Genomic DNA, 109,826 nt, shown 5'->3' on the forward strand with positions numbered 1-109,826 from the left:
CGTCGTGAGACAGTTCGGTCCCTATCCGTCGTGGGCGTTGGAAATTTGAAAGGAGCTGTCCTTAGTACGAGAGGACCGGGATGGACACACCGCTGGTGTACCAGTTGTTCCGCCAGGAGCATCGCTGGGTAGCTACGTGTGGTCGGGATAAGTGCTGAAAGCATCTAAGCATGAAGCCCCCCTTGAGATGAGATTTCCCTTTGCTTTAAGCAAATAAGATCCCTCAGAGACGATGAGGTTGATAGGTCCGAGGTGGAAGCGTGGTGACACGTGGAGCTGACGGATACTAATGGATCGATGACTTATCTATCTGATGAAAATCATTCGTGAATGACAGTACTTTTTCAATAAAAGATGTTCCTTATCCAGTTTTGAGGGTTCACCTGAACTTATGGGAATAAATAAATGTTCATATTATGGGAGCACATCAAGTTTCCCACATTATCGCGGGGTAGAGCAGTCTGGCAGCTCGTCGGGCTCATAACCCGGAGGTCACAGGTTCAAATCCTGTCCCCGCAACCAATAATTTTACTTCAAACTTTATATTGATGTGGTGGTGAAGGCGAAGAGGTCACACCTGTTCCCATGCCGAACACAGCAGTTAAGCTCTTCAGCGCCGATGGTAGTCGGGTTTACCCCCGTGAGAGTAGGACGCCGCCACATGATCCCTTAGCCTTTCAGGATTTATTTCCTGAAGGGTTTTTTCGTATGCTCATTTTTGTGTGGAGGGAGAGCCAGGGTGTAAATATATTCTTACAAGTCCATCCGTTTATTAGTTATCTTTATATCTTTCGTTATGGTTATCTTTATTGCAAGTTTGTCTTTCTACCAGCAAAACGATTTCAGCTGGCTTGCATTCATTTTTCTTTTGTTCGTTTTCGGTGTGACCAGAACCATCCCTGCGCTTCCAATGCAAAAGAACCTACTTTCCTTATGGAGGAGCAGGTTCTTTCTTTTCTTACATATAGTATTCATTTGCACATTAGTGTAAGAGTATGTCGGAGTCAGGCACGACATCATTATTGAACTATGATCCGAAGCAAGTAGGACTGGCCTCACTATTGTGCTTGTCTGAAGGGTAAATAAAAGGATAGAATAGGGAAAGAAATTGGAATCATAGATGATCCATTTAGTTCAAATGCATAGCAACGTATCATAATAGCGTTTGTACAAGGAGTTCAACTATTAGCCGGATTTTCAGGGGACCTTGACTTATTATGACATGATGGTTCAAAATCTGATAAATAAATGAAGACGATTAACAAGCCTGGAATCAGGTGAAAAAGTTTGGTTTTAAAGCATATTCACCATTAACAAACCATGGAAAGGAGGAAGGAATGTGAAAAATCCTGTAGTCATTGTTGGTGCTGGTTTAAGCGGTCTGCGTGCTGCCTCTCTACTTGCTGCCCAAGGCGTAGAGTGTAAGGTGCTGGAGGCACGAGATAGGATTGGCGGTAGGGTCTTGAGTACTTCAGATCCAAATAGACCTGACCTGGGCAAATTCGACCTCGGCCCTACATGGTACTGGCCGCAATATGAAAGCACGATTTCCAACCTTGTTAAAGAACTGAATCTAGAAACGTTCGTCCAGCACACAAAAGGGGCGATGCTTTCAGAACGATCCCAAAACATGTCGCCAGAGCGTTTTGTGCTTCCAGAAAATTCGATTGAAAGGTCCATTCGCCTCAAAGGCGGGGTGCAGTCTCTTATCGATGCTGTAGAAGATACGATTCCTTCCGGGTTCATTGAGCTTGAAACGCGAGTTACAGCCATTCAACTTGATAAAGATGGGGCTATTACTGTGGAAGCAGATCTTGCGGATGGAAGGAGAAAAAAAGTTTCAGCAAGTGCTGTTATCTTAGCATTACCACCGCGGATGGTGGCGCATCATATTGATTTTTCTCCTTCCCTACCTCAAGATACGATCAATGACCTCATAAGCAAACCTACGTGGATGGCTGGACAAGCCAAGGCCATAGCTGTTTATGATCGTCCCTTTTGGAGGGAGGCAGGCCTCTCTGGATTTGCAACAAGTTGGGTTGGACCGTTACAAGAAATCCATGATGCTTCTCCTGAAACAGGGGCTGGTGCATTATTTGGATTTTTCGGCATGCCACCGAAAGCGCGCCGGGAAATGGGGGAGGATCAAGTGTTACAATTGGTCATCGATCAATTGGTCAGGCTTTTTGGAACCTCCGCTCAAAACGTGAGGGCGATCTTATACAAAGATTGGTCCAAAGATTCCGAAACCGCTGCTGAGGAAGATTTAGAGCTGCTTAGAGATTTTCCGAGCTATGGTCTGCCACAGAAAAAAGGGGTATGGGAAAAGAAAATTATATTTGCTGGTACAGAGGCCGATTCAGAGTCTGGTGGCCATCTTGATGGTGCCCTCCTGGCAGCTGAAAAGGCAGTGAATGAAATCAATATTCTAAATAACAACTTTTGAACGAGTATTAGAAAGACGCGTAGGAGATTCTTTTTGGAGGAACATAGTAACAAACCTCCGATTGTCTTATGCTCGTGAACGCCCCATTCGAAACTAAAAGATTACCGGACAATGTTTATAAATAAAAAAACCAATCTACCGCCATAGATTGGTTTTTTCTTTTGAGATATCTTTACGTATAGGTTTTCTTTTAATGGAGTTTTTATTGTAATGTCTTAACATAAGGATAAGATCATCACGGTCCAGCAACTTCACTTTGTTTTTATGTGCTTGTACAATTGCTGCATTCGTATAGAATTGATTAGTTATGACCCACTTCTTATTGGCTTTATAATATCCTGAAGCACCAATTATTTCATTTACGGCTGATATACCTATATTGTTAGAGTACCTTTTCGCTTGGACTACAATGACATCTAATCCTTTTCTTAAGATAAGGTCTGCTCCATAATCACCAGACTTAGGAGTTCGTTTTACATCATATCCTTCATTTCTTAATAAGTGAGAAAGGACGGTTTTAAACTGAATACCACTCATGGAATCGATTTCTTCCATTAGATCATTCCATTGAATGCTGTTATAGGATAAATTGTTGGATTTATTGAGAATTATTTTAATGACCAAAAAAGCTAAGTAAATAACCGAATAAAGAAAGAAGAGAAGGAATGAAAGATATATGATTCCATCCGTAGGAAATAGACAAACAACACAGTAATAAAGCAAGTTTGAAATTCCAATGAATTTCGCCTTCTCTGATAATGACCAGTCCTTGAATTGTTGTATTTTTTTCCATTGCTTTATGTAGTATTTAAATATTATAATCAACCACCTTACATATAAGATCAGATGGTATTTTGCCCAATGATTAGGAAATTATACTGCTTTGGAATTACTCTTGTCGACATGGATTAAAGAATAGTGCCTGACCCCCACTGCGCTGAAGTGTTAACGTGGTGGGGGTCAGGCACGAACATTAGCACTTGCAGGCATGTACGGTCCTTCTTCCGTTGACATCCAACAACATTTAGACCGCATGTATGGCTCCCGTTTAAGTCATGGAACTCATTTAGTTTGGGCAACAGGTGGAAGTTTGGTGCCAAAAGATATTATGGAAGGTCTTGTTTCTAAAGGGACATCATTTCTTCGTCAGGAGGAATAGAAAAAACGAACCTGTTGTAGTCACCCTCACGGCAGAACTGTGAAGAGCGGGGATGGGTCGGCGCTTCCTGATTAAAAAGGCCTGAATGAAAGTGTCTGCCCCCCAGTGCGTTAACACTTTAGCGAAGCGGGATCAGGCACTGATAATGTTAAATAACCAACACTTGCATTCAATAGATATATTCTATCTAATAAAAAAACACTGCAATCTTATTTTTAACGATTGCAGTGTTTTGAAATTTACTATACTACGCAGAGATTTCTTCGCTGGCACGTGTATTTCCTTTATAGATAAAGTAAAGAGCAATAATCATAAAGAGTAATGCAAAACCACGTTTCATATCCAAAGGAATTACTAAACTGTTGAACCAACCGAAATTATCAATAAGAATACCGATGACAAGCTGACCGATGATAACCGTAATATTGGTTGCAATGACCCCGATTTTAGGGACAGCGGCTATTATGAAAAGTAAAAACAACACACCTAAAAATACGGCGCTTAATTGCCATTTAGGTACTTCTACAATGGCAAGCAAATTTCCATGACCAAAGAATAGTATAATAATTGCTAGAAACATGGTTCCAGTCAGAAAAGTTAACAGGGTCGTTTCGATGGTTCCTGCTTTACGACCGAATGTACCATTAACAGCTGATTGTGCGCTTAATGTGAGACCACCTAAAAAGGTGAATAGAATCATTAATATACCCATTTCGAGACCTCCTAGTAAACTAAAATAAGTGCTATAATCATTGAAATAACAGCGAATATTTTTTCTTTATTGACTCTGGATTTCTTGCTTCCAAGCCAACCATAATGTTCAATCACTATACTCATTACTAATTGACCAATAATTACTGCAACCATAGTTATTCCGACACCGACAAATGGAACACTAATAACAATAGATGTTAAATAGACAACTCCCAAGACACCCCCAAGCAGTGTCCATTTAGGTGCTTCAACGATATAAGAAAATTTCCCTTTTCCAAAGAATAGCCAAAGTAATCCGAGGATGATCGAACCAATAAAGAAGTTATAAAAACTAGTTTCCAGTTTTCCTATCGTTTTTCCTAATTCACCATAAATAGCTCCTTCAAAACTAAGCGCTGCTCCTGCCAATAACGCTAATATATATGAGATGTAACGCATGGAATGAATTCCTCCTGAGATCTTTATATTTAAATATCTAGAATAATCGATATATTATATTAAAAAAGAAACAGAAATCAACCAACTCAGATTTCTGTTTTAAGGTATTCAGCAAACTGACGAATGGCTTCTTCATTTCTTCGATAGTATGTCCACTGGCCATAACGGACAGATTCAAGAAGACCAGCTTTCTGCATCATCGTCAAGTAGTGAGATACCGTAGATTGAGAAGCTTCGGCTTTTTCTTGAATGTCTCCTACACATACTCCCCCTTTATAACTGACCTCCTTTGGCAGGTGAGCGCCCTGTTTAGGAAAATGCTTCTCCGGTTCCTTCAACCACTTTAAAATGTTAAGTCTAGTTTTGTTGGATAAAGCCTTAAATACATCAATTGGTTCCATAAGCCATATTATATATCGGTTTTTATCGATATGTCAATTTAGCAGAAATTAAATAAGAGGTGGAACCATAAAATTCAGGGAAGGTTCTAAAAAAGATTGCCCACTTTAGCCATATAAAGCAGACAGTCTTTTAATAATTTGGCAATATCTAATAGAAGAATTTCCTCATTTGCGTCTTAAGATGTGTAACAAAGCCTGCACAAGAGCTGCCGTCACTCATGCCTCTCTATCGATTACCAAAGCCAAAATTATTTGGATGTGCAGAAGAAGTAGCAGATCAAATTCAACCCTGGTACGAAGCAGGAGTATCCTGCAGGTTTCGTGCTTTTATCGATTTAGTCGTTTCTATGTGACAAGAAAAAGGAATTTCCCGTGTGCGCTTCCTGAGTAAAAAGGCCTGACCCCAAGCGCTCTATTTAGCGGAGTGGGGTCAGGCATGATTGAAGTCTATATTTACCTTCTGAAATTTCCTATGACTTCTACCGTTTCACTGACACTAACAAAGGCTTTGGGGTCTATGCTTGTAATCAATGATTTTACTAACGCAAGTTCATAACGCGTAATAACCGTATAGAGCACTTTACGTTCTGTGTTGGAATACCCACCTTGACCGTACATGACAGTGATACCGCGTATTAAATTATCCAGCAGCTCACTTTTCACTTCTTCCCCACGATCGGATACAACCATTAAGCTAAGCTTCACATGGCGGGTATGAACACGGTCGATCACTATTCCAGTAATATAAATGGATATCATGGTGTACAGAGCTAATTCCCATGAAAAAACAAAGCCGGAGATAAAAACAACCACACTATTGATAGCAAAAATCAATACTCCTAACGGGATATCACGCTTCAAAGTGAGGAGAAGCCCGATAATATCAGCTCCACCACCGGATCCGTAAAACCTGATGATCAGACCAATGGATCCGCCAGCAATCGCTCCTCCGAATACGCATGCTAACAAGGCATCTTCTGTTACTTGAGTGACGGGGAGATATTGCATCGTGATGGAGGTGACAACGACAGAAAATATGCTATTCGCAATAAACTCTTTTCCTAGCTTCATCCATCCTAGGATAAAGATCGGGGCATTCAGAACCACTAACCAAATCCCCGCACTTATAGGAGTAAGTAAACCGAACACCATAGCCAGCCCGGTCACCCCACCAGTTAAAACTTCATTTGGTATCAAAAACAGGTTGAAGGCTGCTCCTAATATGATGGAGGTGGCAAACAGTACTGCTAAATTTTTCAAGCGACTCATGAGAACACTCCAATTCATGCTATAGAAAATACTAAATGAATTCTAGGGGCCATGAATTTGGAAGTCAATGATATTTTATTACATTCGTTTTTTTGGGAATGTTTTGACAATTATTCAGAACATGTTACGATATCAGTGAAATCAAAAAACATAGACGATCCACTAGGGGTGCCTTCTCATAAGGCTGAGATTAAAGTGTAGCTTTAAGACTCTTAGAACCTGATCTGGTTGATACCAGCGTAGGGAAGTGGCGGTCAGCGTGTATCTTAAGCTACATATAGATATTTACACCTGAAACCACTATCTTTACGCACATAAAGATAGTGGTTTTTTAGTGTCTGGAAATAGATGCAGAGAGTGCCTGCGTCTTATCCTTTTTTCCTTGCTCGTGGATCGTCGGGAAAAGGAGAGAATCACAATGAAATTTTCACAGCAGATTCGTGAAGCGGTGGATCCCATTTGGGAAGCAAGTTTCCATCATCCTTTTGTCAAAGGGATTGGAGAAGGGACGCTATCGCTCGAGCAGTTCCGCTACTATGTCCTTCAGGATTCTTATTATTTATCCCATTTTTCCAGAGTGCAGGCGATGGGAGCAGCAAAGTCAGAGGACATGAAAACCATGGCCAGTATGGCTTCTCATGCTCAAGGGACGTATGAAGCAGAGATGGAGCTTCATGAGAACTTTTCAAAAAGACTCGGAATCACAGAAGAGGAGCGCAACCAGTTCACTCCTTCTCCGACGGCTTATGCGTACGCCTCTCATATGTACCGGGGCGCCTACCATGGGGATTTGGGAGAGATTATCGCTACGATTCTTCCGTGCTATTGGCTTTATTATGAAGTTGGGGAGCACTTGAAAGATCATCAGCCGGAAGAACCGATTTATCAGGAGTGGATCGGCACCTATGGCGGGGATTGGTTCCGGACGCTGGTTGAGGAGCAGATCCAGCGGCTGGATGATCTGGCGGAATTGAAATCGGAAGCGGGCCGTGAGCGGATGAAAGAGTTGTTTGTGATCAGCAGTCAGTATGAGTACAAGTTTTGGGAAATGGCATACCAAATGGAAGAGTGGCCGTTTGATATGAAAACTTCTCAACTGGCTGGCAAAGGAGAATGAATCGTGAGGCCATCCATTCACTTGATTTCGACAGGAGAGCAGATGTTTGCTGAACTAACCGAGACAGTGAGTGCGGTCCAGCAGGAAATCGATTTTCTCCACATTCGAGAAAAGCAACGCTCTGCTGCTGAAATTTTTGCTGGCATTCAACAGCTGACGGATGCCGGTTTTCCAATGGAGCGTATCATCCTCAATGACAGGGCTGACGTTGCTTTTGTAGCAGGAGGACTTCGGGGTGCAGTTGACTCACCACAGCCTCCCAGTCTCACAAGTGAAGCAAACCTTTCCCGAACTGAATGTAGGGAAATCCGTTCATTCATTAAAAGAGGCCATAGATGCGAAAGAGGAAGGAGCGGATTTTCTCCTATACGGAAATATCTATCCGACCTCCTCCAAGCCGGGAAAAGCGGGGAAAGGATTGGATTCGCTCCGTGAAATTATTGAACATGTCGGGTGCCCGGTCGTTGCTATCGGTGGAATAACGCCAGAGCGGGCAGGGGATGTCATTCGTACGGGAGCTCAGGGGATTGCAGTCATGTCCGGAATTCTACAGGCGGAGGATCCTGTGAAAGCAGCGCAGGCTTACCGGACGGAAGTCGATGGAGGGAGGATGTTATGAATAAGCATTATGAAACGATTGTTGTCGGTGCTGGGGTGATCGGCAGTTCCATCGCCTATCATTTGGCCAAGCGCGGACGCTCTGTTCTTCTCCTTGAGCGAGAGACAATCGCCGGCAAAGCATCTTCAGCTGCTGCTGGCATGCTTGGAGCGCAATCGGAACTAAAAGACGTGGACGATTCATTGTATTCACTCGCTACAGCAAGTAGGGCAATGTTTCCTGCGTTGGCTGAAGAGTTGAAAGAATATAGCGGCATTGATATTGGGCTGCAGCAAAAAGGCATTTATAAAATTGCTACAAATGAAGGAGAAAGGGAAGAGTTGATCGCTTATGGGGAAGTTCAAAGAAAGCGCGGGGAGGAAGCGAGGTGGCTGGAGCCTGCTGAATTGCAAAGGGAAGAGCCGGCGCTGTCTTCCCAGCTGAGTGGCACTTTATTTCTCCCCAACGATGGTCAGGTATCCGCTCCTGATTTGTCGAAGGCTTTTGCCATGTCAGCAGTAGAGCTTGGGGCAGAACTTCTCGAGTACACCGATGTACAAGGTTTGATTAAAGAAGGGGATCAGGTCACGGGAGTGAGAACAAATCGAGGAAACATGAGCACCGACCATGTCGTTGTCGCCTGTGGTGCCTGGAGTGAAGATTTGCTTGGTAAACAGAATTCCGGGATGGATATGTATCCGGTTAAAGGTGAATGTTTTTCTGTGAAAACGAAGCGCAGGCTCATTCAAGGCACGCTCTTTTCTAAGGGGTGTTACATCGTTCCGAAAGTGGGAGGGCGTCTGGTGATCGGCGCGACCGAAGAACCTGGTACTTTTGATGAAACGGTAACCTTGGGCGGATTATTTCCATTAATCAAAGCAGCGACTCAGTTAGTACCTGAACTTGTTTTTGCAGAGTGGGAAACAGCCTGGGCCGGGCTTCGCCCACAAACGAAAGCCGCCATTCCGTATCTGGGCCCGCACCCGGAGTATTCCGGACTCTTTATCGCTGCCGGACACTATCGCAATGGCATTTTATTGTCACCTATAACAGGAAAAGTGATCGCAGACTTAATCGAAGGCAAGCATGTTCCTCAGAAATGGACCACCACTGGGAATTTATTACGTGGAGGAGTGAACCTATGAAACTACGAATCAATGGCGAATGGCTGACCGTTCCGGAAACGGTCGATACGATCGGTGAGCTACTGGGTCATTTTCAATTGGATCAGCGGGTGGTAATCGTTGAACAGAATGAAACCATCTTGGAGAAGGAATCACGATCAGATAACAAGGTGCAGGATGGAGATAGCATTGAAATCGTACAATTTGTAGGAGGCGGATGAAGATGTTGAAAATCGGTAACCAGGAATTCAAGTCACGTTTGTTGTTAGGCACAGGAAAGTATCCGGATTTTGACGTTCAGAAAAAGGCAGTGGAGGCATCAGGGACCGACATCCTTACCTTTACCGTAAGGCGGATGAATATTTTCGAACCGAGCCAGCCGAATTTCCTTGAACAGCTCGATGTAGAGAGATATACGCTCCTTCCGAACACGGCGGGTGCGAAAACGGCAGAAGAAGCGGTCCGACATGCAAAACTAGCCAAAGCTTCAGGGCTCTGCGATATGATCAAGGTAGAAGTCATCGGCTGTGACAGGACGTTACTGCCGGACCCTGTAGAAACGCTCAAAGCAACGGAAGAACTGATAAAAGAAGGCTTCACGGTTCTTCCGTATACGTCTGATGATGTTGTGCTTGCCCGACGGCTTGAAGAATTGGGTGCTCATGCGGTTATGCCGGGAGCTTCCCCGATTGGTTCTGGACAAGGGATCATCAACCGTGAGAATCTTCGTTTCATTATGGAACAATCCACGGTGCCTGTCATTGTGGATGCCGGAATCGGATCACCGGCGGATGCGGCACAGGCGATGGAGCTTGGAGCGGACGGTGTGTTATTAAATACAGCTGTTTCAGCAGCGGAAGATCCAGTGAAGATGGCCGAAGCGATGAAGCTAGCGATCGAAGCCGGACGTCTCGGTTATGAAGCAGGAAGGATTCCGAAGAAACGCTATGCCACAGCAAGCAGCCCGATGGAGGGAATGAGCCGGACATGAATGAACGCTATTCCAGACAGACGCTTTTCTCTCCCATTGGAGAAGCCGGCCAGAAAAAAATCAGAGAGAAACATGTGCTGCTTCTTGGAGCAGGAGCGCTGGGAACAGGAAATGCTGAAGCTCTCGTGCGGGCAGGAATTGGACGGTTAACGGTAATTGACCGCGACTATGTCGAGTGGAGCAATCTCCAAAGGCAGCAATTGTACTCAGAGCGGGATGCCGAAGACCGTCTCCCAAAAGCAGTTGCGGCGAAACAACGTTTGTTGGAGGTGAACAGTGACGTAAAAGTCGATGCCTACGTCATGGATGCGACGCCATCTGAAATGGAACGGTTGTTGGATGGCGTCGATCTCATGATCGATGCCACCGATAACTTTGACGCCAGAATGATGATGAACGACCTCTCTCAAAAATATCAGATTCCCTGGATTTACGGCGCATGCGTAAGCAGTTATGGCATCTGCTATACCATTCTTCCGGGAGAGACCCCTTGTTTGAACTGCCTGCTTGATCAAGTGCCTCGTGGCGGTATGACCTGTGATACTGCCGGGATTATCAGTCCTGCCGTGCAGATGGTCGTAGCTCATCAAACCGTAGAGGCGATGAAAATATTAGTGGAAGATTGGGCGGCGGTCAGCAGGAAGCTTGTTTCCTTTGACCTGTGGCAGAATCAGCATACATCCATCAACGTATCCAGGATGAAAAACGAAAGCTGCCCTTCTTGTGGAGAGAACCCTTCCTATCCATTTTTAAAATACAGCCATCAGATGAAAACGGCTGTATTATGCGGGCGTGATTCGGTCCAAATCCGCCCTCCGGCGAGCAGAGAATGGAGTTTAGAGGAGGTAGCCCGAACTCTTGCTCAACAAGAGGTAAAGGTTGAACTAAATCCATATCTCGTTTCTTTTACAACAGAAAATAGAAGGATGGTTCTCTTTAAGGACGGTCGTGCTTTGATACATGGAACGCAGGATGAGACCGAAGCGAAGACACTTTATCATCGATACTTTGGCTAACAGCAAATCGTTCTGATGCCTGGATCCAATAGTTAGGGTAAGGCACGGATACGAGTGAAATATGTTTTAAGAATAATAGAACATTATAAATAAAAAAATTCAAAAGTAGATAAGCGACAACCTTATTTGTTGAGGACAAAAGAGCGCTTCAATCAAGAAGCGCTCTATCATTATGACTACTCCTCGTTTCTGAGATGATTTCTTACTGAACAATACATTCATTTCTTCCCTAAACGGTTCACTTAGATGACTGTTCTTTCGTTAGATTTCGTGAAGAATGTCCAAATTCGTAACAGGTGTGATAAAAGGAAAAGGATGAAAGGAGCGAAATATGGGAAGAATACATAAAATTACTCTCTTGGAGCTGAAAACAGATGGTAAACTCTTTCCTGTTAAATGATAGCTTCCTGGGTCCGATCATTCTGTTCTTTACTTTTGCCTGTTTAGCAGTCTTTTTTACCTTTCATTTTTTAAAAACAAGTGACGTCAGTGGCGCATCTATAGTAAGGAGTGGAGTTGATTGAGAAGTTTATCCAGCTTTTGAGATATGTATAAAACATCCTCATCGTCTGCTCCATTTAAATAGGCATCATACATTTCTTGTCGAACAGATTCTATTTTTTCTTCTAACAATGAAATATCATCCATAGTAATCCTCCGCGTAAACTCTTCCAACTCAAGATTAACACATGTCTTTACAATATCCTGACAATTCGAATGATTTTGATCGTGGCAGTTTGAAACAGGCAAAAGGTGCCAGGGACTAAATTCCTTATCTTAGGTGTTGGTAGCTTTAGAAATAAATTACGCCAGCGCAAAGGATCTGGCGTAACTAACTAATGATACTCATCGCAAAAGCTGGATATAAGGGGTGTTTATGTGGTTCTCTATGTCTCCTTATGGATGAAAAATGCCAGTGCAGAATGAATGCACTGACAGATAGGGGTGATATCTCTTTATCTTTCCTGTAATTTTTCTATGGCTGAAGAGAGTCTATGAAAAAGTGGTTTTTGAATGAAGTCAATGACTCCTAAAGAAGCACACCGGTCGAGGAGCTGAATATCACTGAGTTCAGAACAAACAATCACCTGTGCTTTTGGATACTTGCTATGTAGCTCCTCTAAGCATTCTAAACCTTCCATATCTGACATGGAAACATCCATGAGTACAAGCTCTGGATGATATCGATCATAAAGGGAGAGGACTTCCATGCAATCTTCCGTTTCCGCCAAAACTTTATAGGAATGTCTCTCTAATATACTTTTCAACCTGAATTTCTCTCGAGAGTTATCTACCAATAGTGCAGTAGGCATATAATCTTCCTTACGTCGAATGGTCTCCCTAACCCCATCTTTATACCTGTGTAAATCTTCACCCCATCCATATCATAACAGACCAGCTGATGAGAGAATAGAAAAAAGTCGAGTCCGTAGAGTTGAAAGGGATGTGGGATGTTTACCTCCCAAGGGATTAAATCAAAACATACAACGGCGTTTTGTACGAATCTTCCGTCCGGTCGGCATGACTTGAAAGGAAATGGTGATGGGATCCCGACGGTCATTTAATGTAGACAACCAGGGGAGTGTAGGAAATGGTCAAATAGTAGTCTATGTAGAACGCTTTCTGTTGGGGAGGGTTCTTTTTTGTTGACTTGGGAAATCAGTGGGTTATTTAGGGGCTAAAGGTGGAAAAAATGCGGGAGATTTCCCAATCTGAAAACCCTTGAAACACGGGTGGAGTGTGATAATCTATTTCATGTAAGAAAAATATGGAAAAGGTGGAATTTATATTATGAAAAAGAAATTCATTTCTTCGATGGGTGTCGCTTTATTAGCTTCTGCTGCCATTACAACTGGAGTAGGTGCTGCCGAATCTAATGGGGAAGACGTAACTAAGACGGAAAAATACAGCATCAACTGGGAAAGTGAATGGGAAAAAGCGGAGGATTATGGAGATACTGTAGAGTTTGGAAACAGTAACTCAACTTCCGAAGGTGAGTTTCAAGCGGCAGCAAGCTCCTGGGGATCCTTATCCACTGGAAAAACAGATGTAGCATCGAATTATATTACAGGCGCCGTTAGTAGTACAGGTACTTCGAAAGGTAAGATCTACACGACGGTTACCTCAGCAACCACGAGTCTTAAAAATACTAGCTCTGGTTACACGGTAAATGGTAGCAAGTCCACGGCCATTGGAAAGTTTACTGCTGAATCAACGGCCGAAATGGGCGGGGTTTTCAACACGGTTTACTCTGGCCTTACCATTCATACAGCTACAGATTCGGGAGTCCTATACGAAGCTAGAACTCTTGATAGTGTGCTACACTACTAAGGAATACATAAAATTGCACTAAGCTACTTTTTAGCTTAGTGCAATTTTCATTGGAAAGGATATACTTATGAAAAGAAACCTCATGTTTATCATTCTCATAATCATTGTTTTAAGTGCTTGCTCAGATGGGCAGTTAAACAATGAATACAGTGAAAAAGACGTTGCAACACTATCAAATGACGGTACCGTTTTAGAAGGATCTAAGGATTTTGAACTGCTTAGCAAATCGGATCAAATTGCTGAATCATCGGTTCCATTCACTTTGGTGAAGGCTTTTGTCCCTGATGATGATTTCAAAAATGAAATCACGGTCAGAGGTGAGGCGTTTACTTTTCTTACCTTACCAGAAAACAAAGATCACTTAACAGGTAACATTATTGTGGAGAATAATAAGGACGAAAAGGTTGAGATGCAAGCCCTATTTATGCAAGGGGATCGCACAGCAAAGGTTAGACCAAAAGAAGATGAAAAGTGGTCGACATCTATAAAGTATGATGTGCCGCCAAAAACTTCCATCACACTGCCGGTAGAAATTTCTATAGAAAAAGAGGGTCAGGGAGAGTTATCATTTATACCTTTAGAGGATCTCGCTGATAAGGAACAGATAGGGAATGAAAATGTAAGTAATTATCGCTTCTTTTTGCAATTAGACGATGTTACCATTGATAATGAAAAATTAAAGCCTCTTTCATTTACGTTGAGTGAAGAGCAGATGAGTTCTTTGAAAGATCCTTACCCTTCACCATCATGGAGTACAAACAATGGTGAAGCTGTGAAGTTTTATGAGAAAAACGAACAGCTTTTCACTAAGAAAAGGATCCAAGGGATTACATTGAACACCCTGCCTTATTCAACAGTTATCGACGTGGTCCATTTTGATGAACATGGTAATTCCACGGTGTTAAAAGAAGATATAGTTTTAAAAGAAAACGAAAGCAAATATCTACCATTTGAAAAAGAAACAATAGAAAAATTATATGAAAAGGATCGGCGGCAATTTATCAAAGTGACTAATAATCGGGAAGAAAATATATTGGCAGATATGAAAGCCCTGGATAATGGATCTAAACCATTCCCAACATCCTATCAAGGCATCATTGAATTACATCCAATGAAAGAGGGAGAGTAAAAAGGGTGAAAATGATTAGTAAGTGGAGCATCTTTCAACTATTAAACATAGCAGCACTAGTGACCCTTATTTTTCTATTTGAAAAAATCGGGTACATCCTATTTGATGCGTTGTTATCAAATGGCTCTTCGATCATGATTCAGCTTTATTTTGCTATAGCCATTTTGTTAACAGTCAGTTTCAATTACTTTGGGATTTATTGTCAGCTAAAGAAAAGCAGCGATCAAATTTTTCAACATAAGTTTTGGAGAAACGGAATAAAAGTATTTGGGCTTTCCCTTGTGATTTTAATATTTGTAATTCTATGGTTTGGATTTACGGGTGATATCTTTATCGTGGTTGAGCAAAATCGGTGGGTTATGTATTTCATCGCTGCGCTTTTCATTTCGATGACTTATTTTATGATGGTTTCGGTCGTTTCTAAATTTGAAAACTCTCCCTTTTCCATTATTAAAATGAGTTTTTACGCCACCTATCTCTTGCTTGTCATTTCAATTTTTATGATGTAGTTCATGACACAAAATATAATTGTTCATTCCATACAAAAAGGCAAGCCGTAAGGAAGGCTTGCTTTTTTGTATGGAAAATTGCTGGAATCCATATAGTGAATGCTAACCCCAAGCCGTTCGCTACAAATTCATTTTTCTCCGAATCAGACCTTTTAGGTTGTTCATATACAAGCAGGGTCTACAGGCTTGGTAGTGGTAAAGGCCCCTGTGGTTATATCATAGTTGTTTAAATTCTTTACTTTTCGTAATAAACTTAGAGAGAAATCAATGGAAGGTCAACGTAAAAAATATATGTTATGGTACATACATTTATGGATCAGGAAAGAGTGGTGAGGATGATCGGCGCAGAGGTTAGTATTTTAGGTGTGTTAGTGGCAATGGCAATTACGATTATTTTGATATTCAGGAGTATTAACCCTCCGTATGCCATGATGGCAGGTGCTATTGCTGGGGGGCTCGTAGGCGGGCTCAGTTTAGCGGCTACTCTGGAATTCATGATAGGCGGGGCTCAATTATTGACCCCGGCTGTATTACGGATTCTGGCAGCCGGAGTGTTAGTTGGCGTTTTAATCGAATCAGGCGCGGCCAATGTCATTGCCAACACCATTGTGTCAAAAATGGGAGAGACAAGGGCATTATTAGCGATTACAGTATCCGCGTTAGTATTAACCGCAGTAGGGGTGTTCATCGCTGCAGCAGTGATTACGGTCGCACCGATCGCATTGATGATCGCCAAACGGACCGGAGTTTCCAGGTTAAGTGTGTTAATCGCTGTCGTATGGGGCGCTAGGGCAGGAAATGTAATGTCGCCCAACCCTAATACCATTGCAGCGGCTGAAAGCTTTTCCATCCCATTAACGAGTGTCATGTTTGCTGGAATCGGCCCAGCCATCATTGGTGCAGGATGTACCTATTTTATAGCAAAAAAATTGAATAATAAGGGATCTAAGGTCACTAAAATTAGGATGGAAAAGACAGATGAGATCAATCAACCTTCTTTTGTGGCAGCCATTTCAGGTCCTTTGTTTGCGATTTTCATCTTATCTTTACAGCCATTATTAGATATTGAAGTAGACTCATTAATTGCATTGCCAGCAGGGGGTATTTTCGGGGCCATAATCATGAGGAAAACAACGGATTTAAAGTCTTTCATGACGAGCGGACTTCAAAAAATGTCTGGAATATCCATTTTAATACTCGCAACGGGTACCTTAGCCGGCATTATCGTGAATTCCTCACTCAGTAGTATGATTATGAGCGGCTTAAATGCCTTTGATTTACCCATCTCTTTCATCGCACCTCTATCAGGTTCGTTTATGGCACTCGCCACAGCATCAGCCACGTCTTCGGCAGCGATTTCCAGTAATGTGTTTGGTGAAATATTGTTAGAAAATGGCGTCAGCGCTTTAGCCGCTGCCACGATGATTAATGCGGGAGCTGTTGCATTTGACCATTTGCCACACGGTCCGCTCTTTCACATTTCACGGGATAGTCTGTTCATGGAAATGAAAGAACGATTGAAAGCCCTGCCTTATGAAACGTTGATAGGCATGGTCATTGTGATTGTTTCTACAATTATTTATGCAGGTTTGCTGTAAAAGTAGAGGACGGTTCGGGTGCTTCCTGAAATTAATACGTATAAAAGAGCGCTTCAGTCACGAAGCGCTCTTTTGTTATGGAATATCATTTAAAATTTAAGATGATGCGTTACCACGTTTCAAAATTTAGAATGTTTACATAACCCGAATGAAAAAGGAAAGTATCGCTTCTTGCTTAATATACTGGAAGGAGATGTTATAAAAATCAGAGGAGGTTATTTGTGGACGCATTCTTACTGATTTTAATGTCATTGGCTTTTGCAGGGACGATCGTCTTTTTTGTTTTTGCCTTCGTAAAAGGGAAGGATCACAGGCGCGGGAACTTTCTAAAATCGGGTGGTTGTCTGTACGCCTGTTTCGTCCTGGCTATGTTTGTAGGATCTGAGGAGGGAGCTTTTCTAACCTTCTTAGTAATTTTAATGGTAACAGCTTTAGCAGGTATGGTCGTCTTTTTCATATTAGCCTTCGTGAAAGGGAAGGGGAACAGGCTGGGAAACTTTTTGAAATCAGGGGGCTGTCTTCTTGCATTACTGGCTTTTGTCCTTATTACGGGAGCGATGAGCGAGGATGTTCCGGTCACGGAAGAGGTTAATGCTTCTATAGCAGACAAAGAAGCTGAGGCGAAGGCGAAACAGGAAGAGGAAGATAAAGAGCGAGAGGCTAAAGAACAAGAAGAGAAAGAACGGGATGAACAAGAAGCTAAGGAACAAGCGCAGAAAGAGCTGGAAGAACAAGAGGCTAAGGAACAAGCGCAGAAAGAGCTGGAAGAACGAGAAGCTAAAGAACAAGCCCAGAAGGAACAAGAAGAACGGGAAGCTAGGGAAAAAGCTCAAAAAGAGCAGGAAGCCAAAGAAGCTGAGGAGCAAAAGAAGAAAGAAGAAGAGGAGCGTAAGGCTAAAGAGGAAGCAGAACGGAAAGCAAAGGAGGAGGAAGAGCGTAAAGCTAAAGAAGACAGCGTAACCGTTTCTCAAAAGCAGGCGGTAGCTATGGCTGAGCAATACCTTAGTTTCATGGCATTCTCAAAGTCAGGGTTGATCGATCAATTGGAGTTTGAGGGGTTCAGTACAGAAGATGCCACCTATGGTGTAGAACATATTTCGGTGGATTGGCAGGAACAAGCGGTGACCAAGGCCGAGGAGTATCTTGATTTTATGGCGTTCTCAAGACAGGGTTTGATTGATCAATTGGTTTTCGAAGGGTTCAGCAAAGAACATGCAGCGTACGCAGCCAGTCAAGTGGGGTTGTAATCGCAAGGTGGAAGCGGGTAATATGACAAGAATATAGGTAAAAAATGAGGGCTTATGAAAGTGCCTGACCCCTACGCTAAAGTGATAACGTGGTGGAGGTCAGGCACTTTTTATATCGTCTGCATAATGAGTGGAATTTAGGAGGTGAGCACCAATATCATACATATAGGTGAAGGTGCCTGACCCCCCATGCGCTAAAGTGTTACCGTGGTGGGGGTCAGGCACTTTTTTAAGGCACTTTTTTTAATGAGTCCTAGAAGGGATTTGGGTGTAACGTATAGCAGGTTAGCAGCAGAGATTCTCAAATATGCAGAAGATGGGACAAACATTATATTGAAAATGGTTGGATGGAGGAGCCGCCAAGAGCATTAGACAGAGATGAGTTAGCCAAGAAAAAATAACTGTTATAGTCCCACAAGATCCAGTAATAATTTCCCGATTCCTGGCATCGAGAGATGGGAGGAGGATCGTAAATCCGTCCATCCTTTCTTTGTAAGCTCCAAAGTCCTCCGAGTGCAGATGATTTGAGCTACACCGGTGAGAGTCACGGACCACATATTCCAACAAATGTGTGGCACTCCAGAATAGTTCTTCTAAAAGTTGCAGGCAGGTAAAGACTCCCTGCAACTTTTTTCTGAAACGTATGAAGAAATATTTAGAGGAGCGCACGATGGATACTTATTACAGAGAGAAGACCTAAGGGAATAATAAGTATGAAGGTTATTCGATATAGTATTAAACGTATTTCTAGTCGCGTCTTTCAGGAGCAAACTACTATATATACCTTTATGTAAGTACACTTTTTATACGAAAAGGGCCCTTTCTAATAGAAGGGCCCTTTTCGTATAATCATTCATCTTCTTGTATGGGTTCAAATCCACTGTCCCGAATGGCTTGCATAAAGTCTTCTAATGACCCTGCTTCTTCATTATATGAGAAAGTAATTTTATTGAATTTAGTATTTACGTCTGCTTCCCTAATGCCCCAAACATTATACAAAGCTTCGTTCACTTTCTCTACATCAGATGAGCTGGTCATTCCATTGATTTGTATAGTAACTTCCTTCAAGGAAGCTCACCTTCTTCTATTTTGTTTTCATTCCTTGACCCATGCCTTGCAAGAAATGAATCATGGTTGTGATGGATCGATTTACATCGGGGTCACGTATAGATTTTGCGAGTCCCCACAATCCTAATTTCTCATCTTTTTGGCTTTGTTCAGCTGAATTCTTAAGACCCTCACTTGCCCCATTTAATAATGTATTTAGTTGGTCAGGATCCACCTTGGTAAAGAAATTAAAAGTACTGATTCCACTTTTCACTAAATCATGCACTGTAGGTTTGTCCAATTCCTCCATGGCTAAAATTCCGAGTTCATGTCGTGTTCTTAACATGCCTTTTGTAATATCGAGAATACCGAACTTATGAAGTTCCTCAATAATTTCTAATAGGATCAGAATGGACTCTTTATTCTCAGTTAATTTTTCTAGTATTTCATTTAGATCGGAGGCTTGCTGTTGATCAGGAGTAAGAATGGATTCATCAATTTGCTTGATCGCTTTCGCCATGTTCAACTCCCTTTCTCTTAATAAATTCCGGAATCGGTGTAAAGTTTTCCCGTTCCCATTTCCTTTCAACCTCAACGCCTTCTTGAGGTTGAGGATTACCGAATCGGTGGTTTATTTCAGGTATAGGCGATGGACCGCTCGGCTCAATCACTTCCATTTTAACATCCATTTCTTTGTAGTTAGGAGTGTGGGTGTCTTTGTCATGATAGCTACTCGTCAGCTTGTTTACAGCACTTTTTTCTTCCATCGAATGCATAGGAAAGTACAATTGTTTACCCTTCACTTGTTCTGTTACCCAAACTCGAATTTCAGTTTCCCCGTAGGGAGATTTCAATCTCACAAGAGCGCCTGTTTTTATTCCACGTTTACTTGCTAATTCAGGTGAAACTTCAAGCCACGGCTCAGGTACTTTATGACTGATTCCTTCTGAACGATACGTCATATTGCCTTCATGGAAATGTTCCAAAATCCGACCATTATTCAAGTGTAAGTCATACTCCTCGCCTGGTTCATATGGAGGTGTCCACTCAACTGCGAATAATCGAGCTTTTCCATCTTCGAAACCAAACTCTTTCTCATAAAGTAGAGGAGTATCTGACCCATCTTTATTCACAGGCCATACCTGACTGTTCCAACCTTCCAGCCTACTATAACTTACACCTGCAAAAATTGGAGACAGTTTTGCAGCCTCGTCCATGATTTCTCCTGGATGTTTATAATTCCAGTTTGCACCTAGTTTATTAGCGAAATTCTGGAAAATTTCCCAATCAGGTTTGGATTCACCTAGAGGTTCAAGTGCTTTGTGAAAACGTTGAATTCTTCTTTCCGTATTTGTAAATGTTCCATCCTTCTCTAGGCTTGGTGCTGCAGGCAAAACGACATCTGCGAACTGAGCAGTCTTAGAGAAGAAGATATCCTGTACAACGAAGAAATCAAGCTTTTCAAAAGCTGTGTGAACATAATTAATATTGGAATCAACAAGACCCATCTCTTCTCCAAATAGATACATCGCTTTCACTTTCCCATCTTGGATAGCCTCAACAACCTCGTGGTTATTGTAACCAGGTTCCTTAGGTAAAGTTGTTCCCCATGCTTCTTCATACCTAGCACGGATTTTATCATCCTCGATCGACTCGTATCCTGGTAACCACTCTGGCATTGTGCCAAAATCACTTGCTCCTTGCACATTGTTATGTCCACGTAACGGGTAACCTCCCGTACCGGGCTTGCCATAATTTCCTGTAACGAGAAGTAAGTTTGATATAGCCGTACTCGTATCCGTACCACCTTTATGTTGTGTAACACCCATAGCCCACAATGCACACATGCTTTTTGCTTCATGAATGATGGTAGCTACTTTAATTAGAAGTTCTTTGCTTAAACCAGTTTTATCTTCTGCATAATCCAAAGTATACGTATCCAAAGAATCTACGAAATCCTCAAAGTTATTTACGCGCTTTTCAATAAAATCAGTATCATGCCAATCTTTATCAATAATATATTTGGCGATGGCATTTAACCAAACTAAGTCTGTTCCTGGTTTTGGACTAATAAATAAGTCTGCTCTCTGTGCAAGTTCATTCTCTCGCAAATCGAACACGATCAACTTTTGATTAAATAATTTATTCGCTCGTTTTATTCTTGTTGCCAATACTGGATGAGATTCTGCAGGATTGGCTCCCACAACTAGCACAAGTTCTGAACTTTCAATATCTTCAATTGTTCCTGCATCTCCACCGATTCCTACGGTTCTCATTAAGCCAGTAGATGCAGGGGTTTGACAGTATCGCGAGCAATTATCTATATTATTCGTTCCAAACACACTACGCGCCAGCTTTTGGAACAAATAGTTTTCCTCGTTCGAGCATTTTGATGATGCGATGAATCCGATAGAATCATTACCATGAGTTTCTTTAATATCTGTCATTTTTGAAGCCATTAAAGAAAGAGCTTCTTCCCAAGTGGCTTCAACGAACCTTTCACCTTTACGAATTAGTGGTGTAGTTAAACGTTCCTCACTGTTCACAAAGTCCCATCCGAATTTACCTTTAACACAAGTGGAGACTCCGTTAGCAGGAGCAGCTGGGTCTGGTTGTATTTTTAAAATTTCACGATCTTTTGTCCACACTTCAAAGCTACATCCAACACCACAATAAGTACATACCGTTTTCGTTCGTTCGATACGATCTTTACGCATAGTTGCTTCTATATTTGAAATTGTTAATATTTCTCGATATCCTGGCTCGACTTCTTTAGTTAGATTAATCATTGGTTCCAGTACATCATTTGGTATGCCTGTCATGTACCCCGCTTCTCCGAGCATAGATTTTTCCATTAGTGCGTTGCAAGGACAAACTGACACACAATGACCACAAGAAACACAAGATGATTCATCAATTGGAACATCATTATCCCAAATTACTCGAGGGGCGTTTCGCTCCCAATCAATGGTTAACACTTCACTAACTTGAAGATTCTGACATGCTTCCACACAAAGCCCGCACAATATACACTGGTCCGGTTCATAGCGATAAAAAGGATGAGAATTATCAGCAGGGTATGGTTTAGCTTTGAATGCATATTCCTGATGTTCAACCTCTAAATATTCCGCAGCATTATGAACCTCGCAATTTCCATTATTATTATCACAAACGGTACAATAAAGTTCATGGTTCTCCAATATTCGTGACATAGCCTCGTGTTGAGCTTCTTTAACATTGTTGGACTGGGTTTTGATCTCCATTCCATCTTCAACTTTAGTGGCACACGCCCGTTTCAGTTCTCCATTAATTTCTATAAAACATGTATCACATGTCTGTATAACACCGATTCCGAGGTCTGGTTGTGTCGAACAGATACCTGGTACGTAAATTTTTTGATTTCTAACGGCTTCAAACACCGTTTCACCATTATTAACAGAATACTGCTCTTCATTAATTGTAATTTTTAGTTGCTTTCCTGCTGCCACTTAAAGTCACCTACCTAATAGAATTCCTTTATGCCTAAGTGTTTACCATTTTTGGTAGATATATACAAACTCATGTTGGATTCGGCACAGCTTCTGTTTTGCTCTTACGATAACGAACAATTAGAATCTTCATAGCAATAGCAGTAAGGAAAGCTGTTACAATTAAGATACCAAAGATAATAAAGGTTACATCATAACTATTAGTCGTCTCGCGAATATAAGATACAGCCATCGGTCCTACCACTCCAGCAGCTGCCCATGCAGTAAGCAAATATCCATGTATGGCACTTAGTTGTTTTGTACCAAATAAGTCTCCGATAAAAGCTGGAAGATTAGAAAACCCTCCACCGTAGATGGAAACAATGAGAAACATAGACGCTTGAAAAAATAGAGAGTTTGTTATGTTTATAAGAGAGAAAAACAGCACGAGCTGAATTGTGAAAAAGATGATATACGTGTAGGCTCTCGTAATATAATCTGAAAGAAAAGCCCAAAACAACCGTCCTCCTCCATTGAATAAACCCATAATACCTACCATCGTTGCAGCAGCAGCTTCCGTCATCCCTGCTTTTTCTTGGGCCATTGGGGAAGCAACAGAAATTAACATAATCCCTGCGGATATATTGATAAACATCATCCACCACAACATCCAAAATCGAGCCGTTTTGACTGCTTCTCCACGAGTCATCTGGTCTAAATCACTGGTATTCTTGTCATTCTCTTCATCAGGATTATATCCCTCAGGTTTCCAGTCTTTAGGTGGAGGAGTGATGTAGGATGCACCTAGAGCCATTAAAACTAAATAGCACGACCCTAATATATAGAAAGACCAATGAATACCTAACGTATTATTTAGAAATTCAGCAGTAGGTCCAGCAATTAAAGCCCCTGCCCCAAAACCAAAAACCGCCATTCCCGTAGCTAAACCACGACGATCCGGAAACCATTTGACTAACGTGGAAACAGGAGCAATATAACCAATTCCTAACCCAATCCCACCAATAACCCCGTATGTGATATAAAACCCCCAAAGCCATTCAATTTGAACCATTAATCCTGTAAATAACATACCTCCACTAAATAATACGGCTGCGATCAATCCCGATGTACGCGGGCCTCGTTTTTCGACAAACTTCCCCATGAAAGCTGCTGTTAGTCCTAAAAAGAAAATCGCAATGGTAAAAGCAAGAGCAACATCTGTTCCACTCCATCCTAACTGCTCAGTCATCGGTGTTTTGTAAACACTATAGGCATAGACCGATCCAATTGATAAGTGCATAGCAACTGCAGATACAGCAATCAGCCATCTATTTTTTTTGGTTTCCACAATGATTCTCCTTTCCAATTTATTGTTTTATTGTGTCCTTTACGTGATATATCACTCAAAAAACTGAACATTTTATAAGTGCACGGGCTCTGTTGTGTTCTATCTGCTATAGAACGATTTGGGTTTTAATAGACGAAATTTCATAAATTAGTATTTATCGACGAATTATAGCTTTTATCAAGAGTTACCCATTCCAAATGCTACATCCGATTAATGGAGCACCTTATGTAATTTAGTTGAAAGACAGCCTGAATTAACTTGAGTTACCCGAGTAAAAGAAGGCGAAATCAATAATCTCAATGTGGAAATTGACAAGTTTGTTATGGAGCTTTTTTTGATGATCCTACATTAATGCAAAAAAGATTGTACATTTTACCTGATATATCCTCTCTCTTTCTTTAACAGAGGCTAAAGCCAAGAATTTTTAAATACTAAAAAATATATTATTGAGAGGTTCAAGCGTTTTATTTAGAATTTTTACTTGAAAAAATTTTTAAAGGGAGGTATTTCCAAATGAAAAACGAAAAGAATTTAATTGAGGGAAGGATAATATGTATGAAGTATTATCAGAAATTAATAAACCAAATAAAAAATATAAGTAATCAGCAATTTTTATATGGAATGGCCATACCTATTACCTGCTATAGGCTTACTAGCATTATTTTCGGAATCTCAGTTTAAAGATTTTATCCAGGAATGAGCAAGTGGGAGGGGGTGGATGGAAAGGAGAAATCAAGAATAAGGCAAAGGACGGGACTCCTTATTGGATGGATAAGAAATTGTCCCCTTTTTTAACGAAACCAGTATTTGCGATCCGCTTTGAAATCACCAAGCGTAAAAAGGCGGAGGAAGAATGACAGCATATATTGACCTGATTGATCGAAGTTCAAGAGCAAGAAAGGAAAAGACTATCAAGAGAATTACATGATGAAATTAGACAAAACCTGTATAGTTACGTAGTTACCCTCAATCGGTTGAATGCAGAGCTGGAACATCCGTTGATTGAACGGTTATTGGAGGAATCCAAAGACTTAATTCAGAAATCCCGCGATTTCTCTTGGCAATTAAGACCTTCTGTATTGGATGACCTAGGTTTGATTCTGCCATCCGTTCCTCAGAAAGATATGAAATCGATATCTATTTTAATAACTCGCTAGAACATCGTTTGGTTTCTAATACCGAGGTTACCATTTATCGGAGGATTCAATAATCTCTAACATATGTAAGGAAGTATGCTAGTGTCGCCCAGGCTTCCGTAACCATAAGAGTATTGGTGGAAGTCCGTGGAAAGGGATTTGATCAAGAAGAGCTTTTTTGGGGTGTAGGTTTGGTGAGCATGGAGGAAAGGGCCCGGTCGGTTGATGGAGAACTTTCTGTGCATCCGACTCCTGGAAAAGGTACTACGAGCGTAATGGATATTCCCTGTGCGGATTAATAGAAAACAAGAGGAGAGTTATGCTATGAAGCTAGCTTTAGAAGATAAATTCGGTCGGCCATTAGAAGATTTGCGTATTTCCGTAACTGATCGTTGCAATTTCAGGTGCCTATATTGTATGCCAAAGGAGATATTCGGAGACGATTTCGAATTTATGAAGAAAACGCAACTTCTCACCTTTGAAGAAATCTATCGGTTGGCCAAGATTTTCATTGAATGTGGTGTTAAAAAAATTCGATTGACAGGTGGAGAGCCCCTTTTGCGCAGGAAATTACCCGATTTGATTAAGATGCTGACTAGCCTTGAAGGCTTGAAGGATATAGGCTTAACCACGAATGGTTTTCTCCTTGAAAGATATGCCATGGAACTGAAGAAAGCTGGACTCCAAAGAGTGAATGTAAGTCTTGATGCTATCAATAATAAAACCTTCCAGTCAATCAACAGTGTTGGAGCGCAGTCCGATCGGATTTTGAAAGGCATCAAGAAAGCCAAAGAGGTTGGACTTGTCGTCAAAGTCAACATGGTAGTCAAAAAGGGAATGAATGATGGAGAAATCATACCGATGGCAAAATTCTTTAAGGAGATGGGGGTTACTCTACGTTATATAGAATTCATGGATGTCGGCCAGTCAAATGGTTGGGAGTTTAAGCATGTCGTAACGAAAAAAGAAATCTTCGAGATGCTTTCCAAAGAATTTGATTTAGAGCCGGTCGATCCGGATTATTTGGGGGAAGTTGCCAAGCGGTACCGTTATAAGGGGACAGACACAGAAGTTGGATTTATCACGTCTGTCTCGGAGTCTTTCTGTTCCACTTGTACGAGGGGCCGTATTTCAGCTGATGGTAAGTTTTTTACATGTTTGTTTGCAGCCCAAGGATTCGACTTAAGAAGGTTGGTTCGCGCCGATCTTTCGGATAATGAAATCAAAGAACACTTTGCTCCGACCTGGAGAAATAGGAGAGACCGTTACTCCGATGAACGGACAGAAGAAACTGTTAGAAATAAACCACGCATCGAAATGTCTTATATCGGTGGTTAGGGAAATGGGAAGGAATCAAATCATGAAGGATCGCTACTCCCGGCAGATGCTGTTCAAGCCTGTTGGCGAACAAGGTCAAAAAAGAATAGAAAAAGGTCATGTCATGATATTTGGTTGTGGAGCATTGGGAACAGCAAGTGCTGAAACACTGGCAAGAGCAGGGGTAGGTAAGTTGACGATCATCGACCGTGATTATGTAGAAGGAAGCAATTTACAACGCCAGCAGCTTTTTTCCGAGTCCGATGCTATTCAGGAAATGCCAAAGGCGATTGCTGCTAAAAAACGCTTGTCAGAGATTAACTCAGATATTTTAATAGATTCTCATGTGATGGATGCAACGGGGGACGAGCTGATTCCTCTTCTAAAAGATGTCGATGTTGTAATCGATGCTACAGATAATTTCGATGTTCGTTTAATGATGAATGATCTATTTCATAAGCTTTCTATTCCATGGATTTTTGGCTCATGTGTCGGAAGTACAGGAATGAGCTTTACGATTTTGACTAAGCAAACACCGTGTTTGAATTGTTTGCTTTCATCTGGACCGATTTCAGGAGCCACTTGTGATTCAGCTGGTATCATTGCACCAGCTGTCCAGATAGTGGCAGCCCATCAAACGACAGAAGCGTTGAAAATGTTGGTAGGTGATACGGCTGCTCTACGAACCAAACTTATCACATTCGATTTATGGAATAACCAACACCAGATGATCAATGTCTCCAAAGCAAAAAAGGATGATTGTAAAGCGTGCGGGGAATTTCCAAGTTATGAATATTTAACAGATGAAAAGAAGACCAGGACGGAAGTTCTTTGTGGGAGAGAAACGGTGCAGATACGCTCCCGTCAACCTCTAGAGTTGAGTGAACTGGAGAAAAGGTTACAGGTGTTCGGGGAAGTAAGGAAGAATAACTTTTTACTTTCCTTGAGGTATCAGAATTACCGCTTGGTCTTCTTCCATGATGGAAGGACATTAATCCATGGCACGCATTCAGTGAAAGAAGCCAAAAAAATTTACTATCAGTTAATCGGGTGAAAAGTGTTAGGAAATTTGTAAATAAACTACGGTGGAAATTGTAGGAATAACCTCGGAAAGGAAGGTCGATATGGTAGAAACAAGAAAACCCATTAAAGTAAATGATGCAGTCAAAAAAGTAATGGATCATGCTCTTGAAGGCAAAGTAGAATACGTTCCAATTGAAGCATCATATAAACGTATTTTGGGGGGAGATTTAGTTGCGGATCACGACGTTCCTCATTTCGATCGTTCTCCATATGACGGCTTTGCTTTACGTGCGGATGACACAGCGGGAGCAACCCGGGAAGCACCAGTGATATTGGAAGTGGTCGGTGAAATTGGTGCAGGGAGTGTTTTCGAAGGGAAAGTGAAGGAAGGACAAGCCGTTCGGGTTATGACAGGGGCGGCTATCCCAGAAGGCTGCAATGCTGTCTGTATGTTGGAATTGGTGGAGGAGATCCACGAAAATTCTAAAACATATATACAGACAAAAAGGTCCTATAAAGCGGGCGATAATATTTCTTTCCAAGGAGAAGACAGAGAAAAAGGAAGTGTTCTGGTCAAAAAGGGGACCTACATAAACCCTGGGATTGTTGCTTTATTGGCCACTTTTGGTTATGGAAAGGTTCCTGTGAGCAGGAAGCCGACAGTTGGGGTAATATCAACAGGAAGTGAGTTATTGGATATTGAAGAGCCCTTGCAACCCGGGGAAAATCAGAAACAGCAATGCTTATATGTTACTGGCACAGATCGAACGAGCTGGCGGTGAAGCCCTCTACATAGGACAATTTAATGATGATTTTGCCACCTGTTATGAACAAGTCAAAGACAGTTTGGAAAAGGTGGATTTCCTCATTACTACGGGTGGAGTTTCTGTTGGGGATTACGATTACCTACCAGATATCTATGAAAAGCTGGAGGCGGATGTGTTGTTCAATAAAGTGGGAATGCGGCTGGTAGTGTGACGACGGTCGCCGAGAAAGACGGGCAATTATTGTTCGGATTGTCCGGCAATCCTTCCGCTTGTTATGTAGGATTCGAACTTTTCACCAGACCGGTTATCCGGCATTTCCTTCACCAACCGAATATATATATCCGTAAAGAGAAGGCAATTCTCTCAAATCAAGAGAAAAAGAAAATAGAGAGGAGTTTCTTTTGTGACAGATAATTTTGACATCATTGATACACCGATTGACACCCAATCATTGATTGATAAAGTAACGAAGAGAGAGGCGGGGGCCATCACCATTTTCATAGGGACAGTCAGGGAATGGACGGAAGGAAAAAAGACCCTGACCCTGGAGTATCAAGCCTACAAACCGATGGCCATCCAAAAGTTAAAAGAGATTGGGGAAGAAATACAAAGCAAATGGCCAAAGACAGAAGTTGCGATCACTCACCGGATCGGTCACTTGGGGATAACGGATATTGCAGTTGTTATTGCTGTTTCTTCGCCACACCGCAAAGCAGCATATGAAGCCAACGAGTATGCCATCAAACGGATCAAACAAATCGTCCCTATTTGGAAAAAGGAACATTGGGAAGACGGAGAGACTTGGATTGGCGACCAATTGGAGACAACCCCTTATCCAAGTGGAAAACCAAATGTAAAGGATGAATCAAATGATTAAAGTGTTGTTTTTTGCCCATTTGCAAGAGGAAATCGGTAGAGGGGAAATGGAATTGGATAACGCTGACATTCCCGTTAGGAACCTAAAGAGTTATCTGCAGGAGAAATATAATCTCTCCAGGATGGACCAAGTCATGGTAGCCATCAATGAAGAATACGCCGTCGATGATGATGAAATCAAAGATGGGGATGTCGTTGCTTTTATTCCACCTGTAAGTGGTGGATAAGAAGGATTGGAGGTTTGCCTGATGCTCAAGAAACACCGAAAAGTATCCCCGAAGGAAGTGAATTGTGCCGTTCTGACTGTCAGTGATACTAGAAATGAAGAGACAGATAAAAGTGGTCGGAAGATGAAGGATCTATTGGCTGAATCAAACCATCAGATTAACAGTACCACATCATCCCTGATGAAAAAGATTTGATTAGTCGAGAGATTGAAAGTTTACTTGAGGATAATAAAATAGAAGCCATCCTGGTGAATGGTGGAACAGGTATCGCCAAAAGGGATGTGACAATTGAGTCAGTTTCCGCTTTTTTTGAAAAAGAACTACCTGGTTTCGGTGAGCTATTCCGTTATTTAAGTTATGAGCAGGACATTGGAACAGCCAGCATCCTATCAAGAGCAGTAGCAGGTGTAGCAAAAGATAAAGTTATATTTTGTACGCCGGGCTCCACGGGTGCAGTCGGACTTGCGATGGAAAAAATCATTTTGTCTGTGTGAAAGTGCCTGACCCCCACTACGCTAAAGTTTTATCGTGGTGGGGGTCAGGCACTGATATTATGTCTAATCAACAGTTCTGAAGGCACCTTCCATAGTTTTTTAACTATTGGAAGTTTTTGGGTGTTTTTAAGAAAATTCCCTCTTGTATGTGGACCCTATTTATCCATTTCACTCTTCCACTTCAGAGCCCTAACAATACACTCTGCGGCCATGCAATGTTTAGTAAATTGCTTAAAACTGTAATAATAACTAAAGCAATGCCAGTAGAGTAGAGAGCTTTGACGAAAGTGAACTTAGATTCTATAAGTAAAAAGGCGATAAGGTAAATAGTAGAAGCAACAAATAACCCCACTAAAGAAATAGTGATGACGTAACCTACAATCCATCCTATATATATAATCGGTTTAACAATTAAAACTTTCGGATGCGAATCTTTTTCTTTTTGTTTCATTATTTTTGCAACTTCCTTTACTAGATAAATACCCGATACAAGACTCCCGGCGATAGAAACATATAAAGGGAAGAATTGAGCTAAGCGGGAAAAAGCAAGCGCAGTAACAGCGGCCCAGACAAAAACAATAAATATACAAATAGTAAATATTACATTTAGGGTTTGTTTAGTCATTTATACACCTTCTCTCTGCAGGTTGTTGCTGATTTTTTTCATTATCGATCCTCCTGTAAGAAGGATGACGATTAATACACCGATCGAAATAACGATAGGATTGCTGAGCCATTCCCAGCCGTATCTTTCAATGGAGATCCAATAGTACCTTTCTGCTGATATGGCTAATACAAACCCGATAAGTAATGGGGGACGCGGCCAATCAAGGATCGTCATGATATATCCCAACAAACCGATTGCGATAAAGGCTATAATGTCACCCCAGGCAAAATTACTCTGGTAAGCTCCAATTAATAACAGGATGGTTAGGAAGGGGACCAGCTTCTCTCCTGGGATCAAGCTAAGTTTGGCAATAGGTTTAACTAAAGTCATACATAAAATAGCTCCAATAATGTTGGCAATCACAAGTGTCCAAACAATAGATAAAGTGAGAGATAAATCGGTGGTCAACATTCTTGGTCCTGCTTCTAATCCCATTAATATTAATCCGCCCAGCAGGATTGCAGTTGTTCCACTTCCAGGAATGCCAAATAACAGAGTCGGGATGAGAGATCCGCCTTCTTTCGCGTTGTTTGCACTTTCAGGAGCGATTACTCCACGAATGTCTCCCTCACCAAACTGATTATTTCTTATCGTCTTTTTACCTGCTCCATATGCAAGCCAGTCGACGACACTTCCTCCCAAACCGGGAATGAATCCGATCAGGCTTCCTAAGACAGCGCTTCTCATGATTAAGAACTTGTTCTTAAGAGCATCACCCACGCCTTTTAAAACCCCGCCTTTTAAGTGATTCGCTTCCGCTACGCTTCCCTTATGGGTCAGCATTGTAATGAGAATTGGAAAGGCAAAGATCGCTAAGGCGACAACTGGGAGGGAAAGACCATTAGAAAGATATAGAAAATCAAAGGTGTACCGGTATTCCGTAATAGCTGGAGCACTTCCGATGGAGCCGATCATTAAACCCATTAAACCTGACAAGGCTCCCTTAGCAGGTGAATCTCCTGCTAAAAGGCCGGCCATGCTCAGTCCAAGCATCGTTAACATAAATAATACCGGTGAATTGAAACTAGTAATAAGCGGAGCAGCCATTGGAATCGCCAGATAAAGAGCAACCCCGCCTATGACTCCACCGATCATAGAGCAAAATAACGCAGCCCCCATCGCCCTGGATGCTTCGCCTTTCTTAGCTAAGGGGAATCCGTCCATAATGGTTGCCTGTGATCCGGAAGAGCCAGGGATTCCAAGCAATACAGAAGGAAAGGTGTCTCCAGTATGGACAACGGCTACCATGCCAATCAACAGGGCCATGCCGACAAAGGGGTCCATCCCAAATACAAACGGAAGTAAAAGAGACATCCCTACGGTTCCGCCTAAACCCGGGAGCAGGCCAACGACGATGCCAAGCCCAATACCAAGGCACATGAATAAAATTCTCGATGGATCTAAAACAATACTTAAGGCTTCTATTGCACTTTCAATCATAATATCCCTCCGCTTCTATAGTTTTCTGACATCAACTCCATGTTCTCTTAAAAGGAAATCATAAATCCAATTGATTGTTTCCTGATTCATATTTTTCTCTAAGTTTTCTATCCTTTTCTCTAACTCTGCCTGGGAGTATATTTCATAATCTTCTAGAATAATAGAAGACTTTTGCTGGAATTGTTCATCTTTCATTAATTGGTTGGCTGCTTTTTTCAATTCTTCTTTTGCACTCTCAGGCGCATCCTTATGAACCCATATCACTTTTTGTAGGGTATAGGTAGCGTTTAGAAAATGTTTGTAGGTTTCCCATGCTTGTCCTTTAGGTTCGCTCCCGTGAAGCTCTTTATAAATTTCTTTTACAGTTGGAAGGTCAGGGAATTGCGGATCTCTCACAACTGCACCGTTTTCATCGATTTGGCCTAGACTATAGAGGGGAACAGCTTTCCCATTCTCCACCTTAGGCTCTATGTTCTGCTTATAGGATGTCGTTGTTTGAAAGTCAATATTACTTTCTCCTTGTTCAAAAGCTACTCTTGCTGGACCTCTTCCTTCGTAACCCAGTACTGCTTTGGCATCTATCTCCAGTACTTCAAAAGAGAGTAGAGTCGTTAAATCCAATCCTGTGGGAGACATGCCTGCATAATAGAGCTTTTCTTTCACTTGGCCGAGATCAAAACCATCTTGAATATTTAAATCTGTTGACCCATAAACAACACCTCCTGTAGGTGCGCCAACAAGGGGAGTCAGTTCATCAAAACTATACTGAACAGATGATTGATTCAGTAAATAGGGGATATGAGTGGAAGCACTGGTTGTTACTAGATTTGTCCCATCCTTATCATAAGAATTTACATATTCATTTGTTCCTGTAATACTTCCACCGCCAGGGACGTTCTCAACTTGAATACTCGGCTGGTTCTTTATATGGTTTGACAGCGGTGCTGCCATAAACCTGGCAAATACATCGGTTCCGCCTCCTGAACCATAAGGAACGACCATTGTCAGAAGATCCTCATTATAACCTTGCTCTTCTTTACTACTCGTTCCAATAGAACTGACAATGGATAAGGGTTGGCAACCTGCTAAAAAAAGGTTAAGAACCAGCAACAAAGTAAGCGCATACATTTTCCTCAATGCGATGTCCTCCTTCTTTTTTGTGTTGTCATAAGGTTATAAAAATCATTGTCATAAGTAAAATAGATAAATATTATTGTCATCTATAAAATATTTTTATATTTTTACAGTCTGCTGTTTGATTAGGAAATCGATAAAAGCTTTTACAATAGTAAGCTGGATAAAGTCTGTCCGGTACATTAGCCATGTATCACGCAAGACAGGCTCTCCATTTTTATAGGTTAACCCTTCCTTATACAGGTCATCGGAAGGGGTTAGACAGATTTCGGGAACAACAGAAAATCCTAAATCATTCTTTACCATCTCTTTACTCGTTTCCTGTCTGTCCACTTCCATTGCAGTTAAAGGAGATTGAGAAAATTGATCATTCCACCATTTGCTGATCAGCTGTTTTAGTGAATTATCGGTTTTGTAATAAATGAAGGGAAGCTGAGGGAGTTCATCTAGTGAAATTTCATTTTTAGATATGATATACAATTGCTCTTTCGTTAAAAGTGATTTTTCTCCTTCCCAATCATAATCCCCCCTGAGAATTCCCAAGTGGATTTGAGATTGATTTAATAAGTTCATGATTTCGGTACTCCATCCGGTCTGTACCTTAAATTGAATATTGGGATAAGAGGTAGAGAATTTCTTCAATAATGCGGGAAGCTTATATTGTGCAAAGTTACTTGAAACACCGATCCGAAGAGTGCCTCTCACTTCATTACCAATGTTAAAAATTTCATCTTTTAATGTAAGATATTCCTTAATCCGTTCCTTTGAATAATCTACAAGAAGTTCGCCTTCAGAAGTAAACTCAACTCCTTTTTTTGTGCGAAAGAAAAGCTTGGTCTGAAAGGACTCTTCCAGCTGCTTCAATCGGTAACTAAGAGCAGGCTGAGTGATAAATAATTTTTCAGCTGCTTTTGTTAAGCTTTTTTCTTCTGCAATTGCATTTAAAATCTGCCAGTCTTTTTGATCCATAAGATGAAACTCTCCTTATTTATAAAATATATTTATATACATTCATATAAAATTTTGATTTTTCTTATAATTATTTCCATTGTACGCTATGGGTACCATCTGGACAACATTCATTTTTCTTTAAGGAGGGCATTAAAATGAATAAAGTACCTATAACTTTAATGCGTGGAGGAACCAGTAAAGGGGTCTTTTTGCAAAAGAGAGATTTGCCTGCACATGACCTGGAAACAGAGCAGTTTTTACTAGATATCATGGGGAGTCCAGATCCTAATCAAATAGACGGGTTGGGAGGAGCTAATTCTCTTACAAGCAAGGTGGCTATTATCAATAAAAGTAGCAACCCTTCCTATGATATTGAATATACTTTTGCTCAAGTAAGCTTATATGATCAAATGGTGGATTATAAGGGGAATTGTGGGAATATTTCTTCAGCAGTCGGTCCTTATGCAATAGCTAAGGGACTTGTTTCAATAGAAGAACCTATCACCAAGGTAAGAATATACAATACAAATACGAATAAAATAATTACAGCTGAGGTAGAAGTGGAAAATGGAAAAGTAAAAACAGAAGGGGACTATTCGATTCCTGGTGTGCCAGGGAGTGCTTCTCCTATATTCTTATCCTTTGAAAATCCTGAAGGAGCTGTTACAGGAAAAGTTCTTCCTACAGGTAGACCAATCGATTTACTCTCGTGCTCTTTAGGGGAAATCCGCGCATCTATCGTGGATATAGCAAATCCCCTGGTATTCGTCCGTGCCCAGGATATAGGTCTTCGTGGAGATGAATCACCAGAGGAGTACTCAAAGGAGCAGATCGACCTTTTAGAAGAAATACGGGCGGCAGCAGCTGAGAAGTGCGGCTTCGCATCCAAGTCTGAAGCTACGAGGATTTCCCCGGCAACGCCTAAATTAACAGTGGTTTCTAAACCTTTTGATTATAAGGATACTGACGGCAAGTTTCATAAGGGAAAAGATTTTGACGTATTAGTCAGAATGATGTCCATGCAGCGGCCTCATAAAGCTCTGGCTATAACAGGCGCGGTATGTATCACAGGTGCCGGTAAGATTGAAGGCACGATCCTTTCTGAAATAATTGATAAGAATAGCAACAACATTTCTATAGGTCACCCAGCGGGGGTTATGGAAACTATATATAATGAGTTTCCGTTGTCCATTAAGGTCGGCAGAACCGCGCGTCTTTTAATGGAAGGGAAAGTTTACACAAAGAGTAATTATGGTGAAGGCTATGGTGCCTGACGTTCAGTGCGTTAAAAGTTAATAGAATCGGGGGCAGGCACTTTCAATACTTTCAATAGCAATTTAAAAATAACCCGCCTTCTATTTTTAAAAGGAGACGGGTTATTTATTGTGAACAGACTATTTATTCGTTGTAATAAGGGTAACTGATTAAATTGGTAAAGATCCGATATCCGCCAGGGACCTGGTTTTGGATTTGTCGGTACCAAACGAGGTTTGAATAGATATAGGTTCCTTCTCCGTAATCTGCCATAAGAATTCCACCTTCGAAAGGTTCCTCTCCAGGATCTGCTACACTCACGAATGTTTCAAATTCGCTGCTCCAGTCCATTGGGAAATAGAGGCCCCGTTCCTGGACCCATCCATCCCAGTCCGACTGTTGGATGGTGTTAGGGAAATTAAACAATGGAGACTCTGGTTTCAGCACTTCTACAGGCGCATCCTCGCGGGTGACTCTCCATTCAATAGATGGCTGACCAATAACTAATTTGTAAGGAGCGGTTGTTTCCGGATTCCAATTATCCCAAGGTTTATTATATTGAACGACAAGGTGACCGCCATTCTCTACATATTTTAGTAGACGTTCATTATGTTGAAGAAGATCTTCTCTGGAAAGATACGCACGGATTCCTGTCACGATGGTATCGTATTGAGAAAGGTCGGCGCTGGATAGATCTTGTTCGGTCAGTTTAGTAATATCCATGCCCACATTCATTAATTGATCGGCGACTTCATCAAAGCCACTCTCTACATAGCCTATTTTAAGGTCTTCAGGGTATTGAAGAGGGAAAGCTATGCCTTCTACATCTGCATTGGAAAGGTAGTAGTTTGTGCCAATATGGTCGTAATCAATGGTTTGTACATTCTTAGTGATCTGAACTTCATTCACGTGAGCTTCAGGTGTTATGTTGAATGCTCCTTCATCCACATCTTTTGGTGGGATCAGGTCGAATGTAATCATCTTTTCTTTCTCGGAAGCTTCAAAGTGAACCGACTGTGTGGCAGGTTCTGACTGCCAATTCTCTGGTAAGTTCAAAGAAACGTCCGTCGTTAATTCCCCTTCGGCAAATTTCTCTACCGTCACTTCTAATGGGAGAGTATCTTCAATGTCTTTCGTATTGATCACGAGATTCTCCGGGTTTGGTTTTAAAGAGACTTCAGGCAATAAGGATACTCTTTCCTCAGGAGTGTACTCATTCGTTGCCGTACTGTTTCTCGTTTGGAAGCTCACCTCTGCTGTTATACTGCTAGGATCATAAGCATCATAATAGTTTCTTGAAGATGCTTTTACTTGATATTCAAAAGTCTTCGTTTGGCCAGGTTGTAGGGTTGCTTCCTTACCATTGTCTTTTACTTCCCAATCCTCGGGAATGGAGAGGGATGCATCCAAATTACGCACTTTCTCTGACCCGTTGTTTTTGATGGTCACGCTTACATCTGTCGTGTCGTTGTAAGTGAGTTGAGGGTCATCCACTTCGACTTCAACATCAAGTTGACCCGCGACAAAAAGGGTATGGGTTAATTGTTCTTCTTTAACTTCAAGTTTGTGTTGAAGTGTATTTTTAAATTGTTCAGGAAGTTTGTTTTCCTTCGCCATTTGTGATTGAAGTCTTTGTAAGTGTTGATAAGCTTTTTCGGCATGAGTAAGTACTTGACTATGATTTGGGTACGCTTCTTTAACTTTCTCTAAGTTATGTTGGAGTTTTTTCAGGCTTTGTTTATACTTGTTACCTGATTTTGTGAGATCGCTTGTATAATCTGAGAAATCATAAGGGATTCCTTCATATAAATGATCTTCTTTTTCAGGAATATCTCCCACGGTAGATTTAACGAGTTGAAGATCAACGGAGACAGGGCCATCTCCGACATCTCGTCCCATTCCTTGAGATTCATGTAAGTATCGGGCCTTTTCACCAAGTTGAGGGTAGGTCATATCGTAATGCTCATCGTATGCTCCAATTTCGATGGAGATGGTTGTTTGTTCTTCGCTTTCTGCTGGAAGGTAAAGCTTTTTAGCCTGCCATGTGGTTAAACCATCTTGGAGCTGTTCTGGGAAAACTTTGGGGTCTGCAGCATCATCAAATGCTTTTTCGGTAAGCATGGTCATGGCACGGTGGTGGCCATGTTGAGAGTCTACGTTGCGGAAGGAAGGCATGAGAACATCGGGTTTGAACTCACGGATGTGTTGAATTAAGCGCTCATAAGTTGCTGTTTCTCCCCATTTCTCAAGGGTTTCTTCAGGGGATTTTGAAAAACCGAAATCCTTGATATCATCCTCGAAACCTTGGTTGAGGAAGAAGATGTCGATCCCTAGAACATCGGAGGATGCTTGTAATTCGTTTGTGCGGATAATACCAAGACCATCACCAAGCTCACTTCCTATTTCATTCTGGCCTCCCTGCCCTCGAGTAGACAAGAGGAAAGAGGTCTCGATTCCTTCTCCTCGTGATAAGTAAGCGAGAAATTGGCTTCTTTCATCATCCGGGTGTGCACCGGTATTCATAAAACTTGCGGTAGTCGTCAAAGGCACCACTGACTCCCATAGTTCCAATTCCGAAGCGGTTGATTCTTGAGCAGAGCTGATTGAGGGACTGGAAGTAAATCCTGAAATCATTAACAACGTAACCAACAAAACATAGCCAAGATTCTTCAAAAAATTCCTCCTTAAATAGATTAGTTAGTTAAGTTTGCTAACTAACTTGTTGTCATTATAATTCATTTTATACAAATATTGGAACTACCTTTAGGCCTGTTTTGTATGAGTCAAAAGGATTAATTTGACAAAATATACAAAATATTATAAAAACAAAGGAAATTAAAGGGAATAAAAGGTAATAGAAGCATAATCCAATTATTTACTATTTTCAGTTAAATACATGATTTTACAATTATGGAAGGCGCAAGTATAAATGAAGTATAGTTAGTAAGTTGTTCTAACTAACTAACACAATCGTAATAAAGGAGCACATGCCATGCAGAAGGGTGATGCAGCATACATCAAAAACATGAACAAAAAATTAGTATTGAAATGTATTCGTGATCATGAGCCAATCTCGCGCTCTGAGATCTCAAAGAAAATACATATGAGTAAACCCTCTGTGTCCTTGTTGGTGGAGAACCTGATCCAGGAAGGGTGGGTGCTTGAAACAGGCCCGGGTAAATCTACCGTAACTGGTGGAAGAAAACCTGTACAACTTGTATTCAACCCTGAATCTTCCTACGTCATTGGTGTGGATATAGGTGGAACAAAAATAGCTTCCGGCATTACCTGTTTAAAAGGTCATATTTACGCATACCGGGAATTTGCTACAAAGGATTATTTAGAAGGAGATCTCCTCAAGCGTTTGAAAGAAGATGTTCACGATATGTTGAAGGAACTCAATTTATCCGTCCATGACATCATGGGGATGGGCATGGGCGTACCTGGAGTGACCAATGTAAAGGAAGGAATTGTTGTAGACGCCCCCAGTTTGAAGTGGGTCAATTACCCTGTTAGAGAACGGGCAAGTCAATACTTCCCTTTTCCTATATACGTAGAAAACGATGTGAATACGAGTGTATTAGGTGAACATTGGGTAGGCGCAGGCAAAGCATTGGATCATATCATCTATATCGCGGTGGGCACAGGTATTGGAAGTGGAATGATTCTGAATGGAAAACTTTATAGAGGAAGTAGCTACAGTGCAGGTGAAATGGGATACCTTGTAACGGATGCCCAAAAGGCGAAAGGGTACCAGCCAACCTTTAAAGGATATGGCTTCCTGGAAAGCATAGCAAGCGGGGCTTCTATCGGAAAGCGCCTCTCTGAGCGGAAAAATAAGAATATGACAGCAAAAGAGGCGTTCGAGTTAAGAAGACAAGGCGATCAAGATGCGATGGAGATCGTAGATACAGCAGTCGAACATTTAGGCTTCGGAATCGCTAATTATATCTCATTGTTTAACCCTGAGTTAGTCATTATAGGAGGTGGTGTAAGCGGTTCATTTGATGAATTCGAAAAAACGTTATCCAGGATTGTAGAGGAGTTTACACCAGAGAGCTGCAAAGTAGTCCCATCCACATTTGGGAGAGAAGCCGGTATTGTCGGAGCAGTCGCTTTATTTCTGAAAGAGTATGAATCAGTGATTCAAATCTGAAGGGGGCATTTCTAATGAAAAAGAAAACTCATTGGGTGAAGGTTTGGGCTTTTTTACTTGTCTTTGGTTTTATACTTACTGGTTGTATGGCTGGAAACGAAGAGTCCAGCAGTACGGATGGGGATTCAAGTGAAGGATCCAATGGCGAAAATGGAGATTTAGAAGATAAGGTCGTTGTTTACTCTCCGCATGGGAAAGACATATTGAGTGAATTTGAACAACAATTCGAAGCAGAGTATGACGTCGATATGGAATTTCTCGATATGGGTTCGCAAGAGATCCTGGACCGTGTCCGCTCGGAGGAAAATAATACTCAAGCCGATATTTGGTGGGGAGCTCCACAGGTAATGTTCGATGAAGCGAAAAATGAAGAACTTCTGCAGCCATATGAACCAAGTTATGCAGACGCGCTGGATGAGATGTATCACGATGAAGAGTGGTATTGGACAGGAACGTCACAAACGCCTGAGGTTATCCTATACAACAACAAAGAAATATCGGAAGAAGAAGCGCCTAAGGATTGGGATGATTTAATTGATCCGAAGTGGGAAGATGAGTTGATCATCCGTTATCCGCTGGCCTCTGGTACGATGCGTACCATTTACTCAGCTATGATTTATCGCGACTACAAAGATACGGAGAGCCCTGAAGCAGGTTATGAGTGGCTTCAAAAATTAGATGAAAATACGAAAGAATACGCCGCAAACCCGGAAATCATGTATAACCAAGTAGCCAAAGGTGTCGGGAATCTTTCTGTCTGGAACATGCCTGATACGGTCATGCTCGCTGAAGAAAAAGATTATCCGTTCAGCTACGTTATTCCTGAGAGCGGGACCCCTGTACTGACAGAAGGGATCGCTATGATTGAAGGCGCGCCTCACCCTGAAGCGGCAAAAGCTTTTTATGAATTCGTCAATACTCAGGAAGCCGCAAAATTATTAGCAGATAAATATTACCGCATACCGACAAGAGATGATGTGGAAGACCTTCCACAGTGGATCGAAGAAACGGAAATTAATGCGATGGACATTGATTGGGCCGTATTCCAGGAAAAATCTGAAGAGTGGATGGAGTATTGGGACAATAATATAAAAAATAGTGAAAAAGAAACAGGGAACTAAACCAACGGTAGAGGAGTTGTTGGCATGTCGTCTGTCACCCTTTCAAACATAACAAAGCGATTCGGAAACTTTACAGCTGTGAAAGATTTAGATTTAGTCATAGAAGAAGGAGAATTCTTTACTTTTCTAGGGCCCAGCGGGTGTGGAAAAACAACGACTCTAAGAATGATTGCCGGATTCTATTATCCTTCAGAAGGAAAAGTTAAATTCAATGAGAAGGATATGACAACCGTCTCTCCTGAAAATAGAAATACGGGCATGGTTTTTCAAAACTATGCCCTATTTCCACACATGACGGTTTATGAGAATGTGGCTTTCGGTTTGAAAGTAAGGAAGAAGAAGAAAGCTGAAATCAAAAAGCGGGTGGAAGATGTTTTAGAGAAAGTGAGATTGAAGCCATTCATCGATCGACAAGTGAGTCAATTGAGTGGTGGGCAGCAACAACGTGTAGCTTTAGCAAGAGCCCTAGTGATTGAGCCTGACATCTTACTTTTAGATGAGCCGTTAAGTAATTTGGATGCTCGTCTAAGAGATGAGATGAGAAATGAAATCCTAAGGTTGCAGCGTGAATATGGAATTACGACGATCTACGTTACCCATGATCAGGTGGAAGCTCTTACGATGAGCGACCGGATTGCCGTATTTAATGTTGGAAACTGCCAGCAAATCGGAACACCGACGGAGATCTACAATCAACCGGTCAATGATTTTGTCGCAGAATTTATTGGGGAAACCAATCTATTGGATGTGGACTGGAAAGAAGATAAGGAAGAGTTTTATAGTGAAGGTTTAAATAAAAGCATTGCTGTCATTCCTCCTGAGCCGGAGATGAGTGAGGGGCCGTTGAAAATGTCCATCCGTCCAGAAGCCATCCAAGTGTCAGAGGAAGAGTTGTCCGGGCCAAACGTTTTTTTAGGAAACGTCCAGTTGGTTCAATTTACAGGAGAAGCCGTGCATAGTTTCATCGCGATTCATGAGAGTGATGTCACGTTGAAAGTCACAGACCTTAACAAGGGGCCGAGTACGTATTTGAAAGAAAATGCTCAAGTATATGTGCAATTACCACCTTCTCAAGTGCGTGTCGTACCCAAGGCTAAGAAGGAGTGAGTCGCCCATTATGCTGAATGCTGAAAAAAGAAAAACCCTATTCTTGCTTATTCCTATTGTTTTAATCTTAGTGGGTTATGTCCTTTATCCTTCCATAGAGACTTTACTGGAGAGTTTTAAAAGAAATGGAGCGATGACACTCCAGAATTATATTGATTTTTTCGGCCCTAAAGCCCAATCGAATCTGGAAGCTTTATGGAATTCTGTCTACATATCTTTATTATCTGTATTGCTTAGTGCGTGCATTGGGATTCCATTGGCCTTCATTTTCACAAGATATGATTTTCCCGGGCGATCCTTTTTCTCAGGAATTGCTATTATGCCCATTGTTCTTCCATCGCTCGTCGGGGTTATGGCTTTCATGTGGCTCTATGGAGAAGTGGGGTTAGTCCCAAGTGCGATCAGAGATATTTTCGGTCTTGAAGAAGTTCCCTTCAGCATTGGCGGTGTGTCAGGAATATTGATTGTGCACGCCTATACGATGTATCCCTACTTCTATATGACGGTATCTTCAGCATTGAATAATGTGGATCCATCCTTGGAGGAATCAGCGGCCAATTTAGGTTCCAGCCGGTTCGGGGTTTTTTGGAAGGTGACTTTTCCATTGCTGACTCCTGCCTTAGTGGCTGCTTCGCTTCTTGTATTTATGGTATCCATGGCATCCTTCAGTGCTCCTTTTCTGCTTGCTGGAGGGTATAGGGTATTAAGTTTACAAATCTACTTTTCTAAAATTAATGGCAACTTGGAGATGGCGGCCACTCAATCTGTGATTCTCTCGATTATATCGATCTCCTTTCTGTTATTTATGCGTTGGTTTCAGGGTCGGAAGGATTACAGAATGGGTACCAAAGGGATTGGGGCTCATCGAAGTGAAGTCAGCAATCCATTATTGAAATGGATTATGGTGAGTTTAGGTGTTGTCGCTATGATTGTCCTGCTTCTGCCTCACGTTGTTCTGGCTATCCTATCTTTTGTCCCAGAAGGATCGTGGACGTGGCAAACCTATCCGACTTCTTTTAATTTTGAGAATTACCGGCTGCTATTTGAAGACCCGAACATATGGGATCCTGTAAGGAACAGTTTATTTATGGCCTTTGTCGCCTGCTTAGGATGTTTCGTGTTTGGAATGATCACCTCTTATGCATTAGTGAAGAGGAAGTTCATCGGGAAAAACTTACTGGATATTCTTGTGATGATTCCTTGGGCCTTGCCGGCTACTGTTGTAGGTATGAACCTTATTTTAGCTTTTAATAAGGAAACCCCATTTTCTTTCGGTCAAGTTTTAGTAGGAACCTACTGGATCCTGCCACTTGCTTATTTTGTACGTTTCATACCATTAGTTGTTCGTTCAACATCTGCCGTTTTAGAGCAGCTGGATGACTCGATCGAAGAAGCGGCCCAAAGCCTTGGGGCCAAATGGTTCTATACGTTTAGAAGAGTTGTCTTACCTATTATTATGCCAGGAGTACTAAGTGGTACATTGCTTGCGTTTGTGCAGGCTGTTGGGGAATTCCCGACCTCCGTATTGTTATACACATTGGATAACCGCCCCATCTCCATAGAAATTATGAACCAGCTCAGACTCTTCAATTTAGGGCAGGCCGCGGCCTTCGGCATGATCCAAGTCGGGTTAATTGCCATCGTAATGATCATTTCGTACAAGTTTTTCGGTGTAAAATCAGAAAATACTCTTTAATAGATGAGGTGAAGAGATGAGTAAACTGAAGGCAAACTTTGAATCGGAAGATGGAATCGGATTTCCAGGGAAGACGTATGTCGATGAGTTGTTAAAACCAGTGTTCAAAGATCAGCATGAATACCTTTTCGATGCGATGTTCATGGTTCACCGTGCTCACACCACGATGCTTAAAGAACAAAAAATTATCACCGAAGAAGAAGCAAAAGAAATCATCCATGGGGTTAAAAAAGTGTCACAAATGAACAAAGAAGAATTCCAATATGATCCGGTTTACGAAGATTTATTTTTCTTAGTTGAATCAAAAATTGCTGAGCTTATAGGCCCTGACTTGGCAGGAAAAATGCACATTGCGAAAAGCAGAAACGATATGGGAGAAGCCATGTACCGGCTGGTAATTCGGGAACATTTGCTGGAGTTGATCGCTCATACACAAGCACTCGGGCAAGCCTTAGTCGAACAATCGAAACATCACGTAGATGACGTGATGCCTGCACATACTCATACACAACCAGCCCAACCGACGACATTTGCCCACTATCTCTTAGCTATCTCAGATAACCTTTATCGTGATGTACAAAGACTGCAGAATGCCTATGATGTGGTCAATCGTTCACCAATGGGAGCCGCAGCTATTACCACGACTGCTTTTCCTATTAATCGCCACCGTGTAGAAGAACTATTAGGTTTCAAGGGAATTATGGAGAACTCCTATGATGCTATTGCCACGGGGGATTACCTGTTAGAATCCGGGCTTTCCATTGTCAGCCTGATGACAAATATGGGGCGGTGGATTCAAGAGTTTCTAAGAATGGCCTCTCGAGAGGTCGGGTTGTTAAAAGTGTCAGATGCTTATGTTCAAGTAAGCAGCATCATGCCGCAAAAAAGAAACCCTGTTTCCTTGGAGCATTCAAGAGCCCTTGCCAGCAGTGCAGTTGGGGAAGGGTTAACGATTGTGCAGATGATTCATAACACCCCTTATGGAGATATCGTAGACACAGAAGATGATCTGCAGCCCCACCTTTATGAAGGTTTCGGAAAAGCTTTACGAGTCGTGAAGTTGATGAGAGCTGTCATTTCAACGATGTCCTTCAATAAGGACGAAGCGAGAAACCAAGCCGCTATGAACATGATTACCATTACAGAACTGGCTGATGTCCTTGCTCGGGATTATAGTGTACCCTTCAGAAAAGCTCATGGACTCTCAAGCATGGTGGCAAAAAAAGCCTCCAGTTTAAATAAGGAGCTTTATGAGCTTAAGGTTGTTGAGGTAAATGGATGGATTCAGACGGTGGAAATTACTGAGGAAGATTGGAAAGCCATTGTAGATCCTCAGCAGTTTGTTGAGAAAAGAAGTATTCATGGCGGCCCTAATTCTGAAGTGGTGAAGAGTATGATTGAAGATCGTGTGGAAAAGTGGAGAACGATTGAAGAAGATGCGAAGTTAGAAATGAAACGTATTGAAAAGATAAAACTAGATTTAGATAAAATTTAGTATGGGAGTGCCCTTGATACAATTCGATTTTTAACGAAGTGGGGCAATCAATTTGAATTTATTTTTCTAAATGGTGGTTTCAAGGAGTTCTGCTTGAACTAACTAGCGCTACTTCATTCAACTCGTTTATTGAAAAGTTGACGCTGAAAAGTGCCTGATCCCCACAACGCTAAAGAGTAAAAGTGGTGGGGGTCAGGCATTTTCTTTAAGGCAATGACACCATGAAACTTTTAATAATTAAAAAGAGGTGAACAAATTGGATAACACGTTAATATCGTCCGACAATACGTGGGCACTCTGGTCGTTTCTGACAGGGTGGGCGGCCATCAGTATATATTTAGAGCAAAAGTACAAATGGGCATCGAAAATTTCCGGAGCCATCATTGCATTAATCGGGGCCATGGTATTAGCCAATTTAAATGTTATACCACTTGAGTCCAGTGTGTATGATGCTGTATGGAATTATGTCGTACCTTTGGCGATTCCGTTACTGTTGTTTCAGGCGAATATCAGGAAGGTTTGGCAGGAAAGCGGACGTATGCTGACGATCTTCCTGTTAAGCTCTATCGGTACGGTCGCTGGTACCATCATCTCTTTTATGCTTTTAAAAGATGTAATTCCCCATCTGGATAAAATCGGTGCCATGATGGCAGGGTCCTATACGGGAGGTGGCGTAAACTTTGCAGCCATGGCCGCAAAATTCCAGACGCCAAGTGAACTTGTTTCGGCTACCGTTGTTGCAGACAATATGATGATGGCGACCTTCTTCTTTGTTTTGATGGCCATCCCGACATTTTCATTTTTCCGTGATCGGTTCAAAACCCCTCATATTGATGAGGTAGAATCGGGAGTTACTGGAGACGAGAGTGAAACACAGGCCGCTTCTTTCTGGAAAGGAAAAGAAATATCATTAAAAGATATTGCGATCAGCGTAGCGAGTGCATTCGCCCTTGTTACAGTATCTTTTAATCTCGCAGACTTTTTTGCCGGAGTCCTTCCTGGTGGCGAGGATGTAAACATCATTTATCAGGTGCTGGGCGGAATCATTGGCGATCGTTATCTGATGCTTACGACACTTACCGTGCTGGCCGTTTCATTGTTCCCCAGACAGTTCGAAAGCATCAAAGGTACACAGGAACTTGGGACGTTCTTAATTTATTTATTCTTTGTAGTCATCGGGGTACCAGCATCCATCGCCATCGTAGTCACAACATCCCCTTTATTATTGGTATTTGTTTTGATCATCGTTCTGATGAATGTGCTAGTCTCTCTGGTTTTGGGTAAACTGTTTAAATTTAGTTTAGAAGAGACCCTCCTTGCAAGTAATGCGAACATGGGAGGTCCCACAACAGCTGCGGCCATGGCGATTGCAAAAGGGTGGCATAAATTGATTGTGCCGATTCTTCTTGTTGGTACTCTCGGGTATATTCTTGGAAACTACATTGGCACAGGACTTGGCTTCTGGTTTCAAAATTTAATGTGAATCAGGTGAAGTGGGCAATTGTTAAGGTATTATAAGTTAGCACATATCTCAGAGGGTAGAGATGTGGGCTGTTGGTTTTGAGGCAAGGCGGTTGCCGTTTAACAGTTTCAAGAATGTTCAGTAGCTACAATAGGAGAAGTGTTCTATGGAAGTGTAATAGACTTTGAGGAAATGTTTGCCCCCCACTTCGCAATAATGTTAACGTGGTGGAGTTTAGGCGCTTTTACTTATTCTTAATGCATATTTTATATCTTAAGATTTATTTGTACTATATAATTAATGGTCATAATTACATTATTTTGGTAAATGATTTACAGGTGTTTTTTGAATAAAGAAAGTATATATACCTAATGAGATAACTGTTTTTAATCTAAAGGTGGTTCCATAAAAACAGATGTGCCACAACTTAAAAGTCCTATATATGGGAGTTAATTCTATGAAGAAGTTCTTTGTTTTAGTAGATTTAAAGGAAGTTTATCCGGCTGCAATTTTATATTATTCTTTTTTACCTTTAATGACTCGAGATTTATCTTTATCCCTATTTCCTGCTGCTATTTTGAATATTATCATTTGGGTTGTCTTATTACGTAAAGAAGTACGATCTAAAGTTGGTTATTCCATCAATTCTTTTTCACTAATTTTAGTAGTGTTTACTTATCAAGGTTTAATTGTCGATTTTTTGATGAGTCTGTTATTGTTATTTACTATTTTATCTCCATTTCTTATAAGAAGATTTTTTACCCACGGTAGGTGGATGTTAGTGGGGGTTTATTTGTATGATATTATAATCATTTTGTTTGTTATTTCTATAATATTACCATTTGTAGAAAAAGGGTGGCTCCCATTTTTTACTCAATTGCAATACATCAATATTTTTGTGTTTTTAATAATCTTAGTTACAGCAGTGTACACGTTAAAACATTTATTGAACTTTTTATACTTTCTGGTTGAAAATAAAGATGTATATTCAAAGAATGTTATAATAACCTTTATTACTATTGGTATACCTGTTTTCTTGAGTTTACCAGACTTTGTTTTTGCTTATTCAATCTACGAACTTTATTTGGAAGTGTTTAAAGGTAAAGAATATTCTTTTTTAGATCGATATTACTATAGTTTTTCTGTACATTTTCTTACTCCCCCTTTTAAATTAGGATTAGAAATTCAAAGTCTATTTGATTCGTTATTAGGGAAAGTTATATATATATCACATATGTTAACAGTTAGAATTGTCGATATAACATTAATTGCTGCTATTAGCAGTATCTTTATAGATAAGATACGAAGTAAGGAGAAGTGAAAATTATTATGAAAGTGCCTGACTCACACTACCCTAAAGTGTTAACGTGGTGGGGGTCAGGCACTTTCTTCACAAACAGTACCGTTTCTCAAAAGCAGGCGGTAGCTATGGCTGAGCAATACCTTAGTTTCATGGCATTCTCAAAGTCAGGGTTGATCGATCAATTGGAGTTTGAGGGGTTCAGTACAGAAGATGCCACCTATGGTGTAGAAAATATTTCGGTGGATTGGCAGGAACAGGCGGTGACCAAGGCCGAGGAGTATCTTGATTTTATGGCGTTCTCAAGACAGGGTTTGATTGATCAATTGGTTTTCGAAGGGTTCAGCAAAGAACATGCAGCGTACGCAGCCAGTCAAGTGGGGTTGTAATCGCAAGGTGGAAGCGGGGCAGGTACAATAACATATTTACAGGGATATTCACAGGTGAGAAATTGAGGGCTTTACTTAAAAGGTCGAATGATATCTTAATCACACATTATTAAAGAGCGCTTCAGTTACGAAGCGTTCTTTGTCTATAACTACCGGTCTGCGACATTTTCTTCCGGACATTCTCGTTCAACTGGTTGCCAAGATGATGTTAATTGGATTATACATTACAAACTAAACTCAATAGTGGCGAAATATTTAGAAAATTTAAAAATATCCTTTACTATTGTAATTTTTTTCTTTATAATTCTCAGTAACTCATAAAGGAAGGAGGAAATCTCCAGAATCGTTCAAATTATTTTTATGAATTTTTGAATGCGGATTCAATAATTCATAATGTATAAGACTTACTTTAAGCATTAATTTTTTGTGTGTTTTGAATGCGGATTCAAGAGTTAAAAATTTTTATAAGGTAGTGGTTAAATGGAATCTGTACATTTGAAAAATAAGAAACTGATTCAAGAACTTTCGTCAAGGTTGTACAACTCAAATAATGAAAATATCGCTGAGAACATTAAAGATTACTATCATGAAGATGCAGTCCTTTATTGCTTTCATCCCATTAACAAAGTGGAGGGCATTGATCAGATCATAAACACTTTCTACAGACCCCTGGTAAGCTCTTTTCCAGATTTGAAAAAAGACTCCTATATTCTCATGGCAGGGGAGTATCAAGAGAATCAATGGGTCACTGCCACTGGAAACTTTGTCGGAACATTTAAAAATGATTGGTTAGAGATTCCAGCTAGTCAACATGCGACGTGGATAAGGTTTGGTGAGTTCCATAAAATCAAGGATGGAAAGATTATAGAAACAAGATTATTAATCGATATGCTTGATGTTATGAGACAAGCAGGGTTCAAATTCATTCCATCATTGGCTCCTGAAACAAATGTACCCGGCCCCTCTACATACGATGGACTTTTGTTGAAAGAAGACGATACTCATGAGAGAGCGAAGTCTCTCCAACTGGTAGAGGATATGATCTTCAAAGGTCTCAGGAAAGCATCATCTGGCTTAGAAAAGCAGGGATTGGAAGAATTTTGGAAAGAGGACTTTATGTGGTATGGCCCTGGAGGAATAGGGACGACAAAGGGTATACAAGGATTCAAAGATTACCATCAAGGTCCTTTCGTCAAAGCTCTGCCGGACCGTGTGGGTGGGCACAATCATGCGTCAAGGTTTGCTGACGGCACCTACATCGCTTCAACGGGGTGGCCTAGTGTGGAAGCGACACACACAGGCGCGGGATGGTTGGGGATACCAGCCCCAAATAAAAAAGTGACGATGAGAGTAATGGATTGGTGGAGGAGAGAAGGGGATTTACTAGCAGAAAACTGGGTTTTGATAGACATTGTAGAATACTTGCTTCAGTTGGATATTGATATTTTCGATAGGCTTAGAAAAAGACAATACCTTATCAGGTGAAAGTGATATATCTTGAATAATACAGGAGAGTGATGGTGATCACATGCATCCAATTGATATAACGATTATTGTAGCATACATGGCAGGATTAATAGTTATGGGTTATATGCTGGGGAAGGGAAATAAATCACAGAAAGATTATTTCATTGGTGGCAGATCCGTGGCAACTCTACCGATCGCATTATCGATTGCTGCTACCACGATGAGTGCTAATGGGTTTATTGGAGGCCCAGGGTGGGCCTATACGTCAGGTATGATTGCTTTTATGTTGAATTACAGTATCCCTATTGTCATGATCATTACGTTGTCCGTATTTCTGCCATTCTTCTACAACTTGGATGTTACGTCTATTTATGAATATATTGAGATGAGGCTTGGCGGGTTCAGCCGCATGCTGGCAGTTTTTGGATTTGTTGTATCGAATATCATTCAGGTCGGATCATTTCTTTTTATCCCTTCTTTAATCATTCAGCAATTTACGGGTTGGTCCTTGTCTGTGGTGGTTCCTATCGTCGTCGTCGTATCTATCATATATACGCTTCTTGGTGGGATAAAAGCGGTAATTTGGACCGATGCGATACAAATGATTGTCCTTTGGGGTGGACTCATTGTGACCATGGGGATTATCATCGCTAACCTAGAGGTGGGTTTCTTTGAAGCCTTGGGTGAAGCTAAGGAAAATGGAAAGCTTGCAGCGCTTGATTTCTCTTTGGATGTCCAACTCGAAAACGGGTTCTGGGTTGCTCTAATTGGTGGTACATTCTTGTGGTTAAAATATTATGCTACAGACCAAACCCAGACGCAGCGCATGTTTGCTGCCAAATCCGTAACTGAAGTGAAGAAGTCCATTTGTATCAGTGGTTTTGTTATGAACATCATGTTTTTTGTATTTATGTTAATTGGCGTGTTGTTGTATATCACGATGGATGGACGTTCATTCGAGAATTCCAACAATGTTATGATCACCTTCATAGCTTCCAATATACCTGTGGGCGTTCTTGGGCTCATGATTGCTGGGGTTTTTGCAGCTGCCATGTCAAGTATAGATTCTGTATTGAACTCCGTCACCACGGTTTTTATAAAAGATGTGTATGAAAAATTCATAACAAAAGGGGAAGAGGCTTCGCTTAAAGTTTCTATGATCTTCACATTGGTTTTCGGATTATTGCTGATTGTCTTTACCTTATTGGCTTTCGGAGACACGACAGCTTCCATCCTTCAAGTAGTCGGAAGTTACCTTTCCTACTTCTCTGGTTCAATTCTTGCTATGTTCCTGCTTGGAATGTTGACGAATAAAGCAAATGATAAAGGGGTAGCTATCGGTTTTGTAGTTGGGATCATTCTAACAGCCTATATAGGCAAGATGGGAATTGTGAACTGGTTATGGAATTACCCTATTGGCTGTGCTTTTACACTAATCATTGGTTACACAGCAAGTTTTCTTTTCAAAACAGAAAAAGTGGGCTACGAAGAATTCACTATCCTTGGTCAAAGGGCAAAGCTCAAGTCAGAGGGTCGAACCGAAGATCAGGAAGGAACGTCTATTTTACCTGGTGCCATCGACAAGTACACTTACATTTTATTAGGATTCTTTATCGCTCAAACGGTCTTTCTACTCCTAATTCAGTTATAATGAAAGAAGACTGAATGTTCTAATATTAAAAAATGAAATGTATATAATAGAAGGGATTTTAAAACATGAAAGATCGTATTAGTGCTTATGATGTTGCTGAAAAAGCTGGAGTATCACAATCGACTGTTTCAAGAGTATTGAACAACTATCCTTTTATGAAAGAAACAACAAGGAAAAAGGTCCTGACCGCCATTGAGGAATTAGGATTCACTAGAGATGAAATTGCCAGAAGTTTGGCCAGCAAGAAAACGAGAACCATTGGTTTGATTCTTGGGGATATTACTAACCCATTTTTTTCAGAGTCGGCAAAAGTGATTACAAGGAAAGCGCAGGAAATGGATTATAACGTCATTCTTTGTAATACCAATCATAGTGAGGAAAACTTGAATAAGTACATTCAGACACTGATGGGAAAACGTGTAGACGGCATCATTGTTGCCTCAGCAGATAAGGATAATCAAAAAATCAAAGAACTTTACGATAAAGGTTTTCCTATCATTCTTTACAACAGCATTATGGAGCATGATCATGCCAACTACATTGCTGTCAATAACTATAAAGGAGCCCAGCTTGCTGTTGAACACCTCTACCATTTTAACCACCGGGAAATCAGTTACATTGCAGGTCCTTCTAAATATGTAACGACACATCTGCGTAATTTAGGATTTAAAGATGCCCTTGATAAGTTTGGTTTGAAAATGAATGAGAAGTTCATATATGATCGTGAATTTTCTTATGATGAAGTTTATCTGTTTGCGAAGAATCTACTAAATCAACAGAGTAGGCCTACTAGTTTTTTTGCATCATCCGACCAAATGGCGCTGGCCGTCTTAGATGCTGCTGCCAGTGAAGGTATTTCAGTACCTGAGCAACTTTCCGTTATCGGATTCGATGATATAGATCTTGCCAAGAACCAATTCATAGGACTGACAACCATCACTCAACCCAAAGAGAAAATGGCGATGTTAACTCTAGAAAAACTGGTGTCTTTAATTGAAGAGAAAGAACACGTGGATGCTCCAATACAGATTGTGTTAGAACCTGAGCTTATATCAAGAAAAACGACAGGTATATACAAATCATAAATGAAGAGGAAAGGAGTGAAGTGATGACTGCCCATTTCTCTGATATAAAAGGGAAGCATGTCATAGTAACCGGAGGAAGTAAAGGGATAGGAAGAGATGTAGCTATCGAATTCGCTAAACTCGGTGCTTCAGTTGTCATTACAGGAAGGGATGAGAATGCCTTAATAGAAACTAAGAGTGAACTGAGTAGGTTTAGCTCACCACATAATTATATCGTGGCTGATATGAGAGAAGTCACAGAAGTTATTCAGATGGTAGATGAAGCTGCTGGCCTCATGGGAGGAATTGATATCCTCGTAAATAATGCAGGTGTGAACTTGCCAAAGTCAGCTTTTGAAGTGACAGAAGAAGACTGGGATTCCATGATTGACACGAATTTGAAAGGTAGTTTTTTCTGTTCTCAGCAGGTCGGGCGGTACATGCTGAAGCAGAAGAAAGGAAAGATCATCAACATTGTTTCACAAATGGCTTTTGTGGGTTATTTCAAACGAGCTCCTTATTGTGCAAGTAAAGGCGGGGCTGTACAACTTACAAAAGCCCTGGCTGTCGAATGGGCTTCTCAACATATCAATGTGAATGCAGTGGCTCCTACATTTATTGAAACAGAATTGACCAAACAGATGTTGGAGGAGTCTACGTTCCGAGAAGATGTCATCAACAGGATTCCTTTAGGAAAACTTGCGCGACCTAGGGACGTGACGGGAGCTGTGATCTACTTGGCATCGAATATGGCCGATTTTATTACAGGTGAAACGATTAAAGTAGATGGTGGCTGGACGGCAATCTAAATGTGTTACCAGTTTTGAATGCGGATTCAAAAAAACGGAAGGAGCGTCTTTATGGAAAGTACAGAAAATGAGTTTATGAATCATGATAGAAACTTAAGTCATGACCGCGTTTATTATGGCGACACAAGTGAAGTGAATTCGGTCGGGTACGCGGATTATAATGAGTATTCTCAGAATAAAGAGAAAAAGCAGAGCATGAAAGGGTTCGATGAGAAATATTCGGATTTTGTAGACTATATCATGAATATCACTCATAACATCTGGGAGGAAAAAGGCATTGGCGTGATTTATGACACGTATCACAATAATGTCGTTATGCATACGGGTACCATTAATATCCATGGAATCAATGAAGTCGTATCCGGAACTTTACAAACCTTGCATGCTTTCCCTGACAGAAGATTGCTGGGAGAAAACGTTGTTTGGTCGGGGAATGACCAAGAAGGTTTTTACTCTTCCCATCGTATTGCATCAAAAGCTACGAATCTTGGAGATTCATCCTTCGGGCCTTCGACAGGGAAAAAAGCATTCTTCCGAACGATCGTGGATTGCTTCGTACATTCCAACCGAATCATTGAAGAATGGTTGATCAGGGATAATCTCTATATTGTTCAGCAGCTAGATCTTGATCCTGTTGAAGTCGCAAAACAATTGGCGAAAAAAACGAAGAACAAAAAGGTTTCATTGCAAACAAGGTTTGGGGCAAATGAAACAATGGAAGGCCAGTACATGCCGACCGCCTATATACCTAAATATGATGAGTTTGAAATCGGAGATTTTATTCTAGAACTCTATAACCACATATGGGAGCGGAGGCTGTTCAACAAGGTCAAAGATTTTTATATGGATCATTCGACCGTCCACTATATCTGTGACAAGGACTTGATTGGTACCCAACAAATACAAGGGATGCTTGTGAGTTTATTTGCATCATTTCCAAATGCCAAGTTCATTGTGGAAAGAGTGACTTGTAACGAACTCTCTGATGAAAAATGGGATGTGGCGGTCAGATGGAGGATGATGGGACTTCATGAGGGTATTGGATATTTTGGAGAGCCTAGTGGAAACCATGTGGAAATCCCAGGCATTAGTCATCTGAAAGTATATAACCAGAAGGTGGTGGAAGAATGGATTACCTTTGACGGCTTAGATGTACTACGGCAGGTGCACATGGATTCAGAGGATGATCATTTCCATTCAGAAGAAAGTGAGTAAACATGTATTGTTTTTTGAATGCGGATTCAAATAATAGGAGGGGATGAAATGTCAATGCAAACGATCCAGCCACAAGTGAAAACGGAAGACTTTCAGGATTTTTTCATGCCGGGGTATGTACGGTTCGGAGTGAATGCCAACCTCACTCTTGCAGAAGAAGTGACGAAACTAGATGCCCGTAAAATCACCCTTATCAGCGATAAAGGTTTGGAAAAAGTAGGAGTTGTACAGAAAGTTTTGGATCTACTCGCACCTCTAGACAAAGATATCACTACATTCACGGATATATCAGGGGAGCCAAGTTTTGATCTGCTTGCTCATTCGATTGATAGGGTGAGAAGGCATGAGAGTGACATGATTATCGGAATCGGAGGGGGAAGTGCTCTGGACGTAGCTAAAGCAACGGCAGCACTGGCGCATGAGGAGGACCTTTCTTTGTGCTTCAGCGGGCAAAAATCCATAGAGACACGAAACGTTAAATGCATTCTATTACCGACGACTTCAGGCACAGGTTCAGAGGTCACGATGAACGCCATCTTCGGTGATGAAGAACAAGAAGTTAAACGAGGATTAGTGAGTCAAAGTTTGTTGCCTGACGTAGCCATTGTGGATCCTGTCCTCACTTTATCTTGCCCTCCAAAAGTGACAGCCGCTTCAGGTGTGGATGCTTTCACCCATGCTCTAGAATCGTATGTCGCTGAGCGGGCGACTCCAATGACAAAAATGTATGCAGAAAAAGCGATGAAATTATTCGCTGCCAATATTCCGAAAGCCGTCCATAACGGAAAAGATTTAGAAGCACGAAAACAGATGAGCTGGGTTAGTCTACTTGCTGGTGTTTCCTTAGCTAATGCAGGAGTCGGTGCGGTCCATGCACTGGCCTACCCACTAGGTGGGAAGTACCATGTAGAACACGGGGTGGCGAATGCGCTACTCATGCCGTTTGTATTCGAAGTGATCGGGCAGTCCTGCATGGAAGAAATGGTAGAAGTGGCTTCATTTTTGCATCTGGGTGATTTTACAAACCATCCCCATCAAGCAAAAGGAGCGGTTGTCCATTACCTTTATGAGTTGTTAGAAACATTAAGCCTCCCTACCTCCCTATCAGAGCTTGGGATTCAAGAAGAAGATCTTCCGTTACTTGCAAAACAAGCATCAAAAGTTGATCGCCTTCTTTCAAACACGCCTTATGAACTAACAGAAAATCAAATATTAAAAATTTATGAAAATGCCTATCGTGGCCAATAAAGGAGTAGATGATTTGCAGAATACTACCATAAAAAAGTCATTGTTTCTCAATGGCAGTTGGCAGGAAGCAAACGAATATTATGAATTGACATCTCCATACAGTGAAGAATTGCTAGGATATATCCCATTGGCCTCTGAAAACGAGGTAAAACAAGCGATTATGGCAGCAGATGATGCTGCGAGTCAAATCAAGAAGTTGACCGCGTTAGAAAGGGCGAACATTCTCGAGAAAGTGTCTTCTCTTTTTGAAAAGCATGCAGAGGAAGCCGCTTTTATACTGGCTAAGGAATGTGCCAAGCCGTTGAAAGCTGCAAGGGGCGAAGTGGGCCGAACCATTGAAACTTACAAATTTGCTGCAGAAGAAGCAAAGCGTATTCATGGGGAAACAATTCCTATGGATGCAGCCAAAAGTGGGCGTGGACGGTTTGGTTATACCGTTCGTGAACCTGTTGGTGTGGTTGCAGCCATCACACCGTTCAACTTTCCTTTCAATCTTGTTGCTCATAAACTTGGACCAGCTATTGCCGCGGGCAATCCAGTAGTTTTGAAACCAGCAAAACAAACCCCTTTAAGTGCTTTGTTTACAGCGGACCTTTTTCAACAAGCTGGTTTGCCGGATGGTGCATTGAATGTTGTTACTGGAAAAGGCAGTGAGATTGGGGATTTGCTAGTGAAGCATGACAAAGTGAAATACATCACTTTCACTGGCAGTTATGAAGTAGGTCTTAGTATTAGGGAGAAAGCTAAGCTGAAAAAAGTGACGTTGGAGCTCGGGTCCAATTCAGCTGTAATCATTGATAGTACAGAAGATCTAGTGGGAGCTGCTAAGCGTTGTGTGGAAGGTGCTTTTGCCTATTCTGGTCAAGTATGTATTTCTGTTCAACGTATTTACGTACAAGAAGCGCTTTATGAAGATTTCATCGAAAGTTTTGTTAACGAAACAAAACAACTGGTATTGGGAGATCCCCTTTCAGAGGAAACAGACCTTTCTTCTCTGATACATCCCAATGAAACGGTACGGGTAGAAGAATGGCTGGAAGAAGCTGTTCAATCGGGAGCTTCCATCGTTGAAGGAGGGAAACGATCGGGGAATATGTTCATGCCGACCGTCCTCACTGGGACGGACCAGTATTCCCTAGTCAATTGTAAAGAAGCTTTTGCCCCTATTGTAACGATTACAAAATATAAAAAGTTGAATGAAGCGATCTCCTTAGTGAACGATTCAGAATATGGTCTTCAAGCGGGCATCTACACAGAATTTGTTAATAAAGCGTTTGAGGTGGCTGAAGAGTTCGAGGTTGGCGGCGTGATGGTCAATGATGTTCCGACATTCCGGGTAGACCAAATGCCGTATGGAGGAGTGAAAAACAGCGGCACCGGAAGGGAAGGGATCAAGTATTCTATCGAAGAGATGACAGAAATGAAGCTCATCACATTTAAATTATAAAATAAGTAGTTCCTCTCTACAGTTAGGGAGGGGAGTAGCCTCAGTCAAAATAACGATCAATGAATAATAGAATTAGAAAGGAAGGATTGTATGGAAAATCAACAGCCAAGAGTTAAAAAATCCGTAACTAATGAGGAAATGGAGAAAAACTGGATTGTTCGTTTTGATGAGTTGAAATCAAAATCGATTCCTTTAATGTTTATAGACAGCATCATCCCCGGACACCAACGATTGAATTATGCCTTAATCGGTGATACGGCCAGTGAAAACGACAAATATTCTCCGGAAATTACAGAACCCCATGGTTTTCAAATTGGAATGGTGAAGGCACCGCCTGGAAATGGCCCAGCCTTTCATAGCCACGATTATATTGAAGCCTTTGTTCCATTGACTGGAAAGTGGCGTTTTTATTGGGGAGATAGTCCAGAAGAAATAGAAGGGGAAACGATTATTGATCAGTGGGATATGATTTCTTTACCTCCAGGGTTATGGAGAGGATTTGAAAATATCAGCGAGGAAGATGCTTGGTGCTTTGCTGTCTTAGAACAACATAAAGTGTATGACGGGAAAGATCCATACTGGGCACCTGAAATCATTAAGCAAGCCTCGGAATTTGGATTCCATGCCGATGAAAAAGGAAAAATGATCAAACCTGATAACTTTGAAGAATTAGAGAAACAAATAGCTGAAAAACTTCGGGCTGGAGAAAGGTAATGGTTCACAAAACCCCACTACTCCTTCTTCCAGGCACCTTATGTGATGAACGTCTATGGAAGCATCAACTAGCAAGCCTTGACAACATTGCCGATATGACTGTCATTGACCTTACGGTAGCTACGTCTATAGAGGAGCTGGCTCAATCTGTATTGGATGAAGCTCCAGACACTTTTGCGCTTGCGGGATTATCCTTAGGGGGCATCGTAGCGATGGAAGTTGTCCGGCAAGCACCAGAGCGTGTCAGCAAAATTGCTCTTCTTAATTCGAATCCATATGCCCCCCGAGCTGAGCAATTGGAAACATGGGATCATCTCGAGCACTTGGTGGAACAAGGGCGGTTTATGGAAGTCCTCAAAGAGAAATTATTGCCTAATTTGATTCATTCCAATAGACAACAGGATGAGAGGTTAGTCTCGACCATAGTAAGCATGGCAGAAAACATTGGACCTGATGCCTATATACGTCAGCTTAAAGCTGTTTCTACAAGATCAGATGCGAGAGATAATTTAGAGCATTTCCAGTGCGATACTCTTTTATTGACAGGGATGCAAGATAACGTGTGTCCCCCGGCTTTTCATGAAGAAATGGAAGAATTAATACAAAACTCTACCTTGAAAGTCATTGATCAATGCGGCCATTTGAGCAGTTTAGAACGGCCGGAGGCAGTTAGCGAAGCTCTTCGTGCCTGGTTATTAGAAACACCCGAAGGGAGGAATGACTTTTGAAGAATCCGCTGAAAGAAAAATTGGAAAATGGTAAAAGTGTATTGGGTAGCTTTTTAGGTATCTATTCTCCCCCTCTAGTTGAGATGATCGGGTATGCTGGTTATGATTTTGTTGTTATTGATGATGAACACGGTGCCTTTAGCACAACTGAGTTAGAAAATATGATTCGTACCGCTGATTCCGTTGACCTTGTGCCAATTGTTCGTGTTTCCTATGATCAATCGAGTATACAGAAGGCATTAGACCGCGGTGCATTAGGTATCCAAGTACCGATGATCAATACGAAAGAAGAGGCAGAAGAAACAGTACAAAAAGCAAAATACCCTCCTAGAGGCCTGAGGGGAGCAGCATATTCACATCGCGCCGCTCACTATGGAAAAGAAAAAGGAAAAAAGTTTTTAGATGAATCAAATGAAGAAATTTTAGTCATTCCTCACATCGAAACTCTGGAAGCGGCAGAAAATTTTCACGAAATTATCAATGTTGAAGGGATAGACTTCCCTTTTATTGGAACCACTGATTTATCAGTCAATATGGGGTATAAAGAGGAAGGACCAAATCATCCGGAAGTTAGGAAAGTTGTAGAAAGAATTTACATGGAAGCCAAAGAGCGAAGTATTAAAGTAGGTACGGTTGCTAATGATGCGACTGGAGCTAACAAAGCTTACGATAAAGGTGCTTCTTATGTGGGAATTGTCGCCATAACGGTTATTGCAAATGCTTTAGGGGACGTTTTACAATCAACTAACAAATAGATCAATTTTCACATCTCTTTTTCTTTTATTTTTTATAATAGAAACCTCTCGATAGTTTATTATACTATTGAGAGGTTTATTAGTGTTTTATTAAATTGCAATTAGGTTTTCTGTCTATAGATTCACCTTATACTAGAATATTTCAAAATTCATTTTTTAAGCGTTGTTTTGTATTCTTCAAAAATGAATTGGTGTCGTCAATGAGTTTGTGCAATTACTATTACAACAACATAAGAGTTAGCTACAACAAACAAGAAGCCGACCTACTCCTGAGTCCAGTGTTTTATTACTAGTGGAATACTTTCATGTTATTATTGTACCCAATAGGCATCGTTGCCTGTAAAACCCAAGCTATTAGAGAGTTGGCTATTATGAAAATCAGATTAGGTTTAATAGGAGCAGAAGATAACCTGGGATTAATACAATCCATTGTAGACGAATACCCTGAGTTCAGTTGCCTGTCGTTCGTACATTCCGGGGAGGAAGAACTTGTGGAACATTTGGAATCGCACTCGCAAGATGTAGATGTATGGTTGTTCTCAGGATTTCTTCCCTACTCGACTGCAATAAAGTGGGGGAAGATCAGTCAACCGATGTATCATACGCCTTATACAGGTTCAAGTTTATATAAAACCCTCTATCATGTATTAAATAGCGAAGATATCAAGGCTGATGAACTTAGTTTTGATGCAGTTGATTCCTCTGAATTACATCCAATATTCGACGAGCTGGGGATGAAATATGACCCTTCCTATTTAGAGGAGTTTATTGATGAATCCGAAATCGATAATAGTCGAACCTATTTGGAGCATTACAAAAAGTCCGTGAGCAAATTCGTCCAGCATCATTATGATCTTTGGACTGATAATCACACTAAGGGGGCGGTAACCTGTGTGTGGGCTGTTTATACTGAGTTGAAACGCCTTGGAGTACCGGTTTTCAGGGTGACTCCTGCAAACTCGGCCATCAAATCTATTCTGGACATCATATTGAGAACTCATGAAATGATCCGTTTTAAAAATACCCAGATTGCCGTTCAAATGTTTGAAATTGACCCGTTTTCCGGCCTATCTACAGGAGTGTTCTCATCGGATGAAATCACTAATATCGAATTGAGAAATTCGCAGAAATTATTGAAATATGCGAAGAAAGTTCAGGGGTCGCTGAAAACTTCCGGTCCGGGGAGATATGTCATTTTTACGACTCGGGGGGAGCTTGATGCAATCACTGAAAATTTCACTGTTGTTCCGGAAATAGAAGAAATACTTCGAATCGGTAAACATGCCGTAACCTGTGGTATAGGGATAGGGTATTCAGCTTATGATGCGGAAATCAATGCGGGTAGAGCTCTGTTGAACGCTAAGGAGTATGGAGAAGGGACATGGATGGTCCTTTATGAGGATAAAACGATAAACGGGCCACTGGGGAGTGCGGAAAAGATCTCTTACTCTTATGCCTCCGCCGAACTCCAGGGAATAAGCGAGAAAACTTCCCTTAGCGTTTCAACGTTGAGCAAAATTAAATCCATTTTGAATAAATGGGGTAGACCTGAGATGACGGCACATGAATTAGCGCAGCAGATGCAAATCATGCCAAGAAGTGCACGAAGAATTATAGTGGCACTTGAAACCGGTGGGTATGCGGAGGTCGTTGGGGAAGAAAACCCATTTCCACGAGGGCGCCCAAGAAAAATATATCGCTTTTTTCTTTGACAGAAACAATTGTTTCTGTCTTTTTTTAATTTTTAGAATATTTACCATTGACACAAAAAGACAATCGACATAACATTAAGGACATAGCCATAAATGAACCGTATTTAAGAAGAAAACTATCTAGAAAGCGGATTCTGCAAGTTATCGTTTTGACACAGCAATAAGCCTAAATCACATGATGAGGGTTATAAAGTATGAATGAATGGGAGGAGAAGCAGATGGAAAAAAAACTGTTGAAAGATTTTGATCACCGCTTAAATTATTCCGGTGTAAACGGAAAACGGTTGGCTGCTAGAATCCAGGAAATATCTGAAATTGGAAGAGGTGAAAAAGGTAGTTCATACCGGATCGGTTTTTCCGAAGAAGAAAGAAAGGCGAAAACCCTTGTGAAGCAATGGATGGATGAAGCTGGTATGAACACGTGGGTCGATGAAGCAGGAAATGTTTTTGGGCAACTTTTAGGACGAGATGAAACTCTGCCAATTGTACTAGCCGGCTCCCATATTGACACGGTTCCAAACGGAGGCCACTTTGATGGCGTGCTCGGTGTATTGAGTGCTTTGGAGGTGGTAGAGGCTTGGAAAGAAATCGACTATGAGCCGATGAGGACCTTAGAAGTTGTGGTTTTCTCTGATGAGGAGGGGGCAAGGTTTAATCGTGGTTTTTCGGGAAGCAAAGCCGTAGTCGGAGACGTTGATGCGGAGGAACAGAAGTCACTGACTGATATTAACGGTGTACCTTTTGAAGAAGTTATGAAAAGTGTTGATTTGTCGGTCGGACGCTTCCCGGATGCCGAACGCAATTTACATGATATTAAAATGTTTGTTGAAGTTCATATCGAACAAGGCAAACAGTTGGAAAAGGAAGATGTCCCCGTAGGCATAGTAACAGGAATTGCAGGTCCTTGCTGGTTAAAATTCAATGTTCAGGGTAGAGCTGGCCATGCAGGAAACACACCAATGAACGATCGAAAAGATGCTTTGGTCGCTGCCAGTGAATTGATTTTTAACATTCCATCTCTTCCTGCACAGGTGAGCTCATCCGCCGTAGCAACTGTAGGGAAGACTCATGTTTATCCAAACGGAGTCAACGTAATCCCAGGCGAAGTGGAATTGTACGTTGATATTCGTGATATTCATGAATCCACGCGTGATAAACTCGTTGATCTGGTAATTGAAAAAGCTGAAGAAATAGTAGAAAAGCATGGGGTAAGCCTGGAATGGGAGGAGGCAACGCGTACGAAGCCCGTTCCAATCAAAGAAGTGTTTCAAAAGACCATGGCAACATCTGTTGAGAACCACGGAATAAGGCCTGTTTTCCTGCCGAGTGGAGCCGGGCATGACGCTATGATTTTGGGACGCCATGTACCGATTTCCATGCTGTTTGTAAGGAGTAAGGATGGAATCAGCCACAATTCGGAAGAGTGGTCATCGTTGAATGATTGCGTGCAGGGTATTCATGTTTTGAAGGACTTTTTAGAAAAAGTTACTCAAGAAGACTAGACCAAAAGCTCATTGGGAAGGTGTGTAATTTCTAATGTCAGAAAAGAAGAAAAGTTGGCTGGATCGGATTCCTCATCCATTAGCGTTGCTGTTTTATATCATTGTATTTGCAGGAATACTTACCTATATCATTCCAGCCGGTTCCTACGATAGAGAGGAAATCAATGATGCGACAAGGACGATTCCGGGAACATATGAGTTCACAGAAAGGACTCCCGTCAATCTGCTGGATTTATTTACAGCAATACCGCAAGGGTTCCAGGAGATCGCTAATATCGTTTTTATCGTTTTTGCTGCAGCGATGATGTTCGGGGTATTGGAAAAGACAGGTATGTTGGAGCGAACAGTTGGTACCTTTGTCAGGAAGCTGGGATTAGGCAGACGATATCTGGCTATCGTTATTATGACGTTTATTTACGGTCTGTTAGGGATTTTTGTTGGGTATGAAAATAATATCGCGCTTATCCCAATTGCCATATTGCTCAGCATTGCCATTGGTGGAGACGCTATTCTTGGGGCCGGAATAGGGATTGGCGGGGTGTCGATCGGCTTTGGACTATCCCCCTTCAATCCTTATACCGTCGGGGTCGGTCATCAAATAGCAGAGATGTCCTTATTTTCGGGGTGGGCCTTCAGAAGCGTTCTTGTCGTTCTGGTATTAAGTCTTCTAGCGGCATACAATGTGCGGTATTTCAAGAAGATTCAGAAGGACAGGGAAAAGAGTCTGGGGGATGATATCGATACAGATGACATGCAATTAACTCAGCCTCTTGACTCGTATAAAATGAGGAAAAAAGATATTGCCATGTTGCTAGTATTTGTGGCGGGGCTTGCCGTCATGTTATATGGTGTATTCACCAGAGGCTGGTACATCAATGAAATATCGGCTATATTTCTGATGATCGGTATTGCAAATGGACTTATTGCCCGCATGAACGGCAGTCAGATAGCCGGGACGTTTTCAAAAGCGCTTGAACCAAGTGCACTTGCTGCCATTTTGATTGGCGTCGCTCAAGGTATTCAAGTGGTTATGAATCATGGAAACATAAGTGATACTATTGCATACGGCCTTGTATCGGTACTTGAGCATTTGCCCGCCACCGTTGCCGCCATTTTTATGTCGATATCACAATCGATTATTAATTTATTTATACCGGGCGGAAGTGGGCAGGCACTTGTTACATTGCCGATCATGATCCCTGTCGGTGATATAGTCGGAGTTTCGCGACAGTCCACCATATCTGCTTTTCAGGTGGGTGACGGAATTACCAATCTTATCACTCCTACACTTGGAGGCTTGATGGCGATGCTTGGTCTATGCCGGGTTCCATATGGAAGATGGCTGCGGTATATCTTCCCTTTTACGATCATGGCATTTATCGTTTCGTGGATGGCATTGCTTATAAGTGTATTAATCAGTTAAGGATCAATTAAATTAACTTGGAGCTTTTACTACCATGCATAATCCATCGCAAACGTTGTATGAAGATTATTAGTCGAACCTTTTCATAAAAGGAAAAGTTGCTTTACTTTGTATCGAGTTGCAATATTTTGATGCTATAAGGCTAAAGAAATGATGAATCGAACTAAATCTACAATATTGGGCACATAAAAGAGGCCTAACCCCTGCTTTGCTAAATTGTTAACGTGGTGGGGGCAGGCACTTTCAATAGCAATTTAAAAATAACCCGCCTTCTATTTTTAAAAGGAGACGGGTTATTTTTTGTGATCATACTATTTATTCGTTGTAATAAGGTTAACTGATTAAATTGGTAAAGATACGATATCCGCCAGAATGGAAGGTGCCTGACCCCCACTACGCTAAAGTGTTAACGTGGTGGAGGTCAGGTACCTTTTTTTGTCAAGGGATTCGGCATTTTTTGTATTGGAGTTTTTTTAGGAAGAAGATGTGCTGATTTCTTTAATTTCATAAAGGATTTTGCAGTGGTTCCTTTCAATGAAATAGTATAAAATATCAAAAAAATGTCCGGTGCAACGGACATTTAAAAGGGAAGCGCTTTCTTAAACCTGAAGTACTATAGAAATAGCAAGGAGGGATGATGTGGGTTCCAAAGATAATCGTGAACAGAAGCTGCTACTGTTTCTTTCAAAAAATCAAGATTATGTTACTGCAGGAGATTTAGCAGAAATGCTCCAAACTTCTAAAAAGACAGTGTACCGTTTAATAAAGAAAATTAACGATGAGAGTCTAGATGACTCACTGATTGTCTCTGAAAAAGGACGGGGTTACAAACTAGATTACGAAAAATTTATTAACTATCAAAAAAGCAATAAGAAATACAAAGAAGACGATTTTTCTCCTGATGAGAGACGTAAAAGAATTATGGAAGAATTATTATTATCTTCGCCTAAACCTATAAATATCCACTACTTATTCAGTGACTATTATGTAGGGGAGTCCGTTATTTTTAAAGATGAACAGATCATGAGCGAAGAGCTTAAAAAGTACCATTTAGTTCTGGAGAGAAAAAACCGCACACTGGCTATATTAGGACAAGAAGTCAATATCAGGAAGGCAATCAAAGAAATTATTGAAATATTTAACATCATCGATATCGATGACTTAAAAACGAATCAGGAGCTTAATTTCAATAAGTATGATGTTTTGGTTATATTGGATCAATTAAGGCACATTGAAAAAGGTTTAAATATAACGATCCCTTATCCGTATAACGTCAATATCTTTTCTCACCTGTATATTTTGCTAAGTCGATCGAGAAAAAATCCGGCTTTTATATTTACAGATAAAGTGTCTCAAGAAAAAACCGAGAGTATGAAAAAAGACTTTGATTTCTATCAGGTTGCTAAATCTACCATCCATAATATGGAGCAATATTTAAATAATGCATTACCAGAAATTGAGGTTTATTTCCTTTATCAATATTTAGTGTCATCGAGGATGCAAGGAACTCTTGATAGCACATCGACCTTATCCTCCAGAGTGATCCAGGTGACTAAAGCTTACATTAATGAAATGAGTACGAGAATAGGTATAAATATAGACAATCAATCTATTTTTGTCGATTTGGCCAATCACATTAAACCAATGCTTAACAGATTAGAACATAACATTCGAGTTAAAAACAGCTTACTAAGCCAAATCAAAGTGACTTATGAAGGGATATTTTCCAGCGTGAAAAACGTATCTGAGTTTGTTAGTGAAGAATTTAACTTACCAGCAATAAATGATGATGAGAATGGTTTCATTACCCTCTATTTTGCAAAAATGATTGAAACGAGCCAGCACCAGCATCCTATCAAAACACTCATCATGTGCACGACAGGGATTGGAACATCAGAACTTTTAAAAGCAAAGGCAAAAAATAAATTCCCTGAGTTAGAAATTGTGGACGTAGTAGCATCACGAAATATGCAGGCTTATAAAGAAAAATACTCAGACATTGAATTAATCCTGAGCACTGTACACATCGAAGAGGATATACCGATTCCATATTTATTAGTGAGCGCCATGTTTACCATTGATGATCAGAAAAGGCTTCAGAAAAAGATAGAGGAGATTTTTCATGAACGGTAATTCATTTATTCAAATTTATTTTGACAGCGATTTAGAAACAAAAGAAGAAGTATACGACTTTATTTCAGAAGTCGCTTGTGCTCAAGACTCTTGTCAACAAAAACATGGTATTATTTATCAATTTAATGAACGGGAAAAAGCCGGGAGTCCTTTAATAGCGGAACATGTTTTGCTGCCTCATATCGAAAGTGAGCATGTATTAGAAAGTAGAATACTATTTTTCCGGTTAGCCAATCCCATCCGATGGGATGAGACTATAGAAGACATTCGCCTGATTATTGCTATTTTACTGAAGAAGGATGAAGAAGAAGCAATGAAGAAAAAAATTGCTGCGTTCACCAGGTCTTTAGCTGATGAAGGTTATGTGGATCGATTATTAAATCTAGAAGAAAAAAAATTTCAAAAAGAAATAATCAAATTTCGGGAGGAATCATAATGAAAATAGTTGGAGTTGCAGCATGCACAGTAGGAATCGCACATACGTACATTGCACAAGAAAAAATGGAAAACGCAGGAAAGAAAGCAGGCCACGAGATTGCCATAGAAACACAAGGGACGATCGGGACAGAGAACGAACTTTCTTCTCAACAAATCCAGGAAGCCGACATTGTTATCATGGCTGCGGATGTGAAAATAGCCGGGCGCGAACGGTTTGAAGGTAAGCGTATCATTCAAGTACCAACAGAAGTTGCGGTGAAGTCACCTAACAAGCTGATCAAAAAAGCAGAAGAAGTACTGAAGCAGAAACAGGCACAATAAAAATCTATCCACGTCGAGGTGCAACCAATGGAGATAAGCGAAATTTTGAATGACCACACAATCAAAACAAATATGAATGCCCAAAATAAAGAGGATGCTTTAAACGAGCTGGCAAATTTGCTTTTGGAAAATGAGTATATTACCGATGTGAAAAGCTTTATGAAAGACATCTATGCCAGGGAAGAAAAAGGACAAACAGGCATTGGGAATTACATTGCTATCCCTCATGGAAAAAGTAATTTTGTGAAAGAAATAGGAGTGGCGATAGGGATCAATAAGAGCGAAATCCCATGGGAATCCCTGGATGGTAAAGGAGTCAAAGGAATTATTCTTTTTGCTGTCGGTAATGACAATGAAGGTGCACAAAACCACCTAAAAATATTATCCTTATTTGCAAGAAAGTTAGGCAATGATGAAGTGATTGAAAAATTGTTACAGTCAGAAAAAACCGAAGATGTAAAAAAAGCTTTTTGTAATTAAAAGGATTACAAATAATTATTTAAATAATATAGCGGTATATCTTTATATGATTGAAATTTTTTACAATTCACATAGAAATGCATAGCACCACAAGGAAAAATAATGAATGAACAGCAGAATCAAAGGCTGTTCATTCAACAAATAAGAATTGAGTAGGGGGATGAAAAATGAATAAACTTAGGGAATTAAACCTTAAAGGTCATTTATTGACAGCGATTTCATATTTAATTCCAATTGTTTGCGGAGCCGGTTTTTTAATTGCAATTGGTATGGGCTTCGGAGGCACTAGTATGGATCAATTAGTGCCAGGTGAATTTTCTATCTGGGATGCTTTAGCGACAATGGGAGGCGCTGGACTCGGTTTACTACCTGTCGTCATAGCTACTGGTATATCTTACTCCATTGCAGGAAAACCAGGGATAGCTCCAGGTTTTATTATCGGCTTAACTGCTAACGCAATCGGCGCCGGTTTCATTGGAGGAATTTTGGGAGGTTTCTTATCCGGTTATCTTGCCATATCTCTTATTAAGTACTTCAAAGTCCCTAAGTGGGCTAAAGGACTAATGCCAACTTTAATTATTCCATTCTTTACTTCCTTAATTGGCGGTTTAATCATGGTTTACATTATTGGTGCTCCAATTGCTGCTTTTACTTCATTATTAACGAATGCATTAGAGAGTTTAGGTTCTTCTTCCTTGTTAATGTTTGGTGGAGTTGTCGGACTATTGAGTGGAATCGACTATGGCGGACCCATTAACAAAACGGTGTTTGCCTTTGTATTGACATTGCAGGCAGAAGGTATCAATGGACCAATTACAGCTTTACAGCTAGTAAATACAGCGACACCGATCGGTTTTGGATTAGCCTTCTTTATAGCAAAGGTTTTCAGAAAAAATATCTATACACCGGTAGAAACGGAAGCATTGAAATCAGCTGTACCGATGGGCTTCATTAACATTGTCGAAGGTGTAATTCCAATCGTAATGAACGATATTGTCCGCTGTTTGATTGCAACAGCTGTTGGTGGAGCTGCTGGTGGAGCGGTGTCGATGGTGCTTGGAGCGGATGCAACTGTACCGTTTGGTGGCGTATTAATGTTACCGACGATGACCAATCCATGGACAGGTGTGGCAGCACTAGTAGTGAACATTCTTGTAACAGGATTTACCTTAGCTTTAATTAAGAAACATAAGTCTGAAGAGGAACTCAGCTTAGATACAGAAGATAATGAAGATGATGAAGAGGATATTGATTTAGATGATATTAAAGTGATGTAAGATCAAAGGCGAGTTTAATAAAAGGAAATTCTTCTGAGATACAGCAAATGGAGGAGCAGGGAGCTTATTAGACTCTTGAATGCTTTAGAGCTGATGGAGGAGATGGCGACTTAGGATCAGAAGACAGAATTAAACAGAAGGAGAATAATTAATTATGAGAAAAGTAGAATTTTCCCCATCATTAATGACAATGGACTTAGATAAATTCAAAGAGCAAATTACTTTTTTAAATCATCATGTAGATTCTTATCATATTGATATTATGGATGGGCATTATGTTCCCAATATTACATTATCTCCGTGGTTTATCGAGGAGGTCAGAAAAATAAGTGACTTACCTATTTCTGCCCATCTTATGGTGACGGATCCAAGCTTATGGGTTCAGAAGCTAATTGATATAAAATGCGAATGGATTTGCATGCATGCAGAAGTACTTGATGGCCTGGCTTTTCGGTTGATCGATCAAATACATGACGCCGGGTTGAAAGCAGGAGTTGTGTTAAATCCGGAAACTCCTATTGAGACGATTTTCCCTTATATTGATTTAGTCGATAAAATTACAATAATGACCATTGATCCAGGGTTTGCAGGACAACGTTTTATCGAGAGCACGTTAAATAAAATTGTAAATTTAAGAGAGTTACGGGAAGAAAAGGGTTATCAATACGTCATTGAAATGGACGGATCATCCAATCGAAAATCATTTAAAAGAATTGATGCAGCAGGTCCTGATATTTATATCGTTGGTCGTAGCGGTTTATTTGGGCTAGATGAAGACATAAAAAAATCGTGGGAAATCATGAATAAAGATTACGAGGAGATGACCGGTAAAGAAATCTCATACTCTTAATGCTAGTTTTCGGTAAAGTTGAACACCCCGGATAAGTATGTAATGAATGTATAAGTTGTATGCTAATTTAAGAAGCCTCTCACGGGTTCAATTGAACTTGCGAGAGGTTTTTTATTAGCTTTTTTAGGATACGCGAAGGCTTGTGGTAAGCACAACAATTAATCTTTAAAAAAGTTGCCTGACCTCGACTGCGCTAAAGTGTTAACGTGGTGGGGGGCAGGCACCTTCTCTTAGTTTGATGAACGTTTTATGTTTCGGTTAGCTACAAAAAGTGAAGGGTGAAAAAAGTATTGAAAGGGTTATCATTTTATGATAAGTTATTACGTAACCGGTTACGTAAAAGGGAGAATACGACTTATGGCTTATACAATTAGGGATGTTGCAAAAAAAGCAAATGTTTCAACGGCTACCGTATCTAGAATATTGAATGACTTAGGCGGCTATTCTGATAAGACAAAAATGAAAGTATTAGACGTTATTCAAGAATTAGAGTACTTTCCTAGTGGCATTGCTAGAGGACTAACTAATAACAGAACACATACCATAGGTGTATTAGTGCCAAATTTAACGAGTTCACTCATAGCTGAGTTTTTAACCGGTATTGAATCAGTTGCACACAAGGTAGGTTCCAGTGTAATAGTTTGTCATACTGAATCACAAGGGATAAAAACAATGAAGTATCTTCAGTTATTGCATGAAAAGCGAATTGATGGACTAATCATAGCAAGTACAGTACTAAAAGAAGAATATTATGATTATATTGTTAAAATGAATGTCCCTTTAGTTCTTTTATCTGCTTATTCTGAGTTCCCGGTCCCATATGTTATTGCAAATGATCATCAGGCAGCATACTCGGCTACCAAACATTTAATACAAAATGGACATAGTAAATTAGGGATGATAAGTGGAAATAAAGAAGAATGGATTGCTGGTAATACCATTCCACGTGTAGAGGGCTTTAAAAGAGCTCTATCTGATTTCAACATACCAATTGATGATCGTTGTATAGAATACGGGAGATTTTCTATTGAGGATGGGGTTAAGTCTCTTAGGAAGTTATTAAATCGAAATCCTGATCTTACAGCTATCTTTGCTGAAAATGATGAAATCGGTATAGGTGTTTTGTCTGCTGCTTTTGAACTAGGAATTAGTGTTCCTAAGGATATTTCTGTTATAGGTATGGACGATATAAATTTGTGTAAATTTATGAATCCACCCTTGTCTTCTATTTCACTTTCACATAATGAGATGGCCGAAGAGGCTGCAGGGATGATCTTTAAAATGATTGAATCAGGTTCAAAGGTGGAAAACAGTATACTTGGCCATCAACTTGTAGAGAGACAGAGTGTACGTTCTCACTAGTCTCTCTTTTAATAGGAATTCAACGTAACCGGTTACGTAATAAAAAATAGTAAGGATGATAAATATCTAGATTACTGGATAATTTTTTTATAAATATTACGTAACCGGTTAAGTAAGTCAGAAAATATAGTAGAAGATACTTGAGGAGTGAATAATCTTGCAACAAAAGTGGTGGAAAGAAAGCGTAGTTTATCAAGTTTACCCAAGAAGTTTTATGGATAGTAATGGTGACGGTATCGGGGATATACAAGGGATTATTCAGAAATTGGACTATCTTAGAAATTTGGGAATAGATGTTATTTGGATATGCCCTATGTATAAATCACCCAATGATGACAATGGCTATGATATTTCCGATTACCAAGACATTATGGAAGAATTCGGGCGTATGGAAGACTTTAATGAATTGTTAGAAGAAGTCCATATACGCGATATGAAACTAATCATGGATTTAGTTATTAACCATACAAGTGATGAACATCCTTGGTTTATTGAATCAAGTTCTTCAAAAGAAAATTCTAAACGGGATTGGTACATTTGGCAAAAAGGAAAAAACGGTCATCCCCCGAATAATTGGGAGTCAATCTTTGGAGGATCAATATGGGAATATGATGAAAAAACAGAAGAGTACTATATGCATTTATTTTCAAAACGACAGCCTGATCTGAACTGGGAAAATCCAAAGGTACGTAATGCTTTGTACAATATGGTGAATTGGTGGCTTGATAAAGGAATAGACGGCTTTCGTATAGATGCTATCTCTCATATAAAACGGCAACCGGGCTTCCCTAATATGCCTAACTCAGAAAAATTAGATGTAGTACCTGCTGCAAAATATACGACTAATGTAAAGGGTATAGAAAACTTTTTAAGTGAATTCTCAGATAAGACTATAAAAAATTATGATGTCATGACAGTGGGAGAAGCAGGAGGAGTATCGGTGGAGGATTCAGAATTTTGGGTCAGTGAAGATAATGGCTGCTTTGATATGATATTTCAATTTGATCATGTAGATCTATGGGATAAAGGTACCCAGAATAATAAAGATATCTTAGGGTTCAAACAAGCGTTAACAAAATGGCAAGAAGGATTGCAGGGTAAAGGCTGGAATGCTTTATTTCTAGAAAACCACGATCTTCCAAGGAGTGTGTCATGTTGGGGAGACGAGGAACATTATTGGAATGAAAGTTCTAAAATGCTTGCAACTGTTTATTTTTTGATGCAAGGTACTCCTTTTATCTATCAAGGTCAGGAAATTGGAATGACTAATGTTAAGTTTGACAATATTGAGGACTATAATGACGTTGGAATGTTGAATTACTATAAATTAAAAAAACAGGAAGGAAGGTCTCATGAAGACTTAATGGAAGTAGTTTGGTCTAAGTGCCGTGATAATTCTAGAACACCGATGCAGTGGAACTCCGATGATAACGCTGGATTTTCAACATCAAAAAGTACGTGGTTAAAATTAAATCAAAACTATGTTTCTATTAATGTCGATGCTCAAATGGAAGAGGGGAATTCCATTTTAAATTATTATAAAGATTTAATTCAACTCAGAAAGAAACATAAATTATTCGTCTATGGTTCTTACCAGTTATTATTACCTGATCATCCTGAGATTTTCGCTTACTTAAGAGATTTTGAGGGACAGAAAGGTTTGATTATATGTAATATGACTGACAGAAAAACGGACTTTGAATTACCAAGTGACCTTAATCTCCATCAAGCTTCTCTTGAACTTACAAATTATTCTAAAAAACAAACCACCTTAAAGAAAAATATGACGTTTGAACCTTTTGAGTCATGTGTCTATATGTTTAATAAATAACTCTAGGGAGGAAACAAAATGTTAAATAAAAGTTATGTATCTGCAGGGTTTTTGATATTAGTCTTTTCGATATTTTTAAGTGCTTGTGGGCCGCAACGAGAAGTAACACAAAATGAAGTAACACAGGGAGAACCCGAAAAACCTGAAGAGTTAACATTATGGGCATGGGAAGATACTAAAGCAGCATTTCAAAACATTGGAGATAAATATACAGAAGAAACAGGTATTAAGGTAAACGTAGTGGCTGCAGAAAATGCTGATATCTCTCTAGATGCTCCTGCAGGAAGAGGGCCAGATCTCTTTTATGAAACACATGACCGAATTGGAGACGCTTACTTACAAGGACTAGCAGCAGAAATTGAATTAACAGATGAGCAATTAAAAGGATACCAAGAATCAGCAATGGAAGCATTCACGGTAGATGGCAAGCTTTTAGGTATTCCATCTTCAGTTGAAACTATTGGCTTATTTTATAATAAAGAACTCGTTCCTGATCCCCCCAAAACAATAAAAGATATTAATGAAATTGCTGAACAGTTAACAAACGCTGACCAAAAGGAATTCGGATTTTTAAATATCACCTCTGATTTTTACCCTACATTTCCATTCTTGACTGCAGCTGGAGGGTATGTTTTTGGGGAAAATGAGCAAGGAGGATACGATACTAGTGATATCGGTTTAGCAAGTGATGAAGTTGTTGAGGGGGCGGAAATTATTCACTCATGGCATGAAAATGGATATATCCCAGAGAGCCTTACCTACGATGTAATGAATGGATTATTTCGGGACGGAAAAGTTGGAGCAATTATTTCAGGACCGTGGGGGATTCCAGATTTTGAGAAGGGGTTAGGAGATAAATTAGGAATCGCTCCCCTACCCACTTATAATGGGGAACATTTACAATCATTTTTAGGGGTGAAAGGATTTGCAGTCTCAGAATATAGTGAAAGTAAATATTGGGCGAAAGATTTAGGGTTATTTATGACAAATGCAGTAAACTCTAAGTCTCTGTTCGAGGATACTAAACGTCTTCCGGCACGGGAGGATGTGAGTATTGAAAGTGAACTCTATCAAGGAATTCAAGAACAACTTCAACATGCTAAGCCTACTCCAAATATTCCAGCAATGGCTCAAGTCTGGGAACCGATGGGAGATGCTTTAGTATTCATTACTCAAGGGGAGAACCCTAAAGAAGTATTAGAGGAAGCTGAAGCATCCATAAAAGAGCAAATATCACTGCTAGGTGGGAATAACTGATAAGTCCTCAAGTCTGGTTAAAGAATGTCTTTCACATTCTTTAACCAGAGAATAAAAAGGTGGTGTAAAAAATGAGTAAGCAAAAGCACAATCCAATGATAGCAGTTACAATATCCATCGTTCCTGGACTAGGACAATTGTATAATCGTCAGTTTATAAAAGGGACAACATTTTTATTACTAACCATTGCTTTTGTAGTATCCTTTTATCAATTTTTAAATATAGGATATTGGGGACTCTTAACTTTAGGGGAAATCCCTGGACTAGATGATTCACGTGTTTTACTTGCTCAAGGGATCATATCTCTTATAATAACTGGGTTTGCAATAACCTTTTATGTATTGAATTTAATAAATGCCTATAAAGAAGCTGTTAAAATCAAACATGGAAGAAAAAATGATGATTTGCGAAAAAGCTTCAAAGATGGTTGGGATAAAAGTTTTCCATACGTGCTAGTAGGACCAGGACTATTTTTATTGATTTTTGTTGTTGTTTTCCCACTACTATATATGATCCTTTTAGCATTTACTGATTATAATTTATATAATTCTCCCCCCAAAAATTTATTGAATTGGGTAGGGTTTGAAAACTTTATTTCATTAGTAACAGTACCAATTTGGCGGAGTACATTTTTTAGTGTTTTTTCATGGACAGTTATATGGACATTAGTCGCTACCACTTTACAGATAGCATTAGCACTAATCCTAGCTATCTTTGTGAATGACCCTAGAATCAAATTCAAGAAGTTTATTAGGACAGTGTTAATATTACCCTGGGCTGTACCAGCATTTGTCACTATATTGATCTTTGCTGCCCTTTTTAATAATGATTTTGGTGCCATTAATAACGATATCTTAGGCCCGCTTTTCAATCAAGCGATTCCCTGGATGACAGATCCATTTTGGTCCAAAGTTGCGTTGATAGGTATCCAAGTCTGGGTAGGCTTCCCTTTTGTATTCGCCATATTTACAGGGATACTTCAAAGTATATCGAAAGATTGGTATGAGGCAGCAGATATGGATGGAGCCTCGAGTTGGCAAAAATTTAAAAGTATCACATTCCCACAAGTAATGTTTGCCACTGCACCAATTCTTATCATGCAATATGCAGGAAATTTTAATAATTTTAATATAATCTATCTCTTTAACCAAGGTGGCCCTGCTGTAAGGGGACAGAATGCTGGTGGTACGGATATTTTGATTTCATGGGTTTATAATTTAACTTTTGAAACTCAAAATTATAATATGGCAGCAGCAATATCGATAGTTATAGGTTTGATAATTGCCGGATTTGCTTTCTATCAATTCAGGCGCACACGTTCCTTTAAAGAAGAGGGGGAGATGTAAGTGACTAGAAAGACTAAGAGCAACCTTCAAGTAATAGGAATGTATTTGTTTATTGGAGTCGTCTTTGTCTTCATTTCCTATCCGTTGTTATGGACATTAGGTTTGTCTTTAAACCCAGGAACAAGCTTATATGGGTCTACAATGTTTCCAGAAAACTGGTCGTTTGTACATTATAAGTGGCTCTTTTTTGATCCTAGCAGTGATTATTTACTTTGGTATAAAAATACATTAATTGTAGCAACTATCACATCAATTTGTTCTGTAATAGTTGTTTCTCTTATCGCATATGCTTTTTCTAGATATAATTTTATAGGGAGAAAAAACGGTATATATACTTTTTTGTTGTTACAAATGTTCCCTGTACTTATGGCGATGGTTGCCCTTTATCTGCTATTAAATTTGGTTAATATGTTAGATACATTAACAGGTTTAATATTAATTTATATTGGAGGGGCAATTCCAATGAATGTATTTTTAGTAAAGGGTTATTTTGATACTCTCCCGAGAGAATTGGATGAGTCAGCTAAAATAGATGGAGCAGGACATTTTCGTATATTTTTTACAATTATGCTCCCCCTTGCAAAACCTATCTTAGCGGTAGTTGCCTTATTTAATTTTATGACGCCGTTTATGGATTTTATTTTGCCAAGTATAATATTGAGAAGTCCAGAAAATTTTACTTTGGCTTTAGGGCTCTTTAATTTTATTAATGAACAATTTGGTAACAACTTCACTCGATTTGCTGCTGGTGCAATATTAATAGCAATACCTATTGCAGCTGTATTCTTATATCTTCAACGTTATCTAATATCAGGATTAACTTCAGGGGCAACTAAAGGTTAGATTAAAGTATAGAGTAAAGTAAATTAAGTGGATTTCTTAAATCTATGTCTCAAATATTAAAGCCTCTTATGAGTCTTGGAACTCTAAAGAGGCTTTTTCTTTTAGAGGTTATATACACAACCTATCGGAAAAAAGATCTGTTTATAACTGGAGGTTAACTGAAAACGTTTAAAAAAACTGAGGTGTAGCTATATCATGATCATAAGATAACTGATCTCAAGACCTGTTTTTAGATAAAAAAATGTCATACTTAATGACATACTAATGTTAATTATTCTTTAGATACTAATCCATAACGGAGATAACTTCAGCCCTTATATAAAACAGGTTTCGCTCTTTATAACTAGCTATTTTGTTGTATTTATCCCGGCGAAACTATGGGCGGCATGATGTAAGTATTCCCTAAAGCTATGTCACAAGTTAATCAAATAGTCATATAAAATGACTTAGACTGGTATGTTATAAAAAATATTGCGTTACCACTTAGCTGAACAGGGTCAAGCAATGATAAGAATGTGGCATAAGCCAGCAAATAAACAAAGAGCGCTTCATTCACGAAGCGCTCTTTCTCTATGACTACCAGTTTGCGACAACCTTTTCCGCACATTTTCATTCAAAGCATCCATCTCTTCGATAAACTGCTCACTCGAAGCAATAATCCGCTCCGACGACTGCTCCGTCGTCTTCAATGCATCAAATACATTATCAAAAGACTCCTGAAGGGCTTCCATACTGATAGCCGGATTCTCCATCATCTCTGTCGTCTCTTCCGCATTTTCCTTCAGATTCCTGGAGTTCGAGAGCAGCATCTCCTCGGTCGCTTTATTGACACCGTTCACCGTATCGATCACTTTCCGCTGATTATTCAACGCCAACTGGATCGAAGCGGAGACAGTGATGATATTTTTCGTCAGAGTCACCGCATTTCGGATCGATTCCTTCAGTTTTTCATTGTTTTTCTTAATGATATCGACAGAAGAAATACTCTGGTGCAGCACACTCTTCATCTGCGTCATGTTTCTCGTACGTGTAATGATTTTCTCTTTTCCTTCGGTAAGGAGTGCCAGATCGTATTCGCCGGTCGCTTCTTTTTCTTTCAAAAGCTCAAACAGCTTCTTCCCGAGATAGATCTGCTTGTCCAAGTCATAAATACGTTTCTGGGCGTTTACTTTGATGAGCTGTAATTCGACGCTGTCTTCTTCTAGTCGGTCTTTCCCGGCTAAGAGACTGCGGACGACCATATCAATTTTCGAGTCAACCGTTTCATACTTCTTCATGTAGCGGTCGATGGGCTGCTTTTTGCTTAGTTTATAAAAGAACTTCTGCACGCCATTGCCTTCGGTGCGCTTCGGATCAAGGTCCGATACGATCGTTTCGAGTTCTTTCAACGTATCGGGGATGTCGTTGTTGCCTTTGGTCATGAGGTCGTTGACAGGGCGCTTCAATGTTTCCATCGTTTCTCCTGCGACGCGCTGTTCTTTTTCTCCAAGGTCTCCGAGCTCTCTCATCACATCAGATAGGGAATCGTCCCTGGATGAATCGAACCTTACTGCGTAGGCTTCAGCCTCTTCGTTCAGGCGGTCGATATCCTCTTTTTCAATAAGCGTCATCGCTTCTCTCAGGTCCTGTTGGTTCATTTCTGCTTCTTTATCTTTATAGGGAGAATGTTTACTCATGTCCATACCTCCTGTATGTCATTCGTTGGGTTTATGAAAAACAAAACGGTCGTTTACTTTCGCGAAAGGAAGTTTTCATCCTCTTTGTTATATTTCGAAGCAATGATTCCTTTGCTTCTGGCAAAGTTTTGCGTATGGCTTTCTTCTTCTTTTCGCTCCAGTGTTTCAATGAACTTCTGGAGATCATACATCGTCTCCACCAGTTCATGTTTCCGGTTTTCCTTGTTTTCATATGACAATCGCTGGAACGAGGCAATGAAGTCAGGGACGTCTTTATCCATCATCGTCTCAAGGGCGTATTGTTCTTCGATGTCGAGTTCTTCCATCCGTCTGAACTGTTTCTCTGTCCGTTCCTTCAAAGACGTCCACTCCTGTTGAAGGTCCGGGTGGTTCTCGAGAAACGGGAAGTCCCAGTCTTCGAAGATCGGTTCTTCCGGATGTTTAAACATTGTACTCTCTCCGGATACTTCCATGTGATCGACATAGGTATTCAGATGTTCAAACAGTACTTCTGAAAAATCTCTCAGTGTGCCTCCGAGTCCTTTTTTCCTAGTGAATTCTTCTTTCAAGAAAGTAGGGAGGAAGGCTTTTTCTTCTTCGATCCATTCAAAGCGGCCCAGCAGCATTTTCGGCGGCTTGCCGTAAAACTCGAGGGTCCCTCTGAATGTATTGGACTTGGGGATCACGGCGGAGAAGAAGACACCGTTCCAAAATCCATCCATAATATATCTATTGTTCATCTCTACCAGTTCTTTTATATCCAGATCAAAATAAACAGGGCGTTTTCCTTTGATCACTTGCTTCATATCTCTCATCGTTTGAAAATCAATGTAGCGCTGATATTCGGAGGTATGTGGCATGAATGCTTTTTCCAAATTCTCAAGCATAAAAGAATTGAGGTTTTCCATGCTTCGTCAGCCCCTTTTCCGTCTTTCCTTTTTCCGCGACTCCATGTATTTATAGATACTTCAAGAATACCACAAAATGGGGTTTCAGACTAAGATATGCCTACGTCATTTCCCAATGAGAGGGAGGGGTGGAAGTCATTGTCTGGTGCTTCTTTGTAGGGGATCTATCTGCCTTTTGATATGAATATACGTAAGAAGGTGGGACAATGTTTCACAATTTCACATAAACCTCTATGGAACAACTTGAGAATCTAAAAGAACTCAACTGGAGGATATGAAAGAACTTGCTGTATATAGTCCTGTTTAAGTGAATTTTCAAGGATCCTCTGAGAAACAGCCATCCAATTTACTGCTTTTACAGTGGTCATTACTTATTAATTACAATAATGAATAATTTTTCCTATTAAGGGAGCGGGAATCAATAATAATAAGCCTTTGTAATAAAGGTAGAAGGAATGTAAGGAGGATTTTTAAGGTGAAAAGAATTTTTTTAGTCGCAGCAACTATACTATCCATCTTCTTCGTCATCACAGCATGTTCAAACTCAAATTCAAGTTCTGCAGGAGAAGAGGACTCAAACACGAAGTCTTCTAATAACACATCTCCTAACAATCATGATGAGACTACCGAAAAAGTGCGGGAATTTCTGAAACATGAGTTTACCGCTCCAAATGAAGAGGTAAAAGAACTCTTTTCTGAGGGGACCAGAGACGAGTTAAATGAATATTTATATGGTACGTATAAACCTTATTTCAGCGAAAAAGGATATGAGAATTTTGTAGACAAGGCCAAGGGATTGGCATTTATCACCCGTGCGCATGATAACGAGTATCAATTGAAAGTGAAAGACATGAACATTGAAGAAGATGAAAAAAATAACGCCTTCGCTTTTGAAATCGATGTCGACTATAGTAAAGATGGGGAAAGAAATTCTACAATCGTTAAAGGTAGAATAAATACAAATGAAGAAGGAATTTTCACTAGAGTTAGATATACAGATCGAGGCGGACTGCTCCAAATTAGGTAATGACGCCTTTGTAGTAAACAGAGCGTTTGGGATTCCATCACCCAACGCTTCTTTTGTTTAAAATCCCGAGCTATCTGGAGGGGGATATGACCGTTCATTTTCAGATCGATGAACATAAACAATTTGTTAAGGTTTATCAGGATATGAAGTATTCATTAGTGAAAAATGATATCTTTGACATACAAGGATTTCCATCAGAATAGGAATGGATGGATATTGATACAAAGATTGTTCCATAGGAGGAGATAGAATGCCGAAATTTCTCCTGCATGTAGAAGGAGCTATCGTATTCATGGCAAGCCTATATTTTTACCAGCAAAATGATTTTAGCTGGCTCGCATTCGTATTCCTTTTATTGATCTTCGACATTTCCATGCTCGGATACCTCGTCAATGAGAGAGTAGGGGCGGTTGTCTATAACCTTTCCCATAGTTACGTTCTACCGTTATTGTTCATCGTAGCTGCTAATCTCGCATCCCTGGATGGGCTCTTGATGATCAGCTTGATCTGGATGGCACATAACGGGATGGACAGGATGCTCGGGTATGGGTTGAAATATCCGACCGGTTTCAAGGACACTCATCTTCAAAAAGTCTAGGAGGGTAAATCAATGGTTGATTCTTTTCTCGTAGGTTGTACGGAGAAGTTCTATGAAATTTTCGGTGAGAATTTAACAGGCGTGTATCTGCATGGTTCGCTCGTATTAGGCGGGTTTGTGCCTGCGAATAGTGATGTCGATTTGATCGTCGTGACGGAAAGGCCGATGTCCCGGATGGATGCCGTCCAGCTGACAGATTTTCTGCTCGAGCGTTCGGGCTCTCCTTATCCGATTGAAATCTCTGTATTGAACCGCCGTCAACTGGACGAATGGCAGCACCCGTGCCCGTTTGATTACCACTATAGCGAGGACTGGAGGAATCGTTTCCTTGCAGGAGAATCTACTTTTTCTGACGAAGAAGTACGTAAAGACGCAGACTTGGCCGCTCATCTGACCATCATCCATCACAGCGGGTGTGTGTTGTTCGGAAAGCCGGCCGATGAAGTATTCCCTCCCGTTCCGAAAGAGGACTATGTGAATTCGATCTTGAGCGACTATGAGGATTGTCTGGAAAATGTCGAGAAGGACCCGGTTTATAGTGTGTTGAATATTCTCCGGATCTATTATTATATGGAAGATGAACGCATCTACTCGAAGGATGAGGCCGGCCAGTGGGCGTTGAATTCTCCTTTTTCAAAAACCGTGGAGAAAGTATTGAAGCGGAGGCGCGGGGATGAGATTTCGATCTCAGATGAAGAACTTTCATCATTCAAACGGCATTATCAAGGAAAAATAGAGGCTTCCCTTCTAGAGAAGGTGGGGAGGGCACAATTAAATGGAAGGCGCTTTTGAAGTTGGTTCGTTGCTACAGTCGAATGAGAGGGAGGAACGATGAGTAGAGGCGAGCAGACGATATCCTTGAAACTACTCAAACATTGAACTCACCAGAAAAACACCGCTTATATAAAGACTACACTGCGTCCTTCTCCACAGAATGGTTTATTCCTAATCCCAGGTCAAAAACGGACTATCATCTTCCCTCTAATTCATGTATAGTAGATAAGGCATTCTTTGGCTTCTTGAGCAGAAGATTAATTATTATTAGAGGTGAAACAGATGGATTATAATCAAATTACACAAAAAATAGAAGATATTGGCGGAAACTATATCACGATCTCTTACTTGCAGGCGACCGAGGAAGATGACTCGTTATATGACGTATTCGTGAATGTATGGCCCAATAAAAGTATGAAGAGAAACTTCGAAACGATTGTTGTTAAAACCGATACGTCGATGGAAAAGGCGGAGAGTATTTCTAAACGTCTGCACACATCGCTCGGGCGTGTTTATGATGATGTTCATTACACAGGGCTTGAAGCTTAATATCTTAGGAAAAAGCATGGATGGGGTCCATGCTTTTATTTTTTGGTTCTGTTAAAGTTTGTTGTTGATCATCCGCACCAAGGGGCTTTATCAGATCCAGAACGTTCAATAACTACCACCGACGGCTGAAAGCGTGGATCCAGCGTTTTAATGGTGTAGCAGCGAAGGATCTCAATCATTACCTGACCTGGTTTCAGGAGTTAGAGAGATTATCCATCATCAGGGAAATGAAGTGACGATGAATGATATGATGGTAAAAGGGAATATATTTCCAAATATCGAGACCTATGATACCCTTAGATTATCTAAATTTACTTTATAAAGGTTATTTCTTAATTCAAGTATTTGAACATATTCTTTAAAGAAGGAAAAATTATGAGGAGTGTCTCGATGGGATTTTATTATTTATTCTTACTCGTTATCGGAATTGTACTAATTATAATTGGAGCACTTAAAAAGGATGTGCCTCGTTCAGTTAAAATAGTAATTTTTCTATTTGTAATTGGTATTGGGTTTATAGTATTGTCCTTATCATTATTATTGCTTCCCGGTAGCTCTGACGTTATTGCTGAACTTTTGAAATGGGATGAATAAGTTTCAACTTTGCTGAAAGTCCTATAAAACCAAACAGAACTTCCAACTTTGCGGAAGTTCTGTTTTTTATTAAACTTTAACAGAGTCTATCTTCTATAAAAATTACTTCATGGATTCTACCAGAGCCAAATGAAAAAAGAGAGAAAAGCATCGATGGCTTTTCTCTCTAGATATTGGTTGTTATAAATTAAGAAATCGAAAAACTTTGTTCTTCCTTAACTCCTTCATTCTCCGTGAACTCATCCAACAGCTCACGTACTTCATCCGTAGACTCTGTATTCATCAGCTGATTTCTCAACTCCCCTGCACCACGGAAGCCGCGCACGTAAATCTTGAAGAAGCGGCGGAGCGGTTTGAAGAGGCGAGGCTCGAGTTCTCTTGAATACTTATCATGCAGGTCGAGCTGCAGACGCAGCAGATCGAGCAGTTCTTCACTCGTATGCTCTTTCTTTTCGGTTTCGAAGCAGAACGGGTTGTGGAAGACCCCACGTCCGATCATGACTCCGTCTACGCCGTACTTCTCCACGAGTTCAAGCCCTTTTTGACGGTCAGGGATATCTCCATTGATCGTCAGAAGCGTATGTGGAGCTACTTCGTCACGGAGTTTCTTGATCTCCGGAATCAGCTCCCAGTGTGCGTCGACATTACTCATTTCTTTTTTCGTACGAAGGTGGATGGAAAGGTTGACGATATCCTGTTCCAATAGGTGCTTCAGCCATGTGCGCCATTCATCCACTTCCGTATAACCGAGACGGGTCTTCACACTGACAGGAAGCCCTCCGGCTTTGGATTCCTGGATAATCTCGGCTGCGACATCAGGACGACGGATCAGTCCGCAGCCTTTCCCTTTCGTCGCAACGTTCGGAGCAGGGCATCCCATGTTGATATCGATTCCTTTGTAACCCATTTCGGCCATCCCGATACTCATTTGACGGAAGTATTCGGGTTTGTCTCCCCAAATGTGGGCGACGATCGGCTGTTCATCTTCTGTGAACGTCAGACGCCCGCGTACGCTGTCTTTTCCTTTTGGATGGCAGTAGCTTTCCGTATTCGTGAACTCTGTGAAAAACACGTCAGGTCTCGCCGCTTCACTTACAACATGACGGAACACGACGTCCGTCACGGCTTCCATCGGTGCCAGTACAAAAAACGGTTTCGGCAACTCATGCCAGAAATTTTCTTTCATATATATCTGAACCCTTTCTTTATAAGAATGATCGTAGTTGTTGTTGTGGATGTTAATGTTTCCTCTATATCCATTACCATTCAGGCAGGATTTGAACCATTATATACTTTAATGGTATATAGCGAAAAGTGCAAGGGGATAAGCTGGTATCAAAGATAGAGCCTTTAGATGAATGATGATTTTACAGCTGTCATTGAAAAAAATGGATCAGTGAGGCTGGTAATGGACGACTAAACGATTGAGAACATTTATTCCTATTTATTTGGGGTATATAAAAACATAAAATCCAATGATCCGAAAGATTAACCATAGATGAAGGTAGGATAGGGAGGAATGTATAAAATTGAAAAAAATCTTAGCGTTATCTATAACAGCTGTTTTTTTAATAGCAGGTTGTTCTGAAAATGAACAACATGATTCTTCTGATCACCCGGAAGAAGAATCGTCACTGCCTGTTGAAGATGTAGAAGTTATGGCAGAAAATCTGAAGGTTCCGTGGTCGATCCAAAAATCGGAAGATACATTCTATTTAACAGAAAGGTCAGGGAACATTGTCAAAATAGAAGAGGGGGAAGTAGAACGACAAAGGGTGGAGCTTGAAGAAGAAGTATCCACAGCATCAGAAGCAGGCTTACTTGGGTTTGTACTAGCTCCTGACTTTTCGGAATCGAACCTTGCCTATGCTTATTATACGTATGAAGATAAGGAAGATCAATTTAATCGTATTGTAACCCTCCGATTGGAAAATGATGGGTGGAGGGAAGAAGATCTGCTTCTTGACCAAATTCCCAGCGGCACATACCATCATGGAGGAAGAATTAAGATCGGCCCTGATGAAAAACTTTATGCAGCAACAGGAGATGCTTCTGAACGTGAAATCGCACAGGATCTTGATTCATTAGGCGGCAAAATTTTAAGGATGAACGTAGATGGATCGATCCCGGATGATAACCCATTTCCGGATTCCTACGTCTATAGCTTTGGACACCGAAATCCTCAAGGGATGACTTGGTTATCAGATGGGACGATGTATGCAAGTGAACATGGGGAGAATGCCAATGATGAAGTGAATCGGATTGAAGCTGGTCAAAACTACGGTTGGCCGATGATTGAAGGAGAAGAAGAACGAGAAGGTCTGATTTCCCCTTTATTCACTTCAGGAAGCGAAACAACATGGGCTCCATCCGGAATGGCCGATAATGATGACAAATTATACGTTGCCGCTCTTAGAGGAACGGCTGTTTTGGAATTTGATTTAGAAACGAATGAACATCGAGAACTGATCACAGGTCTTGGCAGAATTCGAGATGTTTTCATTGAAGGTGGATTCCTTTACTTTATTAGTAATAATTTAGATGGTCGAGGAACAGAACAGGAAAATGACGACAAGTTATACAGAATGGCGCTTTCTCATTAATATGAAACGTCTTTTCAGGATCAGTACTCTCTTTTTGGCGCTTCAGCGATCCAACAAAGTGAAAGGAAGGCACGATTCACTCTTTCATTTATTTCATGTCTAACGCAGTCACTTGAATATAGCCCAACTTCTTACCCTGATCGTTTTCTGTCCAAAGACCACTTCTTTTAGCATGGACCTCTATTTGCTTATTGTAGTTTTGTAAGCGAACTTTCCAGGTAATAGAGTCCTATGGAACAGTAAATGGAGGGCTATTATGAATGATTCGATTATGTCAGTCATCATTATTCTATTGGTTGTTGCGGGATGGGGAGCGATTATTCTTAGGGACTTTGATATTGCAAAGGGGAAAATGAAGGGGAATTGGGTTCACCTCGTAGCCGCTATAGCGTTTGCGTTCTTACTCATTTGGGTCGCAACCATCTTTTAATATACATGTACAAAAAAGCCAGTACTCCTTGAAAGGAGACTGGCTCATTTTTATATCTCATCAAGCACATCATTCAACTGTCCCCGCTGCACATCCATCTCTTCAAGCGCATGATTGATATTCCGCTCATGAAGCTGCAAAATCAGCTGACCATACGTATCCCCTGGAACAGCCCATCGGCCGTTCAAGCGGGTCCACGTCGGTGCGAGGCCGCGCGTGACGAGGTCGAAGCGCGGGTCGACTTTTTCCAAACCGGCTGGAATCGGATCTTTTGATGCATAGGCGTAAAGGTGCTGGATGTGGGCGTGGACGCCTTCTTCTGGTGTGTCAAAAGTGGCACCACGAACGCCGCCACCGGTCGCGCCGATGCCGGCGTAGTTGTTTTGATCCGCTCGCACATCACCTGTGAAACGGAAGTAGTTCGTTTCATTAAGGGCCTGGGCGAAAGCGACGTCGCCGCGGATGCCGTAAGCTTCTCCATATTTCAAATAAAAGCGGCCGAGGTCCGGGGCGTCAGGGTTGACGGTTTTAGCGTAAGCATCGAGCTGACAGGACGTCAAATACATATCGCCGAGGATCTTATAACCGCCATCGTCGACGGGAGGTTCCGGTTCCGGCTCAGGCTCTGGATCTGGCTCACTCGATGGTCCACCGATGATGAATGCACCAGAGATGCCGATGGACTTGAGCCGTTCCACTTGGGCCTCGGCGTTTTCCCTGTCGGAGTAGGCTCCGGTCTGGACACGGTAATAGGTCACTCCGTTGATCTCTGCTTCGACGATGAAGCCGTCGATGCCTTCCTGTGCGAGAGCCGCGACTCTTTCTTCGGCATTCTCACGGTTTCGGAACGATCCTGCGATGACGCGGTACAAGCCGTCTTCCGGCTCTTCCGGTTCCGGCTGTGGAGGAGCAGGGGCATCTTCACCGCGTATGATGAAGGCATTCGTAATTCCGATGCGCTTCAGACGCTCTACCTGTTCTTTCGCGTTTTCTTCACTAGAAAAAGCGCCTGTTTGCACACGGTAATACGTTGTGCCTGAGATCGTCGTCGGTACGACAAAGCCAGGGAACCCTTGGCCTGCGAGCGACTCGATCAGCTGCTCGGCATTCTCTCTATTACGGAAAGATCCTGCAATGACCCTGTATAACGTGTCATCCCCAGGAGGCGTTGGGGCAGGTGTAGGCATTTTCGGCAGATTGAGGGCATCCGCAACTCCTTCTGCGATACCACGGCTTACATCATTGATGAAGGCGGAATTTCTGAGCAGGGCGAGGTCGCCGGGATTGTCGACGAACAGCACTTCGACGAGCAGGGAGCTCATATCCGTTTCCCTCGTTACATATAGATTGGCGCGCTTTTTGCCACGGTCGCGCACATTGTAACCTCTGATCGCACGATAAGTGGTATCGTGAATGATATTTTGATAGGTGCGCGTATTCGGACTCAACGGGCCGTTATAAATATACGTTTCGAATCCGCTTCCTCCAGCTGCATTGTTGTGGATCGATAGGAAAAAGTCGGCGTTTTCCCGGTTAGCAAGACTTGTACGGGCATCAAGGGATAACGTAACGTCTGTCGTTCGTGTCATGAGAATTCTCACTTGATAATTTTGCGAAAGGATGCGTTGGACATTCATGGCAATAGACAAATTGAAGGTCTTCTCCTGGTAACCGCGATAAGTCGCGCCCGGATCCGACCCTCCGTGACCAGCATCTATGACAACAGTTTTCATAGTAGTCAGTCTCCTTTCTAGACTTCCTCGTATTATATGAACATATCAGACCAAAGGTATAGTCGGATATAAGGTGAAAGCATCATTTTATGGAGTTGGTAACACTTAGGTACCACTTCAATGTGACTACCTATCGATGTGTACTTATCATTTATTAATAGAAGAAAAAATCATGTATAATGGATACAGATAAAGATGAAGAGCAGGAGGGGGACATATGGATCCACTGGATATCTTAGGCAATTTACATAAAATAAGACCGGTCTTCCAGCCGATCGTCAGCGCGATCAATCAAGACGTCATCGGCCACGAAGTTTTGGCTCGTTACGAAGAGGATGGAACATGGCATAGTTTAGGTCCCTTTTTCCTAGACCCCGACGTTCCGGAAGAATTCAAAGTCGAAGTCGATCAGCATGTACTAAAGCTTGCGGTCGAACAAATTTTAGAAAAAGGGACCGATGGGCTGTTGTTCATCAACCGCAATGCGAAGCAGCTAATGATCAATGATGGGGACGACCTGTTACAATCTCTGCTTGATTATGAACAAAAAGGATTGGATATGAAGCGGATCGTCATTGAAGTGACGGAGCATGATTTCGATGAAGAATTCGAGACGTTGAACCATCTGCTCCTCTATTACAAAACGTACGGCATCCAGATCGCTGTCGACCATGTAGGAGCAAAAAGCTCGAACATCGACCGCATCCGGCAGCTGGAGCCGCATATCCTGAAGATCGACTCGAGGATCATCCGCCAGCAGAACGGCGACACATTCCATGACATCATGTTCTCGATGTCGATGCTCGCCCACAGGATCGGTGCTGCGCTCCTTTTTGAAAACATAGAAGATGATTATCAGCTCTATTTCGCGTGGAAACATGGCAGCCGCTATTATCAAGGATTCTACCTCGGTTATCCCGCTTTCCAACCGGTTGACCGGGAGTCACTGGCTCTGAATATCGGGGAGAAGATGGCCGGCTACGTCCAGCGTGAGAAAAGTCTCTTGCAAAAGCGCCATGATTTCATTAAAGCATGGGAGAAAAAAGTGAAGGATCTACTGCCCAAGTGGGAAGGGCCGAAGAAAGCGGATGTTTTCATCGAAGGGGTCACCGAAAAGTTCGATGAAGAAAGCTTCCGGATGTTCATCTGTCATATGGACGGGCAGCAAGTGTCCTCAAACTTCAGGAAAAAGACGGATGTATGGGAACTGGAGCCGCATAAGCGGGGATCCAACTGGGCGTTCCGTCCGTATTTCCTCGAAAACGTCATGCAGATGAAAGCCCTCAATACCGGTTTGCTTTCTGGCCTTTATTCAGATATCGAAACGAAGGAAATGGTGAGGACGTTCAGTTTTCCGCTGACGGATCAGCACTTCCTTTTCATCGACTTGAGGTATGCGTACCTCTATGAGCACGAGTGTCTGCTCGCCTGATGCATACGGAGGTGTAAATGATGATGAAAACCACGCCATTTGATACGTTCCTGTAGGGAGAGGGAGTTCCTTGATCCTCCTTATGGGATCGTGTCAAATCTCGAGGAACAGGACGTGGAACCATGAAAAACAGAAGTACCGATTATTACCGCCATCACAGGGAGCGCATCATCCGGAAGCATCTGGACTTTCTTGTGAACGTGAGACAGTATGAGGAAAGTGACCCCAGGCATCCATGGCTGAAGCACCCTGGAAAGTTGGCGAAAGCGCACCGGAAAGGCGCGTATCGGTATGAAAAGAAATATAACATCAAAAAAGCACCGGAAAAGTCGCGGCTGCAGATGATGCGTGCTGAAATGGAACATTACGAACAGGACTGGTGTTGAAAGAGGGGGAGCAGGTTGAAGCTTTCTGTACAGGAAATGACGAAAGAGTTTGCGGAAGAATCTCTCCAGTGGACGTACAAGCCGCCTTATGATTTTTACAATGTGGAACTGTCAGAAGAGACGCTTGCCGAACGGTTGGACGGAAGTTATCGTTCGGTTTTGGATGAGACAGGAGCACTCATCGGCTTCTTTTGCACAGGAGAGAGCGCGAAAGTTCCGGCTGGAGAGAAGGATGGCGTCTATGATGAAGCGGCGGTCGACATGGGCCTCGGCATGCATCCATCACTTACAGGGCAGGGGAACGGGAATCTTTTTGGGAAAACGGTCCTCGCCCAAATCGAAGCGGAACATGAAGGGAAACCGGTGCGACTGTCGGTGGCCACCTTCAACAAGCGGGCCATCCGTCTGTATGAGAACATGGGTTTTGTTAAACGAGCTTCTTTTCAAACGGATGTGTGTCCTTTCATTACCATGATTAAAGAATAATCGAAAGTCCGGGACTGTTGTTCCGGGCTTTTGTTATTGTTTTGTAAAGTTTCAGCTATATTCCCTTCGTCTCAAACATTATAAATTGCCAGACATCTTTCCTCTGATTATAATGAACAAATACAGAGATAGGTATTATGGATTATTAGACGGGAGAGGACTGGTAAAATGGTGCATAAGTTAGAAGAGTCTGTTGTGAGGAAAGACCTGATGTTTGAAGCGGCTGAAAAGAATTTGGCGATGATCCAATTCGGTACAGACCGGAGAGTCTCCTATGTGAATGAAATTTTCTCATCCACGATGCAGTTCAGATCGACCGATGACATGATCGGTTTGCATCATCAGAACTTTTGTTTTGATGATTTTGCCAAGAGCAGGGACTACGATACGTTCTGGAACGGCTTGTTGAGAGGGCGCTGCTACCAGGATAAAATAGAGCGGAAAGATGCGAAAGGAAATCGTGTCTGGCTTGAAGCGACCTACATGCCTGTTTACGATGGCGCTAAAATCGTCGGAGTCATGAAAGTCGCGACAGATATTACGAAGCGTCAAAGTGAAATCACTGAAGTGGTGGAACGTTTGAAGAAGATGTCCCTTACCTTAAATACAAGGGCCGAAGAAGGGGTCCGCCAACATGAAGAACTGAATGACAAAATCAATGAAATCGCTGTCAAATCAAAAGATAATACGGATATTCTCATAGATTTGCGTAAACAGGCGGAAGAGATCCAGGGCGTCGTGAAGACGATCCGTGATATCGCTGCCCAGACGAACCTTTTGTCATTGAATGCAGCGATTGAAGCAGCTCGTGCCGGGGAGCATGGTCGCGGGTTTGATGTCGTCGCGAAAGAAGTACGGAAGCTTTCGACGAAAGTGGAAGAATCGATCGGAGAGGTCCGTGAAAATATCGATAATATTACAAAAGAGATTTCCAATATCACCTCAGGAACCGAGCAGATCAGAAAAGACGTGGAAAACGGTCAAGGGCAGATCAACGAAGCGTCAGCGGGTTACAAGCAAGTCGTCGGGTCGGCGGAATCGTTGAAAAAAGAAGCGGAGGCCTTGTCCGGAATCATTTGAACATCCGAAAGTTTCAAATGTAGCAGGAGGGGTATTTTCATCTTAGAGTAAATATACCTAGGTCTAAATGACGTCAAAGAAGCGTATTTATTCGTACCCTTTTGGAAAGGTCGTCTTGATATGAAATCGAATTATTTAAGGTGGATGCTCGTCATCTATATCGCTCTTGGGGTTCTGATGGGCATCAGTTTTTCGCTTGTGCTCGATCAGTTCATCCCGATTCCCGAGCAGCTGTTCATATATTTCATGATCGCTTCAGTCTTTGCGGGGTCACTGTTAGGAATGGTGAACTATTTGGTTTATTTTTACTTTACAAAAGTATTCATCCGTCATGTGAACCAGGTGTTGAATTCAGTTAGAAACGGGGACTTGTCAGCAAGAACGAAGTTTCGTTCCGGGGGCATTATCGGTGAATTGAATCGGAACATCAACAAAACGCTCATCAATCTGGAGCACTCCCAGAACACCATCCTCCATGATGATCTGACCCGTATCCCGAACAGGCAGGCCCTACAGCAGCGTTTCCTCAACCGGGAGGAGAGCGGTGCATAGGCGCTGTTGTTCATTGATGTGAATGAATTCAAGAAAATCAATGATACATACGGCCACATGACAGGAGATGAGATGCTCAAATCCATCGCTACCGTCCTGCAGAAAATGGTGAAAGAGACCGCACAGGTGGACAGGTTGAGCGGTGATGAATTCGTTATTCTGCAAAAAATGCAGAATGGGGAGGGTGCCGAAGAATTATGTAGCCGCATCCACCATGCTTTCGAGGCGCCTTTTTTCCAAGATGGACACCACATCCCTGTCAGCCTCAGCATCGGAGTATGTGAGTTCGAGTTTGGTCAAAGGGATTTTGTAAGCATTTTGGATGAGGCGGATCAGGAGATGTATAAAGCGAAAAATATGCGCAAAGTTCGACTGCAATCTTAAAGCCGATAAGAGGAAGCCGCTTAGACATGGTCCAAGCGGCTTTCTTTGTTTCATATATTTTCTCATACTAAGCTTGCGCTTTACCGTTCCAAGAAAAGTCCATTAGATTTTATCTTACGATGAACTTCAAGTCTCCGACTCCCATTTCAGCATCGATATGAATGCGTGTTTCACTAGAATCATACGCTTCGTTCACCCATGAATCTCCCATTTTTGTGAGGCCATCCGTACTTATATCCCCAATCCCTTTCTCTGCAGTGATTTTCACACCTGTTTCTTTAGGCACGTATACAGTGCTTTCCCCGACCCCTGTTTCGATTTTTGCATCAAAGCTTTCCTCATAATCACCGGATAGATCGACAGTCATTTCCCCTACACCAGTCTCGATGGAAAGGTTCTGCAATTTCGCTGCTGTTAGATCCAGGGTGGACTCTGATGCCCCCGTTTGGATGGAAAGTTCTACAGGAATCTTTTTCGTTAAGAGAACGTCCCACTCACTCTTTTGATTGTTGATGAATTTCTTTTTTTGTTTCGTTTGGGAGAGCATGATGGTGCCGTCTTGATAAGAAAGCTCTGGAGTCAAACGGTTTTCAGGATAAATGAACGAACCTTCCAGCCAGTCCTCAGGTCCTGTACCCAATGTAAGCTCTCCGACACCCATATCGATTTCCACTTTTAGTTGATCTGCATCATCTTGTTGGATCCGTTGTGTCTCTTCCACTTGTTCACCAGCATGGACGAAGGAACATCCAGCCAATGTCATCAAGGCACTTGCGCCAACAAGGGTTTTGTATAACTTCTTCATTATCACCGCTCCTTTTTTTGCATCTAAGACCAGTATAGAGTTCTTCCAACAAATGGATCAGTGGCTGTGGGTGTATCTTTTGTAGGTCTCGAGATGTATTTTACTTCCATAAGTCCTTGAAAGGGGCGTTCTACTCTTTTGGATGGGGAATAGATTGGAAAAGAAGGAGGAGATGTTGTGAAGGTTGTAGCACTGAAAGATGTGATCGGGACGAGTCAGGATGTCGATGGAGGGACATGGAACAGCCGGCGTCTCATCGTCAAGAAGGATGGGATGGGCTATTCGGTCCATGACACGATCATCCGCGCAGGTACAGAAACACACATTTGGTACAAGCATCACCTGGAATCGGTCTACTGCATCGAAGGAGAGGGGGAAGTCATCACGCTCAAAGACCAAAAGACATGGCCGATCGAGCAGGGCGTCCTCTATGCGCTAGATGAACATGATGAGCATTTGTTACGGGCGAAAACGGATATGAGGATGATCTGCGTCTTCAATCCACCCATCAGTGGGGATGAAGTCCATGATGAAGACGGGGTGTATCCAGTCGATGAATCGTAACCTTTCCTAGTCCAGGAAGGGTTATTTTTTTCCATAAAAACGGAAATTTTTGTTACAATGGGACCGGTGGAGCGTTAAGGGGGGGGATCGATGTACAAGTTTTGGGACAGGGCAGGTGTTATTTTTTTAGTCGCTGGATTTTCAGCTCTCATCCTACCGTTGTTTACAGATTTTCCTTTTCGATGGGAGTTATTATGGATCTGTTCCGTGCCGTCAATTGTCACAATGAGGGTGAAAGATATTCAAAATGGAAAGAAAGTGGAACCGACCTTAGCTATCGCTTTTAGTTTACTAATGTGTGGGTTTTCTTTTTACAGTTTACTATTTACTTGATTACATAATGTGAGGGATTTGTATGGAAGAAGCGCTGGAAAAAGAAAGTGTGGATCAGAAAAAGATCAGGAACAAAGCTCGCAGCTCTATGTGGCATCTATTCTTGTTGATGGTATTGTGTATCGGTTTTGGGCAGATCTTTTTTGAAATGATTCCAGGTCTTTTTTATCTAGGGGCTGTTATCTTTTATGGATTTTTTCTTTATGAAACGTATATGAGTAGAAAAACGAATGAAGAGTTGTGGCAGATTTGGGATGAACAGTGGAGGGACCGCCGGTTTCTTTTTCAATTCCGATCTTCACTGTCCAAAAGTTTAGAAGTATTGTTTCCTGCAATTATCGGAGCGAACGCTTCATGGATGATGTTTGGTCTATTCCTGGTTATTGGGCTGGCTGTGGGATTTAGAGATGGTATTAAGAAATGGAAAGCGAAAGAGCATTACTATGAAGAATACATAAAGGGTAGGAGGATGGCCGCATGAAAGCATTTAGAATTTTCATCGCCGTCTGCGGTGTCATGGCTATCCTCTGGATGACGGTCAGTTTATTTCATGAAGGATTCAACCCTTCTTCCCAAACCAATGCACTTATCATCGGAGCACTCTTTTTATTACTTGCTGTAGAAAATTGGATGGATGATCAAAAGAAATACGCGGCATTTTACTTCCTTCTTGCTTTCATTCAAATCGCACTCATGATATAAGAAAAGAGCCATGAACTGGCTCTATCTGTGATGGTAGGTTAGGTCAATCATCAAGGTTGTACATAATAACAGAATCGCTTGTTCTTCGGTCCACTCGCGGCCTCTTACATGGTAAAGGTCTCCGGAAAGCCAGGCTTCTTTTGTGGTCGGTGCTGGAATCGATCTTTTTTGAATCGTAGCGATTTGTCCTTCACCTGATTTGACTTCAAAATCAGAAGCCATGTTTTTCCCATCCACTTCAAAAAGGGTTTCTCCCGCAGATTCGGCTATGATTTTTTGTGAAACGCTCCCTTTGAAATGAAGGTCGAACGTAGAATCTGCCGTTTGAATGGAGACATCGCTTGAGAACCCTTTTTTGCGATGAATATGAGCGATGACCTCTTGTTTAAGAGATAAAAGCTTGATATGTAAGCTGGCCATTTGATCAAGATTGAACACTTTCAAAGCATGGTTCAGCCAATGGCCAGATGTAGAAGAATCTTCCTCAAACGTGGCGACTCTCTGATTCTCGCTATCTAAAATGCTGTACTGGGCGCTTTGATGAGCCATGATGGTTTCGGTTTGCAGTGTGTAGTAGGTAGAATGATGGAACATAATCGTCTCGCTTTCTTTATAAGAATTACTAAACAGTACGGATGACTGAGTGTGGTGGTTTCATCCATTTAAAAAATGCGAGTCGCGCACAGGAAGTCCGAGTCGCGCGCAGGAAGTTTGAGCCGCGCGCGGTCATGAACGAACAATCACGGCCAACGAAAAGATTAAGAGTTAGGAAGATACATATGAAAGGAAAAACATTTATCATCTCTCTGCTGATCATCACCATCAGTTGGGGAGGCAACCTATGGTTCTATCAATCCAAGCAATTGGAGGAACCGATTTTTCTTGAACACTATTACGGCGGTGCCGGGGTGTTCGAGCTTTATTACTTAACAAATAGAGATGAGTCATCTCATGTGATGAGTGTAGAGTTCAGTGATGGAACGACTTTACATGCGAAATCAGATTACTACGGATTTCATAACGGAAATCCTGCATATGGGCCTGATGTCCAAAGCAGGTCTACGCACTACCTGCTGAAAAAAACAGGATTTGATGAGCAGCAAATGAGAGAATTGGAAGTCGATCATGAAGGAGAAGCCACGATCCATTTCAATGATGGAAAAACAATGACAGCGGATATTGGCACGGTTGAATCAAGTGAGTTGAGGGAGGGAAATGGAATATTCCGTTCACAAGGAACTTCAAGTAGCAGTAACGGACGGTCCTTTCGCACTTATACAGTAAAAGAAGATTTGAAAATAGATTCGATGTCCTCACCGTTTCCTGAAGTACAGGATGATTTAAAGATGAAATTGTACGCGCCATCGATCGATTTAACGGGTACGCCCGATGCTGGAGGACCACGTTCATACTCTAAAGAACTGGATGAGGAATGGAGCCAGGTGGCAGGTGCGCCACTGGAAAACATCGATTTCCCTATCGACATGAAGCAGGGCGACCGCATCAGATTGACGATGCAGGAAAAGCCGGACTCGATTCGCGCTTATTCCTATGAAATTGAGTTTACAGGCACGTCGGAGAATGGCACCCCATTCACACAGCCTTTCCTTGTCTCGAATCATCCGCAGTTCACACCAGAGCAGATGGAACTCCTTATTGAAAGGAGAGGGAGCCAATGAATCCCTTTTATCGGATCTTCGGAGGTTTACTTCTCGTTTTAATAGATATCCATCTTGGTCAAATTGAAGTCTTGGCTGATTTCATCGGGTATCTCATGGTATTAAGTGCATTGAATGGAATGGATGGGAATTTGAAAGGGATGAAGGGGGCGAGGTCGACAGCTTTGATCATCAGTGTCCTTGCAATTCCGTTAGCCTTCATTGGACAGCCTACAGGCACAACCATGGGTGTCAGTATCAGCACTGATCTTATCACGATTTACCATCAGTTCACGAGTGTCGTTCATCTTGTCCTGTCCTACTTCCTTTTTTATGTTCTAATGGATTGGTCGAGAAATGAAGGCAATGAAGATATAAGAAAAAAAACCCGCAAACTTTTCCGGGTTTATCTTGCGACGCATATTGTTTATTTTGCGCTCCTTCCATTTTCCATTAATATTCCTGAGAACGTGACCATTCCACTGTTTATCGTAGGTTTGGCTGCCTTATTAATCTTGGAAATATCGTTTCTAGTTTTGTTACGAACGTATCATAAAGAGCACCAGAATAGAGTCCATATGTAAAAAAGGCGCCTCGGCATGAGGCGCCTTTTTATGCGAGTTTTTTTTCCATTTCCGGATCCGCTTCCGCCGCATCAATGAATAAGAAAATGGCCGTCAAAATGTGCATGACCATACCGACAAAAGGAACCCAGCCGACGCATGAGGTGACGATTCCGAGGATGCTCCCTCTCGTTTCTCTCCCTTTTTGCTGAGAGAGCACAAGTGTGATGATATGAAGGATAAGCATGACGGCTAAAGGAGTCCATAATAATGAGATGACAAAGGTTCCGCCAACAAAAGGGATACCTAAACATGCTTCCAAAGTAGCGGTCACCCACATGAGAATACGTGTTGCTGACATACAAACACCTCCAATTAATCCTTCATCATTTTATTCAGAGAAAGTAAGTTTAGAACTTGGGACTATGGAAACAGGACAATCGTTTCCTTTTCCATCATTTTCTGAATATTTATTCACAATCAGGAAATGTATGGTATATTGGTTTGTGAAAGCGTTTGCACTAATTGGTGTGCATCGCACTCAGATACTCATAAAAGGAGGAGAATGATTTGAGGATAAGAAGACAGTGGTGGAAAGTGGTCATCAGCGTCGTGCTTGTGTTTTTGCTGGCGGTTCCGACATCTTTTTCGTCGGTCAGTTCAACGAAGACTTTTGCGGAATCAAATGAAACCGTTACCATCCATTACAAACGATTAGATGGAAACTATGAAGGATGGGGACTGCACCTATGGAATAAGGACGGTTCCAATCCTGCGATTGAACAAGGGACGGATTGGTCGGACCCGGTGGAGTTTACGGATGAAACTGACTTCGGAATGTCCGTGGAAATCCCGGTCATCGACATTAAGAACGGATTGAACTTTATCGTACATAAGGGGGATATGAAAGATACTCCGAATGACAGAAGTTTTCCAGCGACCGGTGAAACGGAGTTCTGGCTGGTCCAAGGAAAGGAGGAAGTCTATTTGGAAGAACCTGTCCTGACGACTTACGTCGAGTCAGCGAAAATCAAAAATGAGACGCTCATTTCAGCAAAGATGAGCCAGGTTGAGGAAAGTGCGGATCGTTCTGATTTCGTCCTGAAGGGGGCGGATGGAGAGCGGGTCATCATTGAATCTGCTGATGTGGATGGACAAGACGTTCGCCTTCAAACGGCAGAAGCTCTCGATCTCACTCAAACGTACACCATCCAATATGGAGAAGAAGAAACGAATGTGATTGTCGACTGGAAGCTGATGGATGAAAAGTTCGCGTATGACGGGGACGACCTCGGGGCGACGTTACACGACGACGGTACAGCTGAACTGAAGCTTTGGTCTCCGATCGCGACCGATGTTTCTGTCGTTCTTTATGATAAAGACGATCAGTATGAAGTCGTGAACAATGACATCCCGATGGAAAAAGGGGACAATGGCGTCTGGACTGTGACGCTGGATGCGGCCAATACGGGGATCAAAGACCTCAACAACTATTATTATCAATACAAAATCGAAGCCTATGGCAAGGAAAAGCTTGCCCTCGATCCTTATGCCAAGTCCATGGCGGCTTCGAACAATGAGGATAACGATGATGTAGGAAAAGCGGCGATTGTCGATCCTTCTGACATCGGGCCAAAACTTGATTTTGCCAAAATCAAAGGCTATGAAAAGCGTGAAGATGCGATCATATGGGAAGCACATGTGCGTGACTTCACTTCTGATCCAAGTATCGAAGGAGAATTGGATTCGCAGTTCGGCACGTTCGATGCTTTTGTAGAAAAGCTCGATTATGTACAAGAACTTGGTGTGACACACATCCAATTGCTGCCTGTCATGAAGTATTATTTCGGTGATGAGCTCGACAGCAGCACACGTGAACGTGAGTATTCCGCTTCAGGAAACAATTACAACTGGGGTTATGACCCTCACAGTTATTTCGCTCTTTCCGGTATGTATTCCGAGCGTCCGGAAGATCCGGAAGAAAGAATCAAAGAGTTCAAGCAGCTGATCAAGGAAATTCACAAACGCAAGATGGGCGTCATTCTGGATGTCGTGTATAACCACACAGCTAAAGTGAGCATCCTTGAAGACCTTGTCCCGAACTATTATCACTTCATGGATGAGGAAGGGAATGCCAAAGTCGGTTACGGCGGAGGAAAAGTGGGGACGACTCACGAAATGTCCCGTAAGCTTATGGTCGATTCGATCAAATATTGGGCGGATGAATTCAAAGTCGACGGTTTCCGCTTCGACTTGATGGGTGACCTGGATGCAGAAAGTGTCCAAGCCGCATACGACGCAGCGGAAGCTTTGAATCCTGACATTTTGATGTTGGGAGAAGGGTGGAGAACGTACGCAGGTGATAATTCAGGAGAAGGCGTTCAACCTGCTGACCAAGATTGGATGGATGAAACGGATGGAGTGGCGGTCTTCTCTGATGAAATCAGGAATGAACTGAAGTCCGGTTTCGGCAGTGAAGGGGAGCCGCGTTTCATCACGGGCGGCGCTCGTAACATTGATACCATTTTCAACAACATCAAAGGACAGCCTGGAAATGTGACGGAAGACGATCCGGGCGATATCGTCCAGTACATCGCAGCACATGACAACTTGACTCTTCATGACGTCATCGCACAGTCCATCAAAAAGGATCCAGCGAAGCATGAAGAAGAAATCCAAAAGCGGATCCGCCTCGGTAATTCTATGATTCTGACAAGCCAGGGAATCTCCTTCCTTCATGCCGGTCAGGAATACGGCCGCACGAAGCAGTGGAAAGCAGATGACGTTCCAGAAGCGAAGTCCACATACATGGTTGATGAAAACGGGAACCCATTTGAGGATCCTTACTTCATCCATGATTCCTACGATTCTACCGATGTGATCAACCAATTCGATTGGCAGGCTGTATCACAGCCGAGCATCCAACAGGAAACGATGGAATACACGAAAGGCTTGATCGAACTGAGACGCTGGACAGATGCTTTCCGCCTCGGTTCTGAGGAAGCAGTCGAAGAAAACGTGACGCTCCTTGATGCACCTGAAATCCAGGAGACGGATTTGATGCTTGCTTATAAAGCTGTCGATCCTGGCAAAAAAGCGAAAGGTAGCTACTACGTGTTCATCAACGCCGATGATAAAGAACGTACGTTGACGCTTGATGCTAATTTGAAAAAAGGAAAAGTGCTCGTCGACAATGACGAAGCTGGACGCAAAAAAGTGAAAGCCCCATCCGGTTTCGAGCTAAGCAAGAATGGGATTACCATCGATCCATTGACGACGGTCGTCATTCATACGAAATAAAGAGAAACCAGCTCCTTTTCTGAGGAGCTGGTTTTTTATCCGTATTCGAAAGTGACTTAACGGAGAACGATAGTATCCTTACGCACGACCAAAGTAACTTAATGCTAAGCCAAAGTGTCCTAACGTAGAAAAAAGTACCCTAACGCCATCTCAAAGTGACTTAACGAATCAAGAAGCGGACTTTTCCTTGTACTGAGCAGGCTTCTTTTTCGCTTCCTGCACAATGATGACCGATAAAAGGACGAGCACGACCCCTGCATATTGGTAAACCGTCATCACCTCCGCATAAACGAAATAACCAACGAGTGTCGCGACGACTGGTTCGATGGTGGCGACGATGGAAGCCCGGCTCGATTCCACATGCTCGAGGCCTTTCGTGTATAGGAGGAATGGCAAAACGGTCGAGAGGAGTCCCAGACCGAGAACGAGCAGCCAGACGCGGATGTCAGTCAGGATAGACGCATTGTTCCATAGACGGCTGAAAGGAACCACCGCAAAGGTTGCAAAAACAAAAGTATATAAGGTCACCGTCAATGAAGGATACTTTTTCAAAACGACCTTCCCGAAGATGCTGTATAGAGCGTAAAACAGTCCAGAACCAAGGCCGAATAATAAACCGGCCAGTGACAAGGAGGCTTGAAGTTCGGGAAGTAATCCGATGACGAACGTACATCCGATAAAAGTTGTAAAAAGCGCAATCAGTTTTCTCCCTGTCCAAGCTTCTTTAAAGAACATTCTTGAAAAAATAGTTACGAAAACAGGCGCTGTATAAAGGAGTACGAAGGCGATCGACATGGAAGTCGCTTCGATAGCACTGAACAGGCACCAGTTGAACAAAGCGATGCTGATGACCCCTGTCCCGAAGAAATAGCGCGAGTCTGCTGGTTTTATTTTCAAAAGCTTTCTATTGGAAACGAGGATGTAGCTGAACAGCATGACCATCGCTGAGGTCACTCGGAGAGCGACGACTTGAATGGGGGAGAACCCATACTCGTACAATTCGTTTACAAACAGACCGATGATGCCCCACAGGGATGCGCCAAGAAATATCATGATAAATGCGCGGTTTCTCGTCATCCAATCCCTCCTTCATACGTGAATTTCCGTCTATTATACAAAAATTTAGAAAGGTTTGAATATAGTTGTTGCAAAAAAATAGGAATTCTTGTTTGATAGAGGATAAGGATGAAATCGAAACACAAGGGGATGGGACTATGAATCCAGTAATGCGAGACGTCAAAACACACATAGAAACAGAACGGCTGATCCTGAAAATGCCGGAGCCCGGCGACGGAACAGCGGTCAATGCAGCGATTCAAAGGTCTGTGAATGAACTGAAACCATGGCTCGGATTCGTCCAGGAGACGCCGACCGTCGAAGACACAGAATCAAACGCAAGGGAAGCGCACGCAAAATTTTTGCTGCGGCAGAATTTAAGGTATCTCGTTTTTCTGAAAGAGGACCGGACGTTTGTCGGTTCGACAGGTTTTCATCGAATGGACTGGGACGTGCCGAAGTTTGAACTTGGGTACTGGATGGATACCGCTCACAGTGGAAAAGGATACATGCGGGAAGCGGTGGAGGCATTGACGGCGTACGCGTTGAATGATTTAGGAGGAGCACGGGTGGAAATCCGCTGCGAATCTGAAAATAAAAGAAGCCGCGCCATTCCGGAATCGCTCGGTTTCGAATTGGAAGGAACCCTTCGCAACGACGATCTCTCTGTCGATGGAAAGCGTTTAACCGACACGTGCATCTATGCCAAAGTCCGTGAAAAAGGGGCGTGATCCTGTGTGTGACGTGACGATCATTGGTGCCGGCGTCAGTGGTGTGTTTCTTGCTTATACGCTAGCCAAGGAACATCCGGACTTGAACATCCATGTCATCGATAAAGGAAAGCCACTGGCTGAACGGACGTGTGGATTACAGCAGGAAGCGTGCACTTGTGAAGGCCCGTGCGATCGGTACGTAGGATTTGCAGGACTCGGAAAATCAGAAGGGAAATTCAATTATACGAACGACTTCGGTGGACAGCTGGGAAGGAAGATCGGCGAAAAGGGAACGCTTGCGCTCATGGACGAAGTGGATGACCTTTTATGTTCCTATGGAGGCGATGTTGTAGAGAAATACAGTACTAAAAATGAAAAACTTTCTAAGAAAGCAGCCGAGCACTCCTTACGAGTTTTTTCAACAGAAGTGCGGCATTTGGGGACAAGGGTTGCTCGTCGGATCTTTCAATGCATGTACGAGGATATGTATGAACAGATGACCTTCACTTTCAAAGCAGATGTCACAAGAGTCACAAAAGAAGAAGGTTTGTTTTCGATCGATACAAGTCACGGACGGTTCCAAAGCAGGAAGGTTGTCTTCGCTACAGGCATGAGTGGGAGTGACTGGCTGAAATCCATGTTAGCAGAATTAGGGTTAAAGGCGGGGGAGACACGATTAGATCTGGGGGTACGAGTGGAGATGCGCGGCAATCAGTTCGATGCCATCCTGCAGGAAACCTTTGAAACGAAACTGCATTACATAACGGATCGTTTTTCTGCAACCACTTACTGCATGAATCCGCGTGGAAGAATCATACGCAAGTATCAGCATGGCCTGGTGATGCCGGATGGACAGAATCAGAACGAGGAAGAACCGAGTCAGAATTTGAATTTCACTCTTTTCGTTCCGCGGTACTTCAAAAATCAAACAGAGGCCATGGCAGAAGCTCATCATGTGATTGGCGGCATCAATCAAGGGACGGGCAGGATTGTGGCGCAAAAGTTAGGAGATTTATTGGTGGGAAAACCGTCGGACCATTTTTCCGAAGGCGTTATTCACCCCTCGCTTGAAGCAGAAGCGGGAGATCTCCGCAAAGAAGTTCCGTCCGTTTATATAGAGGCGCTACTTGAGTTTTTTGAAGCGTTGGAAGGGCTGCTTGGCGAGGAAATCGATCGCGATACCATCCTTTATGGGGTGGACAGTAAATTTTATGAAGCGAAGATCTTCACAGATGAGCATTTTGAGACGGAGCTGTCAGGTTTGTACTTGATCGGGGATTGTTCCGGGGAAACGCATTCCCTGTCTCAAGCGGCGGCGAGCGGAATTTATTTAGCCCGCAGAATCATAGCTTAGCCCTTTTACAATGAGGCTAAGCTATTTTCAACGGCTAGGATTGCTTCTCTTACCTGCGTTTGATCATGAATTCCCATAAGGTGGATCGATTCACTTGGCCGTGTGGAATAGTAGGAAATGTTCTCTATATCCTCTGGTGAATCAGCATCCAGATCCTTGAGTGATAAAGGCAACCGCATGGATTTGTAAAAAGGAATCAGCTGCTTTATTTGTTCTGTTTTTCCTTCGAGTGCTAATTGGACGAGGATGCCGTAAGCTACTTTCTCTCCATGCAAAAACATATGAGCCCCCGGCACTTTGGTCAGCCCATTGTGGATGGAGTGCGCACCGGATATTCTTCCGTAACCATCTCCAAAGCCTCCGACCATACCTCCTGCCATTATGATCGTTTCAGCGACACGTGTGAATGCAGCAGTGCATTGAGCTTTTTCATTGGCATGCACGGCGGCTTTTCCTTTCTCGAACAGAATGTCTCTACACAGTTTTGCAGCGTAAAGGGCCATTTCTAAAGGGACAGGCTTTTCTTTTATATGTCTCGTCAGAACGTCGGCTTCATACCATTTGGCAATTGTATCTCCAATTCCCGCACGGAGATATTCGACGGGAGCATGAACGAGCATGTCAGGGTCTACGATGACCATGTATGTACTTCTCTTGTAGATCGTATATTCAATGAAATTGCCATTTTCATCATAAAACACACTTAAAGGTGTCCAGGCTGCACAATTGGATACGAGTGTAGGAATCAGGATGACTGGAAGATCAAGCGCCTCGCCGCACGCTTTAGTGAGGTCGAGAATTTTCCCGCCTCCGACACCGATCAAGACGTTCGTAATAGGAGAGACGTTTTCCTTGATCCTTGCCACTTCCTGATGGGTACATTCCCCGTCATACGAAATGGTTCCGATGCTAAACGGAAATTCTGGCATATATGATTCGGCCATGGCCCATGAATCTTTTCCGTGGATGATGGTCCCATGTTTGAACGGCTCATCTTTGATAAGTTCCGGTAATTCTTTCAGTATACCGGGTTCACACTTGTAAAAGTTCGGAGATCCTTGAACATTTATAGACTCCATCTCAATCCCCCTTTCAAGATATGCCCATTATTATCCATACCTTAAAATTAAATGTCAATGTTGAAAAAATATAATTTAAAAAATTGAGAAAATTATTTACAAACCCTAATACATACGTTAAAGTGTTAAAACATAAACGAAAATTCTTATCGAGAGTGATGGAGGGAGAAGGCCCGTAGATATCACAGCAACCTTCCTTATGGAGTGGTGCTACATCCTTCAGAATGTTCCTATTCTGGGAGATAAGAGTTTGGCAGTCTTTCATGCGAAACTCTCTCCCGTAAAGGGCGGGAGTTTTTTTGTGGGAACTTATTTAATCAGGGGGGAAGCCGATGATTTCATTGGAACAACTGAGCAAAGTCTATCAATCCAAGGGGAAAACCGTGATCGGAGTCGATGACGTCTCATTGGATATCAAAAAAGGGGAAATTTTTGGAGTCGTCGGGTACAGCGGGGCTGGGAAGAGCACCCTTTTAAGATGCATGAACATTTTGGAACGCCCGACCGAAGGGAAGGTCATGGTCGATGGAATCGATCTCATGACATTGAATTCCAGGGACTTGAGGAAGGCCAGACAATCGATCGGAATGATCTTTCAAGGTTTTCACCTCGCGATGGCGAAAACCGTTTTGGAAAATGTGGCATTCGCTCTAAAGGCGTCCGGCGTCAACCGCCAGGAAAGAAAAAGAAGGGCACAGGAATTATTGGAGCTTGTCGGTCTCTCAGATAAAGCCGATCAATATCCGGCCCAGTTGAGTGGAGGACAGAAGCAGAGGGTGAGCATTGCGCGAGCGCTTGCCAATGATCCTAAGGTGCTTTTGTGTGATGAAGCGACCTCAGCGCTTGATCCGAATACGACGCAATCAATTTTGAACCTGTTGAAAAGGATCAATCGTGAACTCGGCCTTACCATCGTCCTGATCACCCATGAGATGGAGGTCGTCAAGGAAATCTGCGACCGTTGCGCCGTTATGGAAGACGGAAAAATTGTTGAGCAGGGTTCTACATACGAAATCTTCGCTGCTCCTGAAAACGAATTGACGAAACGCTTCATCCAAACGGTGATTGACTTCCGTATCCCGGAAAAGATCCTTTCAGAAAGGAAAGGGACCATCGTACATATGACGTTCAAAGGGGACTCGGCCAACGAATCGATTGTGTCAGATCTCTTACAGGGGTATAACGTACGGGCCAATATTCTGCATGGGAAGATCGATTACATTCAAGACCAGGCTCTCGGTACCTTTGTGATGGAATTGACAGGAGAACAAAAAGTTGTCCACCGTGCCATACAAGATTTGAAAGAAAAGCTTGGAGAAGTGGAGGTGCTGCAAGATGATCGATCAGCTGATCAATCTCTGGCCAGAGCTGAATAAATCATTCATCGAAACACTGATCATGGTAGGCATTGGACTGGTCGTCGCTTTAATCGCAGGCCTTCCGCTCGGGTTGCTATTGTTTGTGACGGACCGGGATTTGTTTCTCGAGAATCGCACCGTTAAAAGCATCGTGGGCGTCGTGGTGAACTTAATTCGTTCAGTCCCGTTCATTATATTGTTAGTGTTCTTATTCCCTTTTACTAATTTCTTGATTGGGACGACGACCGGTCCTGTAGCAGCTTCGGTCGCGCTTTCGGTTGCTGCCATCCCTTTTTACGCAAGGATCGTGGAATCGTCTGCACGTGACATTGACAAAGGGGTGATCGAAGCTGCCATCGCCTGCGGAGCTTCCCCTTGGTTAATCATCAAGGATATCATTTTTCCGGAAATTAAGCCCGGGCTGATCAGCGGTTTGACCATCACAGCCATCAGTCTGATTGGTTACTCGGCCATGGCAGGTGCCATCGGTGGCGGAGGGATCGGGGACTTGGCGATTCGATATGGTTACTACCGCTACGATAACTTTGTCATGTTCACCACCGTCATCCTGCTTATTGTCCTCGTCCAAATCGTGCAATACACCGGCGATTACATTGCAAAAACTGTGAAAAAGAATTGAATCATACTTAGGAGGAATCATCATGAAAAAAATCATTTTATTAGGCGTCACTTTATTATCGATTGCCTTTCTCGCTGCATGCGGGGAAGAAGAGGAAAGTGCAGATGCTTCTGGAAAAGAAACGATTCGCTTCGGTGCTACTGCCGGACCCTACAGCGATATGGTCACAAAAGCGATTGCTCCACTATTAGAGGAAAAGGGATACGAAGTGACGAACAAAGAATTCACGGACTATGTCCAGCCCAATAAAGCCCTTGCGAATGGAGATTTGGATGCGAACCTTTTTCAGCATAAAATTTATTTAGAGTCTTTCGCGAAGGAAAACAACCTGGATCTATCTGAAGTCATCATTGTACCGACAGCCCCGATGGGAATCTATTCAAATACATACGAGGATATCGGAAGTATTGAAGAAGGAAGCACGATGGGTGTACCGAACGATCCGACAAACCTTGCTCGTGCATTGATTGTGCTTGAAGATGAAGGTCTTGTTGAGGTCGATGACAGCGTCGATCCATTACGCGCATCATTGAATGATATTACGAAGAATAAAAAGAATATCGAGTTTGTCGAAGTGGAAGCTGGTCAACTGCCGCGTCTCGTCGATAGCGAAGATTTGTCCATGGTTCCAGGAAACTATGCCTTGGCTGCGGGAATGGATCTCCTGAATGCGCTGGCTTTGGAAGACATGCCTGATGATTACCGTAACCGTGTAGCCGTGAAGACGGAAGATCTTGATGCACAGTTTGTGAAAGATATTAAAGAAGTTGTGGAATCAGAGGAGTTTGAAAAGATTATCAATGAAGAATTCAAAGGTTTCGGGAAACCAAAGTGGATGAAAGAATAGAAGGGAAGGCTGACGTTCATTCGTCAGCCTTTTTTTCTATGATAATTACTCAATGGAACGGGAGAGGGGGATAAATGAATCGTAAAACACGGCAGTGTAAAGCACTCATGGTTTTGACTTTTCTTCTTCTTTGATAGGTTATTATCCTCAATGATTTTATGAAAAAATTCGAAACTTTCCGTCTTTTCCTTCGTAAAGTAAATAAAGCAGTCAATAAGATACATAGTTGGAGGGGATGATGATAGGAAAGAATATCATTTGGGCAATCGTTACTGTCTTTGTCATGGTACTGATCAATTACGGAGTCGCTTCTTTTTTTAGCGGTGAATTTATTGAGTATTCCTTTTTGGTTGGCGTTGTCGTCATGACCATCGTGTGGTTCTTTAATTCAAAAGGTGGTTTTGCTTCCAATACGGTCAGGTTGGGGGTCCAGGCCCGGACTGGATTGAAGATCGAAGAGGAAAAACAGAATTTCAACCCCACGGTTGTATTTTATACTGCTCTCGGATATACCACGGTAGCGCTTATCATCACAATCATCTATTACAAAGATTATTTTACTGGTTGAACTTTTGGTTTGTTCGTTAATGTATAGAAAAAGAAAACGCCTGGATATTTAAATCCAAGCGTTTTTCGTTTCCTTTATTATCTTCAATGTAAAAGAGTTGTTGATGCTGCCAGTATAAAACTTAAAAAGGATTGGTCGCCCATTGAAGCGACTGCTTGATGAAAATACGAGGGTGTAACTTCAATTGAGAGACCATGTATTCAGCAAGGTCCTCCGGCTGCATGTACTTCTCTTTATCCTGTCCTTCCATGTCTTCGCCTAGAGCGAGTTCTGTAGCGACGAGACTCGGATTCAATGTGAAGACGCGGATGTTGTCCCTTCTCACTTCCTGCATCAAGGCTTCCATCATACCTTGAAGAGCGAACTTTGATCCACTATAAGCCGTGGAGCCGGCGGTGCCTTTAAGGCCGCTGCTTGATGAAATATTGATGATGTCCCCTTGGTTCTTTTCCTTCATCATTGGCAGGACCGCTCTCGTGACATGATAGGTACCGTATACATTCACCTCAAACGTCCGTTTCCATTCTTCTGGCTCCAGTTCAAGGAATTTTCCGTACACACCGATGCCTGCGTTGTTGATGAGAATGTCCGCTTCACCAAGCTCTTCTTTTAACTGCTGGATCGCTCTTTCCACTTGGTCGATGTCGGAAATGTCAGCGGTAGCTACAGCTGCCTGGACTCCGTAGGAACGTGCTTCCTCGGCTACGTCTTCAAGACGGCTTTCTGTCCTTGCGATCAGCCCGACATGAACTCCTTCTTTCGCCATCTGCAAAGCCGTAGCGCGTCCGATGCCGCGACCTGCTCCGGTCACATAAGCGATTTTTCCTTTGATTTCTTGTGCCATGAACTTCACTCCTTTAACAGTTCTTCATTCAAGTCTACGAGTTTCCGTTTTTGAAATCAAAAGATAGCGTCTACCTCTGAATGGTTCCTATGATAAACTCATGGAGGGAGGGATTTTATGGAAACATTTGTTATGTTGAGACCCGTATTCATATTATTAGTCCTTACATCGATTCTTGTTACGATTTTCCTCATTTTTCAAAAGGAAGAGAAGGTGAGTGGATGGACGCTCTTCTTCGTCACATCGATAAGCTTGATCATTGGCAGTGTCTGCCTTTATAGCAGTGGGTACATCGTGGATGAGTTTGGCCTGGGTGGTGATCCTGTTTCATTTTATCTGTACATCGCTTTATTCCCGGTAAGCTTATTGAATATTTTACTGTACTCCTTCAAACCCAGGCCTTTCATAGAAACTTGAGCCTTGAAATTCAATCACATTTTGCCTGTGGAATTGCCTGGAAATATTAGATCATTGTTATAAAGATAGTTACAAAAAACAGCTAGTGATATTTTATTTTTTGATGGAAGGGATTATTAATACTTTGTTTATAAAAAGGAAGATGAGTTATATATCTTGAAACTGAGTCTCCCGCAAACGGGCAGGGTTGTTTAAGACTCAGTTTCGAGATAATTAAAGGTATATACGACCAATATGGTAATTATTTCCATTAAACTGTAAATTTGATATGATGTATTTGCTTACTTATTATTGATTAATTTGTTTAGAAAATGTGAAATGAAATAGCACTTGCTGAAAGGAGAATGTGGATGTTCTCAAATAGGAAAACCACAACAGGAAAATGGCTTGCTTATTTAGGTTTATGGATTTTTGCTGCTGGATTTGCTTTTAGTGAGATTTTTGGTATCGATGGCATGCCACATTTATTAGAATCTGCATCAATCCCTATGATAGTAATAGGATTATTGATGATAATCACATCAAATTTTTTTAATAAGAAAAGTTCAGATATAAGTTGAGGGTATCACGAATTCAAGTTTTCCGTTATTGGGGGGGATGCTTAAAAGAATGCTCGCCCTTATTACATAAGTATAAAGATCTTTTGGGAATTTAGATTGTATAACTGACGAAGCAATAATATTGAATAAGGATTTTTGGTTATATGGTAAAATATTCTACCAGGTAAAAAGAGGGAATTATTTTGAGGAGAAATCTAAAAATACCAACAGTAATTTCAACTATAGTTATGTTCTTAATTTTAATAGGATGTGAACCATTAGCGAAGGAAACGATGGATTTTTATGAAAGCACAGAGAGTATTGAGCTCTCTGGTGAAAATATCAATTCTATATCAATAAATTCATATGAAAACGATGTAATAAACACTTTTGGGAAACCAACTGAAGTCGAAGAAATAGAAGATCCTAAGTCAAAATATTTAAGTTACGATGGTGTGGAGTTTGGTTTTGTAGATGACATGGTTATTCGATTATTCATTCGAAGAACACACGAAAACTCCAAAATATATGAGACTGTTAAAGAAATTAAAATCGGAGATACAAAAGAACAAGTAATTAAAGAATACGGTGAGAACTATTATGAAAGGGTTGAAAGTGGCTTAGATACCCTTGGATATTTTGATAAAGATAATAATATAAATATAGAGTTTGGGTTTAATGAAAATAAAGTTATAGCTGTTATTATTAAGAAAATAGGTTGGGAGGAAGATAATTAAGCTAACAGGATCATTAGTGAAAAATCTGGTTCATTATATCTCAATTTCAAGGCTTCAAGAATCGGGGGCAAAACTGGAGTAAGACTCTTATTAAGACAAGTGTCTTCAAAAAACCTCTAAAAAACGTGGAGTCCTTAGCTGTTTCGAGAGGCTTTGCACCAATGAATTCAACATGACGCCTTGATAGAAGCATTTTTACAAAGATGCAGAAGCGCGTTTATAGAATAACGCGTCTTGGGAGTTTTGTGCCCTTATGATGATTCGGTATTGAAACTGTTCTTCTCGGTGGGATTATAAGTTTTACTAAAAGAAATAATCTTCCCAGTTCTGAATAGAATTCTAAATCTTACCTAACCAAAGCCCATCTATTAAAAAAAAGGTTCTACGTCAATTGTTGGGGTGGGAAGCCTGTTCCCACTCCTTATCCTACTTGAAAGTCTTTTAATTCTTTGAATTGATGATGCAGTAACACCTTAAATCGAAGGCGATCATATCTTCTAAATCCAAACGCATTCCGTTTAATGACTTTCGTTTGATTGTTCAACCCCTCAATAAAACCATTGCTGTAATTGAAGGAAAAGCTATTCAGCACTTCAACTTGCCAATTCTTCAGGGTCTGAACGGCCTGATTGAACTCCATTAAACCACTGGCTTTCACTTGTTCGTAATACTTATATAGCGATGCTTTTACTTCATGAATCGC

At 41.6% G+C, this 109,826-nt stretch carries 106 protein-coding genes, 1 tRNA gene, 2 rRNA genes, 3 pseudogenes and 2 riboswitches; of the genes and pseudogenes, 85 read left to right on the forward strand and 27 right to left on the reverse strand.

What is annotated here, in order from left to right; genetic code table 11:
• The 4 genes from BLS23_RS12820 to BLS23_RS12835 form a co-directional block, all read left to right on the forward strand.
• Nucleotides 1–310: ribosomal RNA gene (locus tag BLS23_RS12820) — 23S ribosomal RNA — on the forward strand; the annotation flags it as partial.
• 135 nt (nt 311–445) lie between these two features.
• Nucleotides 446–522: transfer RNA gene (locus BLS23_RS12825), tRNA-Met, on the forward strand.
• Nucleotides 523–549: 27 nt separating this feature from the next.
• Nucleotides 550–663, forward strand: a 5S ribosomal RNA gene (gene rrf / locus BLS23_RS12830).
• Nucleotides 664–1,339: 676 nt separating this feature from the next.
• Nucleotides 1,340–2,446: a flavin monoamine oxidase family protein gene (locus BLS23_RS12835; protein ID WP_089652950.1), complete on the forward strand. Its 1,107-nt coding sequence runs from the start codon at nt 1,340–1,342 to the stop codon at nt 2,444–2,446.
• A gap of 135 nt (nt 2,447–2,581) precedes the next feature.
• Here BLS23_RS12835 and BLS23_RS21435 read toward each other — a convergent pair whose 3' ends face one another.
• The 5 genes from BLS23_RS21435 to BLS23_RS12860 all read right to left on the reverse strand — a co-directional run bounded on the left by BLS23_RS21435 (nt 2,582) and on the right by BLS23_RS12860 (nt 6,427).
• A complete protein-coding gene (locus tag BLS23_RS21435) occupies nt 2,582–3,001 on the reverse strand; it encodes a restriction endonuclease (protein ID WP_143015270.1) in 420 nt (139 codons plus the stop codon).
• Between the two features lie 851 nt (nt 3,002–3,852).
• Nucleotides 3,853–4,317, reverse strand: coding sequence for a DMT family transporter (locus BLS23_RS12845; protein ID WP_089652952.1), 465 nt, complete (start codon nt 4,315–4,317; stop codon nt 3,853–3,855).
• A gap of 11 nt (nt 4,318–4,328) precedes the next feature.
• Complete coding sequence (locus tag BLS23_RS12850; protein ID WP_089652953.1) at nt 4,329–4,757, reverse strand: DMT family transporter; 429 nt, start codon at nt 4,755–4,757, stop codon at nt 4,329–4,331.
• 86 nt (nt 4,758–4,843) lie between these two features.
• Nucleotides 4,844–5,158, reverse strand: coding sequence for an ArsR/SmtB family transcription factor (locus BLS23_RS12855; RefSeq protein ID WP_089652954.1), 315 nt, complete (start codon nt 5,156–5,158; stop codon nt 4,844–4,846).
• A 453-nt stretch (nt 5,159–5,611) separates the two neighbouring features.
• Nucleotides 5,612–6,427: a YitT family protein gene (locus BLS23_RS12860; RefSeq protein ID WP_089652955.1), complete on the reverse strand. Its 816-nt coding sequence runs from the start codon at nt 6,425–6,427 to the stop codon at nt 5,612–5,614.
• Nucleotides 6,428–6,581: 154 nt separating this feature from the next.
• A riboswitch (TPP riboswitch) is annotated at nt 6,582–6,690 on the forward strand.
• Nucleotides 6,691–6,845: 155 nt separating this feature from the next.
• On the opposite strand from BLS23_RS12860, the gene tenA reads away from it, so the two are divergent.
• From tenA to BLS23_RS12890, 6 genes are all read left to right on the forward strand, one after another.
• The gene (gene tenA / locus BLS23_RS12865; RefSeq protein WP_089652956.1) at nt 6,846–7,544 is read left to right on the forward strand and encodes a thiaminase II; all 699 of its coding nucleotides are present in this window, start codon (nt 6,846–6,848) and stop codon (nt 7,542–7,544) included.
• 235 nt (nt 7,545–7,779) lie between these two features.
• A complete protein-coding gene (locus BLS23_RS12870) occupies nt 7,780–8,163 on the forward strand; it encodes a thiamine phosphate synthase (protein WP_089652957.1) in 384 nt (127 codons plus the stop codon).
• Entirely contained in the window at nt 8,160–9,287 is a 1,128-nt protein-coding gene (gene thiO / locus BLS23_RS12875; protein WP_089652958.1) for a glycine oxidase ThiO, read from the forward strand. The genes BLS23_RS12870 and thiO overlap by 4 nt, the downstream gene beginning before the upstream one ends.
• Entirely contained in the window at nt 9,284–9,487 is a 204-nt protein-coding gene (gene thiS / locus BLS23_RS12880) for a sulfur carrier protein ThiS (protein ID WP_089652959.1), read from the forward strand. The genes thiO and thiS overlap by 4 nt, the downstream gene beginning before the upstream one ends.
• A 2-nt stretch (nt 9,488–9,489) precedes the next feature.
• Nucleotides 9,490–10,257, forward strand: a complete 768-nt coding sequence (locus tag BLS23_RS12885) for a thiazole synthase (RefSeq protein ID WP_089652960.1) — start codon at nt 9,490–9,492, stop codon at nt 10,255–10,257.
• The gene (locus BLS23_RS12890; protein ID WP_089652961.1) at nt 10,254–11,273 is read left to right on the forward strand and encodes a thiazole biosynthesis adenylyltransferase ThiF; all 1,020 of its coding nucleotides are present in this window, start codon (nt 10,254–10,256) and stop codon (nt 11,271–11,273) included. The genes BLS23_RS12885 and BLS23_RS12890 overlap by 4 nt, the downstream gene beginning before the upstream one ends.
• A 498-nt stretch (nt 11,274–11,771) precedes the next feature.
• Here the strand turns inward: BLS23_RS12890 and BLS23_RS12895 are convergent, their stop codons facing one another.
• Nucleotides 11,772–11,921, reverse strand: a complete 150-nt coding sequence (locus BLS23_RS12895) for an aspartyl-phosphate phosphatase Spo0E family protein (protein ID WP_089652962.1) — start codon at nt 11,919–11,921, stop codon at nt 11,772–11,774.
• A 308-nt stretch (nt 11,922–12,229) separates the two neighbouring features.
• A complete protein-coding gene (locus tag BLS23_RS12900; protein WP_089652963.1) occupies nt 12,230–12,586 on the reverse strand; it encodes a response regulator in 357 nt (118 codons plus the stop codon).
• 478 nt (nt 12,587–13,064) lie between these two features.
• On the opposite strand from BLS23_RS12900, the gene BLS23_RS12905 reads away from it, so the two are divergent.
• The 5 genes from BLS23_RS12905 (at nt 13,065) to BLS23_RS12925 (ending at nt 18,087) form a co-directional block, all read left to right on the forward strand.
• Nucleotides 13,065–13,604 (forward strand): hypothetical protein, encoded by a 540-nt coding sequence (locus tag BLS23_RS12905; RefSeq protein ID WP_089652964.1) that lies wholly within the window; start codon nt 13,065–13,067, stop codon nt 13,602–13,604.
• 67 nt (nt 13,605–13,671) lie between these two features.
• Entirely contained in the window at nt 13,672–14,733 is a 1,062-nt protein-coding gene (locus BLS23_RS12910; RefSeq protein ID WP_089652965.1) for a hypothetical protein, read from the forward strand.
• A 5-nt stretch (nt 14,734–14,738) separates the two neighbouring features.
• Nucleotides 14,739–15,242 carry a hypothetical protein gene (locus tag BLS23_RS12915; RefSeq protein WP_089652966.1) on the forward strand — a complete coding sequence of 168 codons (504 nt, stop codon included), beginning with the start codon at nt 14,739–14,741 and terminating at the stop codon, nt 15,240–15,242.
• Nucleotides 15,243–15,580: 338 nt separating this feature from the next.
• Nucleotides 15,581–16,840: a GntP family permease gene (locus BLS23_RS12920; RefSeq protein ID WP_089653059.1), complete on the forward strand. Its 1,260-nt coding sequence runs from the start codon at nt 15,581–15,583 to the stop codon at nt 16,838–16,840.
• Between the two features lie 221 nt (nt 16,841–17,061).
• Nucleotides 17,062–18,087: an Ltp family lipoprotein gene (locus BLS23_RS12925; protein WP_244157199.1), complete on the forward strand. Its 1,026-nt coding sequence runs from the start codon at nt 17,062–17,064 to the stop codon at nt 18,085–18,087.
• Between the two features lie 849 nt (nt 18,088–18,936).
• On the opposite strand, the gene BLS23_RS12930 is transcribed toward BLS23_RS12925, so the two are convergent.
• The 4 genes from BLS23_RS12930 to BLS23_RS12945 all read right to left on the reverse strand — a co-directional run bounded on the left by BLS23_RS12930 (nt 18,937) and on the right by BLS23_RS12945 (nt 23,949).
• Nucleotides 18,937–19,155 carry a heavy-metal-associated domain-containing protein gene (locus BLS23_RS12930; protein WP_089652967.1) on the reverse strand — a complete coding sequence of 73 codons (219 nt, stop codon included), beginning with the start codon at nt 19,153–19,155 and terminating at the stop codon, nt 18,937–18,939.
• 16 nt (nt 19,156–19,171) lie between these two features.
• Entirely contained in the window at nt 19,172–19,654 is a 483-nt protein-coding gene (locus BLS23_RS12935) for a helical membrane plugin domain-containing protein (protein WP_089652968.1), read from the reverse strand.
• Entirely contained in the window at nt 19,629–22,622 is a 2,994-nt protein-coding gene (gene fdhF / locus BLS23_RS12940) for a formate dehydrogenase subunit alpha (protein WP_208599178.1), read from the reverse strand. Before fdhF ends, BLS23_RS12935 begins: the two co-directional genes overlap by 26 nt.
• Nucleotides 22,623–22,692: 70 nt before the next feature.
• On the reverse strand, nt 22,693–23,949 hold the full coding sequence (locus tag BLS23_RS12945) for an L-lactate MFS transporter (protein ID WP_208599179.1): 1,257 nt from the start codon (nt 23,947–23,949) through the stop codon (nt 22,693–22,695).
• An 875-nt stretch (nt 23,950–24,824) separates the two neighbouring features.
• On the opposite strand from BLS23_RS12945, the gene BLS23_RS22270 reads away from it, so the two are divergent.
• The 7 genes and pseudogenes from BLS23_RS22270 (at nt 24,825) to BLS23_RS12980 (ending at nt 29,789) form a co-directional block, all read left to right on the forward strand.
• Nucleotides 24,825–25,106: a histidine kinase gene (locus BLS23_RS22270; RefSeq protein ID WP_089652969.1), complete on the forward strand. Its 282-nt coding sequence runs from the start codon at nt 24,825–24,827 to the stop codon at nt 25,104–25,106.
• A gap of 303 nt (nt 25,107–25,409) precedes the next feature.
• Complete coding sequence (gene moaA, locus BLS23_RS12955) at nt 25,410–26,423, forward strand: GTP 3',8-cyclase MoaA (protein WP_089652970.1); 1,014 nt, start codon at nt 25,410–25,412, stop codon at nt 26,421–26,423.
• Between the two features lie 22 nt (nt 26,424–26,445).
• Nucleotides 26,446–27,456, forward strand: a complete 1,011-nt coding sequence (locus tag BLS23_RS12960) for a MoeB/ThiF family adenylyltransferase (protein ID WP_089653066.1) — start codon at nt 26,446–26,448, stop codon at nt 27,454–27,456.
• A gap of 70 nt (nt 27,457–27,526) precedes the next feature.
• Nucleotides 27,527–28,555, forward strand: a pseudogene (locus BLS23_RS12965) (molybdopterin molybdotransferase MoeA); the annotation flags it as partial.
• Between the two features lie 40 nt (nt 28,556–28,595).
• Nucleotides 28,596–29,069: a molybdenum cofactor biosynthesis protein MoaE gene (locus BLS23_RS12970; protein WP_089652971.1), complete on the forward strand. Its 474-nt coding sequence runs from the start codon at nt 28,596–28,598 to the stop codon at nt 29,067–29,069.
• Nucleotides 29,062–29,295 (forward strand): molybdopterin converting factor subunit 1, encoded by a 234-nt coding sequence (gene moaD / locus BLS23_RS12975; protein WP_089652972.1) that lies wholly within the window; start codon nt 29,062–29,064, stop codon nt 29,293–29,295. Before BLS23_RS12970 ends, moaD begins: the two co-directional genes overlap by 8 nt.
• A gap of 18 nt (nt 29,296–29,313) precedes the next feature.
• Nucleotides 29,314–29,789, forward strand: a pseudogene (locus tag BLS23_RS12980) (MogA/MoaB family molybdenum cofactor biosynthesis protein).
• Nucleotides 29,790–29,970: 181 nt separating this feature from the next.
• On the opposite strand, the gene BLS23_RS12985 reads toward BLS23_RS12980, so the two are convergent.
• The 4 genes from BLS23_RS12985 to BLS23_RS13000 form a co-directional block, all read right to left on the reverse strand.
• Nucleotides 29,971–30,414, reverse strand: coding sequence for a tripartite tricarboxylate transporter TctB family protein (locus BLS23_RS12985; RefSeq protein ID WP_089652973.1), 444 nt, complete (start codon nt 30,412–30,414; stop codon nt 29,971–29,973).
• A complete protein-coding gene (locus BLS23_RS12990) occupies nt 30,415–31,896 on the reverse strand; it encodes a tripartite tricarboxylate transporter permease (RefSeq protein WP_089652974.1) in 1,482 nt (493 codons plus the stop codon). It abuts the gene before it with no gap.
• Nucleotides 31,897–31,911: 15 nt separating this feature from the next.
• Nucleotides 31,912–33,024, reverse strand: a complete 1,113-nt coding sequence (locus BLS23_RS12995) for a type 2 periplasmic-binding domain-containing protein (protein ID WP_244157209.1) — start codon at nt 33,022–33,024, stop codon at nt 31,912–31,914.
• 105 nt (nt 33,025–33,129) lie between these two features.
• Nucleotides 33,130–33,999: a LysR family transcriptional regulator gene (locus tag BLS23_RS13000; RefSeq protein ID WP_089652976.1), complete on the reverse strand. Its 870-nt coding sequence runs from the start codon at nt 33,997–33,999 to the stop codon at nt 33,130–33,132.
• Between the two features lie 137 nt (nt 34,000–34,136).
• On the opposite strand from BLS23_RS13000, the gene BLS23_RS13005 reads away from it, so the two are divergent.
• The gene (locus BLS23_RS13005) at nt 34,137–35,255 is read left to right on the forward strand and encodes a 2-methylaconitate cis-trans isomerase PrpF family protein (RefSeq protein WP_089652977.1); all 1,119 of its coding nucleotides are present in this window, start codon (nt 34,137–34,139) and stop codon (nt 35,253–35,255) included.
• A 124-nt stretch (nt 35,256–35,379) separates the two neighbouring features.
• On the opposite strand, the gene BLS23_RS13010 is transcribed toward BLS23_RS13005, so the two are convergent.
• Nucleotides 35,380–37,908: a PIG-L family deacetylase gene (locus BLS23_RS13010; protein WP_244157201.1), complete on the reverse strand. Its 2,529-nt coding sequence runs from the start codon at nt 37,906–37,908 to the stop codon at nt 35,380–35,382.
• 319 nt (nt 37,909–38,227) lie between these two features.
• Between BLS23_RS13010 and BLS23_RS13015 the strand changes: the two genes are divergently transcribed.
• From BLS23_RS13015 to BLS23_RS13170, 32 genes are all read left to right on the forward strand, one after another.
• Nucleotides 38,228–39,391, forward strand: a complete 1,164-nt coding sequence (locus BLS23_RS13015) for an ROK family transcriptional regulator (protein WP_089652978.1) — start codon at nt 38,228–38,230, stop codon at nt 39,389–39,391.
• Nucleotides 39,392–39,405: 14 nt separating this feature from the next.
• Nucleotides 39,406–40,512 (forward strand): extracellular solute-binding protein, encoded by a 1,107-nt coding sequence (locus BLS23_RS13020; RefSeq protein ID WP_089652979.1) that lies wholly within the window; start codon nt 39,406–39,408, stop codon nt 40,510–40,512.
• Nucleotides 40,513–40,536: 24 nt separating this feature from the next.
• The gene (locus BLS23_RS13025; protein WP_089652980.1) at nt 40,537–41,619 is read left to right on the forward strand and encodes an ABC transporter ATP-binding protein; all 1,083 of its coding nucleotides are present in this window, start codon (nt 40,537–40,539) and stop codon (nt 41,617–41,619) included.
• Nucleotides 41,620–41,629: 10 nt separating this feature from the next.
• On the forward strand, nt 41,630–43,315 hold the full coding sequence (locus BLS23_RS13030; protein WP_244157203.1) for an ABC transporter permease: 1,686 nt from the start codon (nt 41,630–41,632) through the stop codon (nt 43,313–43,315).
• A gap of 16 nt (nt 43,316–43,331) precedes the next feature.
• On the forward strand, nt 43,332–44,810 hold the full coding sequence (argH, locus tag BLS23_RS13035; RefSeq protein WP_089652981.1) for an argininosuccinate lyase: 1,479 nt from the start codon (nt 43,332–43,334) through the stop codon (nt 44,808–44,810).
• A 256-nt stretch (nt 44,811–45,066) separates the two neighbouring features.
• Nucleotides 45,067–46,293 carry a DUF819 family protein gene (locus tag BLS23_RS13040; RefSeq protein WP_089652982.1) on the forward strand — a complete coding sequence of 409 codons (1,227 nt, stop codon included), beginning with the start codon at nt 45,067–45,069 and terminating at the stop codon, nt 46,291–46,293.
• A 436-nt stretch (nt 46,294–46,729) separates the two neighbouring features.
• On the forward strand, nt 46,730–47,593 hold the full coding sequence (locus BLS23_RS13045) for a hypothetical protein (protein WP_089652983.1): 864 nt from the start codon (nt 46,730–46,732) through the stop codon (nt 47,591–47,593).
• A gap of 8 nt (nt 47,594–47,601) precedes the next feature.
• Nucleotides 47,602–47,961, forward strand: a complete 360-nt coding sequence (locus BLS23_RS13050; protein WP_089652984.1) for an Ltp family lipoprotein — start codon at nt 47,602–47,604, stop codon at nt 47,959–47,961.
• 480 nt (nt 47,962–48,441) lie between these two features.
• Entirely contained in the window at nt 48,442–49,446 is a 1,005-nt protein-coding gene (locus tag BLS23_RS13055; RefSeq protein WP_089652985.1) for an ester cyclase, read from the forward strand.
• Nucleotides 49,447–49,489: 43 nt separating this feature from the next.
• Nucleotides 49,490–51,079 carry a sodium:solute symporter family transporter gene (locus tag BLS23_RS13060; RefSeq protein ID WP_089652986.1) on the forward strand — a complete coding sequence of 530 codons (1,590 nt, stop codon included), beginning with the start codon at nt 49,490–49,492 and terminating at the stop codon, nt 51,077–51,079.
• A gap of 65 nt (nt 51,080–51,144) precedes the next feature.
• Nucleotides 51,145–52,164, forward strand: a complete 1,020-nt coding sequence (locus BLS23_RS13065; RefSeq protein ID WP_089652987.1) for a LacI family DNA-binding transcriptional regulator — start codon at nt 51,145–51,147, stop codon at nt 52,162–52,164.
• Between the two features lie 23 nt (nt 52,165–52,187).
• Entirely contained in the window at nt 52,188–52,952 is a 765-nt protein-coding gene (locus tag BLS23_RS13070; RefSeq protein WP_089652988.1) for an SDR family NAD(P)-dependent oxidoreductase, read from the forward strand.
• Nucleotides 52,953–53,003: 51 nt separating this feature from the next.
• Complete coding sequence (locus tag BLS23_RS13075; RefSeq protein ID WP_208599180.1) at nt 53,004–54,167, forward strand: ester cyclase; 1,164 nt, start codon at nt 53,004–53,006, stop codon at nt 54,165–54,167.
• Nucleotides 54,168–54,215: 48 nt separating this feature from the next.
• Nucleotides 54,216–55,415, forward strand: a complete 1,200-nt coding sequence (locus BLS23_RS13080; RefSeq protein ID WP_089652989.1) for an iron-containing alcohol dehydrogenase — start codon at nt 54,216–54,218, stop codon at nt 55,413–55,415.
• Nucleotides 55,416–55,428: 13 nt separating this feature from the next.
• Nucleotides 55,429–56,862 (forward strand): aldehyde dehydrogenase family protein, encoded by a 1,434-nt coding sequence (locus BLS23_RS13085; protein WP_089652990.1) that lies wholly within the window; start codon nt 55,429–55,431, stop codon nt 56,860–56,862.
• A 90-nt stretch (nt 56,863–56,952) separates the two neighbouring features.
• Nucleotides 56,953–57,576, forward strand: coding sequence for a cupin domain-containing protein (locus BLS23_RS13090; protein ID WP_089652991.1), 624 nt, complete (start codon nt 56,953–56,955; stop codon nt 57,574–57,576).
• Nucleotides 57,576–58,304 (forward strand): alpha/beta fold hydrolase, encoded by a 729-nt coding sequence (locus BLS23_RS13095; protein WP_089652992.1) that lies wholly within the window; start codon nt 57,576–57,578, stop codon nt 58,302–58,304. Before BLS23_RS13090 ends, BLS23_RS13095 begins: the two co-directional genes overlap by 1 nt.
• The gene (locus BLS23_RS13100) at nt 58,301–59,059 is read left to right on the forward strand and encodes an HpcH/HpaI aldolase family protein (RefSeq protein WP_089652993.1); all 759 of its coding nucleotides are present in this window, start codon (nt 58,301–58,303) and stop codon (nt 59,057–59,059) included. Before BLS23_RS13095 ends, BLS23_RS13100 begins: the two co-directional genes overlap by 4 nt.
• A gap of 491 nt (nt 59,060–59,550) precedes the next feature.
• Nucleotides 59,551–60,771: a helix-turn-helix domain-containing protein gene (locus BLS23_RS13105; protein ID WP_341845047.1), complete on the forward strand. Its 1,221-nt coding sequence runs from the start codon at nt 59,551–59,553 to the stop codon at nt 60,769–60,771.
• A 218-nt stretch (nt 60,772–60,989) separates the two neighbouring features.
• Nucleotides 60,990–62,273, forward strand: a complete 1,284-nt coding sequence (locus BLS23_RS13110; protein ID WP_244157206.1) for a Zn-dependent hydrolase — start codon at nt 60,990–60,992, stop codon at nt 62,271–62,273.
• Between the two features lie 34 nt (nt 62,274–62,307).
• Nucleotides 62,308–63,696 (forward strand): YfcC family protein, encoded by a 1,389-nt coding sequence (locus tag BLS23_RS13115; RefSeq protein ID WP_089652995.1) that lies wholly within the window; start codon nt 62,308–62,310, stop codon nt 63,694–63,696.
• A 639-nt stretch (nt 63,697–64,335) separates the two neighbouring features.
• Complete coding sequence (locus tag BLS23_RS13120; protein ID WP_089652996.1) at nt 64,336–65,829, forward strand: BglG family transcription antiterminator; 1,494 nt, start codon at nt 64,336–64,338, stop codon at nt 65,827–65,829.
• On the forward strand, nt 65,819–66,265 hold the full coding sequence (locus BLS23_RS13125; protein WP_089652997.1) for a PTS sugar transporter subunit IIA: 447 nt from the start codon (nt 65,819–65,821) through the stop codon (nt 66,263–66,265). Before BLS23_RS13120 ends, BLS23_RS13125 begins: the two co-directional genes overlap by 11 nt.
• Nucleotides 66,265–66,588: a PTS fructose transporter subunit IIB gene (locus tag BLS23_RS13130; protein ID WP_089652998.1), complete on the forward strand. Its 324-nt coding sequence runs from the start codon at nt 66,265–66,267 to the stop codon at nt 66,586–66,588. The genes BLS23_RS13125 and BLS23_RS13130 overlap by 1 nt, the downstream gene beginning before the upstream one ends.
• Before the next feature lie 27 nt (nt 66,589–66,615).
• Nucleotides 66,616–67,068 carry a fructose PTS transporter subunit IIA gene (locus tag BLS23_RS13135; protein WP_089652999.1) on the forward strand — a complete coding sequence of 151 codons (453 nt, stop codon included), beginning with the start codon at nt 66,616–66,618 and terminating at the stop codon, nt 67,066–67,068.
• A gap of 167 nt (nt 67,069–67,235) precedes the next feature.
• Nucleotides 67,236–68,345, forward strand: a complete 1,110-nt coding sequence (locus BLS23_RS13140; RefSeq protein WP_089653000.1) for a PTS fructose transporter subunit IIC — start codon at nt 67,236–67,238, stop codon at nt 68,343–68,345.
• A 154-nt stretch (nt 68,346–68,499) separates the two neighbouring features.
• Nucleotides 68,500–69,195 (forward strand): D-allulose 6-phosphate 3-epimerase, encoded by a 696-nt coding sequence (alsE, locus tag BLS23_RS13145; protein WP_089653001.1) that lies wholly within the window; start codon nt 68,500–68,502, stop codon nt 69,193–69,195.
• Between the two features lie 357 nt (nt 69,196–69,552).
• Complete coding sequence (locus BLS23_RS13150) at nt 69,553–70,557, forward strand: LacI family DNA-binding transcriptional regulator (RefSeq protein ID WP_089653002.1); 1,005 nt, start codon at nt 69,553–69,555, stop codon at nt 70,555–70,557.
• A 157-nt stretch (nt 70,558–70,714) separates the two neighbouring features.
• Nucleotides 70,715–72,388 (forward strand): glycoside hydrolase family 13 protein, encoded by a 1,674-nt coding sequence (locus tag BLS23_RS13155; protein ID WP_089653003.1) that lies wholly within the window; start codon nt 70,715–70,717, stop codon nt 72,386–72,388.
• Between the two features lie 18 nt (nt 72,389–72,406).
• On the forward strand, nt 72,407–73,645 hold the full coding sequence (locus BLS23_RS13160) for a sugar ABC transporter substrate-binding protein (protein ID WP_089653004.1): 1,239 nt from the start codon (nt 72,407–72,409) through the stop codon (nt 73,643–73,645).
• 71 nt (nt 73,646–73,716) lie between these two features.
• A complete protein-coding gene (locus BLS23_RS13165; RefSeq protein WP_089653005.1) occupies nt 73,717–74,991 on the forward strand; it encodes a sugar ABC transporter permease in 1,275 nt (424 codons plus the stop codon).
• The gene (locus tag BLS23_RS13170; RefSeq protein ID WP_089653006.1) at nt 74,992–75,834 is read left to right on the forward strand and encodes a sugar ABC transporter permease; all 843 of its coding nucleotides are present in this window, start codon (nt 74,992–74,994) and stop codon (nt 75,832–75,834) included.
• 548 nt (nt 75,835–76,382) lie between these two features.
• Here the strand turns inward: BLS23_RS13170 and BLS23_RS13175 are convergent.
• The gene (locus tag BLS23_RS13175) at nt 76,383–77,510 is read right to left on the reverse strand and encodes a toxic anion resistance protein (protein ID WP_089653007.1); all 1,128 of its coding nucleotides are present in this window, start codon (nt 77,508–77,510) and stop codon (nt 76,383–76,385) included.
• Nucleotides 77,511–77,563: 53 nt separating this feature from the next.
• A complete protein-coding gene (locus BLS23_RS13180) occupies nt 77,564–78,418 on the reverse strand; it encodes a hypothetical protein (RefSeq protein WP_089653008.1) in 855 nt (284 codons plus the stop codon).
• Nucleotides 78,419–78,893: 475 nt separating this feature from the next.
• On the opposite strand from BLS23_RS13180, the gene BLS23_RS13185 reads away from it, so the two are divergent.
• The 6 genes and pseudogenes from BLS23_RS13185 (at nt 78,894) to BLS23_RS13210 (ending at nt 81,960) form a co-directional block, all read left to right on the forward strand.
• On the forward strand, nt 78,894–79,445 hold the full coding sequence (locus tag BLS23_RS13185) for a hypothetical protein (RefSeq protein WP_089653009.1): 552 nt from the start codon (nt 78,894–78,896) through the stop codon (nt 79,443–79,445).
• Between the two features lie 250 nt (nt 79,446–79,695).
• Nucleotides 79,696–80,043 (forward strand): DUF4260 domain-containing protein, encoded by a 348-nt coding sequence (locus BLS23_RS13190; RefSeq protein ID WP_089653010.1) that lies wholly within the window; start codon nt 79,696–79,698, stop codon nt 80,041–80,043.
• 12 nt (nt 80,044–80,055) lie between these two features.
• Nucleotides 80,056–80,835: an aminoglycoside adenylyltransferase domain-containing protein gene (locus tag BLS23_RS13195; protein ID WP_089653011.1), complete on the forward strand. Its 780-nt coding sequence runs from the start codon at nt 80,056–80,058 to the stop codon at nt 80,833–80,835.
• Nucleotides 80,836–81,099: 264 nt separating this feature from the next.
• A complete protein-coding gene (locus BLS23_RS13200; protein ID WP_089653012.1) occupies nt 81,100–81,366 on the forward strand; it encodes a hypothetical protein in 267 nt (88 codons plus the stop codon).
• 70 nt (nt 81,367–81,436) lie between these two features.
• Nucleotides 81,437–81,688 (forward strand): annotated as a pseudogene (locus BLS23_RS13205) (IS1595 family transposase); the annotation flags it as partial.
• 68 nt (nt 81,689–81,756) lie between these two features.
• Entirely contained in the window at nt 81,757–81,960 is a 204-nt protein-coding gene (locus BLS23_RS13210) for a hypothetical protein (protein ID WP_089653013.1), read from the forward strand.
• Between the two features lie 187 nt (nt 81,961–82,147).
• Here BLS23_RS13210 and BLS23_RS13215 read toward each other — a convergent pair whose 3' ends face one another.
• Nucleotides 82,148–83,146, reverse strand: a complete 999-nt coding sequence (locus BLS23_RS13215; protein WP_089653014.1) for a tRNA dihydrouridine synthase — start codon at nt 83,144–83,146, stop codon at nt 82,148–82,150.
• Nucleotides 83,147–83,489: 343 nt separating this feature from the next.
• Here BLS23_RS13215 and BLS23_RS13220 point away from each other — a divergent pair, with 343 nt between their 5' ends.
• Both BLS23_RS13220 and BLS23_RS21780 read left to right on the forward strand, forming a co-directional pair.
• Complete coding sequence (locus tag BLS23_RS13220) at nt 83,490–84,563, forward strand: PQQ-dependent sugar dehydrogenase (RefSeq protein ID WP_244157207.1); 1,074 nt, start codon at nt 83,490–83,492, stop codon at nt 84,561–84,563.
• Nucleotides 84,564–84,819: 256 nt separating this feature from the next.
• Nucleotides 84,820–84,993, forward strand: coding sequence for a hypothetical protein (locus BLS23_RS21780; RefSeq protein WP_167356085.1), 174 nt, complete (start codon nt 84,820–84,822; stop codon nt 84,991–84,993).
• 50 nt (nt 84,994–85,043) lie between these two features.
• On the opposite strand, the gene BLS23_RS13225 is transcribed toward BLS23_RS21780, so the two are convergent.
• Nucleotides 85,044–86,726: an N-acetylmuramoyl-L-alanine amidase gene (locus BLS23_RS13225; protein ID WP_089653015.1), complete on the reverse strand. Its 1,683-nt coding sequence runs from the start codon at nt 86,724–86,726 to the stop codon at nt 85,044–85,046.
• A 217-nt stretch (nt 86,727–86,943) separates the two neighbouring features.
• Between BLS23_RS13225 and BLS23_RS13230 the strand changes: the two genes are divergently transcribed.
• The 6 genes from BLS23_RS13230 to BLS23_RS13255 all read left to right on the forward strand — a co-directional run bounded on the left by BLS23_RS13230 (nt 86,944) and on the right by BLS23_RS13255 (nt 91,046).
• Nucleotides 86,944–88,158, forward strand: a complete 1,215-nt coding sequence (locus BLS23_RS13230; protein WP_089653016.1) for an EAL domain-containing protein — start codon at nt 86,944–86,946, stop codon at nt 88,156–88,158.
• 122 nt (nt 88,159–88,280) lie between these two features.
• Nucleotides 88,281–88,544 carry a hypothetical protein gene (locus BLS23_RS13235; RefSeq protein ID WP_089653017.1) on the forward strand — a complete coding sequence of 88 codons (264 nt, stop codon included), beginning with the start codon at nt 88,281–88,283 and terminating at the stop codon, nt 88,542–88,544.
• A 15-nt stretch (nt 88,545–88,559) separates the two neighbouring features.
• Entirely contained in the window at nt 88,560–89,030 is a 471-nt protein-coding gene (locus tag BLS23_RS13240; protein WP_244157208.1) for a GNAT family N-acetyltransferase, read from the forward strand.
• A gap of 168 nt (nt 89,031–89,198) precedes the next feature.
• Nucleotides 89,199–90,110 carry a methyl-accepting chemotaxis protein gene (locus tag BLS23_RS22150; protein ID WP_089653018.1) on the forward strand — a complete coding sequence of 304 codons (912 nt, stop codon included), beginning with the start codon at nt 89,199–89,201 and terminating at the stop codon, nt 90,108–90,110.
• Between the two features lie 120 nt (nt 90,111–90,230).
• Nucleotides 90,231–90,662, forward strand: a complete 432-nt coding sequence (locus BLS23_RS13250) for a methyl-accepting chemotaxis protein (protein ID WP_143015271.1) — start codon at nt 90,231–90,233, stop codon at nt 90,660–90,662.
• Between the two features lie 6 nt (nt 90,663–90,668).
• A complete protein-coding gene (locus tag BLS23_RS13255; protein WP_167356086.1) occupies nt 90,669–91,046 on the forward strand; it encodes a GGDEF domain-containing protein in 378 nt (125 codons plus the stop codon).
• A 109-nt stretch (nt 91,047–91,155) separates the two neighbouring features.
• Here BLS23_RS13255 and BLS23_RS13260 read toward each other — a convergent pair whose 3' ends face one another.
• On the reverse strand, nt 91,156–91,851 hold the full coding sequence (locus BLS23_RS13260; protein WP_089653021.1) for a toast rack family protein: 696 nt from the start codon (nt 91,849–91,851) through the stop codon (nt 91,156–91,158).
• Between the two features lie 177 nt (nt 91,852–92,028).
• Here BLS23_RS13260 and BLS23_RS13265 point away from each other — a divergent pair, with 177 nt between their 5' ends.
• The 4 genes from BLS23_RS13265 to BLS23_RS13280 all read left to right on the forward strand — a co-directional run bounded on the left by BLS23_RS13265 (nt 92,029) and on the right by BLS23_RS13280 (nt 93,450).
• Complete coding sequence (locus BLS23_RS13265; RefSeq protein WP_089653022.1) at nt 92,029–92,415, forward strand: ectoine synthase; 387 nt, start codon at nt 92,029–92,031, stop codon at nt 92,413–92,415.
• A 90-nt stretch (nt 92,416–92,505) separates the two neighbouring features.
• Nucleotides 92,506–92,748: a hypothetical protein gene (locus BLS23_RS13270; protein WP_089653024.1), complete on the forward strand. Its 243-nt coding sequence runs from the start codon at nt 92,506–92,508 to the stop codon at nt 92,746–92,748.
• A gap of 22 nt (nt 92,749–92,770) precedes the next feature.
• Nucleotides 92,771–93,229: a hypothetical protein gene (locus tag BLS23_RS13275; protein WP_089653026.1), complete on the forward strand. Its 459-nt coding sequence runs from the start codon at nt 92,771–92,773 to the stop codon at nt 93,227–93,229.
• Nucleotides 93,226–93,450, forward strand: a complete 225-nt coding sequence (locus BLS23_RS13280; protein WP_089653028.1) for a hypothetical protein — start codon at nt 93,226–93,228, stop codon at nt 93,448–93,450. Before BLS23_RS13275 ends, BLS23_RS13280 begins: the two co-directional genes overlap by 4 nt.
• 21 nt (nt 93,451–93,471) lie before the next feature.
• On the opposite strand, the gene BLS23_RS13285 is transcribed toward BLS23_RS13280, so the two are convergent.
• The gene (locus BLS23_RS13285; protein WP_089653029.1) at nt 93,472–94,044 is read right to left on the reverse strand and encodes an LURP-one-related/scramblase family protein; all 573 of its coding nucleotides are present in this window, start codon (nt 94,042–94,044) and stop codon (nt 93,472–93,474) included.
• A gap of 185 nt (nt 94,045–94,229) precedes the next feature.
• On the opposite strand from BLS23_RS13285, the gene BLS23_RS13290 reads away from it, so the two are divergent.
• Together BLS23_RS13290 and BLS23_RS13295 are read left to right on the forward strand one after the other, a co-directional pair.
• Nucleotides 94,230–95,129 (forward strand): hypothetical protein, encoded by a 900-nt coding sequence (locus tag BLS23_RS13290; protein WP_089653031.1) that lies wholly within the window; start codon nt 94,230–94,232, stop codon nt 95,127–95,129.
• Nucleotides 95,126–95,692, forward strand: a complete 567-nt coding sequence (locus tag BLS23_RS13295) for a hypothetical protein (protein WP_089653033.1) — start codon at nt 95,126–95,128, stop codon at nt 95,690–95,692. The genes BLS23_RS13290 and BLS23_RS13295 overlap by 4 nt, the downstream gene beginning before the upstream one ends.
• Nucleotides 95,693–95,720: 28 nt before the next feature.
• On the opposite strand, the gene BLS23_RS13300 is transcribed toward BLS23_RS13295, so the two are convergent.
• A complete protein-coding gene (locus BLS23_RS13300; RefSeq protein WP_089653035.1) occupies nt 95,721–96,032 on the reverse strand; it encodes a hypothetical protein in 312 nt (103 codons plus the stop codon).
• A gap of 209 nt (nt 96,033–96,241) precedes the next feature.
• On the opposite strand from BLS23_RS13300, the gene BLS23_RS13305 reads away from it, so the two are divergent.
• Entirely contained in the window at nt 96,242–98,971 is a 2,730-nt protein-coding gene (locus BLS23_RS13305) for a pullulanase (protein ID WP_089653037.1), read from the forward strand.
• Between the two features lie 168 nt (nt 98,972–99,139).
• Here BLS23_RS13305 and BLS23_RS13310 read toward each other — a convergent pair whose 3' ends face one another.
• Complete coding sequence (locus BLS23_RS13310; protein ID WP_089653039.1) at nt 99,140–100,048, reverse strand: DMT family transporter; 909 nt, start codon at nt 100,046–100,048, stop codon at nt 99,140–99,142.
• 137 nt (nt 100,049–100,185) lie between these two features.
• Between BLS23_RS13310 and BLS23_RS13315 the strand changes: the two genes are divergently transcribed.
• Both BLS23_RS13315 and BLS23_RS13320 read left to right on the forward strand, forming a co-directional pair.
• The gene (locus BLS23_RS13315; protein WP_089653077.1) at nt 100,186–100,758 is read left to right on the forward strand and encodes a GNAT family N-acetyltransferase; all 573 of its coding nucleotides are present in this window, start codon (nt 100,186–100,188) and stop codon (nt 100,756–100,758) included.
• A gap of 4 nt (nt 100,759–100,762) precedes the next feature.
• The gene (locus tag BLS23_RS13320; protein ID WP_089653041.1) at nt 100,763–102,094 is read left to right on the forward strand and encodes an FAD-dependent oxidoreductase; all 1,332 of its coding nucleotides are present in this window, start codon (nt 100,763–100,765) and stop codon (nt 102,092–102,094) included.
• Between the two features lie 5 nt (nt 102,095–102,099).
• Here BLS23_RS13320 and BLS23_RS13325 read toward each other — a convergent pair whose 3' ends face one another.
• Nucleotides 102,100–103,173 (reverse strand): iron-containing alcohol dehydrogenase family protein, encoded by a 1,074-nt coding sequence (locus BLS23_RS13325; RefSeq protein ID WP_089653042.1) that lies wholly within the window; start codon nt 103,171–103,173, stop codon nt 102,100–102,102.
• A 143-nt stretch (nt 103,174–103,316) separates the two neighbouring features.
• A riboswitch (SAM riboswitch) is annotated at nt 103,317–103,422 on the forward strand.
• An 83-nt stretch (nt 103,423–103,505) separates the two neighbouring features.
• Here BLS23_RS13325 and BLS23_RS13330 point away from each other — a divergent pair.
• The 4 genes from BLS23_RS13330 to BLS23_RS13345 all read left to right on the forward strand — a co-directional run bounded on the left by BLS23_RS13330 (nt 103,506) and on the right by BLS23_RS13345 (nt 106,586).
• Nucleotides 103,506–104,549 (forward strand): methionine ABC transporter ATP-binding protein, encoded by a 1,044-nt coding sequence (locus BLS23_RS13330; RefSeq protein ID WP_089653044.1) that lies wholly within the window; start codon nt 103,506–103,508, stop codon nt 104,547–104,549.
• The gene (locus tag BLS23_RS13335; protein WP_089653045.1) at nt 104,509–105,171 is read left to right on the forward strand and encodes a methionine ABC transporter permease; all 663 of its coding nucleotides are present in this window, start codon (nt 104,509–104,511) and stop codon (nt 105,169–105,171) included. Before BLS23_RS13330 ends, BLS23_RS13335 begins: the two co-directional genes overlap by 41 nt.
• A 22-nt stretch (nt 105,172–105,193) precedes the next feature.
• Entirely contained in the window at nt 105,194–106,018 is an 825-nt protein-coding gene (locus BLS23_RS13340; protein WP_089653047.1) for a MetQ/NlpA family ABC transporter substrate-binding protein, read from the forward strand.
• Between the two features lie 238 nt (nt 106,019–106,256).
• Nucleotides 106,257–106,586, forward strand: a complete 330-nt coding sequence (locus BLS23_RS13345; RefSeq protein WP_089653049.1) for a hypothetical protein — start codon at nt 106,257–106,259, stop codon at nt 106,584–106,586.
• 121 nt (nt 106,587–106,707) lie between these two features.
• Here BLS23_RS13345 and BLS23_RS13350 read toward each other — a convergent pair whose 3' ends face one another.
• Complete coding sequence (locus BLS23_RS13350; RefSeq protein ID WP_089653050.1) at nt 106,708–107,430, reverse strand: 3-ketoacyl-ACP reductase; 723 nt, start codon at nt 107,428–107,430, stop codon at nt 106,708–106,710.
• Between the two features lie 117 nt (nt 107,431–107,547).
• Here BLS23_RS13350 and BLS23_RS13355 point away from each other — a divergent pair, with 117 nt between their 5' ends.
• The 3 genes from BLS23_RS13355 (at nt 107,548) to BLS23_RS13365 (ending at nt 109,123) form a co-directional block, all read left to right on the forward strand.
• Complete coding sequence (locus BLS23_RS13355) at nt 107,548–107,847, forward strand: hypothetical protein (RefSeq protein WP_089653052.1); 300 nt, start codon at nt 107,548–107,550, stop codon at nt 107,845–107,847.
• A gap of 350 nt (nt 107,848–108,197) precedes the next feature.
• Nucleotides 108,198–108,407 carry a hypothetical protein gene (locus tag BLS23_RS13360; RefSeq protein WP_089653054.1) on the forward strand — a complete coding sequence of 70 codons (210 nt, stop codon included), beginning with the start codon at nt 108,198–108,200 and terminating at the stop codon, nt 108,405–108,407.
• A gap of 182 nt (nt 108,408–108,589) precedes the next feature.
• Nucleotides 108,590–109,123, forward strand: a complete 534-nt coding sequence (locus tag BLS23_RS13365; protein WP_089653057.1) for a hypothetical protein — start codon at nt 108,590–108,592, stop codon at nt 109,121–109,123.
• A 421-nt stretch (nt 109,124–109,544) separates the two neighbouring features.
• On the opposite strand, the gene BLS23_RS13370 is transcribed toward BLS23_RS13365, so the two are convergent.
• Nucleotides 109,545–109,826, reverse strand: a 282-nt coding sequence (locus tag BLS23_RS13370) for a transposase (protein WP_143015253.1), incomplete at its 5' end; no start/stop codon positions are given.

The sequence above is a fragment of the Halobacillus aidingensis genome, from assembly GCF_900104185.1.
Classification (GTDB): domain Bacteria; phylum Bacillota; class Bacilli; order Bacillales; family Halobacillaceae; genus Halobacillus; species Halobacillus aidingensis.

Coding starts and splice junctions, on each gene's coding strand:
- BLS23_RS13300 (WP_089653035.1), bottom strand. CDS start 96,032: ATGTCAGCAACACGTATTCTCATGTGGGTGACCGCTACTTTGGAAGCA.
- BLS23_RS13050 (WP_089652984.1), top strand. CDS start 47,602: ATGAAAGTGCCTGACTCACACTACCCTAAAGTGTTAACGTGGTGGGGG.
- BLS23_RS13065 (WP_089652987.1), top strand. CDS start 51,145: ATGAAAGATCGTATTAGTGCTTATGATGTTGCTGAAAAAGCTGGAGTA.
- BLS23_RS13130 (WP_089652998.1), top strand. CDS start 66,265: ATGAAAATAGTTGGAGTTGCAGCATGCACAGTAGGAATCGCACATACG.
- BLS23_RS12850 (WP_089652953.1), bottom strand. CDS start 4,757: ATGCGTTACATCTCATATATATTAGCGTTATTGGCAGGAGCAGCGCTT.
- BLS23_RS13270 (WP_089653024.1), top strand. CDS start 92,506: ATGTACAAGTTTTGGGACAGGGCAGGTGTTATTTTTTTAGTCGCTGGA.
- BLS23_RS13190 (WP_089653010.1), top strand. CDS start 79,696: ATGCCGAAATTTCTCCTGCATGTAGAAGGAGCTATCGTATTCATGGCA.
- BLS23_RS13060 (WP_089652986.1), top strand. CDS start 49,490: ATGCATCCAATTGATATAACGATTATTGTAGCATACATGGCAGGATTA.
- thiO (WP_089652958.1), top strand. CDS start 8,160: ATGAATAAGCATTATGAAACGATTGTTGTCGGTGCTGGGGTGATCGGC.
- BLS23_RS13275 (WP_089653026.1), top strand. CDS start 92,771: ATGGAAGAAGCGCTGGAAAAAGAAAGTGTGGATCAGAAAAAGATCAGG.
- BLS23_RS13200 (WP_089653012.1), top strand. CDS start 81,100: ATGGATTATAATCAAATTACACAAAAAATAGAAGATATTGGCGGAAAC.
- BLS23_RS13025 (WP_089652980.1), top strand. CDS start 40,537: ATGTCGTCTGTCACCCTTTCAAACATAACAAAGCGATTCGGAAACTTT.
- BLS23_RS13095 (WP_089652992.1), top strand. CDS start 57,576: ATGGTTCACAAAACCCCACTACTCCTTCTTCCAGGCACCTTATGTGAT.
- BLS23_RS13345 (WP_089653049.1), top strand. CDS start 106,257: ATGATAGGAAAGAATATCATTTGGGCAATCGTTACTGTCTTTGTCATG.
- BLS23_RS12895 (WP_089652962.1), bottom strand. CDS start 11,921: ATGGATGATATTTCATTGTTAGAAGAAAAAATAGAATCTGTTCGACAA.
- BLS23_RS13165 (WP_089653005.1), top strand. CDS start 73,717: ATGAGTAAGCAAAAGCACAATCCAATGATAGCAGTTACAATATCCATC.
- BLS23_RS13115 (WP_089652995.1), top strand. CDS start 62,308: ATGTCAGAAAAGAAGAAAAGTTGGCTGGATCGGATTCCTCATCCATTA.
- BLS23_RS13280 (WP_089653028.1), top strand. CDS start 93,226: ATGAAAGCATTTAGAATTTTCATCGCCGTCTGCGGTGTCATGGCTATC.
- BLS23_RS13315 (WP_089653077.1), top strand. CDS start 100,186: ATGAATCCAGTAATGCGAGACGTCAAAACACACATAGAAACAGAACGG.
- BLS23_RS12855 (WP_089652954.1), bottom strand. CDS start 5,158: ATGGAACCAATTGATGTATTTAAGGCTTTATCCAACAAAACTAGACTT.
- alsE (WP_089653001.1), top strand. CDS start 68,500: ATGAGAAAAGTAGAATTTTCCCCATCATTAATGACAATGGACTTAGAT.
- BLS23_RS13350 (WP_089653050.1), bottom strand. CDS start 107,430: ATGGCACAAGAAATCAAAGGAAAAATCGCTTATGTGACCGGAGCAGGT.
- BLS23_RS12905 (WP_089652964.1), top strand. CDS start 13,065: ATGAAAAAGAAATTCATTTCTTCGATGGGTGTCGCTTTATTAGCTTCT.
- BLS23_RS13070 (WP_089652988.1), top strand. CDS start 52,188: ATGACTGCCCATTTCTCTGATATAAAAGGGAAGCATGTCATAGTAACC.
- BLS23_RS13020 (WP_089652979.1), top strand. CDS start 39,406: ATGAAAAAGAAAACTCATTGGGTGAAGGTTTGGGCTTTTTTACTTGTC.
- thiS (WP_089652959.1), top strand. CDS start 9,284: ATGAAACTACGAATCAATGGCGAATGGCTGACCGTTCCGGAAACGGTC.
- BLS23_RS13090 (WP_089652991.1), top strand. CDS start 56,953: ATGGAAAATCAACAGCCAAGAGTTAAAAAATCCGTAACTAATGAGGAA.
- moaA (WP_089652970.1), top strand. CDS start 25,410: ATGAAGCTAGCTTTAGAAGATAAATTCGGTCGGCCATTAGAAGATTTG.
- BLS23_RS12890 (WP_089652961.1), top strand. CDS start 10,254: ATGAATGAACGCTATTCCAGACAGACGCTTTTCTCTCCCATTGGAGAA.
- BLS23_RS13075 (WP_208599180.1), top strand. CDS start 53,004: ATGGAAAGTACAGAAAATGAGTTTATGAATCATGATAGAAACTTAAGT.
- BLS23_RS13235 (WP_089653017.1), top strand. CDS start 88,281: ATGAAAAACAGAAGTACCGATTATTACCGCCATCACAGGGAGCGCATC.
- BLS23_RS12995 (WP_244157209.1), bottom strand. CDS start 33,024: ATGTATGCGCTTACTTTGTTGCTGGTTCTTAACCTTTTTTTAGCAGGT.
- BLS23_RS13195 (WP_089653011.1), top strand. CDS start 80,056: ATGGTTGATTCTTTTCTCGTAGGTTGTACGGAGAAGTTCTATGAAATT.
- BLS23_RS12960 (WP_089653066.1), top strand. CDS start 26,446: ATGAAGGATCGCTACTCCCGGCAGATGCTGTTCAAGCCTGTTGGCGAA.
- BLS23_RS12900 (WP_089652963.1), bottom strand. CDS start 12,586: ATGCCTACTGCACTATTGGTAGATAACTCTCGAGAGAAATTCAGGTTG.
- BLS23_RS12990 (WP_089652974.1), bottom strand. CDS start 31,896: ATGATTGAAAGTGCAATAGAAGCCTTAAGTATTGTTTTAGATCCATCG.
- BLS23_RS12845 (WP_089652952.1), bottom strand. CDS start 4,317: ATGGGTATATTAATGATTCTATTCACCTTTTTAGGTGGTCTCACATTA.
- BLS23_RS13080 (WP_089652989.1), top strand. CDS start 54,216: ATGTCAATGCAAACGATCCAGCCACAAGTGAAAACGGAAGACTTTCAG.
- BLS23_RS13055 (WP_089652985.1), top strand. CDS start 48,442: ATGGAATCTGTACATTTGAAAAATAAGAAACTGATTCAAGAACTTTCG.
- BLS23_RS13000 (WP_089652976.1), bottom strand. CDS start 33,999: ATGGATCAAAAAGACTGGCAGATTTTAAATGCAATTGCAGAAGAAAAA.
- BLS23_RS22150 (WP_089653018.1), top strand. CDS start 89,199: ATGGTGCATAAGTTAGAAGAGTCTGTTGTGAGGAAAGACCTGATGTTT.
- BLS23_RS21435 (WP_143015270.1), bottom strand. CDS start 3,001: ATGGAAGAAATCGATTCCATGAGTGGTATTCAGTTTAAAACCGTCCTT.
- BLS23_RS13290 (WP_089653031.1), top strand. CDS start 94,230: ATGAAAGGAAAAACATTTATCATCTCTCTGCTGATCATCACCATCAGT.
- BLS23_RS13355 (WP_089653052.1), top strand. CDS start 107,548: ATGGAAACATTTGTTATGTTGAGACCCGTATTCATATTATTAGTCCTT.
- BLS23_RS13015 (WP_089652978.1), top strand. CDS start 38,228: ATGCAGAAGGGTGATGCAGCATACATCAAAAACATGAACAAAAAATTA.
- BLS23_RS21780 (WP_167356085.1), top strand. CDS start 84,820: ATGAATGATTCGATTATGTCAGTCATCATTATTCTATTGGTTGTTGCG.
- BLS23_RS13340 (WP_089653047.1), top strand. CDS start 105,194: ATGAAAAAAATCATTTTATTAGGCGTCACTTTATTATCGATTGCCTTT.
- tenA (WP_089652956.1), top strand. CDS start 6,846: ATGAAATTTTCACAGCAGATTCGTGAAGCGGTGGATCCCATTTGGGAA.
- BLS23_RS13180 (WP_089653008.1), bottom strand. CDS start 78,418: ATGGAAAACCTCAATTCTTTTATGCTTGAGAATTTGGAAAAAGCATTC.
- BLS23_RS13285 (WP_089653029.1), bottom strand. CDS start 94,044: ATGTTCCATCATTCTACCTACTACACACTGCAAACCGAAACCATCATG.
- BLS23_RS13210 (WP_089653013.1), top strand. CDS start 81,757: ATGGGATTTTATTATTTATTCTTACTCGTTATCGGAATTGTACTAATT.
- BLS23_RS13175 (WP_089653007.1), bottom strand. CDS start 77,510: ATGAGTAAACATTCTCCCTATAAAGATAAAGAAGCAGAAATGAACCAA.
- moaD (WP_089652972.1), top strand. CDS start 29,062: ATGATTAAAGTGTTGTTTTTTGCCCATTTGCAAGAGGAAATCGGTAGA.
- BLS23_RS13030 (WP_244157203.1), top strand. CDS start 41,630: ATGCTGAATGCTGAAAAAAGAAAAACCCTATTCTTGCTTATTCCTATT.
- BLS23_RS13150 (WP_089653002.1), top strand. CDS start 69,553: ATGGCTTATACAATTAGGGATGTTGCAAAAAAAGCAAATGTTTCAACG.
- BLS23_RS12860 (WP_089652955.1), bottom strand. CDS start 6,427: ATGAGTCGCTTGAAAAATTTAGCAGTACTGTTTGCCACCTCCATCATA.
- BLS23_RS13225 (WP_089653015.1), bottom strand. CDS start 86,726: ATGAAAACTGTTGTCATAGATGCTGGTCACGGAGGGTCGGATCCGGGC.
- BLS23_RS13310 (WP_089653039.1), bottom strand. CDS start 100,048: ATGACGAGAAACCGCGCATTTATCATGATATTTCTTGGCGCATCCCTG.
- BLS23_RS13215 (WP_089653014.1), bottom strand. CDS start 83,146: ATGAAAGAAAATTTCTGGCATGAGTTGCCGAAACCGTTTTTTGTACTG.
- BLS23_RS13335 (WP_089653045.1), top strand. CDS start 104,509: ATGATCGATCAGCTGATCAATCTCTGGCCAGAGCTGAATAAATCATTC.
- BLS23_RS13110 (WP_244157206.1), top strand. CDS start 60,990: ATGGAAAAAAAACTGTTGAAAGATTTTGATCACCGCTTAAATTATTCC.
- BLS23_RS13230 (WP_089653016.1), top strand. CDS start 86,944: ATGGATCCACTGGATATCTTAGGCAATTTACATAAAATAAGACCGGTC.
- BLS23_RS13260 (WP_089653021.1), bottom strand. CDS start 91,851: ATGAAGAAGTTATACAAAACCCTTGTTGGCGCAAGTGCCTTGATGACA.
- argH (WP_089652981.1), top strand. CDS start 43,332: ATGAGTAAACTGAAGGCAAACTTTGAATCGGAAGATGGAATCGGATTT.
- BLS23_RS13295 (WP_089653033.1), top strand. CDS start 95,126: ATGAATCCCTTTTATCGGATCTTCGGAGGTTTACTTCTCGTTTTAATA.
- BLS23_RS13135 (WP_089652999.1), top strand. CDS start 66,616: ATGGAGATAAGCGAAATTTTGAATGACCACACAATCAAAACAAATATG.
- BLS23_RS12885 (WP_089652960.1), top strand. CDS start 9,490: ATGTTGAAAATCGGTAACCAGGAATTCAAGTCACGTTTGTTGTTAGGC.
- BLS23_RS12985 (WP_089652973.1), bottom strand. CDS start 30,414: ATGACTAAACAAACCCTAAATGTAATATTTACTATTTGTATATTTATT.
- BLS23_RS13330 (WP_089653044.1), top strand. CDS start 103,506: ATGATTTCATTGGAACAACTGAGCAAAGTCTATCAATCCAAGGGGAAA.
- BLS23_RS13005 (WP_089652977.1), top strand. CDS start 34,137: ATGAATAAAGTACCTATAACTTTAATGCGTGGAGGAACCAGTAAAGGG.
- BLS23_RS13360 (WP_089653054.1), top strand. CDS start 108,198: ATGTTCTCAAATAGGAAAACCACAACAGGAAAATGGCTTGCTTATTTA.
- BLS23_RS13160 (WP_089653004.1), top strand. CDS start 72,407: ATGTTAAATAAAAGTTATGTATCTGCAGGGTTTTTGATATTAGTCTTT.
- BLS23_RS12910 (WP_089652965.1), top strand. CDS start 13,672: ATGAAAAGAAACCTCATGTTTATCATTCTCATAATCATTGTTTTAAGT.
- BLS23_RS13125 (WP_089652997.1), top strand. CDS start 65,819: ATGAACGGTAATTCATTTATTCAAATTTATTTTGACAGCGATTTAGAA.
- BLS23_RS12935 (WP_089652968.1), bottom strand. CDS start 19,654: ATGGCGAAAGCGATCAAGCAAATTGATGAATCCATTCTTACTCCTGAT.
- BLS23_RS13250 (WP_143015271.1), top strand. CDS start 90,231: ATGAAATCGAATTATTTAAGGTGGATGCTCGTCATCTATATCGCTCTT.
- BLS23_RS13045 (WP_089652983.1), top strand. CDS start 46,730: ATGAAGAAGTTCTTTGTTTTAGTAGATTTAAAGGAAGTTTATCCGGCT.
- BLS23_RS13325 (WP_089653042.1), bottom strand. CDS start 103,173: ATGGAGTCTATAAATGTTCAAGGATCTCCGAACTTTTACAAGTGTGAA.
- BLS23_RS13140 (WP_089653000.1), top strand. CDS start 67,236: ATGAATAAACTTAGGGAATTAAACCTTAAAGGTCATTTATTGACAGCG.